This window comes from Stenotrophomonas sp. 89682_Sma, assembly GCF_056481405.1.
On the sequence record NZ_CM151147.1, the window covers coordinates 1,018,853 to 1,127,337 of the forward strand.

Annotated in this window: 119 protein-coding genes and 2 tRNA genes (2 of these 121 running past the window's edge); 50 read left to right on the forward strand and 71 right to left on the reverse strand. The window is 67.0% G+C overall.

The window, feature by feature from the left end; genetic code table 11:
* Both ACZK29_RS04600 and ACZK29_RS04605 read right to left on the reverse strand, forming a co-directional pair.
* Positions 1–688, reverse strand: partial view of a DUF3667 domain-containing protein gene (locus ACZK29_RS04600; RefSeq protein ID WP_111204535.1) — the 5' portion only. The gene continues 419 nt to the left of window position 1, outside the view; 688 of the gene's 1,107 nt are visible here — the first part of the coding sequence; its start codon is at positions 686–688; its stop codon lies beyond the left edge, outside the window.
* A 620-nt stretch (positions 689–1,308) separates the two neighbouring features.
* Positions 1,309–1,401, reverse strand: a tRNA-Ser gene (locus ACZK29_RS04605).
* A gap of 144 nt (positions 1,402–1,545) precedes the next feature.
* On the opposite strand from ACZK29_RS04605, the gene dnaX reads away from it, so the two are divergent.
* From dnaX to ACZK29_RS04625, 4 genes are all read left to right on the forward strand, one after another.
* Positions 1,546–3,591 carry a DNA polymerase III subunit gamma/tau gene (gene dnaX, locus ACZK29_RS04610; RefSeq protein ID WP_478446720.1) on the forward strand — a complete coding sequence of 682 codons (2,046 nt, stop codon included), beginning with the start codon at positions 1,546–1,548 and terminating at the stop codon, positions 3,589–3,591.
* 6 nt (positions 3,592–3,597) lie between these two features.
* Entirely contained in the window at positions 3,598–3,918 is a 321-nt protein-coding gene (locus ACZK29_RS04615) for a YbaB/EbfC family nucleoid-associated protein (protein ID WP_010483846.1), read from the forward strand.
* An 82-nt stretch (positions 3,919–4,000) separates the two neighbouring features.
* A complete protein-coding gene (gene recR / locus ACZK29_RS04620) occupies positions 4,001–4,600 on the forward strand; it encodes a recombination mediator RecR (protein WP_459047985.1) in 600 nt (199 codons plus the stop codon).
* 66 nt (positions 4,601–4,666) lie between these two features.
* Positions 4,667–5,026 (forward strand): histidine triad nucleotide-binding protein, encoded by a 360-nt coding sequence (locus ACZK29_RS04625; RefSeq protein WP_249844866.1) that lies wholly within the window; start codon positions 4,667–4,669, stop codon positions 5,024–5,026.
* 77 nt (positions 5,027–5,103) lie between these two features.
* Here the strand turns inward: ACZK29_RS04625 and ACZK29_RS04630 are convergent, their stop codons facing one another.
* The 4 genes from ACZK29_RS04630 to ACZK29_RS04645 are packed head-to-tail and all read right to left on the reverse strand — an operon-like array spanning position 5,104 to position 9,470.
* A complete protein-coding gene (locus tag ACZK29_RS04630) occupies positions 5,104–5,631 on the reverse strand; it encodes a Slp family lipoprotein (RefSeq protein ID WP_005408301.1) in 528 nt (175 codons plus the stop codon).
* Complete coding sequence (locus ACZK29_RS04635) at positions 5,628–7,577, reverse strand: transglutaminase TgpA family protein (RefSeq protein WP_478446721.1); 1,950 nt, start codon at positions 7,575–7,577, stop codon at positions 5,628–5,630. Before ACZK29_RS04635 ends, ACZK29_RS04630 begins: the two co-directional genes overlap by 4 nt.
* Complete coding sequence (locus ACZK29_RS04640) at positions 7,570–8,514, reverse strand: DUF58 domain-containing protein (RefSeq protein ID WP_111204531.1); 945 nt, start codon at positions 8,512–8,514, stop codon at positions 7,570–7,572. Before ACZK29_RS04640 ends, ACZK29_RS04635 begins: the two co-directional genes overlap by 8 nt.
* 2 nt (positions 8,515–8,516) lie before the next feature.
* Complete coding sequence (locus ACZK29_RS04645) at positions 8,517–9,470, reverse strand: AAA family ATPase (protein WP_111204530.1); 954 nt, start codon at positions 9,468–9,470, stop codon at positions 8,517–8,519.
* A gap of 42 nt (positions 9,471–9,512) precedes the next feature.
* Between ACZK29_RS04645 and ACZK29_RS04650 the strand changes: the two genes are divergently transcribed.
* On the forward strand, positions 9,513–11,354 hold the full coding sequence (locus ACZK29_RS04650; RefSeq protein ID WP_478446722.1) for a glycosyltransferase family 39 protein: 1,842 nt from the start codon (positions 9,513–9,515) through the stop codon (positions 11,352–11,354).
* Between the two features lie 213 nt (positions 11,355–11,567).
* On the opposite strand, the gene ACZK29_RS04655 is transcribed toward ACZK29_RS04650, so the two are convergent.
* Positions 11,568–12,137: a Maf family protein gene (locus ACZK29_RS04655; RefSeq protein WP_111204528.1), complete on the reverse strand. Its 570-nt coding sequence runs from the start codon at positions 12,135–12,137 to the stop codon at positions 11,568–11,570.
* A 113-nt stretch (positions 12,138–12,250) separates the two neighbouring features.
* Here ACZK29_RS04655 and ACZK29_RS04660 point away from each other — a divergent pair, with 113 nt between their 5' ends.
* The 15 genes from ACZK29_RS04660 to ACZK29_RS04730 all read left to right on the forward strand — a co-directional run bounded on the left by ACZK29_RS04660 (position 12,251) and on the right by ACZK29_RS04730 (position 24,429).
* Positions 12,251–12,760 carry a YceD family protein gene (locus ACZK29_RS04660; RefSeq protein ID WP_478446723.1) on the forward strand — a complete coding sequence of 170 codons (510 nt, stop codon included), beginning with the start codon at positions 12,251–12,253 and terminating at the stop codon, positions 12,758–12,760.
* Between the two features lie 107 nt (positions 12,761–12,867).
* On the forward strand, positions 12,868–13,062 hold the full coding sequence (gene rpmF, locus ACZK29_RS04665) for a 50S ribosomal protein L32 (protein WP_005408308.1): 195 nt from the start codon (positions 12,868–12,870) through the stop codon (positions 13,060–13,062).
* Between the two features lie 91 nt (positions 13,063–13,153).
* Positions 13,154–14,131: a beta-ketoacyl-ACP synthase III gene (locus tag ACZK29_RS04670; protein WP_099553840.1), complete on the forward strand. Its 978-nt coding sequence runs from the start codon at positions 13,154–13,156 to the stop codon at positions 14,129–14,131.
* Positions 14,132–14,208: 77 nt separating this feature from the next.
* Positions 14,209–14,991: a BUD32 family EKC/KEOPS complex subunit gene (locus ACZK29_RS04675; RefSeq protein ID WP_478446724.1), complete on the forward strand. Its 783-nt coding sequence runs from the start codon at positions 14,209–14,211 to the stop codon at positions 14,989–14,991.
* Positions 14,992–15,231: 240 nt separating this feature from the next.
* Positions 15,232–16,176, forward strand: coding sequence for an ACP S-malonyltransferase (fabD, locus tag ACZK29_RS04680; protein ID WP_049430187.1), 945 nt, complete (start codon positions 15,232–15,234; stop codon positions 16,174–16,176).
* Positions 16,177–16,258: 82 nt separating this feature from the next.
* Positions 16,259–17,002 (forward strand): 3-oxoacyl-ACP reductase FabG, encoded by a 744-nt coding sequence (gene fabG, locus ACZK29_RS04685; protein WP_478446725.1) that lies wholly within the window; start codon positions 16,259–16,261, stop codon positions 17,000–17,002.
* Positions 17,003–17,154: 152 nt separating this feature from the next.
* Positions 17,155–17,394, forward strand: a complete 240-nt coding sequence (acpP, locus tag ACZK29_RS04690; RefSeq protein ID WP_005408313.1) for an acyl carrier protein — start codon at positions 17,155–17,157, stop codon at positions 17,392–17,394.
* Positions 17,395–17,536: 142 nt separating this feature from the next.
* A complete protein-coding gene (fabF, locus tag ACZK29_RS04695; RefSeq protein ID WP_005412446.1) occupies positions 17,537–18,799 on the forward strand; it encodes a beta-ketoacyl-ACP synthase II in 1,263 nt (420 codons plus the stop codon).
* A gap of 214 nt (positions 18,800–19,013) precedes the next feature.
* Complete coding sequence (locus ACZK29_RS04700; protein WP_111204525.1) at positions 19,014–20,378, forward strand: aminodeoxychorismate synthase component I; 1,365 nt, start codon at positions 19,014–19,016, stop codon at positions 20,376–20,378.
* Between the two features lie 220 nt (positions 20,379–20,598).
* Positions 20,599–21,660, forward strand: a complete 1,062-nt coding sequence (gene mltG, locus ACZK29_RS04705) for an endolytic transglycosylase MltG (protein ID WP_065177973.1) — start codon at positions 20,599–20,601, stop codon at positions 21,658–21,660.
* The gene (tmk, locus tag ACZK29_RS04710; protein WP_099605028.1) at positions 21,657–22,322 is read left to right on the forward strand and encodes a dTMP kinase; all 666 of its coding nucleotides are present in this window, start codon (positions 21,657–21,659) and stop codon (positions 22,320–22,322) included. Before mltG ends, tmk begins: the two co-directional genes overlap by 4 nt.
* Complete coding sequence (locus ACZK29_RS04715; RefSeq protein WP_012479293.1) at positions 22,319–23,275, forward strand: DNA polymerase III subunit delta'; 957 nt, start codon at positions 22,319–22,321, stop codon at positions 23,273–23,275. Before tmk ends, ACZK29_RS04715 begins: the two co-directional genes overlap by 4 nt.
* Complete coding sequence (locus ACZK29_RS04720) at positions 23,272–23,625, forward strand: PilZ domain-containing protein (RefSeq protein WP_005412452.1); 354 nt, start codon at positions 23,272–23,274, stop codon at positions 23,623–23,625. The genes ACZK29_RS04715 and ACZK29_RS04720 overlap by 4 nt, the downstream gene beginning before the upstream one ends.
* Before the next feature lie 115 nt (positions 23,626–23,740).
* Positions 23,741–23,815: transfer RNA gene (locus ACZK29_RS04725), tRNA-Val, on the forward strand.
* A gap of 233 nt (positions 23,816–24,048) precedes the next feature.
* Complete coding sequence (locus tag ACZK29_RS04730; protein ID WP_005408320.1) at positions 24,049–24,429, forward strand: tautomerase family protein; 381 nt, start codon at positions 24,049–24,051, stop codon at positions 24,427–24,429.
* 30 nt (positions 24,430–24,459) lie between these two features.
* Here ACZK29_RS04730 and ACZK29_RS04735 read toward each other — a convergent pair whose 3' ends face one another.
* From ACZK29_RS04735 to ACZK29_RS04855, 25 genes are all read right to left on the reverse strand, one after another.
* Complete coding sequence (locus ACZK29_RS04735; protein ID WP_478446726.1) at positions 24,460–25,533, reverse strand: phage late control D family protein; 1,074 nt, start codon at positions 25,531–25,533, stop codon at positions 24,460–24,462.
* Entirely contained in the window at positions 25,524–25,739 is a 216-nt protein-coding gene (locus tag ACZK29_RS04740; RefSeq protein ID WP_005408322.1) for a tail protein X, read from the reverse strand. The genes ACZK29_RS04735 and ACZK29_RS04740 overlap by 10 nt, the downstream gene beginning before the upstream one ends.
* Positions 25,723–26,190, reverse strand: a complete 468-nt coding sequence (locus ACZK29_RS04745; protein WP_005408323.1) for a phage tail protein — start codon at positions 26,188–26,190, stop codon at positions 25,723–25,725. Before ACZK29_RS04745 ends, ACZK29_RS04740 begins: the two co-directional genes overlap by 17 nt.
* 2 nt (positions 26,191–26,192) lie before the next feature.
* Positions 26,193–28,664, reverse strand: coding sequence for a phage tail tape measure protein (locus ACZK29_RS04750; RefSeq protein ID WP_164146721.1), 2,472 nt, complete (start codon positions 28,662–28,664; stop codon positions 26,193–26,195).
* A gap of 120 nt (positions 28,665–28,784) precedes the next feature.
* A complete protein-coding gene (locus tag ACZK29_RS04755) occupies positions 28,785–29,075 on the reverse strand; it encodes a phage tail assembly protein (protein WP_478446727.1) in 291 nt (96 codons plus the stop codon).
* Between the two features lie 80 nt (positions 29,076–29,155).
* Entirely contained in the window at positions 29,156–29,659 is a 504-nt protein-coding gene (locus ACZK29_RS04760) for a phage major tail tube protein (RefSeq protein ID WP_099553864.1), read from the reverse strand.
* A gap of 2 nt (positions 29,660–29,661) precedes the next feature.
* Positions 29,662–30,864: a phage tail sheath C-terminal domain-containing protein gene (locus ACZK29_RS04765; RefSeq protein ID WP_111204521.1), complete on the reverse strand. Its 1,203-nt coding sequence runs from the start codon at positions 30,862–30,864 to the stop codon at positions 29,662–29,664.
* 106 nt (positions 30,865–30,970) lie between these two features.
* Entirely contained in the window at positions 30,971–31,630 is a 660-nt protein-coding gene (locus tag ACZK29_RS04770; protein WP_164146722.1) for a hypothetical protein, read from the reverse strand.
* 1 nt (position 31,631) lies between these two features.
* Entirely contained in the window at positions 31,632–33,737 is a 2,106-nt protein-coding gene (locus ACZK29_RS04775; RefSeq protein ID WP_478446728.1) for a phage tail protein, read from the reverse strand.
* 7 nt (positions 33,738–33,744) lie between these two features.
* Complete coding sequence (locus ACZK29_RS04780) at positions 33,745–34,293, reverse strand: phage tail protein I (RefSeq protein ID WP_227860081.1); 549 nt, start codon at positions 34,291–34,293, stop codon at positions 33,745–33,747.
* Positions 34,294–34,516: 223 nt separating this feature from the next.
* Positions 34,517–35,413, reverse strand: a complete 897-nt coding sequence (locus ACZK29_RS04785; protein WP_099497693.1) for a baseplate assembly protein — start codon at positions 35,411–35,413, stop codon at positions 34,517–34,519.
* 2 nt (positions 35,414–35,415) lie between these two features.
* Positions 35,416–35,754 carry a GPW/gp25 family protein gene (locus ACZK29_RS04790; RefSeq protein ID WP_005408332.1) on the reverse strand — a complete coding sequence of 113 codons (339 nt, stop codon included), beginning with the start codon at positions 35,752–35,754 and terminating at the stop codon, positions 35,416–35,418.
* A 52-nt stretch (positions 35,755–35,806) separates the two neighbouring features.
* Positions 35,807–36,397, reverse strand: a complete 591-nt coding sequence (locus tag ACZK29_RS04795; RefSeq protein WP_099589437.1) for a phage baseplate assembly protein V — start codon at positions 36,395–36,397, stop codon at positions 35,807–35,809.
* Positions 36,394–36,924: a hypothetical protein gene (locus ACZK29_RS04800; protein ID WP_478446729.1), complete on the reverse strand. Its 531-nt coding sequence runs from the start codon at positions 36,922–36,924 to the stop codon at positions 36,394–36,396. Before ACZK29_RS04800 ends, ACZK29_RS04795 begins: the two co-directional genes overlap by 4 nt.
* 141 nt (positions 36,925–37,065) lie before the next feature.
* Positions 37,066–37,395: a hypothetical protein gene (locus ACZK29_RS04805; RefSeq protein ID WP_164146714.1), complete on the reverse strand. Its 330-nt coding sequence runs from the start codon at positions 37,393–37,395 to the stop codon at positions 37,066–37,068.
* Positions 37,301–37,594, reverse strand: coding sequence for a hypothetical protein (locus ACZK29_RS04810; protein WP_239503963.1), 294 nt, complete (start codon positions 37,592–37,594; stop codon positions 37,301–37,303). Before ACZK29_RS04810 ends, ACZK29_RS04805 begins: the two co-directional genes overlap by 95 nt.
* An 80-nt stretch (positions 37,595–37,674) precedes the next feature.
* On the reverse strand, positions 37,675–38,160 hold the full coding sequence (locus ACZK29_RS04815; RefSeq protein ID WP_111204516.1) for a glycoside hydrolase family 24 protein: 486 nt from the start codon (positions 38,158–38,160) through the stop codon (positions 37,675–37,677).
* Positions 38,157–38,507 (reverse strand): hypothetical protein, encoded by a 351-nt coding sequence (locus tag ACZK29_RS04820; RefSeq protein WP_043033662.1) that lies wholly within the window; start codon positions 38,505–38,507, stop codon positions 38,157–38,159. Before ACZK29_RS04820 ends, ACZK29_RS04815 begins: the two co-directional genes overlap by 4 nt.
* Complete coding sequence (locus tag ACZK29_RS04825; protein WP_229302267.1) at positions 38,504–38,932, reverse strand: helix-turn-helix domain-containing protein; 429 nt, start codon at positions 38,930–38,932, stop codon at positions 38,504–38,506. Before ACZK29_RS04825 ends, ACZK29_RS04820 begins: the two co-directional genes overlap by 4 nt.
* Before the next feature lie 355 nt (positions 38,933–39,287).
* Positions 39,288–39,671 (reverse strand): hypothetical protein, encoded by a 384-nt coding sequence (locus tag ACZK29_RS04830; RefSeq protein ID WP_088431403.1) that lies wholly within the window; start codon positions 39,669–39,671, stop codon positions 39,288–39,290.
* Positions 39,672–39,824: 153 nt separating this feature from the next.
* Positions 39,825–40,463, reverse strand: a complete 639-nt coding sequence (locus ACZK29_RS04835) for a deoxynucleotide monophosphate kinase family protein (protein ID WP_106549839.1) — start codon at positions 40,461–40,463, stop codon at positions 39,825–39,827.
* A gap of 41 nt (positions 40,464–40,504) precedes the next feature.
* Positions 40,505–40,732: a hypothetical protein gene (locus tag ACZK29_RS04840; RefSeq protein ID WP_164146725.1), complete on the reverse strand. Its 228-nt coding sequence runs from the start codon at positions 40,730–40,732 to the stop codon at positions 40,505–40,507.
* Positions 40,733–40,806: 74 nt separating this feature from the next.
* The gene (locus tag ACZK29_RS04845; RefSeq protein ID WP_164146726.1) at positions 40,807–41,082 is read right to left on the reverse strand and encodes a DUF7696 family protein; all 276 of its coding nucleotides are present in this window, start codon (positions 41,080–41,082) and stop codon (positions 40,807–40,809) included.
* Positions 41,083–43,419: a VapE domain-containing protein gene (locus tag ACZK29_RS04850; protein WP_478446730.1), complete on the reverse strand. Its 2,337-nt coding sequence runs from the start codon at positions 43,417–43,419 to the stop codon at positions 41,083–41,085.
* A gap of 111 nt (positions 43,420–43,530) precedes the next feature.
* Positions 43,531–43,908: a hypothetical protein gene (locus ACZK29_RS04855; RefSeq protein ID WP_164146728.1), complete on the reverse strand. Its 378-nt coding sequence runs from the start codon at positions 43,906–43,908 to the stop codon at positions 43,531–43,533.
* Between ACZK29_RS04855 and ACZK29_RS04860 the strand changes: the two genes are divergently transcribed.
* The 5 genes from ACZK29_RS04860 (at position 43,907) to ACZK29_RS04880 (ending at position 48,779) form a co-directional block, all read left to right on the forward strand.
* Positions 43,907–44,131, forward strand: coding sequence for a hypothetical protein (locus ACZK29_RS04860; protein WP_005408344.1), 225 nt, complete (start codon positions 43,907–43,909; stop codon positions 44,129–44,131). The two genes, ACZK29_RS04855 and ACZK29_RS04860, sit on opposite strands and share 2 nt — an antisense overlap.
* A gap of 11 nt (positions 44,132–44,142) precedes the next feature.
* Positions 44,143–44,397, forward strand: coding sequence for a hypothetical protein (locus ACZK29_RS04865; protein WP_164146729.1), 255 nt, complete (start codon positions 44,143–44,145; stop codon positions 44,395–44,397).
* Between the two features lie 211 nt (positions 44,398–44,608).
* Entirely contained in the window at positions 44,609–44,995 is a 387-nt protein-coding gene (locus tag ACZK29_RS04870; protein WP_164146730.1) for a DUF2946 family protein, read from the forward strand.
* 128 nt (positions 44,996–45,123) lie between these two features.
* Positions 45,124–47,262 carry a TonB-dependent receptor gene (locus ACZK29_RS04875; RefSeq protein ID WP_478446731.1) on the forward strand — a complete coding sequence of 713 codons (2,139 nt, stop codon included), beginning with the start codon at positions 45,124–45,126 and terminating at the stop codon, positions 47,260–47,262.
* Between the two features lie 11 nt (positions 47,263–47,273).
* Complete coding sequence (locus ACZK29_RS04880; RefSeq protein ID WP_478446732.1) at positions 47,274–48,779, forward strand: PepSY domain-containing protein; 1,506 nt, start codon at positions 47,274–47,276, stop codon at positions 48,777–48,779.
* Positions 48,780–48,788: 9 nt separating this feature from the next.
* Here ACZK29_RS04880 and ACZK29_RS04885 read toward each other — a convergent pair whose 3' ends face one another.
* The gene (locus ACZK29_RS04885) at positions 48,789–49,922 is read right to left on the reverse strand and encodes an MFS transporter (protein ID WP_478446733.1); all 1,134 of its coding nucleotides are present in this window, start codon (positions 49,920–49,922) and stop codon (positions 48,789–48,791) included.
* Between the two features lie 11 nt (positions 49,923–49,933).
* Positions 49,934–50,710, reverse strand: a complete 777-nt coding sequence (locus tag ACZK29_RS04890; protein ID WP_478446734.1) for a DeoR/GlpR family DNA-binding transcription regulator — start codon at positions 50,708–50,710, stop codon at positions 49,934–49,936.
* Positions 50,711–50,869: 159 nt separating this feature from the next.
* Between ACZK29_RS04890 and smqnr the strand changes: the two genes are divergently transcribed.
* The gene (smqnr, locus tag ACZK29_RS04895) at positions 50,870–51,517 is read left to right on the forward strand and encodes a SmQnr family pentapeptide repeat protein (RefSeq protein WP_478446735.1); all 648 of its coding nucleotides are present in this window, start codon (positions 50,870–50,872) and stop codon (positions 51,515–51,517) included.
* Between the two features lie 3 nt (positions 51,518–51,520).
* Here smqnr and ACZK29_RS04900 read toward each other — a convergent pair whose 3' ends face one another.
* Positions 51,521–52,195 (reverse strand): class I SAM-dependent methyltransferase, encoded by a 675-nt coding sequence (locus ACZK29_RS04900; RefSeq protein ID WP_459047966.1) that lies wholly within the window; start codon positions 52,193–52,195, stop codon positions 51,521–51,523.
* A gap of 115 nt (positions 52,196–52,310) precedes the next feature.
* Here ACZK29_RS04900 and ACZK29_RS04905 point away from each other — a divergent pair, with 115 nt between their 5' ends.
* Entirely contained in the window at positions 52,311–52,802 is a 492-nt protein-coding gene (locus ACZK29_RS04905) for a hypothetical protein (protein WP_146267975.1), read from the forward strand.
* 3 nt (positions 52,803–52,805) lie between these two features.
* Here the strand turns inward: ACZK29_RS04905 and ACZK29_RS04910 are convergent, their stop codons facing one another.
* The gene (locus tag ACZK29_RS04910) at positions 52,806–53,504 is read right to left on the reverse strand and encodes a glutathione S-transferase family protein (RefSeq protein WP_478446736.1); all 699 of its coding nucleotides are present in this window, start codon (positions 53,502–53,504) and stop codon (positions 52,806–52,808) included.
* Between the two features lie 115 nt (positions 53,505–53,619).
* Between ACZK29_RS04910 and ACZK29_RS04915 the strand changes: the two genes are divergently transcribed.
* On the forward strand, positions 53,620–54,564 hold the full coding sequence (locus ACZK29_RS04915; protein WP_478446737.1) for a LysR substrate-binding domain-containing protein: 945 nt from the start codon (positions 53,620–53,622) through the stop codon (positions 54,562–54,564).
* Here the strand turns inward: ACZK29_RS04915 and ACZK29_RS04920 are convergent.
* Positions 54,503–55,882, reverse strand: a complete 1,380-nt coding sequence (locus ACZK29_RS04920) for an aminotransferase-like domain-containing protein (RefSeq protein ID WP_478446738.1) — start codon at positions 55,880–55,882, stop codon at positions 54,503–54,505. The two genes, ACZK29_RS04915 and ACZK29_RS04920, sit on opposite strands and share 62 nt — an antisense overlap.
* A gap of 132 nt (positions 55,883–56,014) precedes the next feature.
* On the opposite strand from ACZK29_RS04920, the gene ACZK29_RS04925 reads away from it, so the two are divergent.
* A complete protein-coding gene (locus ACZK29_RS04925) occupies positions 56,015–56,878 on the forward strand; it encodes a DMT family transporter (protein ID WP_478446739.1) in 864 nt (287 codons plus the stop codon).
* Here the strand turns inward: ACZK29_RS04925 and ACZK29_RS04930 are convergent.
* Positions 56,868–57,785, reverse strand: coding sequence for a LysR family transcriptional regulator (locus ACZK29_RS04930; protein ID WP_478446740.1), 918 nt, complete (start codon positions 57,783–57,785; stop codon positions 56,868–56,870). The genes ACZK29_RS04925 and ACZK29_RS04930 overlap by 11 nt on opposite strands.
* A gap of 106 nt (positions 57,786–57,891) precedes the next feature.
* Here ACZK29_RS04930 and ACZK29_RS04935 point away from each other — a divergent pair, with 106 nt between their 5' ends.
* The gene (locus tag ACZK29_RS04935; RefSeq protein WP_478446741.1) at positions 57,892–59,409 is read left to right on the forward strand and encodes an MFS transporter; all 1,518 of its coding nucleotides are present in this window, start codon (positions 57,892–57,894) and stop codon (positions 59,407–59,409) included.
* 97 nt (positions 59,410–59,506) lie between these two features.
* On the opposite strand, the gene ACZK29_RS04940 is transcribed toward ACZK29_RS04935, so the two are convergent.
* Positions 59,507–60,883: a sensor histidine kinase gene (locus ACZK29_RS04940; RefSeq protein ID WP_111202570.1), complete on the reverse strand. Its 1,377-nt coding sequence runs from the start codon at positions 60,881–60,883 to the stop codon at positions 59,507–59,509.
* Positions 60,870–61,553 (reverse strand): response regulator transcription factor, encoded by a 684-nt coding sequence (locus tag ACZK29_RS04945; RefSeq protein WP_049430138.1) that lies wholly within the window; start codon positions 61,551–61,553, stop codon positions 60,870–60,872. The genes ACZK29_RS04940 and ACZK29_RS04945 overlap by 14 nt, the downstream gene beginning before the upstream one ends.
* Positions 61,554–61,709: 156 nt before the next feature.
* Between ACZK29_RS04945 and ACZK29_RS04950 the strand changes: the two genes are divergently transcribed.
* Together ACZK29_RS04950 and ACZK29_RS04955 are read left to right on the forward strand one after the other, a co-directional pair.
* Positions 61,710–62,897, forward strand: a complete 1,188-nt coding sequence (locus ACZK29_RS04950) for an efflux RND transporter periplasmic adaptor subunit (RefSeq protein WP_478446742.1) — start codon at positions 61,710–61,712, stop codon at positions 62,895–62,897.
* A gap of 4 nt (positions 62,898–62,901) precedes the next feature.
* A complete protein-coding gene (locus tag ACZK29_RS04955) occupies positions 62,902–66,003 on the forward strand; it encodes an efflux RND transporter permease subunit (protein WP_164146734.1) in 3,102 nt (1,033 codons plus the stop codon).
* A 270-nt stretch (positions 66,004–66,273) separates the two neighbouring features.
* Here ACZK29_RS04955 and ACZK29_RS04960 read toward each other — a convergent pair whose 3' ends face one another.
* Positions 66,274–66,678 (reverse strand): GFA family protein, encoded by a 405-nt coding sequence (locus ACZK29_RS04960; RefSeq protein WP_106549857.1) that lies wholly within the window; start codon positions 66,676–66,678, stop codon positions 66,274–66,276.
* 172 nt (positions 66,679–66,850) lie between these two features.
* On the opposite strand from ACZK29_RS04960, the gene ACZK29_RS04965 reads away from it, so the two are divergent.
* Both ACZK29_RS04965 and ACZK29_RS04970 read left to right on the forward strand, forming a co-directional pair.
* Positions 66,851–67,825, forward strand: coding sequence for an Lnb N-terminal periplasmic domain-containing protein (locus tag ACZK29_RS04965; RefSeq protein WP_478447068.1), 975 nt, complete (start codon positions 66,851–66,853; stop codon positions 67,823–67,825).
* Positions 67,825–69,849, forward strand: coding sequence for an esterase/lipase family protein (locus tag ACZK29_RS04970; RefSeq protein ID WP_478446743.1), 2,025 nt, complete (start codon positions 67,825–67,827; stop codon positions 69,847–69,849). The genes ACZK29_RS04965 and ACZK29_RS04970 overlap by 1 nt, the downstream gene beginning before the upstream one ends.
* Before the next feature lie 46 nt (positions 69,850–69,895).
* On the opposite strand, the gene ACZK29_RS04975 is transcribed toward ACZK29_RS04970, so the two are convergent.
* A complete protein-coding gene (locus tag ACZK29_RS04975) occupies positions 69,896–71,317 on the reverse strand; it encodes an MFS transporter (RefSeq protein WP_478446744.1) in 1,422 nt (473 codons plus the stop codon).
* 29 nt (positions 71,318–71,346) lie between these two features.
* Between ACZK29_RS04975 and soxR the strand changes: the two genes are divergently transcribed.
* Positions 71,347–71,781, forward strand: a complete 435-nt coding sequence (gene soxR, locus ACZK29_RS04980) for a redox-sensitive transcriptional activator SoxR (RefSeq protein ID WP_111202578.1) — start codon at positions 71,347–71,349, stop codon at positions 71,779–71,781.
* 84 nt (positions 71,782–71,865) lie between these two features.
* Here soxR and ACZK29_RS04985 read toward each other — a convergent pair whose 3' ends face one another.
* Entirely contained in the window at positions 71,866–72,468 is a 603-nt protein-coding gene (locus ACZK29_RS04985; RefSeq protein WP_111202579.1) for a short chain dehydrogenase, read from the reverse strand.
* Positions 72,469–72,564: 96 nt separating this feature from the next.
* Here ACZK29_RS04985 and ACZK29_RS04990 point away from each other — a divergent pair, with 96 nt between their 5' ends.
* Positions 72,565–73,440, forward strand: coding sequence for a LysR family transcriptional regulator (locus ACZK29_RS04990; protein ID WP_478446745.1), 876 nt, complete (start codon positions 72,565–72,567; stop codon positions 73,438–73,440).
* Positions 73,441–73,547: 107 nt separating this feature from the next.
* Here the strand turns inward: ACZK29_RS04990 and proC are convergent, their stop codons facing one another.
* Positions 73,548–74,369 carry a pyrroline-5-carboxylate reductase gene (gene proC, locus ACZK29_RS04995; RefSeq protein WP_111202581.1) on the reverse strand — a complete coding sequence of 274 codons (822 nt, stop codon included), beginning with the start codon at positions 74,367–74,369 and terminating at the stop codon, positions 73,548–73,550.
* 18 nt (positions 74,370–74,387) lie between these two features.
* Positions 74,388–75,065, reverse strand: coding sequence for a YggS family pyridoxal phosphate-dependent enzyme (locus tag ACZK29_RS05000; RefSeq protein ID WP_111202582.1), 678 nt, complete (start codon positions 75,063–75,065; stop codon positions 74,388–74,390).
* Between the two features lie 87 nt (positions 75,066–75,152).
* On the opposite strand from ACZK29_RS05000, the gene ACZK29_RS05005 reads away from it, so the two are divergent.
* The 3 genes from ACZK29_RS05005 to ACZK29_RS05015 all read left to right on the forward strand — a co-directional run bounded on the left by ACZK29_RS05005 (position 75,153) and on the right by ACZK29_RS05015 (position 78,536).
* Positions 75,153–76,190 carry a type IV pilus twitching motility protein PilT gene (locus ACZK29_RS05005; protein WP_004147099.1) on the forward strand — a complete coding sequence of 346 codons (1,038 nt, stop codon included), beginning with the start codon at positions 75,153–75,155 and terminating at the stop codon, positions 76,188–76,190.
* 146 nt (positions 76,191–76,336) lie between these two features.
* Positions 76,337–77,431, forward strand: a complete 1,095-nt coding sequence (locus ACZK29_RS05010; protein WP_043033789.1) for a PilT/PilU family type 4a pilus ATPase — start codon at positions 76,337–76,339, stop codon at positions 77,429–77,431.
* 121 nt (positions 77,432–77,552) lie between these two features.
* Complete coding sequence (locus ACZK29_RS05015; RefSeq protein WP_111193427.1) at positions 77,553–78,536, forward strand: aldo/keto reductase; 984 nt, start codon at positions 77,553–77,555, stop codon at positions 78,534–78,536.
* Positions 78,537–78,621: 85 nt separating this feature from the next.
* Here the strand turns inward: ACZK29_RS05015 and ACZK29_RS05020 are convergent, their stop codons facing one another.
* Positions 78,622–79,521 carry a LysR family transcriptional regulator gene (locus ACZK29_RS05020; RefSeq protein WP_111202584.1) on the reverse strand — a complete coding sequence of 300 codons (900 nt, stop codon included), beginning with the start codon at positions 79,519–79,521 and terminating at the stop codon, positions 78,622–78,624.
* Between the two features lie 302 nt (positions 79,522–79,823).
* On the opposite strand from ACZK29_RS05020, the gene ACZK29_RS05025 reads away from it, so the two are divergent.
* On the forward strand, positions 79,824–80,036 hold the full coding sequence (locus tag ACZK29_RS05025; RefSeq protein WP_014646220.1) for a DUF4287 domain-containing protein: 213 nt from the start codon (positions 79,824–79,826) through the stop codon (positions 80,034–80,036).
* Between the two features lie 111 nt (positions 80,037–80,147).
* Complete coding sequence (locus ACZK29_RS05030; protein WP_111193830.1) at positions 80,148–80,855, forward strand: YitT family protein; 708 nt, start codon at positions 80,148–80,150, stop codon at positions 80,853–80,855.
* An 86-nt stretch (positions 80,856–80,941) separates the two neighbouring features.
* Here ACZK29_RS05030 and ACZK29_RS05035 read toward each other — a convergent pair whose 3' ends face one another.
* A complete protein-coding gene (locus tag ACZK29_RS05035) occupies positions 80,942–81,487 on the reverse strand; it encodes a DNA-3-methyladenine glycosylase I (RefSeq protein ID WP_459047957.1) in 546 nt (181 codons plus the stop codon).
* Complete coding sequence (locus tag ACZK29_RS05040) at positions 81,484–83,271, reverse strand: DUF4153 domain-containing protein (RefSeq protein ID WP_478446746.1); 1,788 nt, start codon at positions 83,269–83,271, stop codon at positions 81,484–81,486. The genes ACZK29_RS05035 and ACZK29_RS05040 overlap by 4 nt, the downstream gene beginning before the upstream one ends.
* Positions 83,272–83,362: 91 nt before the next feature.
* Between ACZK29_RS05040 and ACZK29_RS05045 the strand changes: the two genes are divergently transcribed.
* The 4 genes from ACZK29_RS05045 (at position 83,363) to ACZK29_RS05060 (ending at position 86,121) form a co-directional block, all read left to right on the forward strand.
* Positions 83,363–83,929 carry a YqgE/AlgH family protein gene (locus ACZK29_RS05045; protein ID WP_005408377.1) on the forward strand — a complete coding sequence of 189 codons (567 nt, stop codon included), beginning with the start codon at positions 83,363–83,365 and terminating at the stop codon, positions 83,927–83,929.
* Positions 83,922–84,416, forward strand: coding sequence for a Holliday junction resolvase RuvX (gene ruvX / locus ACZK29_RS05050; protein WP_111193827.1), 495 nt, complete (start codon positions 83,922–83,924; stop codon positions 84,414–84,416). The genes ACZK29_RS05045 and ruvX overlap by 8 nt, the downstream gene beginning before the upstream one ends.
* A gap of 15 nt (positions 84,417–84,431) precedes the next feature.
* Complete coding sequence (locus ACZK29_RS05055; RefSeq protein WP_043398325.1) at positions 84,432–85,382, forward strand: aspartate carbamoyltransferase catalytic subunit; 951 nt, start codon at positions 84,432–84,434, stop codon at positions 85,380–85,382.
* Positions 85,383–85,629: 247 nt separating this feature from the next.
* Entirely contained in the window at positions 85,630–86,121 is a 492-nt protein-coding gene (locus ACZK29_RS05060; protein WP_005408380.1) for an REP-associated tyrosine transposase, read from the forward strand.
* Positions 86,122–86,241: 120 nt separating this feature from the next.
* On the opposite strand, the gene ACZK29_RS05065 is transcribed toward ACZK29_RS05060, so the two are convergent.
* From ACZK29_RS05065 to ACZK29_RS05140, 16 genes are all read right to left on the reverse strand, one after another.
* The gene (locus ACZK29_RS05065) at positions 86,242–87,039 is read right to left on the reverse strand and encodes a carboxylesterase family protein (RefSeq protein WP_111204799.1); all 798 of its coding nucleotides are present in this window, start codon (positions 87,037–87,039) and stop codon (positions 86,242–86,244) included.
* 70 nt (positions 87,040–87,109) lie between these two features.
* Entirely contained in the window at positions 87,110–87,376 is a 267-nt protein-coding gene (locus tag ACZK29_RS05070; protein ID WP_111204800.1) for a hypothetical protein, read from the reverse strand.
* Between the two features lie 61 nt (positions 87,377–87,437).
* Positions 87,438–88,799 carry a magnesium transporter gene (gene mgtE / locus ACZK29_RS05075; protein WP_005408383.1) on the reverse strand — a complete coding sequence of 454 codons (1,362 nt, stop codon included), beginning with the start codon at positions 88,797–88,799 and terminating at the stop codon, positions 87,438–87,440.
* 204 nt (positions 88,800–89,003) lie between these two features.
* Entirely contained in the window at positions 89,004–90,773 is a 1,770-nt protein-coding gene (gene ptsP, locus ACZK29_RS05080) for a phosphoenolpyruvate--protein phosphotransferase (protein WP_111204801.1), read from the reverse strand.
* A gap of 2 nt (positions 90,774–90,775) precedes the next feature.
* Positions 90,776–91,045: an HPr family phosphocarrier protein gene (locus ACZK29_RS05085; protein ID WP_111204803.1), complete on the reverse strand. Its 270-nt coding sequence runs from the start codon at positions 91,043–91,045 to the stop codon at positions 90,776–90,778.
* Complete coding sequence (locus tag ACZK29_RS05090) at positions 91,038–91,430, reverse strand: PTS sugar transporter subunit IIA (protein ID WP_005408386.1); 393 nt, start codon at positions 91,428–91,430, stop codon at positions 91,038–91,040. Before ACZK29_RS05090 ends, ACZK29_RS05085 begins: the two co-directional genes overlap by 8 nt.
* A 406-nt stretch (positions 91,431–91,836) precedes the next feature.
* On the reverse strand, positions 91,837–92,721 hold the full coding sequence (rapZ, locus tag ACZK29_RS05095) for an RNase adapter RapZ (protein WP_478446748.1): 885 nt from the start codon (positions 92,719–92,721) through the stop codon (positions 91,837–91,839).
* A gap of 26 nt (positions 92,722–92,747) precedes the next feature.
* Positions 92,748–93,698 (reverse strand): HPr(Ser) kinase/phosphatase, encoded by a 951-nt coding sequence (gene hprK / locus ACZK29_RS05100; protein ID WP_099553978.1) that lies wholly within the window; start codon positions 93,696–93,698, stop codon positions 92,748–92,750.
* On the reverse strand, positions 93,695–94,147 hold the full coding sequence (locus tag ACZK29_RS05105) for a PTS sugar transporter subunit IIA (protein ID WP_111204807.1): 453 nt from the start codon (positions 94,145–94,147) through the stop codon (positions 93,695–93,697). The genes hprK and ACZK29_RS05105 overlap by 4 nt, the downstream gene beginning before the upstream one ends.
* A gap of 21 nt (positions 94,148–94,168) precedes the next feature.
* Positions 94,169–94,486, reverse strand: coding sequence for a ribosome hibernation-promoting factor, HPF/YfiA family (gene hpf / locus ACZK29_RS05110; RefSeq protein WP_005415556.1), 318 nt, complete (start codon positions 94,484–94,486; stop codon positions 94,169–94,171).
* 58 nt (positions 94,487–94,544) lie between these two features.
* Positions 94,545–95,966 carry an RNA polymerase factor sigma-54 gene (locus ACZK29_RS05115; RefSeq protein ID WP_111204809.1) on the reverse strand — a complete coding sequence of 474 codons (1,422 nt, stop codon included), beginning with the start codon at positions 95,964–95,966 and terminating at the stop codon, positions 94,545–94,547.
* Between the two features lie 40 nt (positions 95,967–96,006).
* Positions 96,007–96,726 (reverse strand): LPS export ABC transporter ATP-binding protein, encoded by a 720-nt coding sequence (gene lptB, locus ACZK29_RS05120; protein WP_005408391.1) that lies wholly within the window; start codon positions 96,724–96,726, stop codon positions 96,007–96,009.
* Positions 96,726–97,277: a lipopolysaccharide transport periplasmic protein LptA gene (lptA, locus tag ACZK29_RS05125; protein WP_459048315.1), complete on the reverse strand. Its 552-nt coding sequence runs from the start codon at positions 97,275–97,277 to the stop codon at positions 96,726–96,728. Before lptA ends, lptB begins: the two co-directional genes overlap by 1 nt.
* Before the next feature lie 103 nt (positions 97,278–97,380).
* Positions 97,381–97,956 carry an LPS export ABC transporter periplasmic protein LptC gene (lptC, locus tag ACZK29_RS05130; RefSeq protein ID WP_478446749.1) on the reverse strand — a complete coding sequence of 192 codons (576 nt, stop codon included), beginning with the start codon at positions 97,954–97,956 and terminating at the stop codon, positions 97,381–97,383.
* The gene (locus tag ACZK29_RS05135) at positions 97,953–98,501 is read right to left on the reverse strand and encodes a KdsC family phosphatase (RefSeq protein ID WP_459048314.1); all 549 of its coding nucleotides are present in this window, start codon (positions 98,499–98,501) and stop codon (positions 97,953–97,955) included. Before ACZK29_RS05135 ends, lptC begins: the two co-directional genes overlap by 4 nt.
* A 66-nt stretch (positions 98,502–98,567) precedes the next feature.
* Positions 98,568–99,569 (reverse strand): KpsF/GutQ family sugar-phosphate isomerase, encoded by a 1,002-nt coding sequence (locus tag ACZK29_RS05140; protein WP_049480171.1) that lies wholly within the window; start codon positions 99,567–99,569, stop codon positions 98,568–98,570.
* Positions 99,570–99,623: 54 nt separating this feature from the next.
* On the opposite strand from ACZK29_RS05140, the gene ACZK29_RS05145 reads away from it, so the two are divergent.
* From ACZK29_RS05145 to ACZK29_RS05155, 3 genes are read left to right on the forward strand one after another with little or no spacing between them, the layout of a single operon-like run.
* On the forward strand, positions 99,624–99,854 hold the full coding sequence (locus ACZK29_RS05145; RefSeq protein ID WP_005408396.1) for a BolA family protein: 231 nt from the start codon (positions 99,624–99,626) through the stop codon (positions 99,852–99,854).
* Between the two features lie 21 nt (positions 99,855–99,875).
* On the forward strand, positions 99,876–101,147 hold the full coding sequence (murA, locus tag ACZK29_RS05150; protein WP_099553100.1) for a UDP-N-acetylglucosamine 1-carboxyvinyltransferase: 1,272 nt from the start codon (positions 99,876–99,878) through the stop codon (positions 101,145–101,147).
* Positions 101,144–101,461 (forward strand): EF-hand domain-containing protein, encoded by a 318-nt coding sequence (locus ACZK29_RS05155; protein ID WP_111112959.1) that lies wholly within the window; start codon positions 101,144–101,146, stop codon positions 101,459–101,461. The genes murA and ACZK29_RS05155 overlap by 4 nt, the downstream gene beginning before the upstream one ends.
* Positions 101,462–101,583: 122 nt before the next feature.
* Here ACZK29_RS05155 and ACZK29_RS05160 read toward each other — a convergent pair whose 3' ends face one another.
* From ACZK29_RS05160 to purM, 7 genes are all read right to left on the reverse strand, one after another.
* Positions 101,584–102,267: a DUF3108 domain-containing protein gene (locus tag ACZK29_RS05160; RefSeq protein ID WP_111202398.1), complete on the reverse strand. Its 684-nt coding sequence runs from the start codon at positions 102,265–102,267 to the stop codon at positions 101,584–101,586.
* Positions 102,268–102,269: 2 nt separating this feature from the next.
* Entirely contained in the window at positions 102,270–103,097 is an 828-nt protein-coding gene (locus ACZK29_RS05165) for a DUF3108 domain-containing protein (protein WP_106551089.1), read from the reverse strand.
* Positions 103,098–103,164: 67 nt separating this feature from the next.
* Positions 103,165–103,824, reverse strand: coding sequence for a phosphoribosylglycinamide formyltransferase (purN, locus tag ACZK29_RS05170; RefSeq protein ID WP_111202397.1), 660 nt, complete (start codon positions 103,822–103,824; stop codon positions 103,165–103,167).
* The gene (locus ACZK29_RS05175) at positions 103,821–104,483 is read right to left on the reverse strand and encodes a DUF2238 domain-containing protein (protein WP_111202396.1); all 663 of its coding nucleotides are present in this window, start codon (positions 104,481–104,483) and stop codon (positions 103,821–103,823) included. Before ACZK29_RS05175 ends, purN begins: the two co-directional genes overlap by 4 nt.
* Positions 104,484–104,523: 40 nt before the next feature.
* Positions 104,524–104,946, reverse strand: a complete 423-nt coding sequence (locus tag ACZK29_RS05180; RefSeq protein WP_111202395.1) for a hypothetical protein — start codon at positions 104,944–104,946, stop codon at positions 104,524–104,526.
* On the reverse strand, positions 104,943–105,431 hold the full coding sequence (locus ACZK29_RS05185) for a hypothetical protein (RefSeq protein WP_111202394.1): 489 nt from the start codon (positions 105,429–105,431) through the stop codon (positions 104,943–104,945). Before ACZK29_RS05185 ends, ACZK29_RS05180 begins: the two co-directional genes overlap by 4 nt.
* A 21-nt stretch (positions 105,432–105,452) precedes the next feature.
* On the reverse strand, positions 105,453–106,511 hold the full coding sequence (gene purM, locus ACZK29_RS05190) for a phosphoribosylformylglycinamidine cyclo-ligase (protein ID WP_049427462.1): 1,059 nt from the start codon (positions 106,509–106,511) through the stop codon (positions 105,453–105,455).
* 99 nt (positions 106,512–106,610) lie between these two features.
* On the opposite strand from purM, the gene ACZK29_RS05195 reads away from it, so the two are divergent.
* Positions 106,611–107,750 carry a DUF2066 domain-containing protein gene (locus ACZK29_RS05195; RefSeq protein ID WP_111202393.1) on the forward strand — a complete coding sequence of 380 codons (1,140 nt, stop codon included), beginning with the start codon at positions 106,611–106,613 and terminating at the stop codon, positions 107,748–107,750.
* Positions 107,747–108,485, forward strand: the 5' portion of a protein-coding gene (locus tag ACZK29_RS05200; RefSeq protein WP_111202392.1) for an AI-2E family transporter. The gene runs 431 nt beyond the window's last position; the window shows 739 of its 1,170 coding nt (coding positions 1–739); the start codon lies at positions 107,747–107,749; its stop codon lies beyond the right edge, outside the window. The genes ACZK29_RS05195 and ACZK29_RS05200 overlap by 4 nt, the downstream gene beginning before the upstream one ends.

Sequence of the window (108,485 nt, forward strand, 5' to 3'; positions counted from 1 at the left end):
CGCCCATGCGCTGGATGTTGGCGTTGCCGTTCTGCAGGCGCTTGTTGAGCCAGTTGTTGGCGAACGTCGGCCAGCCGGCAACCACGATGGGATTGGTGTTCGCATCCCAGGGCTTGCCGTTGACGGTGTGGTTGAAGAACGTGCCGTGCTCCGTCGCGGCGGCCTGCTTGCCGGTGCCAGTGAGTTCGGCCTTGCGCTGCGCGGCTGCGGCATTCACTGCGGCCCTGGCCATGGCAAATCCGGCGTTGCCGGTGGCGGGTGAGCTGGACTGCTGGCGATCGATCATCGCCAGCTGTTCCGCGCGGGCGGCTTCGACCTGTTCAACCGTGGACGCCTTGGCGTACAGCGGATCACCACGGCCCACGTTGATGTCGTCGACGTGGACGAACAGCTTGCCGATGAAGAACGTAAACAGGGTGAGGATGACGAACAGCCGCAGCGGCTGCACGTACCCCACCCGGCGGCCTTTGAGGTAATTCAGCGCGATGCGGCCCGGGACCCACAGATCGCGCAGCGTGCGGAAGATGCGCCCATCCAGGTGCCAGAAGGATTCGAACACTTCCTCGATGGCATGGCCCACATGCTTGAGCGGGTTGTGCGCGGATTGGCCGCAGCGATGGCAGTAGTGGCCATGCAGGGCGGTGTCGCAGTTCTCGCAGGCGGCGTGCGCGCTGTCGGTCGAGCTCATGGGCGATGGGCCAGGCGTCGGATGAAGGCGCCTACGATAGCGAATTTTCAGGTTTCGTTCAGTTTTGTTCTGTGGCGTATTGATGGCGTGGGCCGTCGTGAAGAGCATCCACGCATGGCGTGGATCTACTGACGCAATTGGGGAGCACGCGCCTCTGTTCAGGGGCGCCCCGTAGAGAGGGGATTGTCGGGTGCATCCATGCACCCGATCCCGGCGCATCGGGTGATCGTGCATCGGTGCATGCCACGTATCTGGAGGAACAAGCCCCTCTGTTGAGGGGCTGCCCCGACAGGGGCGGGGAGAGGCAGGCAAAGGGAGGGGCCCAAAGGTTGCGCAGCAACGTTTGGGGCGAAGCGCGCGCAGCGCACTTCGCGTCCCGCGCCAGATAACTGAAAAAGGCTGCCCTTTCAGGCAGCCTTTTTCAGTTATCTGGCGGAGAGAGGGGGATTGTCGGGTGCATCCATGCACCCGATCCCGGTGCGCGCTGCGCCCCGGGACCCGCCTTCGGCGGTCCGGTTCTGCTCCTGCAGAACCGTCGAACCCCGGCAGGGCTTCTCTCGCCCGATGCTCTCCGCCAGCCAAATAAAAAAGCCGCCCAGAGGGCGGCTTCTTCATTTATCTGGCGGAGAGAGGGGGATTCGAACCCCCGAAGCGCGGTTTAGACGCTTACACACTTTCCAGGCGTGCTCCTTCAACCACTCGGACACCTCTCCGGATCCCTGCCATCGGCAAACGCCTCAGCAGGGGCGCAGATTCTAGCGGGCTGCGCGGCACTTCACAAGCACCCCGGCCAGGAACCTGCGAAGGGCGTGCCGAAGGCGAGGGGGCTGGACAGGCATGGCACAATGGAACATCCGATGGAAAACGGTGGCCTGATGTCCTATCTCGTCCTTGCCCGCAAGTGGCGTCCGAAGCGTTTTGCCGAGCTGGTGGGCCAGGAACACGTGGTCCGTGCGCTCAGCAACGCGCTCGACAGCGGCCGGGTCCACCATGCGTTCCTGTTCACCGGCACCCGCGGCGTGGGCAAGACCACCATCGCGCGCATCTTCGCCAAGTCGCTGAACTGCGAGCAGGGCACCAGCGCCGATCCCTGCGGCCAGTGTGCGGCCTGCCTGGACATCGACGCCGGCCGCTACATCGACCTGCTGGAAATCGACGCCGCGTCCAACACGGGTGTGGACGACGTGCGCGAGGTTATCGAGAACGCGCAGTACATGCCCTCGCGCGGCAAGTACAAGGTCTACCTGATCGACGAAGTGCACATGCTCTCCAAGGCGGCGTTCAACGCGCTGCTGAAGACGCTGGAAGAGCCGCCGGAGCACGTGAAGTTCCTGCTGGCCACCACCGATCCGCAGAAGCTGCCGGTCACCGTGCTCAGCCGCTGCCTGCAGTTCAACCTCAAGCGCCTGGATGAGGACCAGATCCAGGGCCAGATGACCCGCATCCTGGCGGCAGAAGAGATCGAGGCCGACGGCAGCGCCATCGTGCAGCTGGCCAAGGCTGCCGATGGCAGCCTGCGTGACGGCCTGTCGCTGCTGGACCAGGCGATTGCCTATGCCGGCGGCGCACTGCGCGAGGACGTGGTGCGCACGATGCTGGGCACCGTCGACCGCACCCAGGTGGCCGCGATGCTGGATGCACTGGCCGAGGGCGATGGCCCGCGCCTGCTGCAGGTGGTGGCCGCGCTGGCCGAATTCTCGCCGGACTGGAGTGGTGTGCTGGAAGCGCTGGCCGAAGGCCTGCACCGCATCCAGGTGCAGCAGCTGGTACCGGGTGCGGTCGTTGCCGAAGGCCTGGATGCCAGCGCATTCGCCGAGCGCCTGCGCCCGGAAGTGGTGCAGCTCTGGTACCAGATGGCCTTGAATGGCCGCCGCGACCTGCCGCTGGCGCCGAGCCCGCGCGCGGGCTTCGAGATGGCCGTGCTGCGGATGCTGGCATTCCGCCCGGCTGCCGCGGTACCGCCGGTGCCGAAGTCGGTTGAAGGTGCCGCAGGCGGCAACGTTGCCGGTGGAGGCGCCGGTGCCGGCAGCCACGAAGCGACGCCGGCCGCTGCCGCCGCTTCGGCAAGCCCGGCCCAGGCGACGCAGGCGGCCGCGCCGTCCCAGGCTGCGCCGCGCGAACCTGACCCCGAACCTGAGCCGGCCCCGCAGCCCGAGCCGGACCCGACGCCGGAACCCGAGCCGGTTCCGGTGGAAGAGCCCGTGTCGCCGCCGCCGGTAAAGGCCGAAGCAGAGGCGCCGCCGCCGGCCGCTGAAGCAGAAACGAGCGACGATCTGCCGCCGTGGGCCACCGATGAAGCCGAGGCCCGTGACGCAGCACTGGCGGCCGAGATGGCCGGCCCGGAGGCGGCCATGGTCGCGCCCTGGCACGAGCCGCCGGCTCCCGTCGCGGCCCCCAGCGAACCTGCGCCGCCCGAACGCCCGTTCCGCACTGAAGGTATTGTCATCGCGCCGGCCGAGCCGGCCCCGGCGCGTGATACCGCGGCGCAGGACGGCATCAGCGAGCTGGCCACGGCCGAGGACTGGCTGGACCTGGTCGCCAACAGCGGCCTCAGCGGCCCGTCGCGCCAGCTGGCCGCCAACGCTGCCTTCATCAGTTGCCAGCACGGGACCTTGAAACTGGGCCTTTCGCCCGGATTTGAATACCTGCGCTCGGAGCGCGCGCTGGCCGCCCTGGGTGAAATGCTGGAGAAGGCCCTGGGCCAGGCGCCGAAGATCGTGGTCGAGACCGTGGAAACCGAACACGTTCCGGCCGAGACCCTGCACCAGCGCGCCGACCGCCAGCGTGGCGAGCGGCAGCAGGAAGCAGAGGCCGTTTTCATGGACGACCCGGAAGTGCAGGTGCTGATCCAACAGCACGGCGCCCGGGTTGTTTCCGATTCCATCCGTTCTTTTGACGAGTAAGACACCATGCGCGGAAACATCGCCCAACTGATGCAGCAGGCCCAGAAGATGCAGGAAAACCTGCAGAAGGCCCAGGAAGAAATCGCCAGGATCGAAGTGACCGGCAGCGCCGGTGGCGGCATGGTCAGCGTGACCCTGACCGGCGCCAAGGAATGCCGCAAGGTGCGCATCGACCCGTCGCTGGCCAGCGACCCGGAGATGCTGGAAGACCTGATCGCCGCTGCCTTCAATGACGCCTCGAACAAGATCGATGCCGAGTCGAAGTCGAAGATGGGCTCGGCCACTGCCGGCATGCAGCTGCCGCCGGGCATGAAGCTGCCGTTCTGATTTTCAGCGTGGCACCCGTGCAAGCGGGTGCCACAGAACCTGTAGCCGTCGAGCCTGCTCGACGCCATGAAAGCATGCCGCCGTGTCCGCACCCCTGCTTGAACAATTGATCGACGCGTTGCGGGTGCTGCCTGGCGTCGGCCAGAAGACTGCGCAGCGCATGGCTTACCACCTGCTCGAACGCGAGCGCGAAGGTGGCCAGCGTCTGGCCGAGACACTGGCATTGGCGGTGGAGCGCATCGGTCACTGCGCACAGTGCCGCGATTTCAGCGAATCCGAGTTGTGCCCGACCTGTGCCAACAGCAGCCGCGAGCGCAGCCAGCTGTGCGTGGTCGAATCGCCGGCCGATCGCCTGGCCATCGAGAACGCCACCGGTTTCCGCGGCGTCTACTTCGTGCTGCAGGGCCGTCTGTCGCCGCTCGACGGCATCGGCCCGCGCGAACTGGGCCTGGAACAGCTGGAGCAGCGCCTGGCCGGAGGCGAGGTGCAGGAACTGATCATCGCCACCAGTGCCACCGTCGAGGGCGAGGCCACCGCGCACTATCTGGCGCAGCTGGCGCGCGCGCGCAAGGTGCAGCCGAGCCGCCTGGCGCAGGGCCTGCCACTGGGCGGTGAACTCGAATACGTTGATCGTGGCACGCTCTCGCACGCGTTCGGAACGCGCTGCGAATTCCGCGATTGAACGCCGGCGGGCATCCCCCGGCGCGGCCGGCCTACAATGCGGATGACATTTCCGCCGAGGCCGAACATGAGCACTGAAACCCTCTTCAGCAAGATCATCCGTCGCGAGATCCCGGCCACCATCGTCTACGAGGATGACGAGGTGCTGGGCTTCAAGGACATCGCACCGCAGGCGCCGGTGCATGTGCTGTTCATTCCGAAGAACGAGATCATCCCGACCCTGGATGACCTGCAGCCGTCGCAGGCACACCTGATCGGCAAGCTGGCGCTGGCCGCTGCCGAGTACGCGCGCCGCGAAGGGTTCGCACAGGACGGCTACCGCATCGTGATGAACTGCCGCGAGGATGCCGGGCAGACCGTGTTCCATATCCACATGCACCTGCTGGCCGGTGCGCCGCTGGGGCATTTCGGTGCGCCTGGGCGTTGAAGGCCGTGTCCACGCCATGCGTGGATGAAAAAGGCCGCCCGAGGGCGGCCTTTTCCGTCACGCGTGCCGGTTGGTGATCACCACCAGCCCCAGCGACCATAGCCGCCCCAGTACGGGCCATACGGGCCCGGGCCCCACGGACCATAGGGGTAGGGCACCACGTCGACCTGGCGCTGTTCCGGCCACAGGTAGATCACATCGGCCGACAGCTTGGGCAGGCGGTAGTCGTACTCGCCGATGCGGGTGTTCTGGTAGCCATCGATCTTGCCGATGAAGGTCACGTCACGGCCGGCTTCAAACACGGCCGGGTCGTAGAAGCCGGCGCGGCAGGCGATGAAGCGGCCGTCGCTGGCGTCGGACGAGGTGGTGTTCGGGCGGCCACTGCCATTGAGCGGGCGCGAGATGATCTGGAAGCAGGTCTCGCCCTGGCCGGGCTTGGTTTCGATGATGCGACCGCCCCAACGGACCGGCGTGCCGACCTGCTGGGTAGCGACCGAGTCGCGCGGGGAGACCAGGCTGAACTGTCCCTGCAGCGGCTTGGGGGCCGTGGCGCAGGCCGACAGGGCCAGCGTGGCCACAGCGGTGAGAAGGAACTTGGTGTTCATGGGGAGGCTCCGGAAGTCGGGCGATGCCTGCGCAGGTCCCGCAATAATGAAGCGAGGTCGGTGCAAGTTCCAGCGTAGCGCGCGTCGGCGAAACGCTGGCTGAGTGCGAGCAGGGTCGGGTCAGGGCGCTGCCGGTGCACCCGCTGGGCCCAGTCCTGTGCGGTTTCGTGCGGTTCACTGGCCAGGCCGAGGCGGGCGTAGCGCCGTCCGAGCCGGCGCCAGGCACGCAGCAGCGGGTCACGTTCACGCTCACCCCGGGCCAGCAGCCAGGCCATCCACGCCAGGGCCAGCATCGTTGCCACCACGAAGCCAGCGACAAGTTGCGTGGGGCCCAGATCATCCAGCCCGAACGGCTTGAGCAGTTGCTGCTGGCGGCGTGCATCGAAGGAGAGCACCAGGTCGTTCCAGCCGCGGCGCAGCCAGTCGCCCATCTGCCCCAGCTGCTGCCAGCGTTGCTGCAGCGGGCTGTCGGTACCCGCCTGCAGGCGGTCGTCGAGGGTATCAAGGATGCGTTCCGGTGCCACCGCAGCGGTAGGGTCGACCCGTACCCAGCCGCGCTGCGGCAGCCATACCTCGGCCCAGGCATGGGCGTCCATCCGCCGCACGATCCAGTAGTCGCCAAGGCGGTTGTAGGTGCCGCCGGCAAAGCCGGTCACCACCCGCGCCGGAATGCCGGCGTTGCGCATCAGCACCACGAAGGCGGAACTGAAGTGTTCGCAGAAGCCGGCCTTGTAGCCGAACAGGAACTCGTCGACCGGATCGCGTCCCGCCGGTGGCGTCTGCAACGTGTAGGAGAAATCGGTGGTGATCCATTGCAGCGCGCGGCGGACGATGGCTTCGTCATCACCGCCGGCATCCTGCCGCCATTGCTGCGCCAGTGTGGCCGTGCGCGGGTTGAAGCCGCTGGGCAACTGCAGCGCGGCCCGTCGCAGATAGGGCGACAGCGTGCTGTCGAAGCGTTGAGGTGGTGCCGATTGAAGTCGCCAGCGGCTCAGTGACGCCAGTGGCCGCTCGCTGCTGAGGCTCATGTCCGCATCCAGCGTGCTGCCTGCAGGGGCGCGGCTGGGCAGGTCCAGTGCCACCAGCTGGCGCCGGTCGGTGGGCTCGTAGTCGATCTGGTAGTCCCAGCCCCGCGTGCCGGCCTCGACCGTGGCTGCCGGCCGTCGCTCGCTGGCGCGGTCACGTGTCCAGCGCCGGCCATCGAAGGCGGTCAGTACCGGCCCTCGCCAGTAGCGTTGCATCGGCTCGGGTACCGCACCGAAGAACTGCACGCGCAGCGCCGGGGCATCGTCGGCCATCAGGTCCAGCCACTGGCCGGGTTCCATGCTGTCGGACAACCCCGGTGTACCGACCGCACGCTCGGGAACGCCCCATAGCGGGGTCGCCAACCGCGGAAACAGCCAGAAGCAGGCCAATGCCAGTGGCAGGCCGATCGCCAGCAGGCGGCCAACGCCGCGCAGCTGCCCCCGCAGTGGCAGGTGGCCGGCGTGGCCTTCATCCCCGGCCAGGCGCTGCAGGGCGAGCAGCGCGCTGATCCCCGCCAATGCGGCCAGTACGGTGGTCAGTGGTCCCTGGTCGAGCAGGAATGCCGCAAACGGGGAAAACAGCGCGAACCCGAGCAGGCTGCGGGCATCGCGCCGGCTGCGCAGTTCGCTGGACTTGATCGCCAGCATCGCTGCCAGCAGGGCGCAACCGGTATCACGACCGGGCCGCACCATGCCCATCTGCCAGACGATCGCACCGAGCATGGCCAGCACCAGCAGCAGGCGCACCGGCATGGGCAGTACCTTCCGCCACGACAGGGCCGCAGTCACGAGCGCCGCGGCCGCGATCACGCCGGCCAGCAGGGGCGGCAGCTGCAGCAGCAACGGCAACAGCGCCAGTGCCGCGCTGGCCAGGGTCCAGTTGCGGGCATTGCGGTCGAGCGCGGGCGTGGTCTCAGTCATGCGGCATCAATGCCAGTGCACGCAGGCACAGGTGGTGGTGGCTGGCGCCCTGGCCGGGCCCGAACGGTGGATGTGCAGGCAGCAGCAGGGTGTAGCGGCGGCCTTCGCGCTCGGCCATGTCGACCCATCGTGCCAATCGCGCGATGCGTGCTTCATGACCCAGTGGGGCCAGCGTGCGCCAGTCGAGGATGACTTCGATGCCCACCGGCTTTTCGTACTCGCGCACCAGCAGGCTGTCGCGGCGTGCCGAGTGCTTCCATGAAATGCTGCGTGGTGCATCGCCCGCGCGATAGGGCCGCAGCTGATGCAGCTCCTCGCCACTGGCATGGGCGCGGGTGTGCAGCGGATCGTTGCCACTTTCCGGCAGTGGTGGGGCCAACCCCTCGGGTTGCGGATAGACCAGCAGCGGTTGTTCCGGCCACACCCACGACCATGCCCGCACCAGGCCCAGTGGCTGGGTGGTGGACAGGCGGATGCGTGGCAGTTCCAGCCAGCCGCGGCGTTCGGTGGTGACCTGCAGCTCCACCTCGCCACGGCCGTGCGCAGGCAGTGACATCCAGGCTTCGCTGTCACCCAGCTGCAGGTGCAGGCCGTGGCGTGCGCGCGGATCATGCAGTGACAGGTCCACGCGCAGGCGAAGCGGTTGTCCGGCCGGAACCGGTTCGGCGGAGATCGCATCGATCTGCACGCCGGACAGCTGCAGGTGCGCGGCGATGGCGCTGGCGATCGCCGCTGCCGCCAGCAGCAGGGCCAGCAGCAATGCCGGGTTGTTGTTGTAGTTCAGTGCACCCAGCAGCATTGCCGCCAGCAGCGTGGCGACGAACAGGCCGAAGCGGGTGGGCAGCACGTAGATGCGATGGCGGTCCAGGCGCTGCGGCAGTGCTTCAGGCCTGCGCGGGCGTGCCAGCAGTTGCAGTCGTGCCCAGCGTGTGGCCACCCTCAATCCACCGCAACGGTCTGCAGGATGGCCCGTGCCAGTGCCGGCCCCGAGCTGGACTCGGCTTCGGCCACCAGGCGATGACCGGCCACCGCCACGAACAGGGTCTGCACGTCCTCGGGCACCACGTGGCCGCGGCCCAGCAGCAGTGCATGCGCCCTGGCCGCGCGCAGCAGCGCAAGGCCGGCACGCGGTGACAGGCCCACGCGCACGCCGGCGTGCTGGCGGCTGCGGGTCAGCAGGGCCTGCACGTAGTCGACCAGTGCATCGCTGGCATGGACCTGGCCGACGGCTTCACGCAACGCGCGTACCTGGGTGTCATCCAGCTTCGGCACGGCTCGTGCGATCAGGTCGCGACGGTCGGTGCCGCGCAGCAGTTCGCGTTCGGCCTGCGCGCTGGGGTAGCCCATCGCCAGTCGCAGCAGGAAACGGTCCAGCTGCGAATCCGGCAGCGGGAAGGTACCGGACAGGTCCACCGGGTTCTGCGTGGCGATCACGAAGAACGGATCGGGCAGGGGATGGGTCTGCCCATCCAGGGTGACCTGCTGTTCGGCCATCGCCTCCAGCAGCGCGCTCTGCGTGCGCGGCGGCGCGCGGTTGATCTCATCGGCCAGCAGCACGTGGGTGAACACCGGGCCCGGATGGAACTGGAACTGGCGGCTGCCGGCTTCGTATACCGAGACGCCCAGTACATCGGCGGGCAGCAGGTCGGAGGTGAACTGCACGCGCTGGAAGCTGAGGCCCAGGCTGCTGGCCAACGCATGCGCCAGCGTGGTCTTGCCCAGGCCGGGCAGATCCTCGATCAGCAGATGGCCACCGGAAAGCAGGGCGACAAAGGCCAGCCTGACTTCCGGCACCTTGCCCAGCACCAGTGCGTTTACCTGATCCTGTGCCTCCCGCAGGGCCTGGCGCAGTTGATCGGTTAGCATGCTGGGATTGGGGGACGAGGCTGGCATGATCGTCTCAGGTCTGGAATCCATTCGATTATCCATAGAGCAATGCAAGGCGAACAGCGCGCGCGGACAATATTTCTCTGGTTATGGACGCTGGTCACAGCGGCCAAGCTGGTGGTGGCTGCGCGCCTGCCACTGTTCGTTGACGAGGCGTTCTACTGGCAGGAAGGCCAGCATCTGGCCGCTGCGTATTCGGACCTTCCCGGACTGACCGCATGGCTGGCGCGCCTGGGTGTGGAGATCGGTGGCCACCATGTGCTCGCGTTGCGCCTGCCGTTCCTGGCCATCGGCGCGCTGCTGCCGTTGCTGGTGGTGCGCACGGCTACACGCTGGTTCGGCAATGTGGCTGGTTGGCAGGCGGGCAGCCTCACGCTGTTGATGCCGTTGTCGGCGACGCTGGGCCTGCTTGCGGTGCCGGATGTGCCCATGGCGCTGGCTGCGGTGATCTGCCTGCACGCTGGTGCACGGCTGCTGCACAACGTTGATGCATCGTCGGCGATGAAGCTTGCGCTGGGTCTGTCGATCGGCGCGCTCAGTCACTACCGTTTCATCGGTGTCATCGGCGTTGGCTTCATCGCGTTGCTGGCGCTGCCGCAGGGGCGGCGCATGCTGGCCGATCCGCGCGTATGGGTCGCGCTGGCGGTGGGCGTGCTGGCGTGGCTGCCGTTGCTGGCATGGAACGCGGACAACCACGACGCTGGCCTGAAGTTCCAGGTGGTCGAGCGCCATCCCTGGACGTTCGAATGGAACGGGCTGTGGTTCCTGGTGATCCAGCCGATGCTGGTGACCCCGATCCTCTGCATGGCGATGTGGAAGGTGGCGCTGGCCGGTACCCGCAGGGGCGGCGGCGCGCGCGTGCAGTGGCGCTACTTCGGCCTGGTCGGGGGCGTCTCCACGCTGGGCATCTTCCTGCTGGGCTTCTTCACCGACGTCGAGCGGATCAGTTTCCATTGGCCGCTGCCGGGCTACCTGGCGCTGCTGGTGGCGGTGCCGGTGGTGCTCAACGGCTGGCCACGCTGGCTGCGGCGCACCGGCTGGTGGCTGGCCGGCGCAGGCATGGTGCTGGCGTTCGGCTATTACCTGATGGCCTCCACGCCTGCATTGCGTGAGCAGCTGGCGGGCAGCAAGTACTACCCGCGCAATTTTGCTGGCTGGCAGCCGTTGGCGATGGCGGTGCGCGAAGAGTTGCAGCAGATGCCCGCGGGCACGCGCGTGCTGGCGGGGAACTTCAAGGTGGGGGCCGAGCTGGGCTTCCAGCTCGGCAACGGCGATATCGAAGTGCTGGCGCACCCGCTCAACGACAAGCATGGGCGCACCGCGCAGCTGGCGCAGTGGGGGCTGCTGCATGAAGGCAAGCGCTCGGCGCCGATGCTGCTGGTGCTTTCACCCAGCGATCAGCGTTACCGCGATCTGCTGGCGCGCTATCACGCCATCTGCGAGCAGGTGGGGCCGTTGCCGGCGCCGCGGGTGGTCAGCAGTGACCATGGCTTCCAGCGGTTCCTGCTGTTCCGCCTGCCGGCGCAGCACGCACCCGGGGCGTGCGTGACTCCGGCAATGGCGTGGCTGGATACCCCTTCCAACGGCGAAAAGGTGTCTGGCGTGCTGGCCATCAAGGGATGGGCGTTCAAGGATGGTGTCGGCCTGGCACGGGTTGAAGTGCTGGTCGATGGCCGCTCGATGGGGGATGCGCGCTATGGCCGCGCATTCGACGTGCGCCAGACCTGGCCGGACAGCACCGACCCGCAGCATCCGGCGGTGGGCTTCGATGCTTCATTGGACACGAGCACGCTGGCGCCGGGACGGCATTGGCTGGGCCTGCGCCTGCATGGGCGCGATGGCAGCGTGGAGGAATGGCAGGAGCAGCCGTTCGAGGTTCGCGGGCGCTGAGGCGGCGCGCGGTCCAGGTGGTCGCGCGCTCCACGTTGGTCGGGTGCTCCGGGTTGGTAGAGTCGACTGTTAGTCGACTGCTCTTCCAGCCGTCTGCAAAACCCCGCGCTGCGCGCGATAGTCGACTGACAGTCGACTCTACCCGGCCTGGGTCCTACCCGGCCCAGGTCCGGCCTGTTTCCGCGATCGGTGCCGGCAGTCAGTGTGCCGCCCTCACGGCACGGCGAAACCGGCCTGGCGCAGCAGCCCGCACAGCGCGATCAGCGGCAGGCCGATCAGCGCGGTCGGGTCGCGGTTGTCGATCGCTTCGAACAGGCTGATGCCCAAACCCTCGCACTTGAAGCTGCCGGCGCAGTCCAGCGGCTGTTCGGCGGCCACGTAGCGGGCGATCTCCTCCTGGCCCAGCGTGCGGAAACGGACCTCGGTCAGATCCACGGCGCTGAGTGATTCTCCGTCTCGTGTGAGACTGATTGCGGTATGGAAGCGCACCGTCTGCCCGGACATCGCCGCCAGCTGCGCGCAGGCCGCCTCGGCCGTGCCCGGCTTGCCCAGCGGCCGCCCGTTCAGGTCCGCCACCTGGTCCGAGCCGATTACCCAGGTGCCGGGGTAGCGGGCGGCGACCTCGGCCGCCTTGGCCATGGCCAGGCGCGTCGCCAGGGCCAGCGGCGTCTCACCGTTCAACGGGGTTTCATCCACCTCCGGGCGGGCGCAGTCAAAGGGCAGGCCCAGCCGCTGCAGCAGCTCGCGGCGGTAGCGGGAGGTAGAGGCCAGGACCAGTGACATGCGACAATTCCGGGGCAGGGCGCGGCAGTCTGGCCCGTGTGCAGCGCCAGCAGCAAGTCCTGTATGGCGGGCATTTGACAGCAGCCCCCCCGATCCTTAGTATTCAGCGGCTTATGTCCGCGAACGTGCCCGAATCGCTGGATGCTTGGCGGATGGTCGTAGCGCGTAGGCGCTTCGACGGCCAGGTCTTCCTGGCTGAATTGACCCGCCTGCAGGGGCTGGTCGCAGATACCGACGGTGAGTGTTCCTACTCGCTTGAATTCGGTCGCGACGAAGTCCTGCGGGTATCCTATGTGGAACTGACCATCGACACCGCGTTGCCGCTGACCTGTCAGCGCAGCATGCAGCGATTCCTGTTGCCGGTGAAGGTGACCCAGAGGCTTGGCCTGATCCGCGACGAGGACGAGGAATCGTCCCTGCCGGAGGAGTACGAGGCGTTGCTGGTGCCGGAAGACGGCCAGCTTCGTCCGCTGGACCTGGTCGAAGACGAGTTGGTGCTGGCGGTGCCGGTGGTACCGCTGTCGCCCGACGGTGAAGCAGTCGACAAGGACTGGGCACCGAGCGAAGAAGAAACGAAGAAGGCCAACCCGTTCGCGGCGTTGGCGGCATTGAAGAAACAATAGCAGCCGGATTGTCGTCGGCGGCTGCGGCGAAAGCGAAAGTGTGCTGGGCGCTGGCGTCCTGCGCGACGATACGACGAAGCAAAACGAACCGAGTTTGGAGCAATCCCATGGCTGTGCAGAAATCCCGTGTTACCCCGTCCCGCCGCGGCCAGCGCCGTTCGCATGACGCCCTGAGCGCCAAGCAGCTGTCGACCGACCCGACCACCGGCGAAGTGCATCTGCGTCACCACATCACTGCCGACGGTTTCTACCGCGGCAAGAAGGTCATCCAGACCAAGACCTCGGCCGTCGAAGAAGATTGATGTGCCGGGAAGGCCGCTGCCCCCGGGCAGCGGCCTTTGCCTTCTTTCCCGGGCGTGCCGGTGATCGGCGGCCCGCGCAACAGGAAACATGATGAGCAAGCGGATCTATTCGAGGATCGCGGGCACCGGTAGCTATTTGCCGGAAAAAGTCCTGACCAACGCCGACCTGGAAAAGATGGTCGAAACCTCGGATGAGTGGATCCAGTCGCGCACCGGAATTCGTGAACGGCACATCGCGGCCGAAGGCGAAACCACCAGCGACCTCGGCTACCAGGCCGCGTTGCGCGCACTTGAAGCGGCCGGTATCGACGCTTCGCAGCTCGACATGATCGTGGTTGGTACGACCACGCCTGACCTCATTTTCCCCTCCACCGCGTGCCTGATCCAGGCCAAGCTCGGTGTTGCGGGGTGCCCCGCCTTTGACGTAAACGCCGCCTGCTCGGGCTTCGTGTTCGCGTTGGGCGTGGCCGACAAGTTCATCCGTTCCGGCGACTGCAAGCATGTGCTGGTGATCGGCACAGAAACGCTGACCCGCATGGTCGACTGGAACGATCGCACCACCTGCGTGCTGTTCGGCGATGGCGCCGGCGCCGTCGTGCTCAAGGCCGACGAAGAAACCGGCATCCTCAGCACCCACCTGCATGCCGACGGCAGCAAGAAGGAGCTGCTGTGGAACCCGGTGGGCGTCTCGACCGGCTTCAAGGATGGCGCCAACGGTGGTGGCACCATCAACATGAAGGGCAACGACGTGTTCAAGTACGCCGTCAAGGCGCTGGACTCGGTCGTGGACGAGACCCTGGCCGCCAATGGCCTGGACAAGTCCGACCTGGATTGGCTGATTCCGCACCAGGCCAACCTGCGCATCATCGAAGCCACCGCCAAGCGCCTGGACATGTCGATGGACCAGGTGGTGGTGACTGTCGACAAGCATGGCAACACCTCGTCCGGTTCGGTGCCGCTGGCGCTGGACGCCGCGGTGCGTTCGGGCCGCGTCGAGCGTGGGCAGCTGCTGCTGCTGGAAGCCTTCGGCGGCGGCTTCACGTGGGGTTCGGCCCTGCTGCGTTATTGATAGCGCAAGTTACGACAATGTGAAGCTTGTCGTTACGGCCCCTCTGGGGCCGTAACGCGTTTATAGGAGTACCTGTCATGGTTGAGCCCATCGTCATCGAAGGGCAGCGCGCCTGGCTGAAGCAGTACGGCAAGGGAAGCCGCGCACTGGCCCTGGGCCTGCTCAATTTCGTTGCCCGCCGTTTCCATCTGGACGCCCTGCGCCCACCGCCGCACCGTGGTGGTGATGCCGCGCGCGAAACCGAAGCCCGTCGCCTGGGAGAACTGCAGGCGCAGGGCGTGAACGTGCCCGACGTGCTGGGCAGCGGCCACGCCGCGCTGGTGATCGGTGACAACGGCAGCTCGTTCAACACCTGCCTGCGCCAGGCCGACGAGGCCGGCCGCGACTGGCTGGTGATGGCCGCCATGCAGGCCATCGCAGAAGCGCATGCGCGCGGCGCCTATTTCGGCCAGCCGCTGCCGCGCAACCTCACCTGGGACGGGCAGAAGGTGGGCTTCATCGACTTCGAGGAAGATCCGCTGGAAGTGATGGATCTGGCCGAAGCGCAGGCCCGCGACTGGCTGATGTTCGGCTACGGCGTGGCCAAGTACTACGCCGACCGCCCCGAGCAGCTGCAGGCGATGATGGCCGAGGCGATGGGCGATGCCCAGGCGCCGGTGCGCGAGCATGTGCATGCGGTCAGCGGCCGCCTGCGCAGCCTGGCCCGGGTGTGCATGAAACTGGGCCGTTCAGCGCGCGCGCTGGCCCATTCGATCTTCATCGCCCATGGCGCCAGCACGGCGGGCGTGCTGATGCTGGTGGGCCTGTGCGCGGATTTCCTCGCCGACGGCGACCTGGACGTGCTGCAGCTGTTCTGCTGATGGCGGGTTCGCGCTGCGATAGAGTCGACTGTTAGTCGACTTCCGCGCGCAGCGCGGGTTTTCAGGGGCCGATCGAGGGGCAGTCGACTAACAATCGACTCTAGCTGGGCGGGGACACCGCACCGGATGCCGGGTTGTTCCGCGGCCGCGCTCCATACGCCTGCATACGCGCACGTACAGACGACACAGCGGATTCGCCCTTATCATGGCCCGCTTCGATTGCAACAAGCGGATGACCGCGTGACCGTATCCACCCTCGCTTTTGTCTTCCCCGGCCAGGGCTCGCAGTCTGTGGGCATGGTGGCCGAGCTGGCCGAACTGCACCCGCAGGTGCGTGAAGCCTTCACCGAGGCATCCGATGGTGCCGGCGTCGACCTGTGGGCGCTGTCCCAGGGTGGCCCGGAGGAAATGCTCAACCGTACCGAATACACCCAGCCGGCCCTGCTGGCCGCAAGCATCGGCGTGTGGCGCGCGTGGAACGCCGTGGGCGGTCCGCGCCCGTCGGTGCTGGCCGGTCACAGCCTGGGCGAGTACACCGCCCTGGTTGCCGCTGGCGCGCTGAGCCTGCATGACGGCGCCCACCTGGTGCGCCTGCGCGGCCAGCTGATGCAGGAAGCCGCACCCGCCGGTGTCGGCGCCATGGCCGCCGTGCTCGGCGCCGAAGACCAGCTGGTGCTGGACGTCTGCGCCGAAGCCGCAGGCAGCCAGGTGGTGGTGCCGGCCAACTTCAATTCACCGGGCCAGATCGTGATCGGTGGCGACGCCGATGCGGTCGACCGCGCGCTGGCGCTGCTGGCCGAGAAGGGCGTGCGCAAGGCGGTCAAGCTGGCCGTGAGCGTGCCCTCGCACACCCCGCTGATGCGCGAAGCCGCCAACCGCCTGGCCGAAGTGATGGCCGGCCTGTCCTGGCAGGCGCCGCAGCTGCCGGTGGTGCAGAACGTCGATGCCAAGGTGCACGAGGGCGTGGACGCGATCCGGACCGCGCTGGTGCAGCAGCTGTACCAGCCGGTGCAGTGGACCGGTTGCGTGCAGGCTCTGGCCGGCCGTGGCATCGCCCAGATCGCCGAGTGCGGCCCGGGCAAGGTGCTGACCGGCCTGGTCAAGCGCATCGACAAGGCCATCGACGGCCGTTCACTGGCCACGCCGGGCGACTTCGAAGCCGCCCGCGAGGCATGGTCGGCCTGACTCCCCCTGTTTCTGCCGACCGTACCGGTGGCCGCTGCACGCGGCACGGGTGCGGCGGCCGCCCCAGCCTGAGGAAAACATCATGAGCAAGCCCCTGCAGGGTGAAATCGCACTGGTCACCGGTGCCAGCCGTGGCATTGGTGCCGCCATTGCCGATCTGCTGGCCGCCCAGGGCGCCACCGTCATCGGCACCGCCACCACCGAATCCGGTGCCGCCGCCATCGGCGAGCGCCTGGCTGCCCACGGCGGTCACGGCCGTGCACTGAACGTGACCGACGCTGCCGCGCTGGACAGCGTGCTGGACGGCATCGCCAAGGAGTTCGGCCCGATCTCGATCCTGGTCAACAACGCCGGCATCACCCGCGACAACCTGCTGATGCGCATGAAGGACGAGGACTGGGCGTCGATCATCGACACCAACCTGACCAGCGTGTTCCGCACCAGCAAGGCGGTCATGCGCGGCATGATGAAGGCGCGCAAGGGCCGCATCATCAACATCGCATCGGTGGTGGGCGTGACCGGCAATGCCGGCCAGGCCAACTACGCGGCCGCCAAGGCAGGCATCATCGGCTTCAGCAAGTCGCTGGCCAAGGAAATCGGTTCGCGCGGTGTCACCGTCAATGTGGTCGCTCCCGGCTTCATCGACACCGACATGACCAAGGCGTTGCCGGAAGAAGCGCGTACCGCGCTGATCAACGACATCGCCCTCGAACGCCTGGGTTCGCCGGAGGACATCGCCCATGCGGTGGCCTTCCTGGCCAGCCCGTCTGCCGGTTACATCACCGGCGAAACCCTCCATGTGAACGGTGGCATGTACATGCCGTAAGCAAGGGGCGCAGGGATTGCGCCGCAAGTGGTTGATCTGCTGGGGTTTTTGCTGCGATGCAAGGCCGCGCCGGTTTCCACTACACTATCCCACGGCCATCGCCTTTGATGGCGACCACTTTTGAACCACAACTCCATCTGGAGCGAGATCCCATGAGCACCATCGAAGAACGCGTCAAGAAAATCGTCGTCGAACAGCTTGGCGTCAAGGAAGAAGAAGTCACCAACAGCGCATCGTTCGTCGATGACCTGGGCGCTGACTCGCTGGACACCGTCGAGCTGGTGATGGCCCTGGAAGAAGAATTCGAGTGCGAGATCCCGGACGAAGAAGCCGAGAAGATCAGCACCGTGCAGGCCGCCATCGACTACGTCAAGGCCCACGTCAAGGCCTGATGTCAGACGGCAGTGCGCGCGCGGGTCATCCTCGCCGCGCACCGCACCCCATGGGGCCGCTGTTGCGGCCCCGTGTGTTTGAGCATCACATCGAAGCAAACCGAGTTGCCCGTAGAAACCATCCGGGTCAGGAGAAACAGCAATGAAGCGTCGCGTCGTCGTAACCGGCCTGGGTATCGTCTCGCCGTTGGGCAATGATCTGGCCAGCAGCTGGGAAGGCATCACCCACGGTCGTTCGGGCATCGGTCCGCTGACCAACGTTGCTGATGCCTACGTGGATCGGTTCACCACCAAGATTGCAGGTGAGGTCAAGGGATTCGACATCACCGCCGACAATGAACTGTTCGGCAAATTCCGGGTCAGCGGCAAGGATGCCAAGAAGATGGACCCGTTCATCCATTACGGCCTCGGTGCCTCGTTCATGGCCCTGCATGATTCGGGCCTGGAGATCACCGACGCCAATGCAGAGCGCATCGGCGCCATCGTCGGCGCCGGCATCGGCGGCCTGCTCGGCATCGAAGAGCAGACCATCGAGTTCCACGAGGGCAAGAAGATCTCGCCCTTCTACGTACCGAAGACCATCATCAACATGCTGCCGGGCCAGCTGAGCATCATCACCGGCCTGAAGGGTCCGTCGTTCTCGGCGGTCTCGGCGTGCGCGACCTCGAACCACTCGATCGGTACCGCGATGCGCATGATCCAGTACGGCGATGCTGACGTGATGGTGGTCGGCGGTGCCGAGCGTGGCTCGTCGCCGACCGCGCTGGGCGGCTTCTGCGCGATGAAGGCCATGAGCACCCGCAACGATGCCCCGGAACAGGCCTCGCGCCCGTGGGACAAGGACCGTGACGGCTTCGTGCTGGGCGACGGCGCCGGTATCCTGATCCTGGAAGAGTACGAGCACGCCAAGGCACGTGGCGCGAAGATCTACTGCGAACTGGCCGGCTTCGGCGCCAGCTCCGACGCGTACCACATGACCGCGCCGAGCGAGAACGGCGAAGGCGCCGCGCGCTGCATGGTCATGGCCATGAAGGACGCCGGCGTGACCCCGGAGCAGGTGGGTTACCTCAACGCGCACGGCACCTCCACGCCGCTGGGCGACCTGGGCGAGACCATGGCGATGAAGACCGCCTTCGGCGACCACGCCTACAAGATGATGGTCAGCTCCACCAAGTCGATGACCGGCCACCTGCTGGGCGCTGCCGGCGGCGTGGAAGCGATCTTCTCGGTGATGGCGCTGCAGGACAACGTCATTCCGCCGACCATCAACCTGCAGCAGCCGGGCGAAGGTTGCGACCTGGACTACGTGCCGAACGAAGCACGCCAGGCCAAGGTGGACGTGGTGATGTCCAATGGCTTCGGCTTCGGCGGCACCAACGGCACGCTGATCTTCAAGCGCGTCTGACCGGTGTTGCGACGCCGCGCCTCGCTCGACGTCGCATTGGTAGAGTCGACTGTCAGTCGACTGCCTTTCGATCCGCCGCGGTGATCGTTGATGGGAAAGCAGTCGACTGACAGTCGACTCTACCCATCGGCAATCCGACAAACGGATCAACGCCGTGCACCACGGAGCCGCCGCAAGGCGGCTTCCGTGCATCTGAATTCCCGAACTGGCTGCCATGACCCACGCACCGCTGATCCACCCGCTGCCGCACCCGATCGATCTGCTGGCCCTGCAGCAGCACGACCCGGCGCGCTTCCCGCTGCTGATGGAATCCACCGCCTCGGGCACCGCCCAGGGCCGCTGGAGCCTGCTGCTGGTCGCGCAGGGCGATGGCCTGCGGCTGGATGCCGACGGCCAGGTGCGCGACCAGCACGACCTGGTGCAGCCCGGCACGTTCCTGCAGGCACTGGATCGCGCCTGGCAGCATGAGCGCCTGCCGCATGACGGCAGCCACAGCCTGCCGTTCCGCGGCGGCTGGGCGTTGATGCTCGATTACGAAGTGGCCAGCCAGATCGAACCAGTGCTGCCGGCGCGTGCTCGCGGGGACGGTCGCCCGACCGCGCTGGCGCTGCGCTGCCCGGCCGCGGTGCTGCATGACCACCACAACGATGCCAGCTTCGTCATCGCCGAAGCCGGCGAGCAGGCGTTGCTGGATGCGCTGGTGGCACTGGCCTCGGCCGCGCTGCCCGAAGCCGGGCAGGGCTGGCAGCCACCGCAGGCGGTCGGCGAGGACGCGCCGCAGCGTTTCACTGATGGCGTGCGCCGGGTGATCGAGTACCTGCGCGCCGGCGACGTGTTCCAGGTGAACCTGTCGCGGCGCTGGAACGCGCAGTTCGCTGCGCCGGTCAGCCCGCAGGCGCTGTACGCACAGCTGCGTCGCGCCAACCCGGCGCCGTTTGCCGGCCTGTTCAGCGCGCACGGCCGCCATGTGGTCAGTTCCTCGCCGGAGCGGCTGGTGTCGGTGCACGCCGGCCATGCGCAGACCCGTCCGATTGCCGGTACCCGTCCACGCTTCGAAGGCGACGACGATGCCGCGCGCATCCAGGAGCTGGTCGGCCACCCCAAGGAGCGTGCCGAGCACGTGATGCTGATCGACCTGGAGCGCAACGACCTGGGCCGCATCTGCCTGCCGGGCACCGTGGTGGTCGATGAGCTGATGACCGTGGAGAGCTACGCGCACGTGCACCACATCGTCAGCAACGTCAGCGGCCATCTGCGCCCAGAGGTCACGCCCGGCGAGGTGATCGCCGCCACGTTCCCGGGTGGCACCATCACCGGCTGCCCAAAGGTGCGCTGCATGCAGATCATCAGCGAGCTGGAGCAGGTGCCGCGTGGTGCCTACACCGGCGCGTTCGGCTGGCTGAACCGCGATGGCGACCTGGACCTGAACATCCTGATCCGTACCGCCGAAGTGGATGGCCACGAGGTGAGCTTCCGCACCGGCGCCGGCATCGTGGTCGATTCGGACCCGGACAAGGAGCTGGACGAGACCCGCGCCAAGGCCCGCGGCCTGCTGCGCGCACTGGGCCAGCAGGGGTAGTGCCGGTAGGTGTCATTGCTGTGGTGGGTGCCGACCTTGGTCGGCACGGATGCCGCCATGGCCGTTCATCCACGCATGGCGTGGATCTACCGGTCGCCGCGCCGGGCAGGGGTGTTGGTGGGTGTCGACCGTTGGTCGGCACTGGGTGTGTGGCTCTGGTCATGACCCCACATCACCGGCACGGTATCCTGCACGACGGAATCGAGTTCAGAGGTAGTCCATGGCGGGAGCCAAGCGCGGGTGTCTGTTCGTGGTAACGCTGGTGGTGGTGCTGGCCGCCGTCGTGGCCGGTGCGGGCGCGTGGTTCTTCTACCAGCAGACCCGCTTCGCCGATGCCCCGATCACCCCCACCGCCGAAAGCGTGGTCATCGCCAGCGGCGATGGCATGAACAGCGTGCTGCGCAAGCTGCGCGATGCAGGTGTGGATGAAGGCCAGGACACCCAGTGGCAGCTGCTGGCGCGCCAGCTTGATGCCGCCGGCAAGCTGAAGGTGGGCGAGTACGCGCTCAGTGGCGAGCTGACCCCGCGCGAGCTGCTGCTGCGCATGCGCGCCGGCAAGGTGCTGCAGCACCGCGTCACCATCGTCGAGGGCTGGAATATCCGCCAGCTGCGCGCCGCGCTCAAGCGCGCCGAGCCGCTGCTGCACACCACCGACAATCTTGATGATGCCGCGCTGATGCAGCGCCTCGGCTTCGGTGGCCAGCATCCGGAAGGCCGCTTCCTGCCGGAGACCTATGTCTACCAGCGTGGCGACAGCGATCTGGACGTGCTCAAGCGCGCCCATGCCGCAATGGAAAAGGCGCTGGACGAAGCGTGGGAAAGCCGCGCGCCGGACCTGCCGATCAACACGCCCTACGAACTGCTGACGATGGCCTCGATCATCGAGAAGGAAACTGCGCTGGCCAGCGAACGCCCGCAGATTGCCGGCGTGTTCATGCGCCGCCTGAAGATCGGCATGCGCCTGCAGACCGACCCGACCGTGATCTACGGCCTCGGTGCCGCGTATGACGGCAACATCCGCCGTCGCGACCTGACCACCGATACGCCGTACAACACCTATACCCGTGCCGGCCTGACCCCGACCCCGATCGCGATGCCCAGCCGCGACGCGCTGATGGCGGCCGCGCAACCCGCGGCGGGCGACGCGCTGTACTTCGTCGCCGTGGGCGATGGCAGCGGCGCGCACGTGTTCTCGCCCAGCCTGGACCAGCACAACGCCGCAGTCGCCCGCTACCTGCAGCAGCTGCGCCAGCAACGTACCCAGGAGACCCCGGCGCAATGAGTCCCGCGCTGCTTCGCCACCCGCGTTTCGTCAGCCTGGAAGGCGGCGAGGGCGCGGGCAAGACCACCGCCATCAATGCCATCCGTGACTGCCTGCGCAGCCACGGTCATGAGGTGGTACTGACCCGCGAGCCGGGCGGTACGCCGCTGGCCGAGCGCATCCGCGGCCTGGTGCTGAAGCCCGATGCCGAGATCGCCGCCGAACCGCTCAGCGCCGAAGCCGAGCTGTTGCTGGTGTTCGCCGCGCGCGCGCAGCATGTGCGCCAGGTGATCCAACCGGCACTGCAGCGCGGTGCTTACGTGCTGAGTGATCGCTTCACCGATTCCAGCTACGCCTACCAGGGCGGTGGCCGTGGCCTCGACCCGCAGTGGATTGCCGATCTGGAGCGCCGCGCGGTGGGCCTGCTGCCGGGCCTGACCCTGCTGCTGGACGTGGACGTGGCGGTGGGCCGCGCGCGCGCCAATGGCCGTGACCTGTGGCCGGACCGCATCGAAAGCGAGCAGGATGATTTCTTCCAGCGCGTGCGCGAAGTGTTCCGCAGCCGCGCACAGCAGGACCCGCAGCGCTTCGCGTTGATCGACGCCGGCCAGGAGCAGGCGCGCGTGGCCGCTGATGTGGTCGCATGTGTCGAGCGCTGGCTGCAGGACGGGGAGGGCGCATGAGCACGTTCTCGCCATGGCAGCAGCGCGCGTTCGACCAGACCGTGGCCGCGCTCGATGCCGGTCGCCTCGGCCATGGCCTGCTGATCTGCGGGCCGGCCGGGCTGGGCAAGCGTGAGGTGGCGCTGGCATTGGCCGACCACGTGCTGGCGCGCGGTGATGCCGCGCATGCCACGCGCACGCGCCAGCTGATCACCGCCGGTACCCATCCGGACCTGCAGCTGGTCAGCTTCATTCCAAACAAGAGCGGCGACAAGCTGCGCACCGAGATCGTCATCGAGCAGGTGCGTGAGATCACCGACAAGCTGGCGCTGACCCCGCAGTACGGCGTGGCGCAGGTGGTGATCGTGGACCCGGCCGATGCGATCAACCGCTCGGCGGCCAACGCGCTGCTGAAGACGCTGGAAGAGCCGCAGCCCGGCCGCTACCTGTGGCTGATCAGCAGCGACCCGGCGCGCCTGCCGCAGACCATCCGCAGCCGTTGCCAGCGCCTGGAATTCAAGCTGCCGCCGCAGCACGAAGCGCTGGCCTGGCTGCAGCAGCAGGGCCACAGCGAAGCATCGGCGCGCGAAGCGCTGGAGGCCGCCCGCGGCCATCCCGGCCAGGCCGACAACTGGCTGCGCGAAGACGGCCTGAGCCTGCGCCGCGAAGTCGGTCGAGATCTGGAACAGCTGGCCGCCGGCAAGACCGGCGCGGTGGAGCTGGCGCAGAAGTGGTGTGGTGACGACAACGCGGCGCTGCGCCTGCGCTTTGCCGCCGATCTGGCGCTGGCCCAGGCCAGCACCGATGCCTTGACCACGCCGGAGCGATTGCACAAGCTTGCAGCCTGGTTCGATGCGGCCAACCGCACCCGCGACCTGCTGCGCACCACGGTGCGTGCAGACCTTGCGGTGGTCGAGTTGCTGCTGGCCTGGAACAAGGTGAACGAGCGGCCTGCCGCAAGGGGAAATCGATGAGTGCCAGCAACGCCCGCCAGGGCATCCTGTCCCTGGCCGTGAAGGACAAAGCCGCGCTGTACAGCGCGTACATGCCGTTCGTGAAGAACGGCGGCATCTTCGTGCCCACGCCCAAGCGCTACTTCCTGGGCGACGAGGTGTTCCTGCTGCTGACCCTGCCCGATTCCAGCGAGCGCCTGCCGGTGGCCGGCAAGGTGATCTGGGTGACCCCGGCCGGCGCGCAGGGTAACCGCACCGCCGGCATCGGCGTGCAGCTCGCCGACGGTGCCGAAGGCGAGGGCGTGCGCCACAAGATCGAGACCCTGCTGGCCGGGCTTACCGGCTCGGACAAGCCGACCCACACGATGTGAGGCCGTTAGCGCCGGGCCATGCGGCTGCATGCCTCGAAACGCCCGTGAACACGAATGTGAAAAAGTGTTGACGGCCTCTGAAAAGCCCCTATAATGAGCGGCTCAGCAACACACCGGGCGGTTAGCTCAGCGGTAGAGCATTGCCTTCACACGGCAAGGGTCACAGGTTCGATCCCTGTACCGCCCACCATGTTGCAGAACGAAAGAAGCCTCCAGAAATGGGGGCTTTTTTGTTGCCTGACCATCAGCGCGGCTTTCCGGCATCGTTGGCAGCGCGACTCACCGGCTCCCTCAACCGCGCGAGGCGCTCGGGGGACGCACTTCACCGATGCGGGCACAGGATTCCATCCATGCGCTGTTCCGTGGTTCACGGCCGGCGTACTCTCAAGGCAGTGCCGTGCCCCCATTCCCTGGAGTGCCACCATGCCGCTCGCCCGCATCGATCTTCGCAAAGGTAAATCCGCCGACTACCTGCAACGTGTCGGCGAAGCCATCTACCAGGCCATGCGCGCGGTGGGCGTGCCGGAGAACGACCGCTTCCAGATCTTCCAGCAGCACGACGCCGGCACGCTGATCTACGACCCCGGCTATCTGGGCGTGGACCGCACCGACGATTTCATCTGCATCCAGATCACCTGGAACGAAGGGCGTACGCTGGAGCAGAAGAAGGCGTTGTACGCCGGCATCGCCGATGGACTGCACGCGGCGGTGGGCATCCGCCGCGAGGATGTGTTCATCAATCTTGTTGAAGTAAAGAAGGAGAACTGGTCCTTCGGTAATGGCGTGGCGCAGTACGTGAGTTGATGCGCGGAAAGCACCACGCATGGCGTGAATCTACACTTCGCTGCCGACCTGTTCGCCTTCGCTGGCCGGGGCATTGCTGGCCGCTTTTACTGCGTCGGCGCTGTTGTGTTGTTCGCATTCGATCCGCGTGACATAGCCCTCGCTGCCGATGCTGTGCTCGGCACGCTTGACCAGCCACTGCCCATCCACGCCCTCGCGGAACCCCTGCATCACCACGGTGGCTTCGGCCATCAGTGTTTCGCGGCCGGGCAGGGTGTAGCTGAGCGTCCGCGTCTGCCGTGCCTGTTCGCGATGCTTGGCGCGCGCCGCCGCTTCTGCGCTCTCCCGGTCGACATAGGCCATGCGCAGGCGCATGATCGGTTCACCGCTGCCGACCTTCACTTCCTGGCGCTTGGCACTGCGCACGTCGCGGTAGTACGCAATGGTGGTACCGGCATCTTCGCGTGCGGCAAGGGTTACCCGGTAGTCGCTGCCATCGGCCGGGGTGAGGGTGACATCGGGAATGCGCTCGCCGCTGGCGCTGGTGGATTCGCCCCGCTTCACGAACACCAGGCGCCCGCCTCCGGGCTTGGCGATGGCATCGTGCTGTTTGGCCAGGCGCAGCAGCAGGTTCATGTCCGACTCCTGCGACTGCACCGTCAGCGGCAGCACGATGGTCGCCAGCGATGCGCTCACCGCTGCGTTCAGCCCATGCTCGCCGGCCATGCGTCGCACCATGTCGCCGATCGTGGTGCCCTTCTTCCAGGTGCGTGTCTTCTGCGTCTGCAGGTCGCTCTTGCCCCCCTTGCTGGTCTCGAACGGTGCCGCGCGGGCGCGCAGCGTCATGCTGCCGGGAAAGCCGGAGATCTCCACCTCGTCGCAGATGTACAGGCCTACGCGCCGCACTTCGCCGTCATAGCCGATGAAGGCCTCCAGTTCCGCGCCAACCGGTGGCAGCTGGATCGGATCGGACGGATCGTGGTCGGCCAGCTGCAGTTCCAGCGTGTCGGACGTGTTGCCGGTCTCGTCGGTGATGCGCAGCGACTTGAAGCGCGCCATGATCTTGTCGGTGATGTCCTGGCTGTTGGCCACCACGCGGAAGGCCGGTGTGATGTTCAATCCCACAGGGCGACTCCCTTGCGCTCGCTGGCCGGGCGCTGCACCTCCGGCAGGGTGATCGCTACGCCGGCAGGCAGTACCGGGCCGCGTGCGGCCAGGCCCGGGTTGGCATCGAACACCGCGCGCAGGATGGCCGGTGACTGCTCGCCATAATGCGCGTACGCGATACGGTCTACGACGTCGCCGTCGCGGGTGCTATACGTTCGTGCCATTGCTGTGCTTCCGCAGTGAAAGGGTGAATTCCTGTTTCAGGATCGCGCTGTCGGCGGTGAACTCGCTGGCGGTGGCATCGATCTTCTCGATGACCCACAGGCCCAGGTTGCCGCCCTTGCCGGTCAGCAGTCGATGAGGCGTGCCCTGCGCGGCCAGCTTGCGCAGCTGTGAGAGCTCATTGCCGGCGCCGCGGAACTGGTAGTAGATGACGCCCGGCAGGGTCATGCTGGCTGAGCCCGGTCCGGTGTACTGCAGGGCCGCCATCTGGCCGATGCGGTCCTGCGCCTGCCAGCGATACTCGTTGGATTGCTGGATCTCCCGGAAGACCGCGGTGTTGAGGCTGAACTTGAAGCCGCCCAGCATCAGCAGGACCGGGGCGTTGCCGGAGTCATTGGCTTTGAACTGCGACAGCAGCTTGTCCACAGTGCCGGTTACGAATTCGCGTTTCATGCTCAGTTCCTGTCTGCCAGGTCACCACGGGCGGCAACCGCGTTGCGACGCTGCAGCTCGTCGGCAGTGCGGCGTGCCACCGATTCGCTGGATTCACCGGGTTGCTGGTGGATGGTGATGTGGTTGGTCTGTTGCTGCTGCACGGTGGTGACGCCGCGTGGAGTGGGCGCGGGCATGTCGGGTGCCGGACGGCCCTGCATGGCGCGGCGCAGGCTGTCCTCCTGCTCTCGGACGGCGGGCCTGTCACCCATTGCCACCGCAACACCGGTATACAACGCATCGTTCAGGCCGCCTCGGCCCTGGGCGCGCATGTTGCTGTATCCAACCACACCGTTGCCGATGCTCTTCATGCCATCGACTGCGCCTTCCTTGAGCTGCCCCAGGAAGCCTGATGCAACGTCCAGACCCTTGCCGACAAGCCCTCCCAGATCACCCAGTGGACCGTCGATCAGCTCCAGCAGGGGCTTCAGTGCATCCATCACCACATTGATCGCGGCGCGGGCAGTCTCCTTCATCGAATCCCATCTGCCGATCAGCGCGGTACCAATGGTTTCGCCCAGGGACATCGCTGCATCATTGAGGAATACGATGGTCTGGATGATGTTGCCGACGGCAGCGATTGCCATGCGGAAACTTTCAAACAGCAGGGTGCCGACGAAGCGGCCCACTTCGCCAACACGCGAGAGCGCGTCGCCGCTGAATTCGACCGGTGCGATCAGCTGGCTGATCCAGTTCCATACCCGGCTGAACACTTCGCCCATTGCCTCCCAGGCCGGGCGCAGTGGCTCGACAGCGGCCATGATCTCGCCCATCGCGGCACCGGCGGAGTCGCTCACCCCCTGCCAGAGTCCTCCGAGGAATGCCTTGATCGGCTCCCAGTATTTGCGCACCAGGATGGCGCCTGCGGTGATCGCTGCGATGGCGATCGTGATCGGCCCGCCACCGATGGCGGCCGCGGCAGTGGCAACCACACGGAAGCCAGATGCCAGGCGCATCGCCATCGGCCCGAAGCGCCCCATCTGTGTCAGCAGGCCGCCACCCCGGAACAGCTGGATGGCCTTCTGCACGCCCAGGATCGGGCCCTGCAGGAAGGTCCAGGCATAGCGAGCGCCGAGTACCGCCGCGCGCATGCCCAGCATGCCGACCACGATCTGCGTGGTGTTGGCGATCAGCTTCGGATTTTCCTGCACGAACGAGGTAACCCCGTTCAACAGCTCGGTCAGCTTGACCGCGGCCTCGCCCACCGCGGGCAGCAGCGCCGCACCGAACGCCTTGGACAGGTTGTCCACGGCGATCTTGGCGCCTTCGATCTTCTGCGGATCGGTCTGCATCGCGTCGGCATAGGCCGCATCGGTGGTACCCGCCGATCCATTCAAGGCCTTGTCGCGGACACGGATGTAGGTGTCCCAGTTCTCGATCATGGGCTGGACGAAGTTCTTCGCCTGTGCATCGCTGAACAGGGTGCCGATCTTCTTCTGGTCGCCCGCGGTCGCCTGGATGATTCCCTGCATCGCAGCATCGAAGGGATTGCCGCCGCTGGTCTGTGCATCGCCGATGATCTTGCGCAGATCCAGGTTCAGGCTCTTCTTGGCCTTCTCCTGAATGTCCGGCGAGAGCACCTCGGACATGAAGCTCTTCATGTTGCTGGCGGCCTTGTCGGCGCCACCTGCCGAGTCCAGCGTGGCTTCCAGTGCCGCACCCAGCGTAGCCGCCGCCGATGTGCCCTGCAGCTTCATCGCCTCGAACGAGGAACCCAGCACCGGCAGCACCTGGGCCATGTCCTTCAGGCCCAGGCTGCCCTGCTGGCTGTTCGCCACCAGCACGTCCAGCGCGTTCTGCATGCGCGAGGGATCGATATCGAACGACTGCTGCAGGGCGGCCGCAGCTTGGGCCACATCATCGATGCTGGCACCGGTGACGGTGGTGGTCCGCCCGACAGCACCGAGGCTGGCCTGGGCCGACTGTGCGTCCATGCCGGCCGCGACCATCAGCTTGATCGACCGCTGCAGATCGTCGGCGCCCTGGTTGGTTGCACGCGATTGCTGCAGGATCGCCTGGCCGAGCGCACTCACCTGCGCGCGGCTGAGGTTGGCTGCCACGCCGATCTGCTGGTTCTGGCGGGCGAAGCCGGAGGCGTTCTCGATCGGCTTGGCCAGTGCGGTGACGGCGGTGCCGAGTGTGCCGCGCGCTGCCTTGAACGAGGCGCCGAGTTTCTCGCGCTTCTCCAGGTTGGCGGTGCGCTTGGCTTCGACACGCTCCAGCGCTTCCTGTGAGGCGCGCAGCGCATCGGCCTGCGCGCGCATGCGGGTGTATGCGGTGCCCGACTTCTTCATCGCGGCGAGCTTGAGCTCCAGCTTGCCGGCTTCATCACCGAGGCGCTTCACGCCATCATTGGCGAAGGACAATGCGTCCTTCAGCGACTTGGACACCTCACCGCCGATCGTGATCGTTGTCGTTTGAACGTTACTGGCCATGTACCGGCAATCCCTGAATCCACCAGATGAACTTCGACACCCGCAGTGTCATGATTTCGCGCAGGCCCCAGCCGGTATGACCGGCCAGGGCGAGCACTCCCTGCCTGATCTGTGGCAGGGTCAGGTGGTAAAAAGCGCGACGCCTGCCTGCAGTCGTGCGTAGTCGCGCAACGGCATCTTGCGCACGTCATCCGGCGAGATCTCGCACAGGTTGGCGATCATCCGCACCTCACGCTGGGCGTCGCTGCCCTTGTCGTCCTGGTAGCGCTCCATGTCTTCCACGGTCGGCTCGCGCATGCGCAGCACGGGGGTCTCCATGCCGTTGACCTGGCGCGGGCGGGTGAGGGTGATCTCGGCAAAGCCATCGCGCTCGATGACGGTGTCGGTGGGGGTCTTGGTCTTGCTGGACATGAAGGCGTTCCTGGAATGCGATGCGGTGCGATGGATGCGGGGGCGCGAGGCGCCCCCGGGTTCTTCGGTGCGGCGTGGGCTCAGATGCCCAGCGCGCCGCGGATGCCGGCCAAGACGTCGACGCCACCCTGGCGGGCGATCATGTTGACCACGTCGATCTCCTGCACGACCTGGGCGCCATGGGTCAGCTTGTAGTAGCTCAGCGCCAGGCTGACCTTGATCGTGCCTTTCTCGCCGACCTTGGTTTCACCACGGTCCAGCAGCTTCACCTTGCCGCGCATGTTGTGCACGACCTGGGTCACTTCGCCGTCGTCGCCTTCCAGCGCTTCGCGGGCGGTGAAGCCGTACTCCTTGCTCTCGATGACGTGGAACTTGGTCATGATCTCCGCGTCGTCCGAGGCGAACTCGACCTCGGCGGTGAGCTTTTCATGGCCGAGCACGATCTCGGTCGGGGCCAGCATGCCACCGGCCTGGAAGTCCTCGGTCTTCAGCGACAGCTTGGGGGCGGTGAAGGACATCACGCTGCCGGCGTAACCCTTGCCGTCGACGTAGAAGTTGAAGTTTTTGCGGATCTTGCGCGCCATGCTTAGAAGATCTCCGAGACGTAGTTGTTGTTCATGTGCATGCGGAAGGTCAGCTGCTCACCCGGGTAGGTCGGGGTGAAGTCGAAGTCCCAGTAGAAGCGGCCCTGGGCGACGCTGTCCGCGGCGTTCAGTTCGGGGTCGATCCAGCAGTTGCCGCCGAGGATCGCGCCCTGGGTCTTCAGGCCGCGCAGGAAGGCATTGACGCCCTCGCGCACGTCATCGACGTAGGTCTTGCTGATGCCGCGGTCGACGGCCCACAGGTGGGCAGCTTCCAGGCTGTCGGCGATGATGTCGGCGGTGCGCACCACGCACAGGAACTGCCACTTCGGATCGATGCTGGTGGTGCGGTTGCCCCACAGGCGGAAGCCCCCTTCGCGGATGACCGTGGCCACGTTGGCCTGGTTCAGCTGGTTGGCGCGGCTGGTGGCATCGGACAGGCCGAAGTCGATCGCACGCGCGGTGCCGACCACGCCGTTGAGTTCCAGGTTCGACGGCGACGCCCACCAGCCGCGCTCGTTGTCGCTGCGGGCGATGGCGCCGGCCACGGCACCGGAGGCATAGCGGGTGACGATGGCATCACCGGACTGCACCAGCAGCGCCGGGTCGACCACGTAGACACGCTTGGAGCCGGTCAGTGCAGCGGTGGACTTGGCAGCGTCGTCGTTGCTGTTCGGGCCATCCTTGATGATGACTGCGCGCAGCTTGTCGGCAATGCCGAGCAGTTCCGCGACGACCGGGTTGGCCAGCACGGCCTCCGGCTTGGCCGGGTCGGCCGGGTGCACATGGGTGAAGCCGGGGGCTACCAGGATGCGCGGCTTGACGCCGACGATGGACTTGGCGGCCAGTAGTGCATGCACGCCTTCGTAGGCGCCGGTCTGGGCGTTCACGCCGCCCAGCACGTTGGCCAGGGTTGCGCTTTCATTGGCACCCTTCTCGACGCGGACGACGACGACGACGGCACTGGACTGGTCGAAGATCGCGTCGAGCGCACCGGGCAGGGTGCCGGCATCGGTGCCGGTGGTGGCCGACAGCTTGGCGGCCTGCGACGGCGAGGTCACCAGTACGGGCGTGTTGACGGGGAACGCTTCGGTGTCGGCCAGCGGTGCGGTGCCGACGATGCCGATCACGCTGCTGGAGGCGATGGCAATCGATCGGGCACCGGTATCGATGTTGACGACCTGTACGCCATGGAGAAATTCGGTCATTCGGGGTTCTTCCTCGGTGTGGGTGTGTGCCGGCTTGTGCAGGCGACGGGGTAATGTTCGGAGAATGTGGTTGTCGGGATAATTGCAGCGGTGGCCCGATGTGCAATCAGTACCAGCCCGAAACGGCGACGTTGGCGTATACGGTTGAAACCTGAGCGGGGCTGCCGGAACGACGGAGATGAACGGCTATCTCAACCGTGATGCTCTCGTACATGGAAGATGCCGCAGGAATGCTGATGGATACGGTTGCCGAGCGCGATGTCGCAAGTGAGGAGAATGACGGTGCGCTTGTGCTGAACGAAGCAGCCCCTGTGTTGCTGGCCGTGAACTGCACTTCGTACTGGCCGGGGTTTGCACCCACCGGTGCCCAGCGACCGGAATCCACCTGGGCGGTGGCATCGTTGCCACCGCCGTAACTGTTGCTGTGGACGGTGAAGTTGCCGTCGGACAGCAGGCTGATCTGCACCGACGCCGTGACATCGCCGAATGAGTTTGTTTTGGCGCCATTGCCGGCTGAGTAGTCCTTGCCGTGGAAGGGCAGCCGGTAGCTTGCGGTGCCGCGGGCCGCCCACAGGTTGGATACGTCCATGCCGTTGATGCGATGGCCTACGTCGGCACGTTTGCTGCCGTACTGGATGTGGGCGTAGCGGCGGCTCAGGTCGGTGCCCGCCAACATGGAGCCGCAGTCCGCAGCAAACGGACCCTCGGCGTAGGGATCGAACAGGTCGTCAAAGTCGACTCCACCAGAGGCATAGCCTGAAGGCATGTCAGTTCCCTCCCTTTAGCGACCTGATCTCCGCAGCCAGTTCCTGGATGGCGCGAACCAAGACAGGAATCAGCTGCGACTCCTGGATCGACGGCACTTTCTCACCGCGGTAGTCGACGGCATTCTCGAAGACTGCTTCGGGCACGATTTCGGAGAGCTGCTCTGCAATCATGAAGAGTCGGCGTCGCTCATCGTTCACGAAATCCGAGTTGTACTGGCCGAAATAGGTTTCAATTTTTTCGATTTCCGCCAGGCCGTAGCTCAGGGGTGTCAACGGATGGTCCGACTTCAGCTTGCGCGACGAAGGACGGTTGAATCCCGCGGGAGCTTCCACGACACCTGTCTTCGAAAGCCAGAAGGACTGCCCATAACCCGCGAACGTGAAGACCCGGTCGCCGTCGGTGCTGTCACCGTGGAAGTCGATGTAGCCCTGCGTCGTAGCGTCGACCTCACGGTACAGACGCCACCGCGCGGAGGACCATCCATTTGCACCATTTACGGTCCGTAGCAGCGTTGCCTTCATGCCGTCTGCGTTGCCGCCGTGTGGAATAACGCAGTGCAGGGCGGTCTGGCTGTTCCACAATCCGGTCCCGAGCGGTGGGGAGGCAAGCACGGTGTACCCGACGCCGCCATCCACGGTTACCTTGGCTTTTCCGTTGCCTCCAAGCAGTGCAAGCGAGCCGTTCGCATTTCGGTTGACCAGAAAGCCATTGCGGTCGGTGCCGGTGTTGAGACCGGCACCGATCTCGAGGTTAGCGACATCCAGGTTGTCGTCATAGAGCGCGATACGACCCGCGGCATTGCCTCGCATCCGAAGCGGACCGGTCAGGTCTCCGCCGGTGATGTTGAGCTTCTTGCTTGGATCGAAATTGCCGCTGGTCCAGACAGTTCCGCCTGCATTGAGCGTAGCGGTGTACGCCCCTTCCAGATTGCGGAAAGTGAACGTGGATCCGGACTTGAAGAGATAGCTGTCACCCGTGCCGAAGTAGACGACACCATCGGTCGCGGTACTGCCCCAGCCGGACAGGCGCAGGGAGTTGTTGGAAATGGTGACGGTGCCACTGAAGGTGCCGCCGGTCTTGTCCATCTTCGCTTCAGGCGCGAAGTTCCCGGCATGCCACATCACCGATCCATTCCAGCGCGGGCCATCACCATGCTTGATGGTTATCTCGCTGCTGGCACTGCGGTCCGCGCTCCATACGCGCCACAGGCTGGAATTTCCCCAGCCGCCAATGAAGGACTGCTCGGCACCGGCGGCACCGAAGCCCAGCAACGGATACGTGCCGCTGATGAACTGCTGGTCGGTGAACGTATTGCCGCCCTTGGATGCCTTGCCATCCAGTGCCGACTGCAGCCCGGTCACATCAGCAATCACATGCTTGTGGCCCACGGTGGCGAAGTCACCGGCCAGGGCGAACTCGGAGGCGTGCTTGCCGTCCAGGGTGTCGGCGTCCAGGCCGTTGCCATGCCCGGTGTCCTTCAGCGCGGCGCTCTTCAGTTCCAGCGCTGTGCGCGCCGCGGTGGTGTTTGCTGCAGACAGCAGCGTCTTCGCCAGCGCGGTCGGGGCGCTGGCACCGAAGCGCTTGTCGGTGTACGCACGCACGCCGCGCGGGGTTACTGCGCGCTGGGTGTCGGTGGCATCTTCGGCTTCGGTGCTGGTGGCCAGCTCGACCACGCCGACGACCTCGGTGGTGGCCGGTGGGTAGAGGAAGTCGGCGTCGCCGAACTGGATCTGCGTCGTGTCGATCCCGCTGAAGCGGGTGTCGGTGGCCAGCAGCAGCATCGATGCGGCCGACTTCTCCATGATCGGATCGGCCTGGCCGTAGCTGGCGAACAGGGTGCCGTCAGCCAGGTACAGGCCGAACCCGCGCAGCGTGTAGGAGGTGGCGCTGTCGTCGCGGATGGTGACGTGCACGGTGTCATCGCCCACGGCCTGGCCGCCGAAGGTGGCGACGCGCTTGATCTCGCCGGGCAGCGCGGTGAGCCCCGCCGAAGGCACGAAGGCAGTCGAGGTCAGGCCGATCTGGGTGATCAGCACGGCGTTGGTGCCGGTGTTCGGCGGATTGACCAGCTTGGCGAAGCCGGCATCGGTGATTTTCAAGCGCATACGGGGGTTACTCTCCGATCAGTTGAAGGCGGCGGAAGGCCGTGGCGTGGGCGGCTGCAAGTGCGCCGACGGCGGCGTCGGCCTGCATGCCCTGGGTAAAGGTGAAATGCGAGCGCACCGGCTTGGTCCGGGTGATTTCGCCGATGACGTCCTCGACGAACATCGCCGTGGCGGACTGGCCATCCTGGTTGGCGATGGTCATCACCGCTTCGAAGGTGTGCGGCGCGCCCTTGGGCTGCAGCTGCCACCACTCGCGGATCAGCACCGAGCCACCGAAGGCGGCCACCACGTCGCGTACGCTGCCTGCGGTGCCCTTGCGTCGCTGGATGGCGATGGCCGTACGCACCCGGGCGCGCTTCACGGCTTCGGGCCAGTAGGCCTTCCATTCGTCCACCGACAGCGCCCAGGCCAGCCAGGGCAGCAGTGCGGTCGGACAGCGGTCGGCATCCCACAGCGCGGTGATGTCCACCGGCAACGGACGCGCAACGATGGCGCGGGCAAGCGCGCGCTCGGCGTGGGTGGCGTTGGCGGGAAGCAGGTTCGCCGCCGAGGGCACCACCACCTGGGCGTCACCATCGATGACCTCGCCGGGCGCCGGTGCAGCGGCCAGGGTGACCCTGCTGCCCTCGATGACGCTGCCCTGCAGCAGCTGCCGCCCCTGCGCATCGGTGCGGAATACCGACTGCAGGCGCGCCAGCGCGCCGCCGGGGTGGCGGAAGGTGCGGTTGCGGCCATCGATCGCGCCGCGCAGGCGCGCGTTGATCAGGCGCGTGCTCGGCTCATTCATCGGTGCCGCCATGGGTCAGGGTCACGCCGGTGCAGTGCGTGGCCTGGGTTCGGTCCACCACCACATCTGCAGCTGGATGGACGATTTCCACGCGCTGCACGCCCTCGGCATGCAATGCGGCGAACAACCCCGAACGGGTGACATCGCGGCCGAGACGATGTGACTCACTGATGTAGCGGTCCAGGCGGGTGCGCGCTTCGGCAAGCACGACCTGCGAATCCGGGCCGGCAAAGGTGAACAGCGTGGCGTCGACCGTGTAGTTGACGATCATTGCCGGCTTCACCAGCACGTGGTCGGTCAGCGGTCGCACGTCATCCGCGCTCAGCTTCGCCTCGACGATGTCGAGCAGGCCCTGGGTGGCGGTGCCATCGCCTTCGCGCGACAGCACCGAGACCACCACTTCGCCCGGTGAGGCACTGGTCGCGCTGGCGTCGAGCACGCGCGGGTCCGCGCTCAGCGCATGGAACACATAGGCACCTTCCGGTCCTGCCACGCTGAATCCTTCCGGACCCAGCTGGATGCGGCGGCGGAAGTCCTCATCGCTTTCATATCGAGGAGGAATGCCCTCCTGCGGTTTGCCCGGGTCGAGTACCTGGCGGACGACGCCGAAGATCGCGGCGAGGTGGTCCAGGTCGCTGCCACCGGCATAAGCCAGCATCACGCCACGCGCGGCGTCGTTGACGCGCTGGCGATCGAGCAGGCGCAGGTAGGTGCAGACCTCCAGGATCTTGAAGGCCGGGTCCGACGGCAGCAGCGCGTCGAAAGTGGGGTCCAGGGCCTGCAGTGCGGTCAGCGATTCATCGAACATGGCTTCGAAATCGAGCACTTCGATGACCGCCGGTGCAGGCAGCTGGGACAGATTGACACTGGTGAACGAGCCGGATGCCACGGTTAGCGAACCTCGATTCCTTCGATGGTGATGGCCTCGCCGTCCGGCAGGTGGATCCCGGTCACTGCCAGGATCATCACGCCGGGGGCGGGGAGGGAGACGTCGACGTTCTCGACGTGGAGACGCGGTTCCCATCGCGCCAGCGCGTCGACGGTGGCCGCGATCAGGTCCATGCGCAGCGAGCGGTTGGTCGGCGCATCGATCAGTTCAAACACGCGTGAACCGTATTCGCGGCGCAGCACGCGGGAGCCAAGGGGCGTGGTGAGAATGTCACGCACGGACTGGTGGAGATGGGCGAGCCCATCCAGTGATTTGCCGGTGTTGGCGTCGATTCCTCGCATGGCCTCTATCGTCGTGGAGTGCAGGTTTTCAGGGCATTGCAGGCGTGGCCGCTCAGGCCTGGGCCGGCGTGGTCGGGGCGGTTGGGCCCTGTGCGGTGTGCTTGTGTGCCTTCAGGCCGATGGCGCCGGCCTTGATCTCGCCGGGTGTGGTGATGTCCTTGCCGGCGCTGATCGCGCCGCTGACATCCAGATCACCGGTCGCCTTGATCGAGGGCGTATCGAGCACGATCGATTCGCTGGCGATCACCTGTGCATTCGCGCAGGTGACGATGACCTTGCCGCTGCCGACATGGACGTTGAGCGTGGTGGTTTCCTGGTCGTACTCGACGGTGCTGCCGTCGGCGAACTCGGTGCGTTGCCGCAGGCGCGAGTCGGCCGGCGGCGGAAAGCGGTCCTGGTACAGGCTGCCCAGTACAAGCGCCTGGCCGGGGTCGCCATAGGGGCACGCCAGCACGACCTGCTCGCCTGGTTCGGGCGCGCACCAGCTGCGTACGCCCGGCCCCGCGCGTCGCTCCAGCCAGGGAATCCAGTCGGTAAGCATGCCGTCGGCATCGACGCGGACGCGCCCGTTCGCTTCGTCCAGCTCGCGTACCACACCGATCATCAGCAGGTTGCCGATCAACCGCGCGTGTTCGGCGCTCATCGTGCGTGCTCCGGCAACGGCAGGTAGCGGGGCTCATGGGCGCGGCCGATCTCCGGCGCGAAGCTGTAGGACGCCTGCGGCACCACGCCACCGGCGTCGTCCCACGGGTTGTCGCCCAGTGCGACCGGCAGCGACCACTCGACGATCCAGGTGCGCAGGCCCGGCTGTGCTGCCGTTGGGTCTTCGGGCAATGCCGCGATCACATCGATCGCACCGCTGGCAACGCCGGGAAAGCGGCCGAGCTGGTGCAGCCAGGTCGCCAGGGCGAGGGCCGCGTTGCGCAGCTGCAGCGCGGCGGTTGCATCGGTTGCCGGCAGCGCAATGCGTGCTTCGAAGCGCAGTGTGGCCTGCAGAAGGCCACTGCCATCATTGTTGTCCCTGCTGCGGTCACAGCGGGTCATCGCCAGCAGGCAGGCCGGCAGGGGCATCCCCTCAGCGCTGGCGTCGCGATGGAACTCGATGCTTGCAAACCCCGGAAAGCGTGCACGGATTGCGGCTTCGATCGCGGCAATCAGCGGATCGAGCATAGGAGGAAAGGGATCGTTCGCCATGTCAGCTCATGCAGGGAAGGGAAGAAGGGCGTGGCCTGTGCGGCGCGCGCGGTCTGCAGCCAGTGTTGCCATCACCGCAGTGGGGTGGCATTGCAGGCGTGGCCGTATCCGGCAGGCTCAGTGCGCGGGTGTGGCGCTGCCGCTGCAGTCGGCAGGTGCTGCCGGCGCGGCGCCATTGATGGTGATACCGCGCTGGTTGCCGAGGCTGCACAGCAGCGCACTCAGCTGGTCGGCCAGCGCGTGGTACTGCTGTGCGACGGCAACGTGATTGCGCAGCAGCGCGTCATCGCTGGCCGCGTGCAGGTCCGGCAGGCGGGAAGGGGGAAGCAGCTGGGCAGGTGCGATGCTGAGATCAGCGCGGCAGGGCGTGGCCGGCGTTGGCCTCGCGCCAGATGCGCACGAACTCAGCGTCAGCGTCGCCGCGATCACGACCAGGAGTCTTGGCATGGGTCTCGATGTCCCGTTGCAGGGTGTTGAACTGTTCGGTGCGGCGGGCCTGCTGGGCCACGCGTTGTGATTCGGCTTGCGCGCCTGCGGCGCTGTTGTCCAGGGCCTGCTGGTGCGCGCGCTGGGCTGCATCGGTGCGGGCCGCCTGCTGCGCCGCCCGGGTGGTGGCAGCGGCAAGGTCCGCGCTGCGGTCGCGCAAGGTCCATCCCAGCCAGGCGCAGCTCGCGTGGCTGCCGGCAAGGACCAGCAGTCCGATGCCCAGCCTCAGTGCCCCGGGCGTCACTGCAGGGCTCCGCCGGCGGCACGGTAGGCCGCGCGTAGCGTTTCCAGTGCGTGCTCCTTCTGCCCGTAGCCGGCGCCTGGCAGCGATGCCCAGATGCGCCGTGCCGCGGTGACGGCGGCATCGAAGCGTCCCAGCCGGATCAGCTCGTAGGCACCGCATTGTCTCAACAGGGCGACCGCCGCACGGTCCTGCGAGACCGGGCCGAAGTCGGGCAGGCCCAGGCGTGCGCGCAGGTCGTCCCAGGTGCTGCGCAGGAACTGGTAGCGGCCGGCGGCGCTGGATTTGATGCCATAGCGCGGCAGCGACACCAGCACGCGGGGATGGTCGCGGTAGTCGGTGAACAACTGGCCGCCGACGATGACGTCGTAGCCGTGGTCACGTGAGCGCTGGCCCGGAATGTCGGTGCCTTCGGACACGGCCAGCATGTCCAGGAACGCAGCGACGTTGGTGCCACCGAGGGCGCTGGCGGCGGCGACGGTCATGCGGCCGCTCCTGGTTGCTTGCGAACCAGGGCCAGCAGGGCGTCTATCTGTACGCTCTGCTGGGCGATCTGTGCACGCAGGGCGCTGACCTCACCGCGCAGCTGCCCGATCTCCTGGGCCATTGCCTCGCGTTCGTGCATCAGTCCATCGGCGCGTGTACGTTCGGCCGCGAGTTGTTCCTGCAGGGTGCGCAGGGTGTTGCTGGTGGCTTCGTCGGCGGTGCGGTCGACCTTGGCCGACGACAGCCACTGGCGCAGCCACAACGACACCGCGATCAGCACGCCCGAGGTCCCGCCCAGGTACTTGGCCCAATCCGGCACGCCCGCCAGCAGGTCGCTCTCGTTCATGCGCGTGCGTACCCCTTGAGCAGGGCCGGATGGACCGCCGGTGGCAGCGCGGTACGCGCACCGCGCAGGGCGCGCTTGATGGTGGTCTGTGAGACGCCGAACTCACGCGCGACATGGTCGCGCGGCATGCCGCTGGCGACCGCGCGGGCGATCTGCTCACGGCGTTCGTGCGCGCCAGCAGCGAAGCAGGACGCCAGGAACAACAGTTCGCCGCCGAAGTGCGCGACCAGCCGCCGGGCGGCGTCGTGGCCAAGGATGTCGATCAGCCGATGCTGGTCGGGCAGGGTGGAGGGGACGTAGACGATGACGCGGTGACGGCCGGTGGTGCTGGAGGTGGTCGGCGGCCACGCACGCACCAGCGTGAGGGCTGCGGATTCGCCGATGACCTCGGCCAGGGTCTGGATACTGTCGGGCAGGGCGTTCATGGAGGATGTCTTCAGTGGCATTGATCTCCACTGTTGCCATCCCGTCTGCCTAGTCAATACCTTTCATCTACTTTCATATCGGTACGCTGAAGACGTTCAGTCGTGCGCGAGGATGGGTGAGGAGCACGACCCGCCTGCTTGCAGTGCGCCGTATCCGCTTGCACTGGCCGCTGATGTTTTCCTGTACATCCGTACTCGTTGTCCTCACCTGGCAGGAACAGAGGCAGATCAAGGGGATGGGGCAGGTACAGGGTGAGGACGGCCCCCCGCCGCATGGCCTCATGCGCCGTGTACTGGCCGGAAACAAAAAAGCCCCGGACGATGCCGGGGCTTCAGGACTGCAGGAGTCGCTGGATCAAAGATCGAATACCAGGTTGCCGCCGGTCTTGCGGGGGATGTACCCGGCGTCGCGCAGCCAGCGTGCCGCGTTGACCTGGTCCATGCGCTTGACCGGGAAGCGGTTGGCGAACATCAGGAAGCGCGCCACGGTGATCGACTCGCCCTTGCCCTTCAGGGCCGCGAGGGTTTCGACGAACCATGGCGCGGGCGGCTGCTGGTTGCCCGGGCGGGCCACGGTGCGCGCCTGCCGGCTGCTGCCAGCATCGGCCTGGGCAGTGGCCAGCGTGCACAGCGAGATGAAGATCGCATCCAGGCTCACGTTGTCCTTGCTGCCCTTCGGCTGGGACTTGAACAACTCGATGGCCTTCAGGCGCGTCGACGTGAACTGTTCGACCTCCATGGCGTTTCCTCTTTGCGAAATGGGTTGGGGATGCAGGGTGACGACAGGTGTCGTCGGTGATGGGGGATGACCTTACATCATTTTCGCCGATGATGGGTCGTGGCCTGCGGTGGGTTCAGCGGACGGGGCCGCACAGCCGACCCCGGTTCCGGCTCAGATCAGGCCGCGCGACAGCAGCTGGTCCAGTGATCTGCGGACCAGATCGGCCGGCGTGCCGTCGTTGTCGACTTCGATGTCGACCAGTTCATGCGGCAGCGGTTGCTCGCTGGCATGAAGGTCATTGCTGCAATGGCCCGGGCGGTTGACGCGGATCACGACACCACCGCGGCGGCGGATCGCGCGCGCCTCATTGGCGAAGCGGACGTCGGGTACCAGCCCGCCCTCGGGCAGGCGTGCGAACAGCGAGCGTACCCACAGTTCGGGATGGACGCGGTCACGCCCCCATTCGGTACCGGCGGTCTGCATCAGGTGGCGCGGGGTGAGTTCGGCCAGCCAATCGATGGCGTCCTCCTTGCGGCGGTCCAGTTCATGCAGGGAGAGCCCGAGGAGGGAGGCGACGAACTGGCGCAGTGGGGCCGCGAAGCTGTCGCGTGGCAGCGCCAACGCCGATGCCAGCCCATTGGCGAGTGTGTCCTTGCCCGAGCGCTTGCTGCCGGCGATGCCGATGTAGAGCGGTACACGCGCGCGCGGCGCCGGCCGCAGGGCGATGCTGCCCAGTGCAGGGCCGGCACGGAACGCGGCCAGTGTGTCGGCAATCATGCGATGACCGCTGTCGGGGGAGGCGGGAATCATGCGGAATCTACTCCTGGAGAAATGCGGCAGGTGCCGGAGGATCAGGAATCGCGACCGGCGAGGCTGCGGGCGTGGAGGATGCGCTGGGTAATGCGACCACCCCGGGCCGCCGCGGCGATCGGGTCAAAGCACAGCATGGCGGTGCGGGTACGCCGGCCGGCAGCAAGGTGGTCGCGGATGGTCCGCTCGGACAGTACCGGTACCCGCTGGTGGATCTGCTGCACGGTCAGCTGCTCACCTTCGAAGGCATGCAGTCGGGGATGAGGCATGGCGGAGGCGCTCCTGGAAGGTGGCGGGCCGATACAGCCATCTTGCCTCTGTAGAAGGTCCCAGTCAACACCTTTCATCTACTTCCGTCGTGACGTGGTCGGCCGGGCGGGCTGGCGGTCCACAGCCGTAATGCCGCTGCTGCCAGGCGCTCACGCTCGACCGCGCCGCGTGCGGCCAGGACACCCTCGAGATACTGCTGGCGATGCCGGCGTGGACTGACCGCCGTCCAGCGCCCGTCGTTGCCCATGCGCCGGTAGCCGTCCAGTTGCAGCAGGCGACGTGCTTCGCAGTGCAGGCGCCAGTCGTCGCTGCTGCTGTCAACGTCGCGACCATCAGGGATACGTGGCATCTAGAACGGGCCTGCCGCATGCTCGGCGAGAGTGCGTCTGCGCTCTGGCATCAGCCAGACCTTGGCCCGCTCCTTGCCCACCACGCGGGTGCGTACGCCATGGCGTTTGACCACGTACGCGGCGGCCTCGTTCACCTCGCGACGGTTGGGCTTGTCGATGCCCACCGCGATGACGATCTCGGTGGCGCGGTAATGCGCGCTCCAGTGTTCGGCAGGCAGCGACCAGTCGAAATGACGATCGATCAGTTCGGCGATCGGCGAGATGGGTTCGTGTTCGCTGTTGGTGGCATTCAGCGCATCCAGTTCCTCGGCACTCAGGTGCCAGGTCTCGCCGCTGCAGTACAACGCATGGGCCTCTGCCCAGACCTGCTGCATGTCGATCCGCGCCGGTTCGCCCAATGCTACGGCGTGCACGGTCCACCAGCGGGTGTTGCCGGTGGCATCGCGCAGGAAGCGTTCGTCGTTGACACTGGCAAACAGGATGGTGCGACGTGCATAGCGGGATTCGGTGCGCGCGTAGGGGCGGCGGATCTCGTCATGGCTGCGCGAGATGAATGATTTCAGCGCCGCGATATCGGTACGGCGGAAGGTGGCATCGACCTCGCCCAGTTCGACGATCCACTTGGAGATGACCTGCTTGACGCTGTCCTTGTTGGCCGGATCGAGCACCACCCCGTCAGCGATCAGCTGCAGCTCCGCCGGCGCCAGTTGCCGTGCCCAGCGCGTCTTGCCCAGGTTCTGTTTCGAGACGAACGTCAGTACGCCGCGCGCGACCACGCCATCGGGCTCAAAGGCGGCCGCCACGCCGGAGATCAGCCAGCGCCGCATCAGGACTTCCTTCAGCACGCGGCCGTCGGCCATGCGCGTGGGCTGGGCTTCCTGCACGGTGTCGAAGAACGCCTGCAGGCGGGTCTGGCCATCCCACGGCCGTGAGGTGATCCAGCTTGCGACCGGGTTGTAGGGATTGGCTTCGGCCACCTGGCACAGGTTGGTCTCGAAGCTGGCGGTGGCCATGCCGGCGCGGTGCATGCAATCCATCACTTCGCCCGCCGCGACTTCCTTGGCGTTGTCCACGGTCGTGTGCAGCCCAGGAACCAGAATCTCCAGATCCTTGCGGATGACGTTGTAGCGCACGGTCACACCGGTACGACGGCACAGCTCGGCCAGGTTGCGGGCCGTTGGCAACGGCCGCCCGCGCGCGCTGGTGTCGGGAAACGGGGTGAAGGCATCGAATGCGGACAGGTTGCCAGGCACCTGGTAGCGCGCGCTTGCCGATGACGGCGCATCGCCCCCCGCCACGTCGTCGCCTGCTGCGGGCGGTGCGGGAGGCAACAGCTGGATACGCACGGCGTCCAGCCCTTCACGCAGATGCAGGTCGTTGAAGTCGGTAGGACGGTCATCGTCGCCATGCAGCGCGGTGAATTCGGGCCAGGCCACGCGGGCATCGATGTCCGCGGCAGCCTGCGTGGCCAGGGTGACGCCCGGGTTGTCCAGCGGCTGCCGCGTCCATTGATCGTTGTCGGCGCACAGCACGAACGATGCGTCCGGCATGGCGCCGCGCCAGGCCCGGGCGACCGCGCCAAGGTTGCCTGCATCCCAGGCCACCACCACGCACCAGCCCGTGGCCTGGTGGATGGATCCGGCGGTGGCATAGCCCTCTGCAATGGCGATCGGTTGGCCAGGGGCCGGCTTGCCGATGACATGGAAGCAGCCCTGCTTGCGGCCACCGGAAAGGAAGTCCTTGTCGCGGCCAAGTGCTGGATCCACGCGGGGAAAGATCGCCTGCAACGAGACGATACGGCCCGCGCTGTTCATCACCGGCACCAGCAGGACATTGTCGATATGGCGGAAGACCAGGCCATCGCTGTTGCGCACCGGCCACGGCGCCACGCGCAGGCCATGTGCGTGGATGCCCTTGCGTACCAGATAGGGGTGCTGGACGTCGGCGGGAATGGCACGGTTCCACAGCACGTTGGCGGCCTTGGCGGCAGCGTCCTCGCGCTCGCGCTGATGCCGTTCGCGCTCGCTGCGGGCCGCTTCCTGGCGTTGCCGGATGGCGCGCTGCTCGGCCGCACTCAACGCGGTCGGCGATTTCGCGCACCAGGCATGGCGGGTGCCGGTCCGCCAGCTGCCGAACTCGCCGGCCGGCACATGGTCTCCAAACAACACGGCCCACCCGTTGCGCGTGCCACGACGGTCGCCTTCCACGTGGAAGCGAACCAGGGTGCCATCGGCATTGAGCGCGTCGCGGCCGCGCGCGTCCGGCACGATGCCGTGCGCGTGCATGGCCTGCAGGAACGCGGGAACGATGTCCTGCGTGGGATGCGGTGTGTGCATTCGACGGGGCCCCTGGGAACGTGGATCGGTCCACGGCGGCCGATGGCGGCCAACGTGCTGTGCAGTTTCTGGCGTGCGCAGGTCACGCAGCGGCCGACCGATGCAGTGCGGTCAGGATGTGATGGGAGGTGGTGGCACGGTCATGGTGTCGGAATGTGGCTTCATTTGCAACACCTTCCAGTACCTTGCATCCCCGGGCGCGCTCAGGCCATCCAGTACGCGTTGGATCTGCGATGGCGTTCGCAGATCGCCGTGGTCGCGCCGACGCGTCGCAGTTGGCGAGAACCGGTTTTCGGATGATGCGATCGCCGTCAGCGACGGCCCTTCGTTTCTCTCCACCGCGCCTTCGGGCGCCCGTGCACAAGGAGCCTGCATGTTTGAAATCCACTGCAACCACGAACGCCGATCCGCCGCGGAATCCGCGTCGTTGACGGTCGTTGCGACGTTCTCAATCGGTGCGACCACCCCTCGATAAAATACAACCCGCATGACGGACACCATCGACGAAGCGCAGGAAATGGAAGCGCGCCACCTGCAACGCGCCCTGGCCCAGCACGCAACGCGGGCCAGCAACGTTGCCCCTCTCACTCCCATGGGGGAATGCCACAACCCGGACTGCAGCGAAGACTTCGACAACGATCCGGCAAGGCTGTTCTGTGGGCCTGCCTGTGCCGAGCGTTTCGAAGCCATCCATCAACACCGCAACGCATAGGAACAGGGGACATGTCTCTGAACAGCAACGACGCTGGCTTCACCGAACGCATCGCCGGTTTATCGGCCGAGCTCGCCGTGCTGGTGAGCCTGGTGGAGAACCACATCCATCTGCAGCTGGCTGATCTGGCCGACTCGGGTGATGTGGATGCACAGGAGCGATTCGCGGTAGCCGATCCGGAGCGCTGGTTGGAGAACGCCCGCAACAGCCTGCAGGCGGGTGTCATGTTCCTGGAGCGCGCGGTGCAGCAGCCGGTGCGGTTCTAGTCATCCGGTGCGGGGACGGAAGGGGCCGGCCAGGCTGCCTTCCGTCCCCCTCGGGCAGTGGACGATCCCCTGCGCTGGAGGCTGCGTCATAACGTCGCACCGGCGGCAGGGCAACCCTGAACGTGGTCCAAGGTTGGTCGCAGGCCCGTAGAATGGCCGGGTGCGTCGTTCTGTCCTCCACCGCCGGTTCCAGGCCCTGGCATGGCTAGCCATGCTGCTGGTGCTGCTTGCCCCGCTGGTGAGCCGCTGGCTGGCGCATGGTCACGGTGCAGTGGCTGTGCCGATGGCGGCGATGGAGCATTCCCAGCATGCGCAGCATGCGATGGAAGGCCATCACGACCACCACGCGATGGCGATGCAGCAGGGCGAGGTCGCGAAGAAGCCGCCCGCCGATCCACATGCCGAGCATGAGATGGGCGTGGACTGCGACTACTGTCTGATCGCCGCGCGGCTGATCACCCTGCTGGTGGCGGCATTGCTGCTGCTGGCACCGATGGTATCGATATGCCATGCGTTGCGGGGTGTAGTGCAGGCGTTGCCGCAGCGGGTCAGCGGCACATTGGGAGCGCGCGGGCCACCGGCCCTGATGGCCGTCTGAGCCCTGCGCGCACGCCTTTGGATTGATTTTCCTGAGCTGCCAGGCATGGCCTGGCACTACTGCGTGCGCGCTTCCCGAACTCCTTCAGCTGCCGCGCGTTGCGGGGTGGCCTTGAATGCCGTGAACAAATGAAAACGAACCCCAACTCCGCGCGCCTGCGCCGGGCGACGCTGCCTTTGACGTGTGCGTTGCTCCTGCACACCGCTTCCGTACTTGCCGCCGATGCGGCACCACCGACCACGCTGGATACCGTGCGCGTGGTCGATACCCGTAGCGGCGAGCTGTCATCCACCGCCAGCGCAGGCTCTGCGTTGGGCCTGAGCGTGCTGCAGACGCCGGCCAGCCTGACGGTGATTTCGCGCGAGCAGCTGGAACAGCGCGGCGACACCAACCTCAACGATGCGATCAGCCGCGCCGGTGCGATCAGTGCGATGCCGCACCCGGGCAACGGCCTGAGTGCGCTGTCCAGCCGTGGCTTCACCGATGGCGCTTCAGTGATGCGCCTGTACGACGGGCTGCGCCAGTACGGCGGCGTGGGCATCACGTTCCCGTTCGATACCTGGTCCATCGAGCGCATCGAAGTGCTGCGCGGTCCGGCCTCGGTCATCCATGGCGATGGTGCCATCGGCGGGGTCATCAACATCGTGCCGAAGAAGCCGACGCGCGGTGCCATCGAGAACGAGATCAGCGTGACCGTGGGCAGCGAGGACACCGCACGCCTGGGCTTCGGCAGTGGTGGCGCGCTGACGCCCGAGCTGGCCTACCGCGTGGACGCGAGCGGCAACTACAGCGGTGGCTGGGTTGATCGCGGGCGCAGCAGTGATGCCACCTTCTCCGGCGCACTGCTGTGGCAGCCGCGTACGGACCTGAAGCTGACCCTGACCCATGCGCAGGGCCACCAGAAGCCGATGCGCTACTTCGGTACGCCCCTGGTGGATGGCCGACAGTTGGACGCACTGCGCCACCGCAACTACAACGTGGAAGACAGCGACATCCGCTATCGCGACCGCTGGACGCAACTCGATGCGCTGTGGACACCGAACGCTAACGTGGAATGGCGCACGCGCGTCTACCAGATCGACAGCCAGCGCGACTGGCGCAATGCCGAGGCCTATGTCTACAACCCACGAACCGGGTTGATCGACCGTTCGGGCAATACCCAGATCACCCACAACCAGGACCAGACCGGGCTGACCTCGACGCTGCGCGTGCGGGGCAGTGTGGGTGGCCTGCAGAACAATTTTGCCGTGGGCCTGGACGCCAACCGTGCGCACTTCAAGCACACCAACAACACCTACGCCGGCAGCTCCGGCCCGGTCGATCCATTCCATCCGGTGCCGGGGCAGTTCGCCAGCGATGCGCCGAACCTGCCGCGCTATCGCAATGGTGCCGAGCAGTACGCGCTGTTCGTGGAAGACCACCTGACGTTGAGCGAGCGTTGGTCGGTGCTGGGGGGGCTGCGCCATGACCGCGCGCGCATCGACCGCACCGATCTGATCAGCGGCCAGAGAGCATTCTCGAAGACCTACAGCAGCACCGGCTGGCGCGCAGGCACCGTTTTCGCGCTGCAGCCGACGCTGAGCCTCTACGCGCAGTACTCACAGGCGGCGGACCCGGTCAGCGGCCTGCTGATGATCAGCCCGGCCAACGGTGCCTTCGACCTGGCCAAGGGACGGCAGGTCGAGGTGGGCCTGAAGCAGGCGTTCGACGGTGGCGAGTGGACGCTGGCGGCGTATCGCATCCGCAAGACCGGTCTGCTCAGCCGCGACCCGCTGGTGCCGGATCGCCGGGTACAGGTGGGCGCGCAGACCTCGCGCGGCATCGAGGCATCGTTGAACTGGAGCTTCGCGCCGCGGTGGGCGCTCGATGCCAATGCCACAGTGCTGAAGGCAAAGTTCGATGACTTCCTGGAAACCACCGGTTCGCCGCCGGTGCTGGTCTCGCGCGATGGCAATGTGCCGCCGAACGTGGCTGAGCGCCTGGCCAATGTGTGGGTGAGCTGGCAGTTCCTGCCCGACTGGAGCGCGGCCTCAGGCGTGCGTTACGTCGGCAAGCGCTACGCCGACAATGCCAACACCCTGGAACTGCCCGGCTACAGCACCACCGACCTGGCGCTGACCTGGCAGGCGGCAGCGCGCACGCGGTTGTCGGCGCGCCTGTTCAATGTGTTCGACAAGGCGTACTACGCCACGGCGTACTACACCAGTACTCAATGGCTGCTGGGACCGGATCGGCGCGTCGAGTTCACCGTCGACCATCGGTTCTGAGGGCACTGGCCATGTCGTTGCGATCCACTGCCAAGCGCTGGACCTATCTGGTGCACCGCTGGCTGGGCATCGGCGGATGCCTGTTGATGCTGCTGTGGTTCGTCAGCGGCATGGTGATGCTGTTCATCGGCTACCCGAAGTTGACGCCCGGCGAGCGGCTGGCAGCGTTGCCGGTGCTGGGTGACGCAGGGGATTGGCGAGGACTGTCGGCGCTGCCAGATGCTGTACAGGCCGAACCGGAAGCCGTGGCCCTGACCACGGTGGGCGGTGAAGCGGCGTATGTAGTGCGCGCCGGCAGCAACGTCGGGGCGTGGTCGGTACGGACCGGCCAGGCGCTGCTGCCGGTTTCCGCCCAGCGCGCCGAAGCGTCGGCCGCGCAGTTCGCCGGTGGGCAGGCCTTCGTTGGGGCGATGCGCGTGGATGAGGACGGCTGGACCCATTCGCGCGCGCTGGATGCGCATCGGCCACTGTACCGAGTCGAGGTGGGGGGCGCGCAGCCGGGGGATGTGTATGTGTCCTCGCACACCGGCGAAGTGGTGCTGGACGCGCCGCGCGTGCAGCAGCGCTGGAACTACGTGGGTGCGTGGCTGCACTGGCTGTACTTCCTTCGCATGCAGTCGGTCGATCCGGTGTGGACGTGGGTGGTGATCGTGCTCTCAGCGTTGTGCACGGTGGCGGCAATCAGCGGCATCGTGGTGGGTGTGTGGCGCTGGCGCTTCCGTGGGCACTACCGCACTGGCGCGAAGACGCCGTATGTCGAGCCGTGGATGCGCTGGCACCACCTGATCGGGTTGGTGGCAGCGGCATTCGTGTTCACCTGGATCTTCAGCGGCCTGATGTCGATGAATCCATTGGGCGTCTTCAGCAGCACGCGCGAGTCGATCGACAGCGAGCGCTATCACGGCGGCGCGGCAGCCGTGGATGGAATACTGGGTGAACCTGCAGCACTGCTGGCGGCGGCGGGTGCCCGGCACTTCAGGCCGGTGGAGATCCAGTGGCGGCGCATCGGTGGCGAGCTGTTCGCAGTGTTGCTGGACGGACGGAGCGATACCCGCATCGTGTCCAGTGAAGATGGAGAGCTGCAGGTCTTGCGGCAACTGCCTGTGGACTGGCTCCAGCAGAGGGCGCGCGCCATGTCCGATGCGCCGATGCAGGCGTTCGCGGTCCAGCATGCAGCAGATGCGTACTTCTACCCGCGTGCACCGGAAGCCATGAATGGTGCAGCCGTACGCCGCTTCCCGGTGGCGGTGGCGGACTTCGGTGATGCCGAGGCGACGCGTGTCTATCTCGACCTGGCCACCGGCGATCCGCTGCTGACGATGGGACATCGCGAGCGTGTCGGGCGCTGGCTGTTCTACTTCCTGCACAGCTGGGACCTGCCGGCGATGCTGCGCTTTGACAGCACCCGGTTGGCTGTTCTGCTGCTGTTGAGCGTTGCGGGTACGGCGTTGTGCGCGACGGCCGTGGTGATTGGCTACCGCCGGTTACGGATGAAGTTGCGGCCAAGGCGGCGCTGATGCCGCAAACTACATCCGCAGCCAACGGGTGGACACCGCCACCAGCAGCAAGGCCATGGCCACGCCGATGAACGCAGCGATCAGGCCGAAGTGGTTGGCGGCGAAACCGATCAGTGCCGGGCCGGCGAGGATGCCGGCAAAACCCAGCGTGGAAACGGCGGTAATCGCCAGTGCGCCGGGCATGCGGTTCTGATGGCCGGCGAGCGAGAACAGCGCCGGCGCGATGTTGGCGCAGCCGAGGCCGACCAGCACGTATCCGGCCAACGACATCTGCCACGGCGTGATCAGGGTCAGCACCAGCACGCCGCTGGCAGCGAGCAGAGCACCCAACACGATCGCGCGCTGGCGTCCCATGCGTGAGACCAGTGCATCGCCGAACAGACGGGCGACGGTCATGGTCAGGGTGAAGGTCACATAGCCGATGCCTGCCAGGCTGGCATCGACGCGACGTACATCGGTGAGGAACACCGCGCTCCAGTCCAGCATCGCGCCTTCACCCAGGAAGGCGACGAAGGCCAGTACGCCAATGAACAGCACGATGCCATGCGGCATGGCCAGCATCGGGGTGTCATGGGGCATGCGCTCGCTGTGCCAGTACGACGCCGACAGCAGCATCACCAGCAGCATGGCGGCAACGCCGATCAGTACCGATGCCAGCGGTGGCAGCCGTGCGGACATCAGCACGGTCATGGTGGCCGCGCCGAGGAAGCCGCCGATGCTGAAGAAGGCGTGGAAGCCGGACATCATCACGCGACGCGCCTCGCGCTCGACGATCACCGCCTGTACGTTCATCGTGCAGTCCATCGCACCCACGGCGGCACCAAACACGAACAACACCAGGCCCAGCGCCCACGCCGAGCTGGCCAATGCCAGGCCGGGAACGGTCAGGCAGATCAGCAGGCTGCTGGCCACCATCACCCGGCGGCAGCCCAGGCGCGCGGCCAGCACGCCGGACAAGGGCATTGCCAGCAGCGAACCCGCTCCGAGGCAGAGCAGCACCAGGCCCAATGTGGCGTCGTTGATGTCTGTGCGTGCCTTGGCGAACGGCACCAGCGTGGCCCACAGCGCGGTGGCGAAGCCGGGAATGAAGAATGCAGCGCGGGTCGCGTGCTGTTCTGCACGCGCGCGGTTGGCGAGGGACATTGGGGATGCACTCAGGGCGGAGTGGGGTGTACCGCGATGCCGGCGGCGTGGAAACGCGCGGCCAGCGCGGGCGGTGCCGATATGGTGAGCACCAGATCGTCGATCTCGTCCAGGCTGGCGATCTGCCAGTGGCCGCGGGCACCGAGCTTCTCCCTGGTGGCGGCGACGATGATGCGGCTGCTGCAGGCCACCATCGCGCGTTTGAGCGTGGCTTCCTCGGCATCCATCGCCCACACGCCGGTGTCGCCGTCCACCGCGCACGGGCCGGGCAGGTACACGTCGGCACGCAGGCGCTGGACCTGGGCCAATGCCTCGGCGCCGACCGCGCCACCGCCGCTGGCCAGGCGGCCGCCGATCAGCTGCACGGAGGTGCCTTCATGCAGGCTGGCGGCGGTGGCGATCTGCGGGGCATTGGTGATCACCGTCAGCCCGAGGGCGGCGGGCAGCTGCTGGGCAATGGCCAGGTTGGTCGAGCCCGCATCAAGCAGCACCACCTGGCCGGGCTGCAGCAGGGCGCAGACGCGGGCGGCCAGTTCGGCCTTGTCGCCGCGGTCGCGGGTCAGGCGCTCGCGCAGTGGGCGTTCCTTCGGTGGCGGCAATACGGCGCCGCCGTAGACGCGCTGGCACAGGCCCTGGGCGGCGAGTTCGCGCAGGTCGCGGCGGATCGAATCTTCGGAAACGGCATAGCGGCGCGCCAGTTCGGCGGCCACCACGCGGCCCTGCTGGCGCAGTTCCTCGAGGATCTGCCGGGTGCGCTGGGCGGGGAGGGGGCTGGGATCGGAGCTCATGTCGCAAGTCTGCACGTTCGTGCATTAACGTGCAACAACGTGCATTCTGCGTGTGGGGGTGCAAGGCGGCGACGGGCCTGCCGGCGATCTGGGGCCGCGGGCCTTTGGATCGCCTGCGAAGCCCGGCATCATGGCGGGGCCCATGGCATGGAATCCCCGATGTCCCCCACCGTTCACCGCAGGCTGCGCATCGGCGCGGACCAGTACACCGGCCAGAAAGTGGTCGACCAGCAGTTCCACGAATGCGATTTTTCCGGCGCCGACCTGACCGGTACCGAGTTCATCAACTGCAGCTTCTATGACGCCGACACCCGCGCGGGCTGCCGCTTCAATGGCGCCACGCTGAAGGAGGCCAGCTTCCGCAGCTGCGACATCAGCATGTGCCACTTCAGCTTCATCAAGGCGCTGGGCCTGGAGATCAGCGAGTGCCGCGCGCAGGGCGCTGATTTCAGCAACGCCAGCTTCATGAACCAGATCACCACGCGCAGCTGGTTCTGCAGTGCCTTCATCAAGAAGTCGAACCTGCGCTACGCCAATTTTTCGCGGGTGACGCTGGAAAAGTGCGAACTGTGGGAGAACCGCTGGGACGGTTCGAACGTGAGTGGCGCCAGCTTCGCTGGCTCGGACCTGTCCGGTGGCCAGTTCGAAGGCATCGACTGGAACAGCGCCAACTTCACCGACTGCGACCTGACCAACTCCGAGCTGGGCGAGCTGGACCTGCGCAGCACCAATCTGCGCGGCGCCACGCTGGATGTGCAGCAGGTGGCGCTGTTGATGCAGCGCATCGGCATCACGGTGGTGCCGTAGGCATCACCCGGCGCAGGCGACCCAGCCCTTGAAGCTGAAGCCTGCGTAGAACAGCTCCACGCCGTCGAAACCTGCCTCCTGCAGCAGTGCGACCTCCTGCTCGGGGGCCAGCAGTGGCAGCCGTTCGGCAATCGCCTCGATCGCGCGTTGTGTGTCGGCGCGGGCAACGCCGGAGGCTTCGGCAAACGCGGCATAGCGTTGCAGCCAGCGCAGCTTGCCGGCCGCGTCCTGCGGCACGCTGTGGTGGGCCACCACCAGTGGCGCACCCGGATGCAGGCGCCTGTGCAGCTCGCGCAGTGTGTGCAGGCGCTGCGTGGTATCAAGGAAGTGCAGGGTCAACAGGCAGCTGGCACCGTCGAAGCGCACGTCCGGAGCGTCGTCGATGTAGCCTTCCAGCAGCTCAACGCGCGACATCAGCGGGCCCAGTGTCTGCTCGGCCAGGGCGAGCATCGGCGCGGCCGGATCTACCCCCAGCAGCTGCCAGCCCGGTTGTGCTTCGGCAAAGGCCTTCAGTTCCAGCCCGCCGCCGGCACCCAGCACCAGTACGCGGCCGTGTGCGGGAACCCGTTCGGCCAGCAGCAGGCGGCTCATCTGCTGCAGGGCGACAAAGCCCGGCACGTGGCGCAGTGGACCTTCGGCGTAGCGGGCCACCGCCTGCGGATCGGAGAACGAAGACATGCGCGGATTCCTGCTGCGGGGGACATACCACTGTAGCGCGGCGTGCAAGTGGCATTGCATGCTGGTGCTGCTTTGCCTAAGGTGCGCGCCTGCCTGGAGCTGAAGGTCACTGCAAATGGATCACTGCCCACCACCGATGCCGTCGGCCGAGGCCTTTGAGCTGGCGCTGTCGTTGCTTGGCCAGGACGGCATATCGCTGGAGCAGGCCGAGCAGGCAATGCTCGAGGCGGGCGTGGAGTACGGGTCGATGCGCCGGCTGCTGGTCTGGTTGCCCGAGGCGTTCGGCCTGGCCCTGGTCGGGCACATGGAGGGCGTGGCGCTCCCCGGGACCTTCACCGCGCGTGATGCTGATGCGCAGGAGCACACGTTTGCATTCGACTGCGAACCTCTATTCGCACCGGCCGTTCGCCGCGCGCTGCAGGTCTACCACGAAGGGCCGCGCGCGCAGTTCAAGGCGGTGGCCCAGCGCAGTTCCACCATGGACGCAGTCAACACTGCATTGTTCGCCGAGGTTGATCTGCGCGGCGCAACGCTGTCCGGTCCGCAGTTGCTGGATATTCCTGCAGAAACCTACCTGCGTGGCACGGATACCACGCAGGTGGGCTAGTCCTTACGCAGCAGCCGCTTCCAGCACATCCTCCAGCCGCACTTCGCCGAGGAAGCCACCGCTGCTGGCGACCGCCCGCTGTGCTTCGATGGCATGCGCGAACTGCACGCCCGCATCGTCCTGCAGGCGTTCGAACAGCTGCTGCAGCTTCGGGAACGCGCGGCGATCGACGACCTGGTGGTAGTCATTCCATCGGGCGATGCCGGCGAAGTAGGCATCGGCGAAGCTGCGCTGCTCGCCCAGCAGCCACGGACCGTTGCCGATCATCTGCTCAAGCGACTGATGCACGTGGCGTACCTTGTCGGTGCCGTAGCGGCGCAGCGCCTCTCCGTCGGCACCTTCGGCGTGTTCCAGCGCGTGCCAGAGCGGGGCATAGGCACCGAAGAAGCTGGTATTGAGGTAGGCCAGCCGCTGGTTGAGGCGGTCGAAGCCGGGCGTGCCCTGTGCTAAGCCCCAGCCCTGGGCGATGCCGCGCGCGGCCAGGTGGTTGAGGATGGCCAGGCTCTCGCTGATCAGCTCACCGTCGGCGGTGAGCAGGGGGGGCGTTTCTCCCAGCGGATTGAGGCGGCGATAGTCTTCGCTCTGCACCTGGCCGGGCATGTCGATGCGGCACAGCTGGTAAGGCTGGCGTAGCCATTCGAGGGCAACGATGGAGCCGAACGAGCAGCCTGAAGGTACGCCGTAGAAGAGGATCGGGGTCATGGCAGGTTTCCGGTTGAAGCCGCAGAGCGGCGGGTAGGGAGAGCGTGCCTGCATGGACATTGCGGCAGAAGCCAGCCGAATGGCATCCTGAAGTCCACATTTGTGGACGTTGCGCATGCTCAACCTCAACGACCTGGCCCTGTTCGTGACCGCGGTGGAGCAGGGAGGCTTCGCCGCCGGCGGCCGTCATCTGGGCCTGCCGCGCTCCACCCTGAGCAAGCGCGTGGCACTGCTTGAGGATCAGCTGCAGGTTCGCCTGCTGCAGCGCAGTTCGCGCCGTTTTGCCTTGACCGAGATCGGCCAGGAATTCTTTGAACGTGCCCGCGCGGCGCTGTCGGAAGTGGAAGCGGCCGAAACCATCGTCCGTGGCCGCCAGGCAGAGCCCAGCGGCACCGTGCGCATCAGCGCGTCGATTCCGGTGGTGCAGGGCCCGCTTGCCGCCTGCCTGCCTGCGCTGGCACGGCGCTATCCGCGCCTGCGCATCGAAGTGGAGGCCAGCGATCGCTTCATCGACCTGGCACAGGAGGGCATCGACATCGCCGTCCGCAGCCACTTCGGTCCGCTGCCTGATTCCGGCTTGGTGCAACGCTCGCTGGGCAGCGAGCGCATCGTGCTGGTAGCGTCGCCTGCCTATCTGGCCTCGGCGCCGGCATTGGATACCCCCGAGCAACTGCGCATGCACTCCGGCCTGCTGACCGCACGCCACGCAACACGCTGGACGCTGCATGATGCTGGCGCCCGCACTGTGCTGGTGGAGCCGCAGGTGGCGATGGTCGGCAACGAATCGCAGCTGCTGATCGCGGCGGCTGAAGCAGGACTTGGGATTACCGTGCTGCCCTGCAGCCTGTGTGCGCCGGCCATCGCTGCTGGTCGCCTGCAGCAGGTGCTGCCGGCGTGGCATGCCGGTGAGGTCACGACCACTGTGCTGCTGCCGCATCGTCGTGGGCAGCTGCCGGGCGTGCGGGTGGTGGTGGACGCGCTGGTGGCGCATTACGCGCTTACTGCAGCGCCCGTGTCAGCACCTGCCAGATCCGTGGGTCCTGGCACTGCGAGACGTTGAAGCGCACATAGTCGGCCGCGCGCTGCGATTGGCTGAAGGCGTTGCCCGGGGCCAGCACGATGCCTTCGCGCAGGCATTGCCGTGCCAGCGCTGCGGCGTCGCGGCCATCGGGTAGCTGGCACCAGAGGAACAGGCCGGCTTCCGGTTGCAGCCACGGGATGATGCCCAGCGTGTGCAGTTTCCGCAGTGTGTGCCGGCGCGCATCGGCCAGGCGCGAGCGCACCGATTGCATGTGGCGGCGATAGCCACTGTCGGTCAGCGCGATGTGCATCAACTGCATCGCCAGATGGCCGCCGCCGAAGCTGGTGGCCAGTTTCAGGTCGGTCAGTGCTTCGATCCAGTCGTGGCGTGCAGCGATGTAGCCACAGCGCGAGGCGGCCGACAGGGTCTTGGAGAAACTGCCGACGTGGATCACCCGCGACAGCCCATCCAGCGCAGCAAGGCGCGGTGCCGGCTGCAGTTCGAAGTCGGCGAAGATGTCGTCTTCGATGATGATCAGTTCGCTGCGTTCGGCCAGCCCCAGCAGGCGGTGCGCGGTGCTGGCCGAGAGCACCGCGCCGGTCGGGTTGTGCAGGCCGGAATTGGTGATGTACAGCCGCGGCGAATGTGCCTGCAACGCCTGCGCGAATGCTTCAAGATCCGGGCCGGTGTGCGTGTAGGGCACACCCACCGCCTGCACCTGGTGCGCCTTAAGCAGGGCGTGGTAATTGAAGTAGCTCGGGTCGTCGACCAGCACGCAGTCGCCGGGCTTGAGCAGGAAACGGCAGATCAGGTCGACCGCATGCGTACCGGATTCGGTCAGCAGGATCTGCTCCATCGGTGCGTCGATGCCCAGCGCAGCTGCACGTCGCTGCAGCAGATGGCGCAACGGCGGAAGGCCGAGCGGGCCGGCGTAGTCGACCAGGTGGGGAGCATCGCCGCGCGCCAGCCGACGCAGGCCTCGGCGCATGCCGTCGTGGTACAGCCAGTCGCTGGGCATCCAGCCGCAGCCCGGCTTGAGGTGCCCGGCTGGTGTTTCCAGCGATTGCCGCGACACCCACAGCGGGTCCACCGCGCGGTCCAGGCGTGGTTCCATCTCGGCCAGGGCAAGCGGTGCGGCCGGTCCACTGACATAGAAGCCGGAACCGGCACGCGCGCTGATCAGCCCTTCAGCGGCAAGGCGCTCGTAGGCCTCGACCACGGTGGAGACCGACACGCCCATCGCCGCCGCCTGCGCGCGTACCGAGGGCAGCCGCGAACCGGCGCCATCCACCCGCGTGCCGATGCGGGTGCGGACGGCCTGGATGACCGATTCGATGCGGGTAAGCGGGCGCGTCATGGCGAAAGTGTGCTGTAAGTGTGGGCGGTACAGTTATTTGAAACTGTACTGGATTGTAGCTGGGGAGCGCGGGCCGCAGGTGCTTCCATGGAGATCCCGCCGGGCACCGCCCGGCACCCCGGGAGTACAGACGTGGAACGGTCGGCGAGTGGTTGGATCAATGGCTTCATCGGTGTGGTGATCTTTGCCGGCTCGTTGCCGGCCACCCGCCTGGCCGTGCTGCAGCTGGACGCCGGGTTCGTCACCGCCGCGCGCGCCACCATCGCCGCCATACTCGGCCTCGGCCTGTTGCTGCTGTTGCGCCAACCCTTTCCGCGACGCAGCGACCTGCCCGGGCTGGCGGTGGTCAGCCTTGGCGTGGTGGTCGGCTTCCCGCTGCTGACCGCGCTTGCCCTGCGCCACGCCTCATCAGCGCACACCATCGTGTTCCTCGGCCTGTCGCCGCTGAGCACTGCGGTGTTCGGCGTACTGCGCGGTGGCGATCGGCCGCGCCCGGCGTTCTGGCTGTTCTCGCTGCTGGGCAGTGCCTGCGTGGTCGGCTATGCCGCGCGCAACGGCATTGAGGCCTCGCTGCAGGCCGACCTGCTGATGCTGGCGGCGATCGTGGTGTGTGGACTGGGCTACGCGGAAGGCGGTCGGCTCGCCCGCCATCTCGGCGGCTGGCAGGTGATCAGCTGGGCGCTGCTGCTGGCACTGCCGGTGATGCTGCCGCTGACGGTGCTGATGCGCCCGCCCTCGTTCGTTGAGGTGGGGGCATCCGCGTGGTGGGCGCTGGGCTACGTGGCGGTGTTCAGCATGCTGCTCGGGTTCCTGTTCTGGTATCGCGGGCTGGCCCAGGGCGGTATCGCCGCGGTCGGCCAGCTGCAGCTGCTGCAACCGTTCTTCGGCCTGGCGCTGGCTGCGCTGTTGCTGCATGAAGCGGTCAGCCTCAGCATGGTGCTGGTGACCGTGGTCGCGGTGATCTGCGTCGCCGGCGCGCGCCGTTTCAGCCGCTGAACACAAACGGGGACGGAGCGTCGCGGAAAAGGTGTGCGACAGCATAATCGATGAACACCCGCAGGCGCGCACTGGGATGGCGTCCACCGGGCCATAGCAGCGAGAACTGCCCCTTGTGCGTGGGCAGCGCGGGCAGCACCTGTTGCAGGTGGCCGTCGGCTAATGCGTCGGCGGCAAGGAAGTCAGGCATCCAGGCCAGGCCCATGCAACCGATGGCGGCGGCCAGCACGGCTTCCATGTTGTTGCAGGTCATCGCCGTCGTAAGGCGTGCGCCCGCATCGCCTTCCACCCCCGGCAGCTGCCAGGGATGCAGCTTCCCGGTAGTCGGGTAGCGGAAGCGCAGAGCCGCATGCATGCGCAGATCGCTCACGTCGCCGGGAGTGCCGTGCGCCTGCAGATAGCCAGGCGCCGCACAGAGGATGAAACGGAAGCCGCCCAGCCGCCTTGCGGTGAGGCTGGAATCGGCCAGTTCACCGCTGCGTATCACCGCGTCCAGACCTTCGCTGACCACGTCAACGATGCGGTCGTTGAAGTCCAGTTCCAGCTGCACCTGCGGGTAGCGCTGCTGGAACCCGGGCAGTACCGGCAACAGGAAGCGGTAGCCGATGGTGGGCAGGCCGATACGCAGCAGTCCACTGGGTGCGTGCTGGCGCTGTGCCAGGTCCGCCTGTGCTTCGGAAAGCTCGTCCAGTGCACGCCGGCAGCGCTGCAGCAGCAGTTCGCCTTCGTCGGTGAGGTGCACGCGGCGGGTGGTGCGCTGGAACAGGCGGGTGCCGAGTTCCTGTTCAAGGCGGGCGATGCGCTTGCCGACCGCCGACGCGGAGAGGCCGAGCACGCGGGCGGCGCCGACGATGCTGCCAGCCTCGGCGGTACGAACGAAGGCAAGCAGGGCGGAGATGGAGTCCATGCAGTCATGATTGCGGAACAGTAAGCCGCAATCAACGTCCATCGAGCCTGTTTTTCGGGAATAGCGGCCTGTCCATCATCAATGCCCCTGATGGATGGAGGCCCGCATGGCCCCGGTTTCGATACGCCCTGTACCCGTCCGCACGCAGCAGCACTGGACGCTGCTTGCCGTCTGCCTGGCCGCGCTGGCGCTGCCGTTGTCCTTTTCGGCCGGTGCGGTCGCGGTGCCGGCGCTGGCCCGTTCCGCGGCGTCGTCGCCGACCGCGCTGGCGTGGGTGACCAACGCGTTCATGCTCACCTTCGGCAGCCTGCTGCTTGCTGCCGGTGGCCTGGCCGACCGCTACGGCCGTCGGCGGATGTTCCTGCTGGGCACGGTCGGTTTCACCGTCGCTACGACTGCTGTATGCCTGGCCCCGACGCTGCTGTGGCTGGATCTGGCGCGCGGCCTGCAGGGCGTTGCCGCCGCCGCAGCGCTGGCCTCGGGCACTGCGGCGCTGGCGCAGGACTGGCAGGGGCCGGCGCGTGGCCGCGTCTTCGCCCTGCTGGGCACGACGTTCGGTGCGGGGCTGGCGCTTGGGCCGTTGCTGGCGGGCCTGCTGCTGCAGGCACTGGGATGGCGCAGTGTGTTCGCCGCGGGCGGTGTACTGACGCTGGCGGCGTTCGCCGTGGGCGCGCGCGCGTTGTCCGAAAGCCATGGCGAACGCGGCCGGCTGGATGTCGGCGGCATGCTGGGCTTCAGCCTGATGCTGGCGGCGTTGACCCTGGCCCTGTTGTGGCTGGGTGAATTCGGCCTGCATGCCATGCGCGTGCAACTGGCGCTGCTGGCGACGCCTTTGCTGGGCGGGGTATTCGTCTGCATCGAACGGCTGCACCGCTCACCGTTGCTGGACCTCTCGCTGTTCTCGCAACCGGCGTTCCTCGGTGTCCAGCTGCTGCCGGTCGCAACCTGCCTCGGCTACGTGGTGCTGCTGGTGGTACTGCCGCTGCAGTTGCTGGGCGTGCATGCACAGAGCACGACATTGGTCGGGCTGCAGATGCTGGCCTTGTCTGCGCCGATGCTCGTGCTGCCGATGCTGACCGTGCAATGGGCGGAGCGCGTTGGAAGTGCGCGGCTGTGCACGCTGGGCCTGCTGGTCTGTGCCTCTGGCCTGTACCTGTTGTCGCGCCATGCATCGCATCCGTCGCCCTCGCAGTGGGTGCCGTTGCTGATGCTGGTCGGTGCAGGAACGGCCTTGCCATGGGGCCTGATGGATGGGCTGTCGGTCAGTGTGGTGCCGGTACAGCGTGCGGGCATGGCCGCCGGCATCTTCGGAACCGTGCGGGTGGCCGGTGAAGGCATCGCATTGGCCGCAGTCACTGCCTTGCTTGCGCTGCTGATCGGCCACCAGCTGCAGGGAGCATCGCCCGCATCGTTGGCGCGCGCCGGTGCCTATCTGGCCACGGGGGCGCAGGCACAGGCGCAGGCACTGCTTCCGGCGATGAGCGGCGCACAGCTGCAGCAGGCCAGTGCCGAGGCGCTGGCGATACTGCTGCGGGTCCTGGCGCTGCTGACCGCCGCATGCGCTGTGCTGTTGCACCTGCTGCTGCGGCGGCCCAGGTTGGCTGTGATCAGAACCGAGGGCTGAAGGCGCCGGTCACCCCGCGCGGGCAGCAGGGGGGGTGTCGGTTGCCAGCTGGTTTTCCTTTCCTGCGGGGGCTGCGCATTGGCTCGAAGGCCGTTGCTCAGGGCAGGCCATCCGTCGCGCCGCGGATGCTCATCCAGGCGCCGCCGCCGGGGGCGCTGCCGGCGCGGACACGGAAGCCGTGCAGGCCGGCAATGGCGGCCACGATCGACAGGCCCAGGCCGAATCCAGGTCCCTGGCCGGCGCTGCTGCTGCCACGGAAGAAGCGCTGGTAGATCAGCGTGCGGTCCTGCGGTGGGATGCCCGGCCCGTTGTCGATCACATCGATCCTGGGAACACCTTGGTCGTCCACCGCGCGCAGCAGGATGTGGCCCTGCGCCGGCGTGAACTGCAGGGCATTGGACAGCAGGTTGGCCAGCGCTTCGAACAGCAGCTCACGGTCGCCACGCAGCGGGCCGACCTTCGGGTCCACCTGCAGCTCCAGCAACTGCTGCTTCTCTTCGGCCAGTGGCAGGTAGAACTGGTGCAGTTCCTGCAGCAGCTCGGTGACGTCGACCGCGTCGAAGGCCGAACGTCGCTGGTGGCTCTCCAGCTCCGACACCCGAAGCAGCGCGGCGAAGCGCGCCATCAGCATGTCGGTCTCGGCCAGCGCCTTGTCCAGAGGATCGGCATGCGGGTTCTGTTCGTCCAGGCCCACGCGCATGCGGTACAGGTGGGCTCGCAGGCGGGTCAGGGGCGTGCGCAGGTCGTGGGCAATGCTGTCGCACACGCCCTTGACCTCGGTCATCAACTGCTCGATGCGCTCCAGCATGGCGTTGACGATGCTCGACAGCCGGTCGATCTCGTCGCGGCGGCTGGAGACCGGCAGGCGCTGGCCGAGGTCGCCGGCCACGATGCGGCTGGTGGCGGCTTCGATCTGCTGGATCCGTTTCAACGGCCGCCGGCGGAGCAGATGCCAGCCCACCAGGCCGGGAATGACGGTCAGCGACACACCCCACAGCAATGCATCGAGGATGATGCTGTTGACCGCCATGAGCTTGCCGTTCTGGCGCACGAACACCAGCGTCCTGCCATCCCGGGTCACCACGCCGAGCGCGCTGCCACCGTCCTCGTGCGGCCCATCGGCCAGCGTCCAACCCTCGACCGGATGCGAGCTGCCATCCAGCGGCAGTCCCTCGGGGATCGCTGTCAGCGGGCCCGCCATCGGCATGCCGGTCTTGTCGAACAACCCGTAGGTGTACACCTGGTGCAGGTCGAAACGCTGGCTGTCGCGCAACGCTTCGTCCAGTGCCGGACCGTCGAAGCTCATGAACAGGTGCGCGCGCTGCTGCAGGCCCGATTCGGTCAGGTCACTAAGGTAATCCGAGATGCGCCAGTACATCACGCCCAGCAGCAGGCTCGACCACGCCACGAACAGGATGCAGTACAACCCGAGCAGGCGGCTGCTGGACGAGCGCCACTGGTCAGGGTTGCGCATCGAAGACATAGCCGGTTCCACGTACGGTGGTGATGGGTTGCGGGCGGCCGGGCTGCTCGATGCGTCTGCGGACACGGCCGATGTGGACGTCGATCAGGTTGGTGCCGGGATCGAAGTGATAGCCCCAGACTTCCTGGAACAACATGCTGCGGGTGACCACCTGGCCGGCATTGCGGACCAGGAACTCGAGCAGCTTGAACTCCGTCGGCAGCAGGCTGATCTCCTGCCCGCCACGCCGGGCCGAACGGGTCATCAGATCCAGTTCGAGGTCGCCGGCGCGCAGGACATTGTCGGCAGGGCCGGCCTGGCTCTGGCGACGGATCAATACCTCCACGCGGGCGGCCATCTCATCCGAGGCGAACGGCTTGGTCAGGTAATCGTCACCGCCTGCACGCAGGCCACGCACGCGCTCGTCCACGTCCGACAGCGCGCTGATCATCAGTACGGGCGTGACGATACCTTCGCGCCGCAGGGCAGTGACCAGCGCCAGGCCATCGATGCCGGGCAGCATGCGGTCCAGGGTGATCACCGCGTAGTCGCCGGCCCGCGCCAATGCCAGGCCGGCAGTGCCGTCAACGGCAACGTCGACCTCGAAGCCATGGCTGCGCAGTTCGGTTGCGATTTCCTCCGCAGTGACAAGGTCGTCCTCGATGGTGAGTACGCGCGGCATGGGCCATTGTGCAGGTTGGATGGCTGCCATCCTCGCAACCGCGCGCGGTGACTGCAAATGAAAAATGTTTCATGCGCGATTCGCCGGAATCCGCGCACGGGTCTTCTATATTCGGCGCCGAGCGTCTCCCCCCGGCGCACGGAATCCCGGCCACCGATGAACCTCCTGCACACCCCGTTGCCACGCTACGTCCGGCCACTGAGGATGCGCCGGCCGGCGCTGCTTGCACTCGTTCTGCTCAGCCTGTTGTCGGCCTGCGGCAAGGATGCGCCGAAGCCGGCCGGCAGGCTTCATGAGGTGGAAGTGCTGACCCTGCAGGAGAAGCCGTTGGCGATGGAACAGGAGCTGCCTGGGCGGACCATCGCATCGCAGGAGTCGGATGTGCGCCCGCAGGTGGATGGCGTGCTGGTGAAACGCCTGTTCGAAGAGGGCGAATCCGTGCATGCCGGGCAGCCCTTGTTCCAGATCGAGCCGGCCCTGTACCAGGCGGCAGTGAACCAGGCGCAAGCCAACCTGAAGACCGCCGAAGCAGCGGCAGTGACCGCACGCCTGCGCGCGCAGCGGATGCAGGCGCTGGGCGGCGAGCAGCTGGCCGCGCGCCAGGACGTGGATGACGCCATCGCCAGCGGGCAGCAGGCCGCAGCCGCGGTACAGGCGGCACAGGCGAGCCTGGATACCGCGCGCACGCGGCTTGGTTTCGCCACGGTGACCGCGCCGATCGCCGGTCGCATCGGCCGCGCGCTGTTCACACCGGGTGCGCTGGTTACCTCCGGCCAGGCCAACCCGCTGGCGCGGATCCAGCAGGTCGACCCGATGAACGTGGACATCACCCAGTCCAGCAACGAGTACTTGGCCCTGCGCCGCGCGATCGCCGATGGAGGCGTGCAGGCCACCACCGCTGCGGTGCGGCTGCGCCTGTCCGATGGCAGCGCGTATCCGTTGCCCGGCACCCTGGAATTTGCCGATATCGACGTGCAGCAGGAAACCGGCAGCATCACCCTGCGTGCACGTTTTCCCAATCCCGCCGGGCAGCTGCTGCCGGGAATGTATGTGCGGGCGCAGGTGGGGCAGGGCACGCAGCAGCAGGCCCTGCTGGTGCCGCAGTCTGCGGTGGACCGCAGCCCGAAGGGCGAGGCGCAGGTGTGGGTGGTGGATGAGGGGGGCAAGGCGAAGCTGCGCCTGTTCCGCACCGCGCGGGCGATTGGCGACCAGTGGCTGGTGCTGGATGGCATTGCTGCAGGTGAACGGGTGGTCGTGGCCGGCGCACAGGGGCTCTCCGATGGCATGGCGGTGCAGGTGAAGCCCGCGGCGGCAGTCACGCCGGCAGCCGCCGGGAAGGACTGAGCCCATGCTGCCGCGCTTCTTCATCCACCGCCCGGTATTCGCCTGGGTGCTGGCGATCTGCATCATGGCCTTCGGCGCGATCGCCGTCAGCCAGCTGCCGGTCGAACAGTACCCTGATATCGCACCGCCGCAGGTCAACATCACCGCCAACTACACCGGTGCCTCGGCGCAGACGGTGGAAGACAGCGTCACCCAGGTGATCGAGCAGCAGATCAAGGGCATCGATCACCTGCTGTACTTCTCCTCCACCAGTTCGTCATCGGGGCAGGCGCGGATCACGGTCACGTTCGACCAGAGCGCCAATCCGGATATCGCCCAGGTCCAGGTGCAGAACAGCGTCAACCAGGCCATCAACCGGCTGCCGCAGGAAGTGCAGCAGCAGGGCGTGACCGTGGCGAAGTCGCAGGGCGACTCGCTGATGGTGGTATCGCTGTACGACACCAGCCGACGCATGGAACGGGTGGACGTTTCCGACTTCCTGGTCAGCAACGTGCAGGATCCGATCAGCCGCATTCCGGGTGTGGGCGAGATCAATGTGTTCGGCTCGGCGTATGCGATGCGCGTGTGGCTGGACCCGCACAAGCTGCGCGCCTACGACCTGATGCCGGCCGACGTGCGCACGGCCATCCAGGCCCAGAACACCCAGGTCACCGCCGGTGAGCTGGGAGCGTTGCCATCCAGTGCAACGCAGAGCCTGAATGCCACCGTCACGGCCCAGTCGCGCCTGCAGACGCCCGAACAGTTCCGCGCGATCATCCTGCGCACGCTTCCCAGCGGCGCTGCAGTGCACCTGGGCGATGTGGCACGGGTGGAGATCGGTGCCGAGAACTACCAGACCAGCAGCTATCTCAATGGCTATCCGGCGGCGGGTTTCTCGGTCACGCTGGCCTCCGGGGCCAACGCGCTGGCCACCGCGGATGCGGTCCGCGAGGAGATCGAGCGCCTGCGACCAACGTTCCCGCCCGGGCTGCAGGTCGCCTATCCCCGCGACAGCACACCGTTCGTGCGCGTTTCGATCGAGGGTGTCATCCATACCCTCATCGAAGCCATCGTGCTGGTGGTCGTGGTGATGTTCCTGTTCCTGCAGAACCTGCGTGCCACGTTGATCCCCGCGATCACGGTGCCGGTGGTGCTGCTGGGCACGTTCGGCGTGCTGGCGGTCGCCGGATTCACGATCAACACGCTCACCTTGTTTGCGATGGTGCTGGCGATCGGCCTGCTGGTCGACGACGCGATCGTGGTGGTGGAGAACGTGGAGCGCATCATCCACGACGAGCACCTGCCGCCACGCGAGGCCACCGAAAAATCGATGGGCGAGATCACCGGTGCGCTGATCGGCATCACCGTGGTGCTGGGCGCGGTGTTCCTGCCGATGGCCCTGTTCGGTGGCTCCACCGGCATCATCTACCGCCAGTTCTCGATCACCATTGCATCTGCGATGGCGCTGTCGGCGCTGGTCGCGCTGACGCTGACCCCGGCGCTGTGCGCGACCCTGCTCAAGCCATCTTCGGCGCAGAAGCCGCAGGGCCGCTTCTTCAGGGCGTTCAACCGGGGTGTCGAGCGCAGCCAGTTTGCCTATCAGGGAAAGCTCGGTGGCGTGGTCGCCCGGCCGCGGCGCTGGATGGCGTTCTACCTGCTGCTGGTGGTCGCCATGATTGCGCTGTACGCGCGCATGCCCACCGGCTTCCTGCCGGTGGAAGACCAGGGCCAGGTGACCTTCCAGTTCTCCACGCCGGAGGGCACGCCGATGGCGCGTACCGAAGCGCTGGGCGAGCAGATCAGCCGCTACTTCATGGAGCACGAGAAGCAGAACCTGGACGTGGTGTTCGTGGTGGTCGGCCGCAACAATGCCGGCACCGGCCAGAACGCCGGACAGGGCTTCCTCGCACTGAAGCCCTGGGATGAGCGTACCGGCGACAACACCGCTGCGGCGATCATCACGCGTGCCAATGCCTACTTCCGCGGGTTGCCCGATGCCAGGGTCAATGTGCTGGCGCCGCCGGCGGTGCGTGGACTGGGCCAGTCCAGTGGCTTCGAACTGTGGATGCAGGACACCAGCGCCGCCGGGCGCGTGGCCCTGCAGGCGGCGCAGGAACAGGTGGTGCGTGCGGCCGGCGAAGACGATGGGCTCACCTCGGTGCGCCTGAACGGCCTGGGCGACAAGGCCGAACTGCGGCTGGACATCGACCATGCGCAGGCCAGCGCGCTGGGGCTGTCCCAGGCTGACATCAATTCCACCCTGTCCGCGGCCTGGGGCGGCAGCTACATCAACGATTTCCTCGATCGCGGCCGGGTCAAGCGTGTGTACATGCAGGGCGACCAGCCCTACCGCAGCGTGCCCGACGACATCGGCCAGTGGTATGTGCGCGGTGGCAACGGCCAGATGGCTTCGTTCGCCAGCTTCGCCAGCAGCCACTGGGCGCGCGGGCCCCAGCTGCAGCAGCGCTTCAACGGTCTGCCGGCGATGCAGATCCAGGGCAGTGCCGCCGAAGGACACAGCTCGGGCGAGGCGATGCAGCGCATGCAGGCGCTGATTGCGGACCAGCCGGGTTTCGACCTGCAGTGGAGTGGCCTGTCCTACCAGGAGCGGTTGGCCAGCAACCAGACGCTGTGGCTGTACCTGGCCTCGATTGCCTTCATCTTCCTGTGCCTGGCTGCGCTCTATGAAAGCTGGACGGTGCCGGTGGCCGTGGTACTGGTGATTCCCTTGGGCGTGATCGGTACCGTGCTGGCGACCACCGCGGCGGGCTTCGTCAACGACATCTACTTCCAGGTCGGTCTGCTGACCACCATCGGCCTGTCGGCGAAGAATGCGATCCTGATCGTGGAGTTCGCCGAGGCCCGCTATCGCGCGGGCAGTTCAGCGGTGGAGGCCGCGCTGCAGGGCGCACGCCTGCGCCTGCGGCCGATCGTGATGACGTCCTTGGCCTTCGTGGCCGGCGTGATTCCGTTGGCGTTGGCCACCGGTGCCGGTGCGGTCAGCCGTCGCGAGATCGGCATGAGCGTGATCGGCGGCATGGTCTCCGGCACGGTGCTGGCGGTGGTGCTGGTGCCATTGTTCTTCGTGCTGGTGCGCCGCCTGGGCCGGTCACGGCGGCAGGAGTGAGGAGGGGCGCGGCTGTCATCTGGTTGCCGCAGCGCCATCACCCTTTCTTTGCCCAGCTGTCGCTAGCGTAGGTCGTCCCCGTCCCCCACGGAGACCCGCCATGTGGCTGCTCGACCATCTCTGGCCTGGCCGCAGACCCTCACCTCCCCCGGTCGCGGCCGAGCCGCAGGCCGCGCCCCGTCGCCCTTGGCTGAAACGCCCGGTGCGGGCCGGGCGCAGCGGCATGGCGCCCTGGCAGAAGGTCGCCGCACCGCCGCGGCGCACACGCCACTAGGCGGTGCGGTCGGCGGGGTGGTTGACCCCGTCGTTGACCGGGATCATGCCCAGTGCGAACGGGTCGATGCCCTCCAGGCAGGCCACGTTGTAGCCGTACTGGTCCGGGTTGGAGCGACGCCGGTGGTGGGTGTAGATGCCGCACACGCCGCAGAAGTAGTGCTCGGCCACATGCGTGTTGAACTGGTACAGCCGCAGGTGGTCCTGCCCGCGCACCACCTGCAGGCCCGCGCGGGTGACGCTGGCGGCGATGGCGCCACGTCGGCGGCACATCGAGCAGTCACAGCGGCGCGGGTCGACGATGCCATCAGGCAGGTCCAGCAGCAGTTCGACCGTACCGCAGTGGCAGGTGGCGCGGTGCCGGGGTTGGACCGGAACGCCGGCCACGGACGTGATACCCATCGTTTCTCCTGTGTGGTGGAAGGCGGCCGCAGGGGCCGCTGCCGACCCTGCGCCGGCCTGCCTGAACGGGCCGTAGATGCCACGCTGATCCGGCTTGTGGCTAACTATGCGGCTTCAAGACCGCGACAGGATGCCAGTGAACGCCGCAGGACGTTGGATGACAGGAAGTGCCATGGCGCTGGCGGCGCTGTGGGTGACCGGGCTGCTGGCGTACCAGTTGCCGGGGCCGGGCTGGTTGGCCATCGGCGTGGCCGTGCTGTGGCTGCTGGTTGCCCTGTGGGCGTCGTGGCGGATCGCGCGTGGCCGTGGGTCACGCAGGTTGGGCCTGATGTTCGGCGCATCGCTGGCGCTGGCCGTGCTGTGGTGGCTGCTGCTGACCCCGCGCCAGGACCGCGTATGGGCCGACGACGTCGCGCAGCGGCTGCACGTGGTGTCCTTCGATGGCCGCCACGTGGTGCTGGACAACGTGCGTGACTTCAGCTGGCGCACCGAGACCGACTATGACGCGCACTGGGTGCAGCGCGGGTACGACCTGGACCAGCTGCGCTCGGCCGACCTCGTCCTGTCGTACTGGATGGGCCCGGCCATCGCCCACACGCTGATCTCGTTCGGCTTCGAGGATGGCCGCCACGTGGTGTTCTCTCTGGAGATCCGCAAGGAACGCGGTGAATCGTTCTCGGCACTGGGCGGCTTCTTCCGCAAGTTCGAGATGACCCTGGTGGCGTCGGAGGAGACCGACATCATCCGCACCCGCACCAATGCGCGCGGTGAGGATGTCTACCTGTACCGGCTGCATGGCATGGACCGCACGCAGCTGAAGGAACTGTTCGCGGCCTACATCGAACAGGCGCGCGAACTGGATGCGAAGCCGGGCTTCTACAATACGCTGACCAGCAACTGCACGACGATCGTCTTCGACCTGGCCCGCCATATCGCACCGCGCCTGCCGCTGGATTACCGCCTGCTGTTGTCCGGTTACCTGGCCGAGTACGCGCAGGAGGTCGGCGCGCTCACCCCAGGCGTGCCGTACGCCGAGCTGCACGACAAGGGCCGAATCACCCAGCGTGCGCTGGACCTGGGCGATGGCCCGCACTTCTCCACCGTGATCCGCCAGGGCGTGCCCGGCACCGAGCAGGACCCGCAGTAATGACCCGACTCTTCCCAAGCCGCTGGCAGCGCCTGCTGCCGGTGTTGTTCGCCGCCTTCCTGCTGCTGGGCAGCAGCGGTTGCGCGATGGTTACCGTCAAGCAGGTCAAGTCCAGCGATTCGCTGGTCAACAAGCGTGCCGATGTGCTCAACACCGGCAAGCTCAGCCCGGCCGCGCGCGAGACGCTCAGCGCGGCAGGCCTGGACGAGTCGCAGTGCGAAAAGGACTTCCTGGTCTGCCGCAGCACGCTGCTGATGACCGACGATCTCAATGTCGAGCAGCGGTTGTCGGCGCTGTCCGAACTGTGGGTGAAGGCAGCGCTGGCGCTGACCCCGAAGAAGACCGCTGCCGGCGATCCGCCGATGAGCGATGCGGCGCTGGATGCATGGCTGGAAGCGGCGCGCTATGCCTATGCCTACCTGTTCTACAGCGGCCGGTCTCCGTCTGATCGAGCTTTCGAGGACCGGCAGACGCAGGTACGCGACTACTACAACTACGCGGCCGAGAAGGCGGCAGTGGTGCTGTTCGTGCGCGCGCGTGCCGCTGCATTGGCCGGCGAGGACTATACGAAGCCGATTTCGGTCGGCAGCTGGTCGCTGGCCTCCAACTACCAGCAGCTGAACCTGAAGAGCATTCCCGCGCAGCTGGTGCCGGCGGGTACGGTCAGCTTCGTCGGCCTGCGCAGCACCTATCGCCGCGATGGCTTCGGTGCCGAGCTGGTGATGGTGATGGACCCGCCGAAGCTGGTCGCGCCGGTGATCGCAGCCGATGGCCCCAAGGCCGAGGCGCCGCAGGAGGATGAGGACGACGCACGCCGTGGCCGCCGCCATCGCCATGACGACTCGGTGCCTGAGTTCAGCGAGATGTCCTCGATCAACGTCACTGCGCTGCTGCGCTTCGAGGGCAGCAGCCTGGAAGACGTGATGCGCACGCGCCGGGTCGAGCTGGACGCCTATTCGCCGGAAGCCACCGAGCGCATCACCCTGCACGGAGAACAGGTGCCGCTGGCCGGCAACTTCACGGCGGCCTACGGCCTGTGGCTGGCGCAGAGCGGTTTCGCCCGGCAATCTCTGCGCACCCTGTTCGGCATGAGCGAGGGCATCGGCGAACCGCACATCTACCTGATGCAGCCGTGGGACCCGAACCGCCGCATCATCTTCATGCTGCATGGCCTGGCCAGCAGCCCGGAAGCCTGGGTGAACCTGGCCAACGAGATCATGGGCGACCCCGAGCTGCGCCAGCAGTTCCAGGTCTGGCAGGTCTATTACCCGACCAATGCACCGATCGCTCTGAACCGTTACGAGATCGCCAACGCGTTCAACGATACGCTCAAGCACTTCGATCCCAATGGCAGTACGCGTGCATCGAAGGACATGGTCTACATCGGGCACAGCATGGGCGGCGTGCTGGCGCGCCTGCTGGTCAGCGACTCGGGCGACGTGTTGTGGAATGACCTGCTGGCCAACTACGACCTGAAGGGCGAGCGCCTGAAGCGGGTGCAGAACAAGCTGGGTCCGCTGCTGCATTTCAAGGCGCAACCGAATGTGGAGCGCGCGGTCTTCATCGCCGCGCCACACCAGGGCACCGACATCGCCGGCAACAAGGTCGGTCGCCTGATCGGTCGCCTGGTGCGCCTGCCGCTGACCATCCTCGGCAAGTTCGAGGACGTGTTCCTGGCGCTGGCGCAGGCCGAACAGCAGGTCGATGGCACCGCCAAGCCGAAGATCCCCAACAGCATCGACAACCTCAAGGCCAGCGATCCGTTCGTGAAGGCGGCCGCGCAGTTGCCGATCGAGGCGGGCCTGAAGTATCACTCGATCATCGCCCAGCGCAAGCCGGAACTGCCGGTGGAAAAGTCCGATGACGGGCTGGTGCCGTACTGGAGTGCGCACCTGCCAGGCGCGCTGTCGGAGAAGGTGATCATCTCCGGCCACAGCGTGCAGGAGACCCCGCAGGCGGTGTTGGAAGTGCGGCGCATCCTGCATCGGGACATCGATGATGTGGGAGCCGACAGGACACCCTGACCACTGCGTTCGCCGGGCGTGGCCCGGCGGAGTCCGCCCGGTGGCGTTACACCCGTCGCGCGATCACCGTGGCCAACACCGCAAGGCCGAAGGTGATGGCCAGGCACAGCAGGTAGCCGGTGTGCGGGGCGCTTTCCACGAACATTGCGAACAATGCACCGGAGACCGCCAGCGCGGTGGTCACCGACAGGGCCTCGCTCAGCTGCAGTGCCGAGGTGTTGGCACCCTGCTCCTGCGGCGCCGACAACGACAGCGTCAGCACCGACAGGCTTGCGTAGATCATGCCCATGCCGAAGCCGGTCACGGCCCAGCCGAACAGCGACACCGGCAGTGGCACCACGTTGAACAGCACTGCCAGCGTTGCGGCGATGCCGACCGTCATCATCGTCGTGCCGGCGCGCAGCAGCTGCTGGCGTGACCAGCCACGATGCTGGTGGCCCTGCAGCCACGAGCCGGCGAACCAGCCCAGCGCACCGAGACTGAGTACGGCACCGGCCCAGCTGGGCGAAAGGCCACGTTCGCGCTGCAGCAGCAGCGGCAGGTAGGCCTCGCAGGCGAAGAAGGCGGCAGCCGCGATGCCACGCAGCGCGATCACGCTGGGCAGGCCACGGCGCAGGATCAGTGTTCCGGGCGGAAGCAGTCGATGTACGCAGAACAGCAGCGCCAGCATCGCCACGCCGATGCAGAGCAGGGCAGGCAGTCCCTGTTGCTGACCGCCGAAGTACAGCAGCAACGCGGCCAGCGAGGCACCACTGGCCCAGCGCACCACCTTGCCGCGTCCATCGTCGGCGGTGCTGGCGGGGCTGGACTGCATGCGTGCCAGCGCGGGGCGCAGCAGCAGGGCCGCCGGAACCGCCAGCAATGGCACCGCCAGGAACACCCAGCGCCAGCCCAGGTGCTGCACGATCAGGCCGCTCAACGCCGGGCCGACCATCGATGGCACCACCCAACCGGCCGAGAAGGCGGCGAATACCTTCGGCCGCAGGTGCTCCGGGTAGCTGCGGCCGACCATCACGTACAGCGAGACCGAGATCGCGCCCGCACCCAGGCCCTGCAGCAGGCGTCCTGCCACCAGCATGCCCATGCGCATGGCGAAGCCGGCCAGCAGCAGGCCCAGCACGAAGCAGGCCAACCCGTACCAGAGCGGCCGTGCCGGTCCATGGCGGTCGGCCCAGCGCCCGGCCAGGGTCATGCCGATCACGCTGGTGGCCAGGGTACCGCCGAAGGCCAGTGCGTACAGGCGCAGGCCGCCCAGTGCCACGGCCACGGTCGGCATGGCGGCCGCCACCGCCAAGGCCTCGAAGGCGTGCAGCGCGACCAGCGCGACCATGCCGATGGTGGTGGCGCGGTAGCGCGCGGACAGGATCGAAGTGTCGGCCGGTGAACTGGCGTTGGCGGGGGAGAGCATGGGGGTCATACGGGTCAGATGCCGGCCGCGCTTGTCAACAGGCGGCGAAGATAGCAGCATGACACCTCAACTGCAGTTGAGGTCAAGCAATGGTGTCCCAGGAACTGAGCGTTGGCGAAGTCTCCCAGCGCAGTGGCGTGGCAGTTTCGGCGCTGCACTTCTACGAGCGCAAGGGGCTGATCAGCAGCCTGCGTACTTCGGGCAACCAGCGCCGCTACAGCCGCGACGTGCTGCGTCGGCTGGCGGTGATCCGCGTAGCGCAGCGCGTGGGCATGCCGTTGGAAGCGGTCGGCCGTGCCTTCGAGAGCCTGCCCGACGGCCGCGCACCGACCAAGGCGGATTGGGCCAGGTTGTCCGCGCGCTGGCGCACCGAGCTGGAGGAGCGCATCCACATGCTGCAGCTGCTGCGCGATGAGCTGACCGGCTGTATCGGCTGCGGCTGCCTGTCGCTGCAGCGCTGCCGCCTGGCCAATCCCGAAGACATCCTGGGCGAACGCGGCGACGGCCCGATGCGCTGGGAGTGACCGGGAAAAAGGGGACGCGCTCCCGGTAGCGCCGGGCCATGCCCGGCGGACGAAAACGACTTAATCCCCTCCGTCCCCTTTTTCTTACCAGACCGTGATCGTCTCGCCGCTCTGGATGCCTTCCACCGCGCGCTGGTAGCCCAGCGCCGCGCGCTGCGCACTCACGGCTTCGAAGCCCGGGAAGTAGGGGCCGTAGGCCGCCATCGATTCGATCAGCACGTTCGGGCTGACCACATTGATGCGCAGGCCACGGGGCAGCAGCTCCAGCGCCGCCGCACGCACGAAGCCTTCCAGTGCGGTGTTCACGGCGGTGGCGTTGACGCCGTCGCGGATCGGCTGCGCGCTGATGATGCCGCTGGTCAGGGTGATCGAACCGCCTGCATTGAGGTGATGCTGCGCGGCCAGCGCCAACCGCACCTGCCCCAGCAGCTTGTCCTGCAGGCCGAGGTTGAACTGCGCCGGCGTCATCGCCTGCAGCGGGCCGAAGTGCACCGAGCCGGTGGTGGAAATGACTGCATCGACCTGGCCGGTGCGTGCGAACAGCTCGGCAACGCTGGCATCGTCGGTCAGGTCCACGCGCAGCTCACCGCTGCGGCGGCCGGCGGCCAGGATCTCGTGCTGCTGTCCCAGCTGGCGGGCAACTGCCTGGCCAAGGGTGCCGCTGGCACCGACGAGGAGAATCTTCATGGTCGTTCCTTGCGAGGAGATGGTCGCAGTCTGCGCCCTCACAAAGGGGTTAGGTAAGGGGCGTATGCTTCGCTGATTCCTAACTCTGGATTAGTAATGGATACGTTGCGCTGCATGCAGGCCTTTGTTGCCGTGGCCGAGCGCGGAAGCTTCACCGGTGCTGCCGAACACCTGCAGGTGTCGGCGGTGATGGTCGGCAAGTACATCCAGCAGCTGGAGGCGCATCTGGGCACCGCTCTGCTGCAGCGGAACACCCGCCGCCAACGCCTGACCGAAGCTGGCGAGGCCTACCTGGCCGGTTGCCGGCAGGTGCTGGAGCAGGTGCAGCAGGCCGAGGCGGATGTGGCCGGCCTGCAGGTACAGCCGCGTGGCCTGCTGCGGGTCAGCGCGCCAACCAGCTGGGGTTCCTGCGTGCTGGCTCCACAGCTGGCCACGCTGTTGCGCGCGCAGCCGCAGTTGAACATCGAGCTGGACCTGAGCAACCGCCGCGTGGACCTGATCGAGGAGGGCTTCGACGTGGCGATCCGGGTCGGGCCGCTGCCATCGCAGGAAGTGGTGGCGCGGCCGCTGCCGCCGTACGCGATGAGCCTGTGCGCGGCGCCTGCATACCTGCGCCGGCGCGGCACGCCGCGCACACCCGCCGATCTGGAAGGGCATGATTGCCTGAGTCATCTGGCCTGGCGAGGTGGCCACGGCTGGCAGTTGGCCAACGGTGAACAGGTGGACTGGGAAGCGCGCCTGACCTGCAATGATGGTTTCGCGTTGCGCGAAGCCGCGGTGGCCGGAGCAGGGTTGGTGCTGCAACCGACCGCGTTGCTGGCGGGCGAGATCGCAGCAGGGCGGTTGAAGCCGCTGCTGCGTGACTACCTGCCCGAACCGCGGCCGATGCACCTGATCTACCTGCCCGACCGCAGGCCGCGCCCGCGGTTGCAGTGTTTCGTGGATTTCGTCATGACCACTTTTGGGCAATGAGCATCCACGCATGGCGTGGATCTACTAAAGAGCGCGCGTGTTCCATCAGTAGATCCACGCCATGCGTGGATGAAAGTGGGTGCCGACCGTTGGTCGGCACTCCTGTTTCAATCATTCGCCGCAGACAATTCCTGTCCACGCACCTGCGCGGCGCGCAGCGCCGTGTCCACCAACGCCTCGAAGCCCCCAGCCTGGAAGCTCTCGATCGCGGCCTGGGTGGTTCCGTTCGGCGAGGTCACGCGGCGGCGAAGCTCGGCCGGGCTCTCACCGGCTTCATCAAGCATGCGCGAGGCACCCAGCAGGGTCTGCACCACCAGCGTGCGCGCGGCGTCGGCCGGCAGGCCCTGGGCAATGCCCGCCGCTTCCATCGCTTCGGCCAGCAGGAACACATAGGCCGGGCCACTGCCGGATACGGCAGTCACTGAATCCATCAGCGTCTCGCTGTCGATCCACACGGTGCGGCCTGCGCTGGCCAGAACCTTCTCGGCCTGTGCGTGCTGCTGCGCATCCACCGAAGGTGTGGCGAACAGGCCGGTCACACCTGCGCCGAGCAGGGCAGGGGTGTTCGGCATCGCGCGCACCATCGGCAGATTGCCGCCCAGCCAGCGCTCCAGCTGCGTGCTGGTGATACCCGCGGCAATCGACAGCACCAGCGGCCGGTTCGCCTGTGCCAGCGCCTGCAGCGACTGGCAGACCTCGCGCAGCACCTGCGGCTTCACCGCCAGCAGCCAGGTGCTGCCCTGCGCAGCGGCATCAATCGCGTTGTCATGCACCTGCACACCGAAGTCGGCGGCCAGCGCCTGGCGCAGTTCGGCCACCGGTTCGGCGACGTGGATGTGCGCGGCGGGTGTGCCTTGGCGGATCAGGCCGGCGATCAGGCTGCGCGCCATGTTGCCGCCGCCGATGAAGGTGATGGAATCAGCTGCCATGGAAGTCTCCTTGGAAAATCAGGCCGGGCGCGGGCGCGCGCCGAACAGAGCGGTGCCGATGCGCACCAGGGTGGCGCCCTCGGCGATGGCTTCGGCGTAGTCGCTGCTCATGCCCATCGACAGCGTGTCGACCTGCGCGTGCTGGGCGGCCAGCGACTGGAAAAGTGTGCGCATGCGCACGAACGCATCCCGACGGCGCTCGGCCTCGGGCCACGGCGCGGGAATCGCCATCAGGCCACGCAGGCGCAGGGTAGGCTCGGCGGCAATCGCAGCGGCCAGTGCGTCCACTTCTTCCGGAGCACAGCCGTGCTTGCTGGATTCATCGTCGATGTTGACCTGGATCAGCACATTCAGCGGGCTGCGTGCGGTCGGGCGATGGCGCGCCAGCGCCGTCACCAGCTTGGGCCGGTCCACGCTCTGCACCCAGTCGAAGTGGGTGGCCACGGCCTCGGCCTTGTTCGACTGCAGGTGGCCGATCAGGTGCCACTCCAGCGCCAGATGCTGCAGCGCCTGCATCTTGGCCAGCGCTTCCTGCACATAGTTCTCGCCGAAGGCATGCTGGCCCTGTGCGGCCAGCGCGGCCACGGCCTCGGCCGGCTGGGTCTTGGACACCGCCAGCAGGCGTGGGTCGGGCCTGCCAGCGGCCTCGGCGGCGGCATGCAGGTTGCTCAGGATCTGGGGCAGGGGAGTGGCCACGTAACGCGTTCCGTTGAATCAGGAGGCTATACTGCCGCCCGGGGAAAGATCCTTCCAGTCGAAGCCGTTATTGGGGAGTAGCCGCTCATGGATATCGCCGAACTGCTGGCGTTTTCCGTAAAGAACAAAGCGTCCGACCTGCACCTGTCCGCAGGCCTGCCGCCGATGATCCGCGTGGACGGCGACGTTCGCCGGATCAACATTCCAGCCCTGGACCACAAGCAGGTCCATGCGCTGGTGTACGACATCATGTCCGACAAGCAGCGCCGCGATTACGAGGAATTCCTCGAAGTGGACTTCTCCTTCGAGATTCCATCGCTGGCGCGCTTCCGAGTGAACGCGTTCAACCAGAACCGCGGCGCTGGTGCGGTGTTCCGTACCATTCCGTCCGAAGTGCTCACCCTCGAGGACCTGGCCTGCCCGCCGTTGTTCCGCGAGGTGATCCAGCAGCCGCAGGGCCTGATCCTGGTGACCGGCCCGACCGGCTCGGGCAAGTCGACCACGCTGGCGGCGATGATCGACTACATCAACAAGAACGAATACGGCCACATCCTCACCGTCGAGGACCCCATCGAATTCGTGCACACCTCGCAGAAGTGCCTGATCAACCAGCGCGAAGTGCACCGCGACACGCACGGCTTCAATGAAGCGCTGCGCTCGGCGCTGCGTGAAGACCCGGACATCATCCTGGTCGGCGAACTTCGTGACCTGGAAACCATCCGCCTGGCACTGACCGCCGCGGAAACCGGCCACCTGGTGTTCGGCACCCTGCACACCAGTTCGGCGGCGAAGACCATCGACCGCATCATCGACGTGTTCCCCGCCGGCGAAAAGCCGATGGTGCGCTCGATGCTGTCCGAGTCGCTGCGTGCGGTGATCTCGCAGGCGCTGCTGAAGAAGGTTGGCGGCGGTCGCACCGCAGCGTGGGAAATCATGGTCGGCACCCCGGCCATCCGAAACCTGATCCGCGAGGACAAGGTGGCGCAGATGTATTCGGCCATCCAGACCGGCCAGCAGTACGGCATGATGACCCTGGACCAGCACCTGCAGGACCTGGTCAAGCGCAGCCTGATCACACGAAACCAGGCCCGCGAGTACGCCAAGGACAAGCGCCTGTTCGAGTAAGGCGGGGCAGCGACGGGCGGCGCGCGCAATGGCGCGGCCGCTCCGTGTTGTTTCCTCCATCGACCGTTACCTGGTAAACCGCTTTCCGGGAGCCTGCCGTGAACACCACCGCGACCACCATCGATTTCACTTCGTTCCTCAAGCTGATGGCGCACCAGCGCGCCTCGGACCTGTTCATCACTGCTGGCATGCCGCCGGCGATGAAGGTCAACGGCAAGATCTCGCCGATCACGCAGACCCCGCTGACGCCCCAGCAGAGCCGCGACCTGGTTCTCAACGTGATGACCCCGGCACAGCGCGAGGAATTCGAGAAGACCCACGAATGCAACTTCGCCATCGGCCTGTCCGGTGTCGGCCGCTTCCGTGTCAGCTGCTTCTACCAGCGCAACCAGGTCGGCATGGTGCTGCGTCGCATCGAGACGCGCATTCCGACCGTGGAAGAACTGAGCCTGCCGCCGATCATCAAGACGCTGGCGATGACCAAGCGCGGCATCATCCTGTTCGTCGGTGCCACCGGTACCGGTAAATCGACTTCGCTGGCGGCGATGATCGGCTACCGCAACCAGAACTCGACCGGCCACATCATCACCATCGAAGACCCGATCGAGTTCGTGCACAAGCACGAGGGCTGCATCATCACCCAGCGTGAGGTCGGCATCGATACCGATAGCTGGGAAGCCGCGCTGAAGAACACCCTGCGCCAGGCGCCGGACGTGATCATGATCGGTGAGGTGCGAACCCGCGAAGGCATGGACCACGCCATCGCGTTCGCCGAAACCGGCCACCTGGTGCTGTGCACCCTGCATGCCAACAACGCCAACCAGGCGATGGACCGCATCGTCAACTTCTTCCCGGAAGACCGCCGCAACCAGCTGCTGATGGACCTGTCGTTGAACCTCAAGGGCGTGGTCGCGCAGCAGCTGGTGCCGTCGCCCGATGGCCGTTCGCGCAAGGTCGCCATGGAGATCCTGCTGGGCACGCCGCTGGTGCAGGACTACATCCGCGATGGCGAGATCCACAAGCTGAAGGAAGTGATGAAGGACTCGGTCCAGCTGGGCATGAAGACCTTCGACCAGAGCCTGTTCGAGCTGTACCAGGCCGGTGAGATCAGCTACGAGGACGCGCTGCGCTATGCTGACTCGCAGAACGAAGTGCGCCTGCGCATCAAGCTCAGCCAGGGCGGCGACGCACGTACCCTGTCGCAGGGGCTGGATGGCGTGGAGATCTCCGAGATCCGGTGACCCGGCCGGCAACGGTCGTGACTGGATTGATGAATTCCGGTCATGACCGACTGCCATGCAGTCGGTTCAATCCATTGCCCATGCAGGCGTATCGTCAGCGCTCCCCCTCTGGAGCACGACGATGCAGACACGTGAACTCGGCCGCAGTGGCCTGAAGGTTTCCGCCCTGGGCCTGGGCTGCATGGGCCTGACCCATGCCTATGGCCAGCCGGTCGAGCGCAGCCAGGGCATCGCCCTGCTGCACGCTGCCGTTGAACGCGGCGTGACCTTCTTCGACACCGCCGAAGTGTACGGCCCGTACACCAATGAAGACCTGCTCGGCGAGGCCCTTGCGCCTTACCGCGACAAGCTGGTGATCGCCACCAAGTTCGGCTTCAAGGATGCGCGCACCGATACCGGCCTGGACAGCCGCCCCGAGAACATCCGCGCCGTGGCCGAAGCCAGTCTCAAGCGCCTGCGCACCGACCATATCGACCTGTTCTACCAGCACCGTGTCGACCCGAACGTGCCGATCGAGGACGTGGCCGGCACCGTGCGCGACCTGATCGCCGAAGGTAAGGTCGGCCACTTCGGCCTGTCCGAGGCCAGTGCCGCCACCGTGCGTCGCGCGCACGCGGTACAACCGGTCGCGGCCGTGCAGAGCGAGTACTCGCTGTGGTGGCGTGAACCGGAGCGCGAACTGCTGCCGGCCCTGCAGGAACTGGGCATCGGCTTCGTGCCGTTCAGTCCGCTGGGCCGTGGCTTCCTGACCGGTGCGATCAATGCCGATACCACCTTCGACGCCAACGACTTCCGCAACAGCGTGCCGCGGTTCGAGGTGGAAGCACGCCGCGCCAACCAGGTGCTGGTGGATCGCATCAGCGCGATTGCCGCAGCACGCGGTGCGACCCCTGCGCAGGTGGCACTGGCCTGGCTGCTCGCACAGGCGCCGTGGATCGTGCCGATCCCGGGCACTACCAAGGTTCACCGCCTGGAAGAAAACCTGGGCGCGGCCGACCTGCAGTTGGCGCCGGAGGAACTGCAGCGCATCGCGCAGGCGCTGGATGAAGTGTCGATCGTCGGCGAGCGCTACAACGCACAGCGTGCGGCGCAAGCCAAGGGCTGACCACCGGGCCATCCTGCCGCTGGTGGGGGCGGTCTGTGGTGGGTGCGGACCGTTGGTCCGCGCTCCCTGGTCCGCCCTCCCCAGCTCAGCCCTTCATGGGCCCGCGCAGCGCATCAAGCACCGTGCGCATCGCCACAGTGACATGCCGGCGCGACGGGTAGTACGCGTAGTAGCCATCGAAGTGCGGGCACCAGTCGTCCAGCACCGACTGCAGCCGGCCATCGTCCAGCATCGGCTGTACCTGGTCTTCCGGCAGCCACGCCAGCCCGCTGCCGGCCAGCGCGGCGGCGCGGGTCATGCCCATGCTGTTGAAGATCCACTGACCGCCCACGCGTACGCTCAGTTCGTTGCCGTCCTGGCCGAAATCCCACGGCATCAGCCCGCCATGCGTGGGCAGGCGCAGGGTGACGCAGTTGTGGTTGGCCAGTTCCTCCGGATGCCGTGGCACCACATGCTGGCGGAAGTAGTTGGGGGCACCCACCACGCGCATGCGCAGCGGCGGGCTGATCGGCACGGCGACCATGTCGCGCGCCAGCCGCTCGCCGAGGCGGATGCCGATGTCGTAGCGCTCAGCCACGATGTCGGCCAGCCCGTAGTCGGCAGCCAGTTCCACCTTCAGGTCCGGATACTGCTGCAGCAGCGGCGCCAACCTCGGCCAGGCGATGTACTCGGCGGCGTGGCCGGTGGCATTGATGCGGATGGTGCCGGCGGGGCGTTCACGGTATTCGGCCAGCGCGGCCAGCCCATCCTCGATCTCGGCCAGGCGCGGGGCGAGCGTTTCCAGCAGGTGGGCGCCGGCTTCGGTGGTGGACACGCTGCGGGTGGTGCGGGTCAGCAGGCGCACGCCAAGGCGCTGCTCCAGGCCGCGCATGGCGTGGCTGAGCGCGGACTGGGAGACGCCCAGCTGGGCGGCGGCCCTGGTGAAGCTACCCTCGCGGGCAACGTGGACGAAGGCCTGCAGGTCGTTGAGGTTTTCACGGGGCATGTGGGAATGATACGGCCGGGCTGCGCCCGGCACCCGCCGAATCAACGTCAACGGCAACGTCAAAAGCTGGCTTCCTGTGGGAGGCGGGGTGGCTCAGGTTGCGGGGGACGGCGCAAGTACGTCCATGTAGCCTCGGTCGCGCCATCCATGGCGCTCACGCCCCCGCAACCTGAGCCACCCCGCCTTCGACAGTTTCCCGCGAGCTGTTGGAACGGCTCCGATCCCATTCTGTGTGGACGAGTGGGTGTGTCGATTTCTGCGTCTGTGGTTCGTCGAATGAATGACTTCAACGGGAGCTGCACATGAGCACTGACACCAAGCCGAAAGGCCCGGCCTCGTACTTCCCCTCCATCGAGAAGACCTACGGGCAGCCGGTGGCGCACTGGTTCGGGCTGCTGGCCGGGAAGAAGGGCCTGAAACACATGGAACTGGTCAGCTTCCTGAAAAGTGAGCATGGGCTGGGCCATGGCCATGCCAACGCGCTGGTGGCGCACCACCTGGCCGGCAAGGGGTGACCGGCGGCCGGCGGAGGGCAGGGCAGGGCGCATTCAGCTGAACGATTTCATCTGCAACTGTCATGCGGATCGTGTCTAATAGCGCTCCCCACCTGCTGTTCCCCCACCTGTATGTCCCTTCCCTCCCATGGCCCCGCGCCGTGCGACGACGCTGACGGCCACCTGGTCACTGCCGGTCCGTTGACCCCGCCGCCCGACAGCGCTGGTACCACCGCCGACGAAAAAGCGCTGCGCCACTCGATCGCCGAGGATGTGCAGGGCATGGTGCTGGCCACGATGGTGGCCTCGCTGGGTCTGGCCATCTTCGCCAAGAGCGGGCTGATGATCGGCGGCATGGCCGGCCTGGCCTTCCTGCTGCATTACGCGCTGGACTGGAACTTCGGCGTGGTGTTCGTGCTGGTCAACCTGCCGTTCTACTGGGTGGCGCTGCGGCGCATGGGCTGGGAATTCACACTGAAGACCTTTGCCGCGGTCACCGCCTGTGGCGTGCTGACCGATCTGTTGCCACGCTGGATCGACTTCTCGCACATCCACCCGCTGTATTCGGCGATCGTCGGTGGCGCGTTGTCGGGCCTGGGCATCCTGTTCTTCATCCGCCACCGTGCCAGCCTGGGTGGCATCGGCATCCTGGCGGTGTACCTGCAGCGCACCCGCGGCTGGAGCGCGGGCAAGGTGCAGATGTCCTACGACGCCTGCCTGATGGTGGCCGCGTTCTTCGTGCTGTCGCCGTCGAAGGTGCTGTACTCGGCCATCGGCGCGGTGGTGCTCAGCCTGGTGCTGATGTTCAACCACCGCCCCGGCCGTTACATGGGGGTGTGATCGCGTTCTCCGCGTTCGCCGGGAACGTGTAGATCACCCGCAGCATGCAGTAGAGCCACGCCATGCGTGGCTGGCACGAGCGCCGATCAACCGCCGGCGGTCTGCAACCACGGCGGCGACAGCTTCAGTAGCCGCGCATGCACCGGGCAATCCTCGGCGTGCGCCCCCGGCAGGTAGCCCAGGCTCATCAGGAACTCGCCGGTGATTTCGCCGCCGGTGAAGCGGAACGTCTTCTTGAACAGCTTCACCCAGTCGGCCTTGCTGCGCGGGTGGTGCGCATCCAGCCACGCCGCGAAGCTGCCGTGGCTGGCCCGCAGCTGCTGGATCACCTGCGCGTTGTGGATCGCCGCCAGCACCTTCAGCCGGTTGCGGATGATGCCTGCGTCCGACAGCAGGCGCTCGATGTCCTGCTCGGCGTACGCCGCCACACGGTCCACATCGAAGCCGTCATAGGCTGCGCGGAAGCCCTCGCGCTTCTTCAGGATCGTTTCCCAACTCAGGCCGGCCTGGTTGATCTCCAGCACCAGCCGCTCGAACAGCTCGCGCTCGTCACGCTGCGGGAAGCCGTATTCGTTGGCGTGGTAGTAGTCATGCACCGGATGGCCCGGGGCGATGAGGCAGTAACCGCTCATGGGGAAGACTCGTTGGATTCGGGTTCGGGATCGATGGCCACCGCAGGGCGCCCGCCGATGGACAGCATCGGCCAGCGCGGCGGTTCGAGCGTGAGTTCGCCATCACGCAGGGCCTGGTTGATGGCTTCGGCCTGGCCGCTGACGGTGCCGAACAGCGAACCGGCCCGGCGCCACTGGGCATCCCTGCTTCGCGCGTACAGCACGCAGTCCGGTCCACGGTGGGTGTACAGCTCACACAGCAGCACTTCGCCGCTACCATCGCCGTCCAGGTCGCTATGGACGATCAGGCAGTCGCGCTCGCCCTGGGCGCAGGATTCGCCATTGATCGCGCGCGTGGCCAGTGCCTGCCACCAATCGTCCGGTGGCGAGCTGGATCCCTTGGCCAGCTTCAGCGCGCGCTGCAGGGCGGCGACGTCCTGCGGCCCCTTGTCGAGGCGATGGCCGTCGTCCCAGCGTGAGGTACGTGCCAGCGCTGCAGCGATCACCTGCGGCGCGTTGGCATCGGCGGTGATGGCCGGGTCACGCTGCAACTCGCGCAGCGCCTGCACGCCACGCCGCCCGAGATCGAAGCGCAGCACGTTGACGTCACTGCTGGTGATCGCTGGCGGGTCCGCACGCAGGCGCGCCAGCTGGCTGGACAGGGTAAGCCGAATAGGATCCAGCACGGGCGAATTGCCCAGCAATGCCAGTGCCAGCACCGCCCAGCACATCCAGCGGTTGACCGGCTCCAGCATCTGCAACCAGCGCCCCTGTCGGCGCAGTACCGCCAGGGCATAGCCCACGGCATAGCCGGCCATGGCCAAAGCGACGAGTACCGCCCAGAACCGGTCCAAGGTCCAGCCGTACTGCGCCACGCGCAGGCCCAATGCATACAGCGCCAGCGCGGCGTAAACCGGCAGCGTCAGCAGGCTGGCCTCGACCAGCCTGCGCAGCACGAGAGGGTAGGGTGCACCGTCGTCCCCCTGCTGATAGACCGCATTGGTGAACGTCACCAGCAGCAGCGACACCACCGCCAGCAGGCTGGCGGCGGAACGGGTCTTCCACAGCGGTTCCAGCCCGGTAAGCGGCAGGCTCAGCACGAACAATACGGCGATGAACGAGAGCAGTGGCAACAGTCCACGGCAGATCGCGAACAGCACCTGGCGGGTGATCTGGATCGCGCGGTGCTGGGTGCGCCCGATCAGTACGCCGAACCCGGCCAGGCTGCCGGTGGCCAGTGCGATGAACGCGTCCTGCCGGAACAGATCGCGGAAGACGGTCACGTCGAGCAGCTGGAACAGCGCCGACCACAGCCACAACAGCAGCCAGGTCAGCCCGGTGAACAGTGCCGCCAGGGCCAGGGTCAAACCATTCTGCCAGGCGCGCTCGAACAGCTCGGGGTAGCTGGCACGCCAGTGCCCGTGCTGCAGCTGGAACTGCCACCAGGGCAGGACCACGAACACAGCAACGGCAATGCCCAGGGTCAATGGAAGCTGCAACGCGCCCGATTCCAGTGCGGTCTCGCCAGTGAGGTTCCAGCCGACCCAGCCGGCCAGCGCCAGCACCACCGTCGAGCCGAGCACGGCCTGCAGCCACAGGCGGCGCTGGCCCAGCTCCACCAGGCTCAGCGCCACCGCGCTGGGAATGGCCAGCACCCAGGCGTACCAGCAGTAGCGCCAGCCGATATCGCGGAACGGCCACGCATCGGACAGTTCCTGCGCGGCAAACAGCATCAGACCCTGCAGCAGGGCAATCAGGACGATGGCGCTGCGTGCCGGCAGGGTCAGGGGCGTTGAAGACTGCATCGATGACCTTCCATGGCAAAGCACCATCCTAGCCCATCGCTGTTCGACGCCATCGCGCGACCATCCCGCCCCCAGCAGGTAGAATAGGACCATGCCTGTAACGCCGACCTCCCTTGCCGATCACCTGCTCGTCGCGCTGCCGTCGCTGCTCGACGCGACCTTCGCCCGCAGCGTCGCGCTGATCTGCCAGCACGACGAGAACGGAGCGATGGGCGTGCTGGTCAACCAGCCTTCCGAGTACACGCTGGGTGAAGTGCTTGCACAGATGGACATCACCACCGGTGATGGCGACCTGCAGGCGCGCATGGTGCTCAACGGCGGTCCGGTGCATCCCGAGCGCGGCTTCGTCATCCATGACGACGCGCGGGCGTGGGATTCCAGCCTGACCGTGGGCGACGGCCTGTACCTGACCACCTCGCGCGACATCCTCGAAGCGATGGCGCGCGGCGAAGGTCCGGCCAATGCCGTGGTCACCCTCGGCTGTGCCGGTTGGGGCGCAGGGCAGCTGGAAAGCGAGCTGTCCGAGAACAGCTGGCTGACCGTGCCGGCCGATGCCGAGCTGGTGTTCCAGCTGCCGCTGGAGCAGCGCTGGCAGGGCGCGGCCTCACGCATCGGCGTGGACCTGTTCCGGCTGACCGACTACAGCGGCCATGTCTGAGCCCATCACGCCCGCGTCGGATGCTGCTGCCCCGGCGATCCGCCGTGACGGCACCGTTCTGGGCTTCGATGTCGGCTCGCGACGGATCGGCGTGGCCATCGGCAGTGCGTTCGCGGCGCATGCGCGCGCGGTGGCCGTGGTCGATGTGCACGGCAACGGCCCGGACTGGACCGCGATCGAACGCCTGCTCAAGGAATGGAAGCCCGACGGCCTGGTGGTCGGCGACCCGCTGACCCTGGACGGCCAGGACCAGCCCAACCGCAAGCGCGCGCAGGGCTTCGCCCGCCAGCTGCGGGAACGCTTCAAGCTGCCGGTGGTGATGATCGACGAACGTTCCAGCTCGGTCGAGGCCGCCCGCCGCTTCGCCGTCGAGCGCGCCGAAGGGCGCAAGCGTCGTCGCGACGCGGCCGCCCTCGATGCCGTGGCCGCGGCGGTGATCATCGACCGCTGGCTGTCGTCGCCGGACGACGCCACCCCCATTCCCTGACTGCCCGACACCGCCATGACTGCCCAGCAAATCGATGCCTCCGGACGCCTGCGCCACCTGCTGACCCTGGAGGGCCTGCCGCGCGAAACCCTGTTGCAGCTGCTCGACCGGGCAGGGCAGATCCGCGATGCCGCGGTCGGCCGCGTCGGCAACAAGCGCCATGTGCTGGCCGGTTCGGCGGTGTGCACGCTGTTCTTCGAACCGTCCACGCGCACCCGCAGTTCGTTCCAGCTGGCCGCGCAGCGGCTGGGGGCGGACGTGCTGAATTTCGACGCCTCGACCTCCTCCACCCGCAAGGGCGAGACCGCCTGCGACACGCTGCGCAATCTGGAAGCGATGGGCGTGCGCGGCTTTGTAGTGCGCCACCCCGATGACGGTGCCGTGGCCGCGCTGGCCGATGCGGCAGGCGAGGGCACCGCGCTGATCAATGCGGGTGACGGCCGCAGTTCGCACCCGACCCAGGGCCTGCTGGACATGCTGACCCTGCGCCAGGCCAAGGGCCCGGATTTCTCGAAGCTGAAAGTCGTGATCGTCGGCGACGTGAAGCACTCGCGCGTGGCCCGCACCGACCTGCACGCGCTGCGCACGCTGGGGGTGGGCGAGATCCGGGTCTGCGGCCCGCAGTCGCTGCTGCCGGATGACGAGACGCTGAAGGGCTGCGTGGTCGGCGATGATTTCGACGCGATGCTGGAAGGCGTCGACGCGCTGATGATGCTGCGACTGCAGCGCGAACGCATGGAAGAAGGCCTGGTGCCGTCACTTGAGCAGTACCACGCCCAGTACGGACTGACCAACGAACGCCTGGCCCGTGCCGGCAAGGATGCCGCGGTGCTGCACCCGGGCCCGATCAACCGCGGCGTGGAAGTGACCGACGAGGTGGCCGACGGCCCGCAGTCGTGGGTACTGCGCCAGGTCGCCAACGGCGTCGCCGTGCGCATGGCCGTGCTGGAAACCCTGCTGGGCTGATCTGCCCTGGTGGGTGCCGACCGTTGGTCGGCACGGTTGATCTGTCCTTATCCGATCCGGTGTGTGCCGACCGTTGGTCGGCATGGTTGATCTGACCTTATCCGATCCGGTGGGTGCCGACCGTTGGTCGGCACTGAACCGTCAGTGCGGTGAAGTGCGGGCCTAGCCATTGAATGGTTCCGGGCCTACCTGTACTGACGTGATTGCCCGATAGAACCGGAGTAGCGGCAGGCGCACGCTTGGGCCCATGAGCCGCGCACGCCTACGCCTTGGCCGCCATTCCCGGATCGGACAATCCTACATCCTGACCACCGTCATCCAGGAGCGTCGACGCTACTTCGATGATGCCACTGCGGCACAGGAGGTGATGGATGTGTTCCGTCGCATTGATGCTGAGGGCCTGACTCACTCACTTGCCTATGTGGTCATGCCGGACCACATCCATTGGCTTGTGGAGATCCGTGCGTTCTCGCTGGACTACATCATGCAACGCTTCAAATCGAGCAGTGCATTGCGGATCAACCGCATGCTGGGTAGGACAGGACCATTCTGGCAATCGAGCTATCACGATCACGCCATTCGTTCTGAAGAATCACTGTTTCGCCATGCGATGTACATCGTCGCCAACCCGGTCAGGGCGAACTTGGCGAGCTGCGTGGGAGAGTATCCGTATGCCTGGTGCCGATGGGAGATCGATGAGAGGTACCAGGCAATGGATTACCCCGAAGCGGAGAGGTAGTGCCGACCAACGGTCGGCACCCACCCATACCCAAGCCGACCAACGGCCTGCACCCACCAATACCCAAGCCGACCAACGGTAGGCATCCACCAACAGGTGTTTCCCAGCAGAAGCTGCGGTTCACCGCTTCTGCGCGAACAGCCAATCCCACATTGCCGGGTCGGCGTAGGTGGCGTCCCAGGCGTTGTGGTTGCCGTCGGGGTACTCGGTATAGCGCACGTCGCGCGCATTGGTGGCCAGGAAGGCGCTGTGCAGCCGGCGGTCGTCGTCCGGCGGCACCACGTCATCCAGTGCGCCGTGGAAGATCCAGATCGGCGTGTGCTGCAAGCGCTGCGCGATGACCGCATACGGATCGGTTTCCTGGGCGACCTGCTCGACGAACAGGGTCGGGCGTACCGCACGCGGGGCGAGCACCGCGCCGCACACGGGGACGATCGCGGCAAAGCGGCGTGGGTCGTCCAATGCGATGTTCCAGCTGCCATAGCCGCCCATCGACATGCCGGTCAGGTATTGCCGTGCCGGATCGGCGCCGAATTCGGCGATCGTCGCGTCCAGCGCGGCCACTGCGGCACGGTTGTTGCGGCCGCTCCATTCCTCGTGGCCCGGTACCTGCGGGAACACCACCAGGGCGGGGAAGTCGGGATGCTCGCGTAGGTAAGGCCCCAGCCCGGCGTGGGTTTGCTTGACACCATCGGCGCCGCGCTCGCCGGAGCCGTGCAGGAACAGGATGACCGGAAGGTGGGGAGGTGCGGCGGTCTGCACGCCGGCCGGAATGAATACCTGGTAGTAAGCCGTTTGCCCGTCCACCTTCACCGCACGTGCTTCGAAGCGGCCACGCGCGCTGTCCGGCAGCGAAGTGCAACCGCTCATCATCAGAAGGGCCAGCAGTGGCAGCCAGCGCGACAGCAAACGGACCATGAGATTTTCCGAAGCGGCGAGATCGCCTGCATCGTAGTCCGCCGACGTCGGCCCGGCATCGTGCGCCGCGTCACTGCGGGCGCGGGAAGCTGGCGATGATCTCCAACTGCTCCCGTGCTTCGGCATTGCCTTCGGCGGCGGCGGCCTGCACCTGCGCAATGTCCGGGTGCAGCACCACCAGCAGCGGGTTCTCGCAGACCGGGCAGTCGTACTCGGTGGCGTCCTCGTCCAGTTCCATTTCCATGGCGCGCGAGCTGCCCTTCCATTCACAGGCCGGGCAGGTGTGCTGCTGGTCGCGCCAGCCGGGCTGGAAGTAGTTTTCGATTGTTGTTGCCATGGGATGTTCCAGTGGGAATGGGTCGGAGCCCCGCGTGGCGGGGATCGGACCCTTGGGACGGTCAGTGCAGCAGCACCAGGGTGGCCAGGCCGAGGAAGGTGAAGAAGCCCATCGAGTCGGTCACGGCGGTCAGGAAGATGCCGCTGGCCAGCGCCGGGTCGAAGCCGAAGCGCTTCAGGGTCAGTGGCACCAGCACGCCGGCCAATGCAGCGAACAGCAGGTTGCAGGTCAGCGCGATGGCGATCACCGCCGACAGGCCGGGCGAATGGAACCAGGCCAGCACGATCAGGCCCAGCACCGAACCCAGCATCACGCCGTTCAGCAGCGCGACCCGGACTTCCTTCCACAGCAGGGTGCGGGCGTTGGAGGCGCCCACCTGGCCCAGCGCCAGGCCGCGCACCATCAGTGCCAGCACCTGGGTGCCGGCGTTGCCGCCGAGGCCCGCAACGATCGGCATCAGCACCGCCAGCGCCACCAGTTTGTCGATGGTGCCCTCGAAATGACCAACCACGCTGGAGGCCAGGAAGGCCGTGCACAGGTTCACCGACAGCCACATCAGGCGGCGGCGCATCGCGCGCCAGACCGGGCTGAACAGATCCTCGTCCTCGTCCAGGCCGGCGGCGCCCAGCGCCTGGTGCTCGGCCTGGCCGCGGATGATGTCGACCACGTCATCGATGGTGATGCGGCCGATCAGGATGTTGTTGTCGTCCACCACCGGCGCGGAGATCCAGTCATGGTCGGAGAACTGGCGGGCGACTTCCTGGTCGCTCTCGCCGACGTCGATGGCTGGCTGCTCGTCGTCGATCAGGCGGTTGATCGGTGTGGTGTCCTCGTGGGTGACCAGTGCCGCCAGCGACACGCGGCCGAGGTACTGGTGGCGGCGGCTGACCACGAACAGATGGTCGGTGTGGTCGGGCAGTTCACCGCGCAGGCGCAGGTAACGCAGCACGACGTCGACATTGACGTCGGCGCGCACGGTCACCACGTCCGGGTTCATCAGGCGGCCGGCACTGTCCTCGGGATAGGACAGCACCTGTTCCAGGCGCTCGCGGTTCTCGCGATCCATCGACTTGAGGACTTCGTCGATGACCGTATCCGGCAGGTCTTCGACGAGGTCGGCCAGATCGTCGATGTCCAAGTCTTCGACCGCGGCGATGATCTCGTCCGGGTCCATGTCCGCGAGCAGGCTTTCGCGCACGTCGTCGCCGACGTGGACCAGCACCTCGCCGTCATCTTCCGGATCAACCAGGCCCCACACCACCTCGCGCTTGCCCGGCGGCAGCGATTCGAGCAGGTTGCCGATCTCGGCCGGGGCCAGGGTGTTGACCAGGCGACGCACCGGGCCCAGCCGGCCGCTGTCCAGTGCATCGGACAGCATCCGCAGTTGGCGCGCAGTCTTGTCGTGGCGTACAGCTTCAGCCATCGCAGCTCCCGCGGGGATAAGAAAAGCCGCGATCCCGGCAAGGATGCGGCAACAGGGGTGTTCAGCGTGTCATTATCGCAAGGGGATGTTTCAACGCATAGCCGCCGGGCATGGCCGCCGAGGGTAGTGCCGGCCGCTGGCCGGCAACCTCATGGATCTCGATGGGGGCGATTGCCGGCCAGCGGCCGGCACTACCTTTGGCGGTCAGGGCGTATCCGCTACCAGCGCCATCCAGCGCTCGATGGCGCGGCGGTCGCGCGCGGCCAGCAGCTTGGGGGCGCGCGCGCGCAACGTGGCCAGGTCGGCCTCGCGGATCGCGCGGCGTACTTCCAGCAGCGTGCCCGGGTGCAGGCTGAATTCGGTCAGGCCCAGTGCCAGCAGCAGTGGGGTCATCCGCGCATCGCCGGCCATCTCGCCACAGACCGCCACCGGGATGCGGTGGCGCGCGCCGGTCTCGATCACCATCTGCAGCAGCCGCAGTACCGCCGGGTGCAACGGTGAATACAGCTCACCCAGTGCTTCATTGTTGCGGTCGGCCGCCAGCAGGTACTGCACCAGGTCATTGGTGCCGATCGACAGGAAATCGACCAGGTCGATGAAGCTTTCCAATGCCAGCGCAGCCGCAGGAACTTCGATCATCGCGCCCAGTGGCACGTGGTCGGACACCATGTGGCCTTCGCCGCGCAGCTGCTCGGTCAGCTTGAGCATGCGCCGGCGCACTGCCAGCAGTTCCTCACGGGTGCTGACCATGGGCACCAGCACCCGCAGCTTGCCGTAGGCCGAGGCGCGCAGGATCGCGCGCAGCTGGGTGTCGGCCACCTTCGGCCGTGCCAGCGACAGGCGTACGCCGCGCAGGCCGAGCGCTGGGTTTTCTTCGTTGCTCAGGGTCAGGCCGGTGCGATCAGCCTTGTCCGCACCCAGGTCGAGGGTGCGGATGGTCACCGGTCGTCCGCTCATGCCCAGGGCGGCATCGCGGTAGGTCTGGAACTGTTCTTCTTCGTCCGGCAGCTCGTTGCGCTGCAGGAACAGGAATTCGGTGCGGTACAGGCCGAGGCCGTGGGCGCCCAGCGCATGTGCCTGGGTTACGTCCTCCAGCGATTCGGCATTGGCCAGCAGGGCGATGTCGACCTGGTCGCGGGTGCGGCTGGGCTTGCTGCGCAGGCGGCCAAGCTCGCGCTGTTCGCGTGCATGTTCCTTCAGTCGCGCGCGGTAGTCGCGCAGATTGTCGGCCTGCGGATTGGCGGTGATGCTGCCGTCGGCGCCATCGATGATCAGCACGTCGCCATCGGCGATGCGGCTGAGCAGCTGTGGCACGTTGACGATCAAGGGCAGGTGCAGGCTGCGCGCAAGGATCGCGCTGTGCGAGAGCGCGCTGCCGGCAGCGGTGACGATGCCGACCACACCCTGTGCCTGCAGCTGTGCCAGTTCGGAGGGCGCGATGTTGTCGCAGACCAAGATCTCGCCGGCCAGGCCTTTCACCGCCGGCGGGCGTTCGGGCTGCAGGAAGGCATGGATGCGGCCGATCACATGGTCGAGGTCGTCCATGCGGCTCTTCAGGTAGGCATCGTCCATCCCGTCGAAGACCTTGGCCAGGCGGTCGCGCTGCAGGCGCAATGCATAGCCGGCGCTGTACGGTCCGCTGCGGATCAGTTCGTCCAGGCCATACAGCAGCTCGGGATCGTCCAGCAGCAGCGCATGCAGGTCGAGGAACTCACCCACTTCCTGGTTCAGCGCTCCATGCAGGCGCTGGCGCAGTTCGTGCATCTCCGTGCGTGCGGCATCCACCGCGCGATGCAGGCAGGCCAGCTCGGCCTCGACCTGGTTGGCCGCAACGCGCTGCTCGGCCACTTCCAATGCATGCGGGAGTCGCACGCGGGCGCGGCCCATTGCCGTGCCGCGGGCGGCACCGTGGCCGGCCAGCAGCAGTACCGGCCTTTGGCCGGAAGGGGGCTGGCCGGCGCGTGCGCGTGGCACGCTCAGCTGTCCTCGTCGAAACGGCGTTCGAACAGGTCGACCACCGCCTCCATCGCGGCGGCTTCGTCCTCGCCGCTGATGCGCACGGTGACCGGGGTGCCCTGGCCGGCGGCCAGCAGCATCACGCCCATGATGCTCTTGGCGTTGATCTCACGGCCCTTGGCGGCCATGGTCACGTTGCAGCGGAACGGCGCCAGGGTCTGCACCAGCTTGGCGGTGGCCCGGGCGTGCAGGCCCAGGCGGTTGCTCACGGTGAGTTCTCGTTCAAGCATCGTCGACTATCGCTCCATTACGGGTACCCGCCGCGGCTGTGGCGGGCAGTTGATCCAGTCCCTGTTCCGGATAATTCATCACCCGCAGCAACATCGGCAGGCTCAGCGCCGACACCCGGCGAACCGGGGTCCCCAGCCGGGCCAGCTGCCCGGCAAGGTTGGCGGGGCTGGCGCCGTACAGGTCGGTCAGGATCAGCACGCCGTCACCCCCATCGACCCGCCGCAGGGCGGCCGAGGCAAGCGGGAGAAGAGCGTCCAGGTCTGCGTCGAACGGTACTTCGAAAGCTTCGGTTTTCAGCGGCAATTGCCGCAGGAGCCGGGTCGCCACGTCAAGCAGGGCGGTCCCGACCCCAGGATGTGTTACGAGGAGAATGCCACAGGTCATTACTGCACGTTAACAGGTCAGGGTGAATTGGCGATAGCAGCAGGAGAGGGGCACTGTGTCCCGTATTCAGCGATGCTCGGGTCGGAGCCCTTTTCCGTTGAAAAGGGCGCCGGCCCTTTCCGTTTTTTCGATGCCTGACAGAGATTCATCCACGCATGGCGTGGATCGTGTCGACCAAGGTCGACACCCACCAACAGCACACGGAATCTGTCAGAGGCGGGGTGGGTCCGGTTGCGGGGGTGTCCGCGGCATGGATGCCGCGGCCAAGCCCCCACGGATGGGTTTACGGCGTCCCCCGCAACTGGATCCGCCCCGCCATCCCACGGAGTGCCGCTGTTGCTGTTGCTGTTGCCGGCCAGCGGCCGGCACTACCGGCGGGTGCCGGGCGCAGCCCGGCCGACCACCCTCAATCCTGTTCGCGGTGGTACGTCGCCACGTCTTCCCAGCCCATCTCGCGGGCATGCCGGGCCATGCGCTCGGCCAGGAACACCGACCGGTGCTTGCCGCCGGTGCAGCCGAACGCCACGGTCACGTAGCTGCGGGTGCCATCCCCCAGCTTCGGCAGCCAGGTATCGAGGAAGTCCATCAGCTGGGCCAGGTAGCGCTGCACATCCGGCTGCGCTTCCAGGTAGTCGCGCACGCCGGGTTCGCGACCGCTCAGCGCCCGCAGGTCCGGGTCCCAGTGCGGATTGGGCAGCACGCGGGCGTCGAACACGAAGTCCGCCTCGGCGGGCACACCGCGCTTGTAGGCGAACGATTCGAACAGCAGCGACAGGCCGGTGGCGTGGTCCATCGCGAACTCGGTGATGATCCGGCGCCGCAGCTGGTGCACGTTGAGGCTGCTGGTGTCGATCACCGCATCGGCCTCGCGGCGCAGTGGTGCGGTCAACTCGCGTTCGCGGGCGATGGCTTCGGGCAGGGACAGCCCCAGCTGGCTCAACGGATGGCGGCGGCGGGTATCGGCGTAGCGCTTGAGCAGCGTCTCGTCTTTGGCTTCGAAGAACAGCACCTTCACGTCCACGCCGGCGTCGGCGGCCAGCTGCCGCCAGTCGCCCAGCTGGCTCAGGTCGGCCTGCCCACGCACGTCGATGCCTACGGCCAGCCGGCGCGGTGCACTGCCGCCGCGGTTGGCCAGCAGGCTGCGTACGAAGTCCGGCAGCAGGTTGATCGGCAGGTTGTCCGAGCAGTAGTAGTCCTGGTCCTCGAAGGTCTTCAGGGCGACGGATTTACCCGAGCCGGACAGGCCGCTGACGATGATCAGGGTCGGGGCGGAGGGGGTGACGGTGCTCATGGAAAGGCTCTTCGAAGGGCAGGGGGTCAGGGCGTTCGCCGTTCCAGCAGGTTGCTGTGGCGGGCGATGAACATCGCCGCCGGGTCGATGCCCTTGGTCCGCAGGATATGCAGGCGTGTGGCCGCCTCGGTCAGCACGGCCAGGTTGCGACCGGGCATCACTGGCAGGGTGATCAGCGGCACGTCCAGGTCCAGCACATGGCGGGTGCCCGAATCGCCGGTCAGGCGCTCGTAGCCATGCGGGGTGGGTTCGGTCATCGGCTTGGTCAGGTGAACGATCAGCCGAAGGTACTTGTTCTTCTTTACAGCCGTGTCGCCGAACATCTCGCGCACGTTCAACACGCCCAGGCCGCGCACTTCCAGCAGGTCCTGCAGCAGCTCCGGGCAGGTGCCGTCGAGTACATCGGGTGCGATCTGGGTGAATTCGGGGGCATCGTCGGCCACCAGGCGATGGCCACGGCTGAGCAGCTCCAGCGCCAGTTCGCTCTTGCCGGATCCCGCTTCGCCGGTGATCAGCACGCCGATGGAGTAGATCTCCATGAACACACCGTGCAGGATCACCCGCGGCGCCAGCGTCCGTGCCAGATGGTAGGACAGGTGGTTGAGCAGTTCGTGGCCGCGCTTGGGTGACAGCCACAACGGGGTGCCGGATTCATCGGCGGCGGCACGCAGGTCTTCCGGGCACGCCTGGTTGCGGGTCAGCACCAGTGCCAGCGGGTGCGACTGCATGATTTTTTCGATCGTTTCCCAGCGCTGGCGCGGTTCAAGTGCGTCCAGCCAGGACAGTTCCTCGGTGCCCAGGATCTGCACCTTGTTGGGGTAGATCGCATTGAGGTAGCCGGCCAGCGAGGGGCGACGGGAGACCGTATTGCCGGCTTCCAGCTCGCGCTTCTCACCCGACTGGCCCGCGGCCCAGCGCAGCCCCAGCCGCTCGCGCTGCTGTTCGAACAGTTCACGGGCGGTGATGCTGGTATTCATGCGGCACTCGCAGGTGGGGGCATGTCCAGCACCTTGCGCAGGGCCCGCGCGTCGCCTGCCTGGCGCAGGGCCTGGCGGATATCCGGCGCCGAGAACAATTCGGCCAGCTCGGACAGCAGCATCAGGTGCTGGTGGGTGTAGTGGGCGGGAACGGCCATCGCGAACACCAGGTCCACCGGCTCGTCGCCCCCGAAGTCGACCGGGGTGGCCAGGCGCAGCAGGGCGCCACGGGGGCGGTCCAGGGTCGGCGCGCGGCCGTGGGGAATGGCGATACCGTGGCCGATCGCGGTGCTGCCCAGCGCTTCGCGCTGGCACAGGTTCAGATAGATCTGTTCGGCGTTGGCCTGGCGGCAGGCCAGCAACCCGGCGGCGGCCTGCAGGACGCTGTCACGGTCGGTGGCCGTGCAGAGCTGGGTCTGCACGGCCGCCAGGAGGTCAGTCAGGGGCATGTCTGCGGGGAACAATGGCGATCAGCCACCATTGTCGCCCACCGGCAGCGGTGCGTGCTGCTGTTTTTTCTCCTTGTGCTTGATCACCAGGCGGTCAAGCTTGTCCGCAAGCAGGTCGATCGCGGCGTACATGGTCTGGCCACCGGCCTCGGCGTGCAGGGTCTGCCCCGGGATGTTGAGGCTGGCGTCGACGTGGTGCTCGGTCTTCTGCAGCTTGAGGGTCACCCGCGCTTCGCAGTGCTGGTCGAAGTGTTTGCCGATCCGGGCCAGCTTCTCCTCTACATAGGACTGCAGGGCCGGGGTGACTTCGACATCTTTGCCAAACGTTTCGATGCGCATCGGGTTTCTCCTGTGTTCGGATGTGCCAATGAACCTCTCCGCCGGGCGCGGCGGCGCGTCAAGCGATTCTGACCCTTTCGTGCGAGGCGGAAATGTTCATGGCTTCACGATACTTCGCCACGGTGCGTCGCGCTACTGGAATTCCCGACGATTTGAGCAGGTCAGCCAGCTTGGCGTCAGAAAGCGGCTTGCGCGGGTTCTCGTCGTCGATCAGGCGGCGGATCATCGCCTGGATGGCGGTGCTGGATGCTTCGCCGCCACCCTCGGTATCAATGCCCGAGGCGAAGAAGGCGCGCAGCGGCAGGGTGCCGCGCGGGGTACGCACGTGCTTGCGCGCGATCGCACGCGACACTGTGGATTCGTGCAGGCCGAGCTCGGCGGCGATCTCGCGCAGGGTCAGCGGGCGCAGGGCCTGCTCGCCGAACTCCAGGAAACCGGCCTGCTGCAGGATCAGGCTGCGCACCACACGCAGCAGGGTCTCGCCACGCTGCTGCAGGCCCTTCAGCAGCCAGCGCGCTTCCTGCAGCTGGGCGCGCAGGTAGCCTGCGTCGGCGTCGCCACAGCGGCGGATCAGCTGTTCGTAGCCACGATGGATCACCACTTTCGGTCCGGCATGCCCGGCCAGCGCCGCACGCCACACGCCGTTCTGCCGCCACACCACTACGTCCGGCACCACGTAGGTGTCCTGCGACAGGGGGGCGATCTGTGTACCTGGACGCGGGTCCAGCGAGCGCAGCAGGGCGACCGCGGTCTCGACCTCGTCCATCGGCTGCTTCAGTTCATGGGCGAGCCCGGCGACGCCGCTGCGCGGCAACCGCTCCAGTGGTCCTGCGGCAATCTGTCGCGCCAGCAGCAGGCCCGGCGTTTCGTCGGCCAGCACGTCCAGCTGCAGCTGCAGGCATTCGCCAAGCGTGCGTGCAGCCACACCGACCGGATCGAAACGCTGGATGCGATGCAGCACGGCGAGGATCTCGTCCTCGTCGGCGTGGATCGCCGGCAACAGGGTTTCGGCGATGGTGGCCAGCGGCTCGCGCAGGTAACCGTCGTCGTCCAGTGCATCGATCAGTGCCGCGCCGATGCTGCGATCGCTGGCAGAAAGATGCGACAGGTGCAGCTGCCACAGCAGGTGGTCGGCGAGCGTCTCGGTCTCGGCCACGCGTTCGGCGGCGCTGCCGGTATCGTCGTCATCATCGAAGCTGCCACCGCTGCCGGTCGCCGTCCAGTCCAGTTCGGCCGGCGCCCAGTCGTCGCCTTCATCGCTACGTTCTGCAGGCGCTTCGTTGTCGTTGCCATCGCTGCCTTCGTTGGCGGCGCTGCTGTCGTTGCTGTCGGCCCAGTCCAGCAGTGGGTTGCTCTCCACTGCCTGCGCGATCTCCAGCTCCAGCTCGGTGGTCGACATCTGCAGCAGCTTGATCGCCTGCTGCAACTGGGGCGTGAGCACCAGTTGCTGTCCCAACGATGTCTGCAGCCGAGTCTTCATGCCTGTGCCGAAAGGAAGGAAAGGGACCCGGCGACCGCAGTCACAGCTTGAAGGAATCCCCAAGGTAGACCCGACGCACGTCGGCATTGTCCAGGATCGCCTCCGGCGAACCCTGGGCCAGCACGCTGCCCTCGGCGAGGATATACGCGCGGTCGCAGATACCCAAGGTCTCGCGCACATTGTGGTCGGTGATCAACACGCCGATGCCACGCTGCTTGAGATGGGTGACGATGCGCTGGATCTCGCCGACCGAAATCGGGTCGACACCGGCGAACGGTTCGTCGAGCAGGATCAGGCGCGGCTGCGCGGCCAGTGCGCGGGCGATCTCGCAGCGGCGGCGTTCGCCACCGGACAGGCTGGCGCCAAGCTGGTCGGCGACATGGCCCAGCTGCAGTTCGTCGAGCAGGCCGTTCAATTCGCGCTCGCGGCCGGCCGAGTCCAGGTCCTCGCGCAGTTCAAGCACCAGGCGGATGTTGTCTGCCACGGTCAACTTGCGGAACACCGAGGGTTCCTGCGGCAGGTAGCCCACGCCCTGCTTGGCGCGGGTGTACATCGGGTCACCGGTAATGTCCTTGCCGTCGAGCACGATGCTGCCGGCATCGGCGGCGACCAGGCCGACGATCATGTAGAAACAGGTGGTCTTGCCGGCGCCGTTGGGGCCGAGCAGGCCCACCACTTCACCCGCATCGAGGGTCAGCCCGAAGTCCTTGACCACTTCGCGCTGCTTGTACTTCTTGCGCAGGCCCTTGGCGACGAGCATTACTTTCTGCTCCCGGCCGGCTGTGCCGGCGTGGCGGCCCTGGGCTGTGCCGCCGGTGCCGCCGGGGTCTTGTTCTTCGGCGGGATGACGGTGCGCACGCGGCTGCCGTCACCACCGGAGTTCATCTCGCCGGTACGGGTGTTGTAGACCATGCGCTGGCCGGCATTGGTGCCGCGCGCGCTGGTGACCTTGTAGTTGCCGGTCAGGGTGATGATCTCGGTCTTGATGTCGTAATCGATGCGGTCAGCCAGCGCGTCCATCCAGGTGCCGTCATCAAGCTGCTGCTTCATCTTGGCCTGCTTGCCGGTGAACACCACGCGCACGGCCTCGCCGTCCTTGAGGTAGATCTCGGCCTCGGACGAGCGCAGGTCCAGCGTGCCCTGGGTGATGATCACGCCCTGCGACAGCACGGTCTTGCCGTCGCCGGTGAGCATGCCGGACTGGGCGCCGGAATCGATGTGCATGTCTTCGTTGCGGTCGGTGGACTTGGCGAAGGCGGCGCTGGGGACAAGAAGACCGAGCGCGAGTACGGCGGCAAAGGGAATCTTCATCGGGGTCCGTTCTACCGGTGAGGGCCTCCCGGGCGGGCCGGGGGCGGAGGGTGGGGCTGCCGGCCCTGCGCCTGTCCGGAGACGTCGCGGGCTGGCGGCGGAATCAGCGTTTGGGCGTGTAGCGGCCCTTGGACTGGCTGAGGAAATGATACGTGTTGTTCTTGGAATCCACCTCGAAGCCGACGCCGGACTGTTCTATGCCCGGGCGGGTCATGGTCACCAGGGCGTCGGTACGGGCGCGGTTGTCCTTCGGGAACACGTCCAGGTGGTCGGTGCGGAAGGTGGTCGGCACCACGCCCGGGCCCGCCGGGCTGTCGCCGGCGACATTGCCGCGCAGCTTCATCTCGTCGCCCTTGGCGCTGAGCCAGCCGGTCTCGGCACGCAGGGTCCAGTGCTTGCCATCCTTGTCCGGCATCTCGAACAGCGGGGTGGCGATGTTGATGGTCTGGTCGCCGCGCTGGCGCTCCAGCAGCGGTGCGCGCAGAGTGGTCGATTCCTTGCCGTGCTCATCCAGGGCGACGATCTGGAAGTCATGCAGGATGTAATCCACGCCGATTTCCTGGCCACCCGTGGCTGGCCCCTTGTCGCGGTTGCGCAGCGCCGCCCAGCTGCTGAGCAGTGCAGCCAGCAGTAGGCCGATGCCGAGCAGGGTGCGCCAGTTCAAGGTGGGCAGGTTCATGCGCCGAACCTCGCCAGCACCGCATCCACGCGGCCCTGAGCGGCCAGCAGGATGTCGCACAGCTCGCGCGCGGCGCCACGGCCACCCTCGGCACGGGTCTGCCAGTGCACGCGTTCGGCGATCCACGGATGGGCGTTGGCCGGGGCCACGGCCAGGCCGACCGCACCCAGCGGCGCCAGGTCGGGCAGGTCATCGCCCATGAACGTCACCTGTTCCAGGCCGACGCCGTGCTGCGCACACAGCGCCTGCACGCTGGCCAGCTTGTCGCCCACGGCGATCTGGGTATCGATGCCGAGGTCGGCGCCGCGCTTGAGCGCGGACTGGCTGTTGCGCGCGGTGATCAGCACGGGATGGATGCCGTGCTGCTGCAGCAGTTTCAGGCCCAGGCCGTCCTGCACGAAGTACGCCTTGCTCTCGTTGCCGTCCTTGTCGTAGTACAGCCGACCGTCGGTGAGGGTGCCGTCCACGTCGAAGCAGGCCAGGCGGATCTGGGCCGCGGCGGCATGCAGGTGGGCGGGGAAGGCGGGCAGGGGGGACCAGGGCATCAGGGCGGCAGGCTCGTTGTGGGCGGGTGCGGCGTTACAGACTGAATGGGGTCTATGGACTGTCGGTTAAACCACCCGGGCCCGCAACAGGTCATGAATGTTCAGGGCGCCGACCGCGCGGCCCTGGCCATCAACCACGATCAGACCATTGATCTTCTGGGTTTCCATCTGTCGCGCGGCCTCCACGGCCAGCTGGTCGGCGCCGATGGTGCGCGGGTTGCGGGTCATCACGTCGGCGATCTTCGCGGTGCGCACGTCCAGCGCGCTGTCCAGCGCGCGGCGCAGGTCGCCGTCTGTGAACAGCCCGATCAGCACGCCGTCGGCGTCGACCACGGCGGTCATGCCCAGCCGCTTGCGGCTCATCTCCATCAGCGCTTCGCTGAGGCTGGCGTCGGCGCCCACGCTGGGCAGGTCCTCGCCGGTGTGCATGACGTCGGTGATGTGTAGCAGCAGGCGGCGGCCAAGGCTGCCGGCCGGGTGTGAACGGGCGAAGTCATCAGCGGTGAAGCCACGTGCGTCGAGCAGGGCCACGGCCAGTGCATCGCCCATCGCCAGCGAGGCGGTGGTGCTGGAGGTGGGCGCCAGTGCCAGCGGGCAGGCCTCGGCCGGCACGCTCACGTCCAGGTGGATGTCGGCGGCGGTGGCCAGGCTGGACTGCGGTCGGCCAGTCATGGAAATCAGTACGTTGCCCTGGCGCTTGAGCACCGGCAGCAGCATCAGCACCTCGTCCGACTCGCCCGAATAGGACAGGGCCAGCACCACGTCGTCCTCGGTGATCATGCCCAGGTCGCCGTGGCCGGCTTCGCCGGGGTGCACGTAGAACGCCGGGGTACCGGTAGAGGCCAGGGTGGCGGCGATCTTGCGGGCGATATGCCCGGACTTGCCCATGCCGGTGGCGACCACCCGGCCACGGCTGGCCAGGATCGCCTGGCAGGCCTGCTGGAAGGCTTCGCCGAGGCGGTCGGCCACGGCATCCAGCGCCTGCCGCTCGATCTCGAAGACGCGGCGGCCGCTGGCAACCAGGCCGGCAGGGTCGACGGAACGGGGGGGCAACAGGGATTCGGCCATGCGGACGCCACGCAGCGGAAGTAGAATGGACGCACATTTTATTAGGAAAGCCCGTTGGACGCCGACACCATCCGCAATCTGATCGAAACCGGCCTGCCCGGCGCCCGCGCCGACGTGCAGGGCGACGATGGCGTGCATTTCGAAGCGACCGTGGTCTGCGAGGCCTTTGCCGGCAAGATGCCGCTGGCCCGCCACCGCATGGTGTACGCCACCCTGGGCGACCTGATGGGCGGCGCGATCCACGCGCTGGCGCTGAAAACCGTGACCCCGGCCGAAGCCGGCTGAACCGCAGAAGATCCCGAATACATGGCCAAGATCGTTGTGACCGGCGGCGCTGCGCTGCACGGTGAAGTGAGCATCTCCGGCGCCAAGAACGCCGTCCTCCCCATTCTCTGCGCGACCCTGCTGGCCGATGAGCCGGTGGAGATCACCAACGTGCCGCACCTGCACGACGTGGTCACCACGGTGAAGCTGCTGGGCGAGCTGGGCGCCAAGGTCACCATCGACCAGGGCACGCTGTCGCGCGGCAGCGCGATCGTGGTCGACCCGCGTTCGGTGAACCAGCACGTGGCGCCGTATGAGCTGGTCAAGACCATGCGCGCCTCGATCCTGGTGCTGGGCCCGCTGCTGGCCCGCTTCGGTGCGGCCGAAGTGTCGCTGCCGGGCGGCTGCGCGATCGGTTCGCGTCCGGTCGACCAGCACATCAAGGGCCTGCAGGCGCTGGGTGCCGAGATCGTGGTCGAGAACGGCTTCATCAAGGCCACCGCCAAGCGCCTGAAGGGTGGGCACTTCACCTTCGACATGGTCAGTGTCACCGGCACCGAGAACGTGCTGATGGGCGCGGTGCTGGCTGAAGGCACCACCATCCTCGACAACTGCGCGATGGAACCGGAAGTGACCGATCTGGCGCACTGCCTGATCGCACTGGGCGCGAAGATCGAAGGCCTGGGCACCGCCCGCCTGGTGATCGAAGGCGTCGAGCGCCTGTCCGGTGGCCGCCATGAAGTGCTGCCCGACCGCATCGAGACCGGCACCTTCCTGGTCGCCGCGGCGATGACCGGTGGCAAGGTCACCGTCAACCGTGCGCGCCCGAACACCATGGACGCGGTGCTGTCCAAGCTGGTCGAGGCCGGTGCGAAGATCGAAACCACCGACGACAGCATCACTCTGGACATGCAGGGCAAGCGGCCGAAGGCGGTCAACCTGACCACCGCGCCGTACCCGGCGTTCCCGACCGACATGCAGGCGCAGTTCATGGCACTCAACTGCGTGGCCGACGGCGTGGGTGTGATCAACGAAACGATCTTCGAGAACCGTTTCATGCACGTCAACGAACTGCTGCGCCTGGGCGCGGACATCCAGGTCGAAGGCCACACCGCCATCGTGCGTGGCAGCGAGCACCTGAGCGGTGCACCGGTGATGGCCACCGACCTGCGTGCGTCGGCCTCGCTGATCCTGGCCGGCCTGATGGCCAGCGGCGACACCACCATCGACCGCATCTACCACCTTGATCGTGGCTACGAGAACATCGAAGAGAAGCTGTCTTCGCTCGGCGCCACCATCCGGCGCGTGCCATGATCCTGCGCGGCAAGTTCAGCCCGCGCCGCAAGGCGCTGCTGGCCCTGGTGCTGATCGTGCTGGCGTGGCTGGGCTATGCCTGGTACGCCAACATCGCCATCACCCAAGGCATCGAGCAGAAGGACATGGACTGGAACGGCGACGGCACGGTCACGCGTGACGAGATCATCGAGTCGTTCTATGCGGTCGCAGTGAATGACAGCCAGGACGGCAACCGCCATTGCCGTACGTTCGTCTGGCGCAGCACCGGCGAGCAGATCCGGGTGGACTGCCGCACCGAGTTCACGCCTGCCGCGGCCGAGGAAAAGAAGTAAGCAGAACGCCCGCGAAAGCGGGCGTTCTCTTTTGGTAGTGCCGGCCGCTGGCCGGCAATCCCATGAACCTCGTGGAGCATCCCGAAAATGCCAGCCAGCGGCCGGCACTACCGGTTCGCGCGTCAGTTCATCGCCTTGATGGTCAGGTCCAGCGCATCGCGGCCGCTCTCACGCTGCAGCATCCGCGCCGGCACCGGGAAGTCCGGCACGATCCAGGCGATCAGCTCCTTGTTGCCATCGGCACGCGACACCTTGGTGGCTTCGTAACTCTTGCCGGCTACGGTGATCGACTCCTTGCCGATCACGCGGTAGGTCATGTTCTTGATCCGGCCCTCGTCCACCATGCGGTAGGTCAGCGGCTTGCCGGCCGCCAGGTCACGGGCAATCGCCAGGTTGATCAGCAGCGCATCCATGTCACCGGCCTTCAGCGCGATCGGTCCGGCCCGGTCCGGCTTGATGTCGCCGGTCCAGGTGGCCTGGTTGCTGGTCCAGTTGTAGTTGGCCTGCACGTTGCGCTTCTTCACCAGCAGGGCCGAACGGTCCTGGCTGCTGAGCGGGCGCAGCTGACCGCGCACTTCCTCGAACACGGTGCTCTGGCTGAGGTCGGCCAGCTGGTTCTTCACCTGCAGGCTGTAGCGCCACTTGTTGGCGCCTTCGCTGGACAGGGTCATGGTGCCGTTGGCCTGCATGCCCATGTAGCTGGCCAGGTAGTCGGCCTTGAACGGCTCCAGCGCCATGGCCGGCAGGCTGGCTACGGTCAGCGCGGCAGTGGCGATCCAGGTGAGGGGGCGGGTCAGGGTACTCATGCTCAGACTCCTTGGTATTCGATCAGGCGCAGGTCGACGCGGTCTTCGCCGTCTTCGCGTTGCAGGATGCGCACCGGGGTGGGGACACCGTTGGCGATCCAGAGGATGGTTTCGTTGTTGCCGCCATTGGTCCGGTAGACCCGCAGCGCGTTGTAGGACAGGTCGCCGACCTCGACGTTCTCGGTCTGCGGCGCGGCCTGGTAGTCGTGCTGGCGGACCTTGCCCATGTCCACGTAGCGGTAATGCATGGCGGCGCCGGGGCGCGCATCGCGCATGATCGCCAGGTTGATCAGCAGTGCGCTCTGGTCGCCCGGCTGCAGCGGGATCGGCTGCGCACGTTCCTTCTTTACGTCACCGGTCCACTGCGCGGTACCGGCCTGCCAGTTGTAGGTGCCCACGGCCTTCTTGCCCAGGAACAGGCCCTTGCGCACCGTGCTCTGGCTGAGCGGTGCGTAGACGCCACTGCGCTCTTCGAACACCGTGCTCTGCTCGATGTTGAGGCCGAGCACGCTGGCAAAGCCGCGGCGGCCGACCACCTGCATGTCCACCCGCCACTGGCTGCCGCCGGTGTGGGTGACCTGCATGCTGGCATCACCCGCTTCCTTGCCCTTGTAGAAGGCCTGGTAGGTGGCGGTGAACGGCTGCAGCGGCGGTGGCTCCCAGGCCAATGCCGGCAACAGCGGCACGCTGGGCTCGTTCGGTGGCAGCGCAGCGGGTGCGGGTGGCGGTACCGGTGAAGCCGCAGGCGGCTGCGCCTGGCCCCAACCGACGCCGGGAAGCACGGCAAGCGACAACAGCAGTGAAGTGGACAGCAGCGTCGTGGTCTTCATGGAGGACAGGGACCGCAGGAGTAGGCAGGATGCCAGCCCCGCAGTCAGCGGGGCGTGTGCAAGGGCGTTACCGGTTCAGGTTTCCGGCGGAATCTAGGGCCAAGGGGCTAAACAGGGGGTGACCGTCCAGCCAGGGCTGACCCTCCCGTTCAGCCAGGCGGCCCTCGCACAGCAGCTGCAGCGTGGCGATCAGCAGCGGGTGTTCCACCGCCAGCACCCGCTCGGCCAGGCTGTGCGCGTCGTCGCCCGGCAGCACGGGAACCCGTACCTGCGCCAGCACGGCTCCGGCATCCAGCTCCGGCACCACCAGGTGCACGCTGGCACCGTGCTCGGCATCGCCGGCCTGCAGCGCCCGCGCGTGGGTGTCCAGGCCCTTGTGCAGCGGCAGCAGCGACGGGTGGATGTTGACCAGGCGGCCAGCGAAGCGCTGCACGAAGGCCGGACCAAGGATGCGCATGTAGCCTGCACAGACGATCCAGTCCGGCTGCACTGCTGCCAGCGCATCGCCCAGTGCCTGCTCGTAGGCGGCGCGGTCGCTGAAGGACTTCGGCGTGTGTGCCCAGCGCAGGCCGGAAGCGACGCGCTGCAGTGCTTCTGCAGCGGGGCGGTCGGAGAACACGCCGGCTACCTCGGCCGGCAGGCGGCCGCTGCCGATCGCGTCGAGGATGGCCTGCAGGTTGCTGCCGCGGCCCGAGGCGAGCACGGCAATGCGGGTTGGGGCGGTCATTGCAGGGAACTCCGGCGGATCAGTGGCCAGGTCAGCAGGCTGCCGATGGTCGCCATCAGCATGTCGGCATGCGCATCCCACATGTCACCCTGCTGGCCGTTGTAGGCTTCGGCGGCATCCGGTGACAGCGCCAGCGCGATGGCCCATTCGAACCATTCGTAGACCAGGCTGGCGCACATCACCGTCATCACCGCCAGGGTGAAGGCCTGGCCCAGCCGCAGCGCTGGCCACGCATGGCGCGCCAGCTGCAGCAGCGCGGGGGTGAAGCAGACGCCGAACAGGAAGTGGATGAGGCGGTCGAAGTGATTGCGCTGCCAGCCGAATGCCGCGTTGGGCGACCAGCCGGTCAGCGCCTGCGCCCAGGCGTCGTAGGGCACGTTGGAATACAGCCAGCGCGCCGCAACGCAGTGCAGGGCGATGAAGCCGCAGACGGCGATGAAGGCGCCGTTGCCCAGCCAGCCACCGCGACGGTCGACCCACAGCAGGGCGACCAGCCCGACCACGGTCAGTGTGCTGTGCAGGGCCTGCTCGGTGGGCCACAGCGGGTGGATCCAGCTGATCGCGAAGACCGCCAGTACGGCGGCGAAGGCCAGCTTCTTCGGTCCGGAGAAGCGGTGGGCGTTGGGCGAGGCAGTGCTGGGGAGGGCAGGCGAGGACATGTCGGGTCGATCAGGAAAGGGCGGTCGTCTGCCAGTCGGCTCAGACGCTGAGGTGGTCGCCGCGGTCGAACAGTGCGGCCATTTCCGGCTTGCCGAGGAACACCCAGGCATAGGCGGTCAACGCCATGCCCAGTGGGCCAGCCAGCACGCCCAGCCACGCCGCGCGCTGGCACCAGGCCAGGCCCCCGCGGCGTGACAGCAGGCGCGCGGTATGCAGCTGTACGAAGCCCAGCACGGCGGCCAGCAGGGAGATCGAGGCATAGACCGTGGTCAGCTTCCAGGCATCGTCCAGCCCGCGTGAGTGGGCCACCCATCCACTGAGGCCAAGGAACGCCGCTGCGGCGACCCAGTGGAAACCGGCCAGGGCGTAGAACAGCACTCCCAGTGTCTGCAGATGGCTGACCAGCTGCAGCTGCGCCAGGGTCTGATGCGGCAGCGGCGGTGGATTGCCGGAGGCGGTCATGCGGCGGTGGCGGGAGCGTCGAAGGCAGCCTTGACCTGCGGACGCAGCAGGGTGATCAGGCTGAACACCCCGAGCACCGTGCCGACCGGCGTGAACAGGCAGGCCAGGCCAGCCGCGATCAGGCACAGCAGATGGCGGCGGCGGCGGGACAGGCAGCGGCCGGCATAGGCCACGAACGAGCCCAGCGCGATGCCACCGAACACGACGACGCAGCCGAGAACAGTGAACACCCAGCCCATCAGGCGCTGTTCCTCCGGCGAGGAGGGCTCGCCGCCGGACTTCATCGGCAGGCTGCCGGTCAACGCAGCGATGCCGATCACGATGTGCAGGATGAAGATCAGCGAGAACAGCACGATCAGGCCACCGACCACGTAGTGTGCGATGGCCAGCATGCGCAGGTGGTCGGCATCCTGCGCACTGAACGGCGGTACCGTCGCCAGCGGCGGCGGCACGGGGGTGGGCGACGAGGGGGGCGTTGCGTCCATGCGGGCTCCTGGTTGCCGGGCTCAGCCGATGTGGACGCGCTCGGCGCCTTCGGCGGTGACCACCTGGCCGATGGTCCAGTGCTCCAGGCCCTGCGCCTTGACCGCCTCGGACACCGCAGCCACCTGGTCCGGCGCGACGATCAGCACGAAGCCGATGCCGCAGTTGAAGGTGCGCCACATCTCGCTGTCGGCCACCGCGCCTTCCTTCTGCAGCCACTGGAACACCGGCGGCAGGGTCCAGGACGATGCCTGGATGTCCAGGCCGAGGCCGTCGGGCACCACGCGGATGATGTTCTCGGTCAGGCCGCCACCGGTGATGTGGGCCATGCCATGGATGGCCTCGCCGTGCGACTTCAGTAGCGACAGGATCGGCTTGACGTACAGGCGGGTCGGCGCCATCAGCGCATCGACAAGCTTCACGCCGCCCTCCAGCTCCAGATCGGCCGGGCGGCCGGCGCGGTCGTAGATGCGGCGGACCAGCGAGTAGCCGTTGGAATGCGGGCCGGAGGAGGCGATGCCGATCAGCACGTCGCCGGCGGCCACGCTGGCGCCGTCCTTCAGCTCGCTCTTCTCGACCGCGGCGACCGTGAAGCCGGCCAGGTCGTACTCGCCCGGGGCATACATGTCGGGCATTTCAGCGGTTTCGCCGCCGATCAGGGCGCAGCCGGCCTCGGTGCAGCCGTTGGCGATGCCGCCCACGACCGCCGCCGCGGTGTCGATGTCCAGCTTTCCGGTGGCGAAGTAGTCCAGGAAGAACAGCGGCTCGGCACCCTGCACCAGCACGTCGTTCACGCACATGGCGACCAGGTCGATGCCGATCGTATCGTGGCGGTTCAGCTGGTGGGCCAGCTTCAGCTTGGTGCCCACGCCGTCGGTACCCGACACCAGCACCGGCTCGCGGTACTTGTTGGACAGGTCGAACAGGGCGCCGAAGCCACCCAGGCCGCCCATCACTTCCGGGCGGAAGCTGCGCTTGACCAGGGGCTTGATCCGCTCGACCAGTTCGTTGCCGGCGTCGATGTCGACACCCGCGTCACGATAGGTGAGGGGGGAGGGGGCGGAAGACGGGGTGTTGGTCACGGGCGTCGGCGCTGGCAGGGGTTGAACGGGCGATTTTAACAGGCCGCATTGGCGCAAAGGCCGTATTCGGGCAACAATTCCCCCGGATACGTCGAGCCAATGGATGTCCTGATGCGCCGCAGCCTGATTCTGACCCTGCTCCTTGCGCTGAGCCTGCCGGTGGCCACGATGGCCCAGAGCGGCCTTCGCACCGAGGGTGATGTCGCCACCGCCAGTGGCGCGTACGAGGCCGAAGTGCCCGTCAACAGCCAAGCCGAGGCCGATCGCAACGGCGCCCTGGCCCGCGCCCTGAGCGTGGTGCTGGGCAAGCTGTCCGGCGACCGCAGCGTGATGTCCCGCCCCGGCGTGGTGCAGGCGCTGCGCAACGCCAAGGACTACGTGGCCAGCTACGACTACAAGCAGGACCAGAGCGTGAGCGCCAACGGCGCCCCCAGCTTCCGTACCCTGCTGGTGGCCCGCTTCCGCGAGGACGACGTTGATTCGCTGGTGTCGGCGCTGGGCCTGCCACTGTGGCCGCAGCCGCGACCGAAGCCGGTGCTGTGGCTGGCCGTCGACGATGGCAGCGGCCCGCGCCTGGTCAGCGTGCAGCAGGCCAACGCCGCCCGCCCGCTGCTGAACCGCGCCATCGAGCGTGGCTACAAGCTGGGCCTGCCCAGTGGTGGTGCCGCCGAACAGGCGCTGGCGGGTGCGATCTGGCGCCAGGATAGTGCCGCCGTGGCCCGCGCCTCCTCGCGCTACTCGCCGCCGATGCAGCTGATCGGCAAGCTGTACCGCGCCAATGGCGGCTGGCAGGCGGACTGGGTGTTCGTCGACAACGGCCGCGAACTGAACAAGTGGACCAGCAAGGACGCCAACGCCATGCGTGCGATGGCCGCCGGTGCCGACGGCGCCGCCGATGCGCTGGTCAAGCGCTATGCCAAGGCAGGCGCCGCCGTCGGCCAGGCCGGGACCTACCGCGTGGTGGTCACCGGCATCAACAGTGCCGACGACTACCTGCGCCTGGCTGCCGGCCTGCGCGAGGTGCCGGTGGTGCGCAACGTCACCCCGCTGCACGCCTCGGCCGGCCAGCTTGAACTGAGCCTGGAGATGACCACCGGCCTGGCCGGCTTCAACCGCATGCTGGGCGACAACGGCGTGCTGGTGCCGAGCGCACCGCTGCCGGCCCTGCCCACGCCGATCGACGACACCACCGGTGCCCCGGTGGCCGCCCCGGCCAGCAACGAGTACCGCCTGCGATGACCCTGACCCCGGAAGCGGAAATCGCGCAGTTCCTGCGCCGCCTGAAGTACATCCTGTTCGCTGGCCTGATCGGCTGGGTGGTATGGCTGCTGGCGCCGATCCTGACCCCCTTCGTGCTGGCGCTGGCGCTGGCCTGGCTGGGTGACCCGCTGGTGGACCGCATCGAGGCCACCGGCCGCTCGCGCATGACCGGCGTGGTGCTGGTGTTCGCGGCGATGGTGCTGGTGATCGTGGCGCTGCTGCTGGTGCTGGTGCCGATGATCGAGCGCCAGATCACCACCCTGATCGCGGTCGCGCCGCAGGCACAGGCGTGGTTGATGGAAAAGGGCATTCCCTGGTTCGAGCAGAAGACCGGCCTGGAAGTGATGCAGTGGCTGGACCCGGACCGCCTGATCGAATGGGTGCGCAGCCACTGGCAGCAGGCTGGAGGCTTCGCCACCACGTTCATGGGCTACGTCTCGCGCTCGGGCTTCGCGATGGTGACCTGGGTGGTCAACATCCTGCTGCTGCCGATCCTGGCGTTCTACTTCCTGCGTGACTGGGACAAGCTGGTCGAGCGGGTCGCGTCGGTGATTCCGCGCAACCAGATCGGCACCATCAGCGCGCTGGCGCGTGAATCCAACGAGGTGCTGGGCGCGTTCATCCGCGGCCAGTTCCTGGTGATGCTGGCGCTGGGCGTGATCTATGCCGGTGGCCTGTCGCTGGTTGGCCTGAAGCTGGGCCTGCTGATCGGCC

Bases quoted from the DNA above. Each gene is read 5' to 3' on its own strand.
- dnaX (WP_478446720.1), top strand. From the start codon at position 1,546: ATGGAAAACGGTGGCCTGATGTCCTATCTCGTCCTTGCCCGCAAGTGG.
- ACZK29_RS04615 (WP_010483846.1), top strand. From the start codon at position 3,598: ATGCGCGGAAACATCGCCCAACTGATGCAGCAGGCCCAGAAGATGCAG.
- ACZK29_RS04625 (WP_249844866.1), top strand. From the start codon at position 4,667: ATGAGCACTGAAACCCTCTTCAGCAAGATCATCCGTCGCGAGATCCCG.
- ACZK29_RS04630 (WP_005408301.1), bottom strand. From the start codon at position 5,631: ATGAACACCAAGTTCCTTCTCACCGCTGTGGCCACGCTGGCCCTGTCG.
- ACZK29_RS04635 (WP_478446721.1), bottom strand. From the start codon at position 7,577: ATGACTGAGACCACGCCCGCGCTCGACCGCAATGCCCGCAACTGGACC.
- ACZK29_RS04645 (WP_111204530.1), bottom strand. From the start codon at position 9,470: ATGCCAGCCTCGTCCCCCAATCCCAGCATGCTAACCGATCAACTGCGC.
- ACZK29_RS04650 (WP_478446722.1), top strand. From the start codon at position 9,513: ATGCAAGGCGAACAGCGCGCGCGGACAATATTTCTCTGGTTATGGACG.
- ACZK29_RS04655 (WP_111204528.1), bottom strand. From the start codon at position 12,137: ATGTCACTGGTCCTGGCCTCTACCTCCCGCTACCGCCGCGAGCTGCTG.
- ACZK29_RS04660 (WP_478446723.1), top strand. From the start codon at position 12,251: ATGTCCGCGAACGTGCCCGAATCGCTGGATGCTTGGCGGATGGTCGTA.
- rpmF (WP_005408308.1), top strand. From the start codon at position 12,868: ATGGCTGTGCAGAAATCCCGTGTTACCCCGTCCCGCCGCGGCCAGCGC.
- ACZK29_RS04670 (WP_099553840.1), top strand. From the start codon at position 13,154: ATGAGCAAGCGGATCTATTCGAGGATCGCGGGCACCGGTAGCTATTTG.
- ACZK29_RS04675 (WP_478446724.1), top strand. From the start codon at position 14,209: ATGGTTGAGCCCATCGTCATCGAAGGGCAGCGCGCCTGGCTGAAGCAG.
- fabG (WP_478446725.1), top strand. From the start codon at position 16,259: ATGAGCAAGCCCCTGCAGGGTGAAATCGCACTGGTCACCGGTGCCAGC.
- acpP (WP_005408313.1), top strand. From the start codon at position 17,155: ATGAGCACCATCGAAGAACGCGTCAAGAAAATCGTCGTCGAACAGCTT.
- fabF (WP_005412446.1), top strand. From the start codon at position 17,537: ATGAAGCGTCGCGTCGTCGTAACCGGCCTGGGTATCGTCTCGCCGTTG.
- ACZK29_RS04700 (WP_111204525.1), top strand. From the start codon at position 19,014: ATGACCCACGCACCGCTGATCCACCCGCTGCCGCACCCGATCGATCTG.
- mltG (WP_065177973.1), top strand. From the start codon at position 20,599: ATGGCGGGAGCCAAGCGCGGGTGTCTGTTCGTGGTAACGCTGGTGGTG.
- tmk (WP_099605028.1), top strand. From the start codon at position 21,657: ATGAGTCCCGCGCTGCTTCGCCACCCGCGTTTCGTCAGCCTGGAAGGC.
- ACZK29_RS04715 (WP_012479293.1), top strand. From the start codon at position 22,319: ATGAGCACGTTCTCGCCATGGCAGCAGCGCGCGTTCGACCAGACCGTG.
- ACZK29_RS04720 (WP_005412452.1), top strand. From the start codon at position 23,272: ATGAGTGCCAGCAACGCCCGCCAGGGCATCCTGTCCCTGGCCGTGAAG.
- ACZK29_RS04730 (WP_005408320.1), top strand. From the start codon at position 24,049: ATGCCGCTCGCCCGCATCGATCTTCGCAAAGGTAAATCCGCCGACTAC.
- ACZK29_RS04740 (WP_005408322.1), bottom strand. From the start codon at position 25,739: ATGGCACGAACGTATAGCACCCGCGACGGCGACGTCGTAGACCGTATC.
- ACZK29_RS04745 (WP_005408323.1), bottom strand. From the start codon at position 26,190: ATGAAACGCGAATTCGTAACCGGCACTGTGGACAAGCTGCTGTCGCAG.
- ACZK29_RS04750 (WP_164146721.1), bottom strand. From the start codon at position 28,664: ATGGCCAGTAACGTTCAAACGACAACGATCACGATCGGCGGTGAGGTG.
- ACZK29_RS04755 (WP_478446727.1), bottom strand. From the start codon at position 29,075: ATGTCCAGCAAGACCAAGACCCCCACCGACACCGTCATCGAGCGCGAT.
- ACZK29_RS04760 (WP_099553864.1), bottom strand. From the start codon at position 29,659: ATGGCGCGCAAGATCCGCAAAAACTTCAACTTCTACGTCGACGGCAAG.
- ACZK29_RS04765 (WP_111204521.1), bottom strand. From the start codon at position 30,864: ATGACCGAATTTCTCCATGGCGTACAGGTCGTCAACATCGATACCGGT.
- ACZK29_RS04770 (WP_164146722.1), bottom strand. From the start codon at position 31,630: ATGCCTTCAGGCTATGCCTCTGGTGGAGTCGACTTTGACGACCTGTTC.
- ACZK29_RS04775 (WP_478446728.1), bottom strand. From the start codon at position 33,737: ATGCGCTTGAAAATCACCGATGCCGGCTTCGCCAAGCTGGTCAATCCG.
- ACZK29_RS04790 (WP_005408332.1), bottom strand. From the start codon at position 35,754: ATGCGAGGAATCGACGCCAACACCGGCAAATCACTGGATGGGCTCGCC.
- ACZK29_RS04795 (WP_099589437.1), bottom strand. From the start codon at position 36,397: ATGAGCGCCGAACACGCGCGGTTGATCGGCAACCTGCTGATGATCGGT.
- ACZK29_RS04800 (WP_478446729.1), bottom strand. From the start codon at position 36,924: ATGCTCGATCCGCTGATTGCCGCGATCGAAGCCGCAATCCGTGCACGC.
- ACZK29_RS04805 (WP_164146714.1), bottom strand. From the start codon at position 37,395: ATGCCAAGACTCCTGGTCGTGATCGCGGCGACGCTGACGCTGAGTTCG.
- ACZK29_RS04815 (WP_111204516.1), bottom strand. From the start codon at position 38,160: ATGACCGTCGCCGCCGCCAGCGCCCTCGGTGGCACCAACGTCGCTGCG.
- ACZK29_RS04820 (WP_043033662.1), bottom strand. From the start codon at position 38,507: ATGAACGAGAGCGACCTGCTGGCGGGCGTGCCGGATTGGGCCAAGTAC.
- ACZK29_RS04825 (WP_229302267.1), bottom strand. From the start codon at position 38,932: ATGAACGCCCTGCCCGACAGTATCCAGACCCTGGCCGAGGTCATCGGC.
- ACZK29_RS04830 (WP_088431403.1), bottom strand. From the start codon at position 39,671: ATGGAGGTCGAACAGTTCACGTCGACGCGCCTGAAGGCCATCGAGTTG.
- ACZK29_RS04835 (WP_106549839.1), bottom strand. From the start codon at position 40,463: ATGATTCCCGCCTCCCCCGACAGCGGTCATCGCATGATTGCCGACACA.
- ACZK29_RS04840 (WP_164146725.1), bottom strand. From the start codon at position 40,732: ATGCCTCATCCCCGACTGCATGCCTTCGAAGGTGAGCAGCTGACCGTG.
- ACZK29_RS04845 (WP_164146726.1), bottom strand. From the start codon at position 41,082: ATGCCACGTATCCCTGATGGTCGCGACGTTGACAGCAGCAGCGACGAC.
- ACZK29_RS04850 (WP_478446730.1), bottom strand. From the start codon at position 43,419: ATGCACACACCGCATCCCACGCAGGACATCGTTCCCGCGTTCCTGCAG.
- ACZK29_RS04860 (WP_005408344.1), top strand. From the start codon at position 43,907: ATGACGGACACCATCGACGAAGCGCAGGAAATGGAAGCGCGCCACCTG.
- ACZK29_RS04855 (WP_164146728.1), bottom strand. From the start codon at position 43,908: ATGCGGGTTGTATTTTATCGAGGGGTGGTCGCACCGATTGAGAACGTC.
- ACZK29_RS04865 (WP_164146729.1), top strand. From the start codon at position 44,143: ATGTCTCTGAACAGCAACGACGCTGGCTTCACCGAACGCATCGCCGGT.
- ACZK29_RS04870 (WP_164146730.1), top strand. From the start codon at position 44,609: ATGCTGCTGGTGCTGCTTGCCCCGCTGGTGAGCCGCTGGCTGGCGCAT.
- ACZK29_RS04875 (WP_478446731.1), top strand. From the start codon at position 45,124: ATGAAAACGAACCCCAACTCCGCGCGCCTGCGCCGGGCGACGCTGCCT.
- ACZK29_RS04880 (WP_478446732.1), top strand. From the start codon at position 47,274: ATGTCGTTGCGATCCACTGCCAAGCGCTGGACCTATCTGGTGCACCGC.
- ACZK29_RS04885 (WP_478446733.1), bottom strand. From the start codon at position 49,922: ATGTCCCTCGCCAACCGCGCGCGTGCAGAACAGCACGCGACCCGCGCT.
- ACZK29_RS04890 (WP_478446734.1), bottom strand. From the start codon at position 50,710: ATGAGCTCCGATCCCAGCCCCCTCCCCGCCCAGCGCACCCGGCAGATC.
- smqnr (WP_478446735.1), top strand. From the start codon at position 50,870: ATGTCCCCCACCGTTCACCGCAGGCTGCGCATCGGCGCGGACCAGTAC.
- ACZK29_RS04900 (WP_459047966.1), bottom strand. From the start codon at position 52,195: ATGTCTTCGTTCTCCGATCCGCAGGCGGTGGCCCGCTACGCCGAAGGT.
- ACZK29_RS04905 (WP_146267975.1), top strand. From the start codon at position 52,311: ATGGATCACTGCCCACCACCGATGCCGTCGGCCGAGGCCTTTGAGCTG.
- ACZK29_RS04910 (WP_478446736.1), bottom strand. From the start codon at position 53,504: ATGACCCCGATCCTCTTCTACGGCGTACCTTCAGGCTGCTCGTTCGGC.
- ACZK29_RS04915 (WP_478446737.1), top strand. From the start codon at position 53,620: ATGCTCAACCTCAACGACCTGGCCCTGTTCGTGACCGCGGTGGAGCAG.
- ACZK29_RS04920 (WP_478446738.1), bottom strand. From the start codon at position 55,882: ATGACGCGCCCGCTTACCCGCATCGAATCGGTCATCCAGGCCGTCCGC.
- ACZK29_RS04930 (WP_478446740.1), bottom strand. From the start codon at position 57,785: ATGGACTCCATCTCCGCCCTGCTTGCCTTCGTTCGTACCGCCGAGGCT.
- ACZK29_RS04935 (WP_478446741.1), top strand. From the start codon at position 57,892: ATGGCCCCGGTTTCGATACGCCCTGTACCCGTCCGCACGCAGCAGCAC.
- ACZK29_RS04940 (WP_111202570.1), bottom strand. From the start codon at position 60,883: ATGCGCAACCCTGACCAGTGGCGCTCGTCCAGCAGCCGCCTGCTCGGG.
- ACZK29_RS04945 (WP_049430138.1), bottom strand. From the start codon at position 61,553: ATGCCGCGCGTACTCACCATCGAGGACGACCTTGTCACTGCGGAGGAA.
- ACZK29_RS04950 (WP_478446742.1), top strand. From the start codon at position 61,710: ATGAACCTCCTGCACACCCCGTTGCCACGCTACGTCCGGCCACTGAGG.
- ACZK29_RS04955 (WP_164146734.1), top strand. From the start codon at position 62,902: ATGCTGCCGCGCTTCTTCATCCACCGCCCGGTATTCGCCTGGGTGCTG.
- ACZK29_RS04960 (WP_106549857.1), bottom strand. From the start codon at position 66,678: ATGGGTATCACGTCCGTGGCCGGCGTTCCGGTCCAACCCCGGCACCGC.
- ACZK29_RS04965 (WP_478447068.1), top strand. From the start codon at position 66,851: ATGGCGCTGGCGGCGCTGTGGGTGACCGGGCTGCTGGCGTACCAGTTG.
- ACZK29_RS04970 (WP_478446743.1), top strand. From the start codon at position 67,825: ATGACCCGACTCTTCCCAAGCCGCTGGCAGCGCCTGCTGCCGGTGTTG.
- ACZK29_RS04975 (WP_478446744.1), bottom strand. From the start codon at position 71,317: ATGCTGCTATCTTCGCCGCCTGTTGACAAGCGCGGCCGGCATCTGACC.
- soxR (WP_111202578.1), top strand. From the start codon at position 71,347: ATGGTGTCCCAGGAACTGAGCGTTGGCGAAGTCTCCCAGCGCAGTGGC.
- ACZK29_RS04985 (WP_111202579.1), bottom strand. From the start codon at position 72,468: ATGAAGATTCTCCTCGTCGGTGCCAGCGGCACCCTTGGCCAGGCAGTT.
- ACZK29_RS04990 (WP_478446745.1), top strand. From the start codon at position 72,565: ATGGATACGTTGCGCTGCATGCAGGCCTTTGTTGCCGTGGCCGAGCGC.
- proC (WP_111202581.1), bottom strand. From the start codon at position 74,369: ATGGCAGCTGATTCCATCACCTTCATCGGCGGCGGCAACATGGCGCGC.
- ACZK29_RS05005 (WP_004147099.1), top strand. From the start codon at position 75,153: ATGGATATCGCCGAACTGCTGGCGTTTTCCGTAAAGAACAAAGCGTCC.
- ACZK29_RS05010 (WP_043033789.1), top strand. From the start codon at position 76,337: ATGGCGCACCAGCGCGCCTCGGACCTGTTCATCACTGCTGGCATGCCG.
- ACZK29_RS05015 (WP_111193427.1), top strand. From the start codon at position 77,553: ATGCAGACACGTGAACTCGGCCGCAGTGGCCTGAAGGTTTCCGCCCTG.
- ACZK29_RS05020 (WP_111202584.1), bottom strand. From the start codon at position 79,521: ATGCCCCGTGAAAACCTCAACGACCTGCAGGCCTTCGTCCACGTTGCC.
- ACZK29_RS05025 (WP_014646220.1), top strand. From the start codon at position 79,824: ATGAGCACTGACACCAAGCCGAAAGGCCCGGCCTCGTACTTCCCCTCC.
- ACZK29_RS05030 (WP_111193830.1), top strand. From the start codon at position 80,148: ATGTCCCTTCCCTCCCATGGCCCCGCGCCGTGCGACGACGCTGACGGC.
- ACZK29_RS05035 (WP_459047957.1), bottom strand. From the start codon at position 81,487: ATGAGCGGTTACTGCCTCATCGCCCCGGGCCATCCGGTGCATGACTAC.
- ACZK29_RS05040 (WP_478446746.1), bottom strand. From the start codon at position 83,271: ATGCAGTCTTCAACGCCCCTGACCCTGCCGGCACGCAGCGCCATCGTC.
- ACZK29_RS05045 (WP_005408377.1), top strand. From the start codon at position 83,363: ATGCCTGTAACGCCGACCTCCCTTGCCGATCACCTGCTCGTCGCGCTG.
- ruvX (WP_111193827.1), top strand. From the start codon at position 83,922: ATGTCTGAGCCCATCACGCCCGCGTCGGATGCTGCTGCCCCGGCGATC.
- ACZK29_RS05055 (WP_043398325.1), top strand. From the start codon at position 84,432: ATGACTGCCCAGCAAATCGATGCCTCCGGACGCCTGCGCCACCTGCTG.
- ACZK29_RS05060 (WP_005408380.1), top strand. From the start codon at position 85,630: ATGAGCCGCGCACGCCTACGCCTTGGCCGCCATTCCCGGATCGGACAA.
- ACZK29_RS05065 (WP_111204799.1), bottom strand. From the start codon at position 87,039: ATGGTCCGTTTGCTGTCGCGCTGGCTGCCACTGCTGGCCCTTCTGATG.
- ACZK29_RS05070 (WP_111204800.1), bottom strand. From the start codon at position 87,376: ATGGCAACAACAATCGAAAACTACTTCCAGCCCGGCTGGCGCGACCAG.
- mgtE (WP_005408383.1), bottom strand. From the start codon at position 88,799: ATGGCTGAAGCTGTACGCCACGACAAGACTGCGCGCCAACTGCGGATG.
- ACZK29_RS05085 (WP_111204803.1), bottom strand. From the start codon at position 91,045: ATGCTTGAACGAGAACTCACCGTGAGCAACCGCCTGGGCCTGCACGCC.
- ACZK29_RS05090 (WP_005408386.1), bottom strand. From the start codon at position 91,430: ATGACCTGTGGCATTCTCCTCGTAACACATCCTGGGGTCGGGACCGCC.
- rapZ (WP_478446748.1), bottom strand. From the start codon at position 92,721: ATGAGCACCGTCACCCCCTCCGCCCCGACCCTGATCATCGTCAGCGGC.
- hprK (WP_099553978.1), bottom strand. From the start codon at position 93,698: ATGAATACCAGCATCACCGCCCGTGAACTGTTCGAACAGCAGCGCGAG.
- ACZK29_RS05105 (WP_111204807.1), bottom strand. From the start codon at position 94,147: ATGCCCCTGACTGACCTCCTGGCGGCCGTGCAGACCCAGCTCTGCACG.
- hpf (WP_005415556.1), bottom strand. From the start codon at position 94,486: ATGCGCATCGAAACGTTTGGCAAAGATGTCGAAGTCACCCCGGCCCTG.
- ACZK29_RS05115 (WP_111204809.1), bottom strand. From the start codon at position 95,966: ATGAAGACTCGGCTGCAGACATCGTTGGGACAGCAACTGGTGCTCACG.
- lptB (WP_005408391.1), bottom strand. From the start codon at position 96,726: ATGCTCGTCGCCAAGGGCCTGCGCAAGAAGTACAAGCAGCGCGAAGTG.
- lptA (WP_459048315.1), bottom strand. From the start codon at position 97,277: ATGAAGATTCCCTTTGCCGCCGTACTCGCGCTCGGTCTTCTTGTCCCC.
- lptC (WP_478446749.1), bottom strand. From the start codon at position 97,956: ATGAACCTGCCCACCTTGAACTGGCGCACCCTGCTCGGCATCGGCCTA.
- ACZK29_RS05135 (WP_459048314.1), bottom strand. From the start codon at position 98,501: ATGCCCTGGTCCCCCCTGCCCGCCTTCCCCGCCCACCTGCATGCCGCC.
- ACZK29_RS05140 (WP_049480171.1), bottom strand. From the start codon at position 99,569: ATGGCCGAATCCCTGTTGCCCCCCCGTTCCGTCGACCCTGCCGGCCTG.
- murA (WP_099553100.1), top strand. From the start codon at position 99,876: ATGGCCAAGATCGTTGTGACCGGCGGCGCTGCGCTGCACGGTGAAGTG.
- ACZK29_RS05155 (WP_111112959.1), top strand. From the start codon at position 101,144: ATGATCCTGCGCGGCAAGTTCAGCCCGCGCCGCAAGGCGCTGCTGGCC.
- ACZK29_RS05160 (WP_111202398.1), bottom strand. From the start codon at position 102,267: ATGAGTACCCTGACCCGCCCCCTCACCTGGATCGCCACTGCCGCGCTG.
- ACZK29_RS05165 (WP_106551089.1), bottom strand. From the start codon at position 103,097: ATGAAGACCACGACGCTGCTGTCCACTTCACTGCTGTTGTCGCTTGCC.
- purN (WP_111202397.1), bottom strand. From the start codon at position 103,824: ATGACCGCCCCAACCCGCATTGCCGTGCTCGCCTCGGGCCGCGGCAGC.
- ACZK29_RS05175 (WP_111202396.1), bottom strand. From the start codon at position 104,483: ATGTCCTCGCCTGCCCTCCCCAGCACTGCCTCGCCCAACGCCCACCGC.
- ACZK29_RS05180 (WP_111202395.1), bottom strand. From the start codon at position 104,946: ATGACCGCCTCCGGCAATCCACCGCCGCTGCCGCATCAGACCCTGGCG.
- ACZK29_RS05185 (WP_111202394.1), bottom strand. From the start codon at position 105,431: ATGGACGCAACGCCCCCCTCGTCGCCCACCCCCGTGCCGCCGCCGCTG.
- ACZK29_RS05195 (WP_111202393.1), top strand. From the start codon at position 106,611: ATGGATGTCCTGATGCGCCGCAGCCTGATTCTGACCCTGCTCCTTGCG.